This window comes from Ekhidna sp. (assembly GCF_040223195.1).
GTDB lineage: Bacteria > Bacteroidota > Bacteroidia > Cytophagales > Cyclobacteriaceae > Ekhidna.
Genome location: NZ_JAVKDX010000022.1, coordinates 461,372 through 576,714 on the forward strand (window position 1 = coordinate 461,372; position 115,343 = coordinate 576,714).

Here is a 115,343-nt window from a genome sequence, read left to right on the forward strand (position 1 = left end):
TGCCTTGCTTCCTGCCATGTGTTTAGATGGGACTAATTTTGGTGATTGCAATATTAGGAATTACCGATGAGGAAAATAAAGAACGAAGAGCTAAACCGCCTGTCACCGGAGGAATTTAAAAGTGCGGAGAAAATACCGGCTGTTCTGGTACTGGATGATGTGCGAAGTGCCATGAATGTAGGCTCTGCTTTTCGTACATCCGATGCATTCCGGCTCGAAAGAATTTACCTGTGCGGCATTACTGCTCAGCCTCCTCATCGGGAGATCAACAAAACTGCCCTGGGAGCCCAGGATACGGTGGATTGGGAGCATGTGGGAGGCATCATGGATTGTATTGATCAGCTTAAAAGAGATGGTTATCAAATCATTGCTGTGGAACAGGCTGATGAGAGCACTTCATTGCTGGATTTTCAGGTTGAGTTGAGTGGGAAATATGCCTTTGTCTTTGGAAACGAGGTATTTGGGGTAAATGACAAGGTGGTAGAATCGGCTGATATAGTCCTGGAAATACCTCAATATGGCACGAAGCATTCGTTGAATATCTCCGTGAGTATTGGTGTGGTGCTTTGGGACTTTGTGAGTAAACAAAAAAAGCTTCCCGTATAGAGAAGCTTGCAATTTTCTTTTTCTTGTCATTCCGAATGAATATGAGGAATCTATCCTCTGAATCATAAAGATTTCTCCCTTCGGTCGAAATGACACAAATGAGATTAACCCCCTTCGTACTCGATTCCAAGAATTCGCTCTTCGAACATGCCAAGGGCAATCTTGTCTTCACCAAGTACATCAAATAGCTCGAGCGCTCTTCTGGCTACATACTCTTCTTCGATCTGCTCCTGCACAAACCATCTCATGAATTCTTCGGTAGCAATGTCATTATATTTTCTGCATTCTCCCACAATCTCATGGATCGCATCAGATACGGCAATCTCGTGCTCCAAAGCTTTTTCGAACACTTCTCTCAGTGATCCGAAATCATGCTGGCTTTCGCCAACAGTAGGAGACACTGCATCACATTCCATGTCACACAGGTAGTGAAATAATTTCAGTTGGTGCTTGCGCTCTTCATCCGATTGCTTGAAGAAGAAATCTGCGCTATTGTCATACCCTCTGACGTCACACCATGCCGCCATGGCCAGGTATGCAGCAGAAGAATGGGCTTCCATTTTTATCTGTCGGTTGAGTACATCTACGATCTCATCTTTCAGGACATGATGTCTCCTCAAAATATCTTTCATAATTATTCTTCTTGGCTTATTAAATCAACCAATCAAAAGTTGAATACGTTCTTTCGCAGAATCTTTTGAATGGCACTGTTAAGTGCTAAGGTATCGAACGTTCCGTTTAGAAGCTCTCTAAATTCCAGTATCTCCCGAAGGTTGAGCAGCAGGAACCGATCGCAATGAGGCAGGTGAATCACCTCTACATCCGGGGCTGTACTTTCAAACAACTCCATGATGTCCATCTCCATGATCCTCTTTCTTAATGCAAATAAATCACAAAGCTTGAAGGTGATTTCCTCACGATCAAACACCAGCACAAACGAGTCGGTACGCTCGCATTGTGTAATAGAGGCACTTTTTGTACTAAAAATTTCTTCTCTTGTCATTGAGCATTGCATGTAAAACCGGGCATGATTTGCAGTACTTTCCTTTTTTCTTGGCGTACTTGAAGCAACATTCCTTCTTCAATTTCTTCGCCTTCTTTTTCTTCAGGGCGTACTCTTCATAAAGTTTGGATGTTCTTCTCGCTACGGGTGTACTGTTCATCTTCGCATTTCACTATTTAGATAGATTCTAAATAGAGTGCAAACGTAATTCCGTTCGAGGAATGTTCCAAGGTTATTTAGAATTATTCTAAATGACTTTTGTCATGATTTCGAAGTTGGAGTGAGGCGATATTCGTGCCGTCTAAAATCAATGGCTTTTCATTATTTAGATTCATTCTTAATAAGTAATTTTGTCCCTGTTGAATCTCAAACGAATGCCGCAAGAGCAAGGTAAATGAGCAAGATTTCATCTATACTTCCATCTGTGTCCTGTACCATCTCCCACATTGAGGAGAGTGACCTGAAAGATCGCTTGTATGAAATGGGCATCTACCCAGATCAGACGATTGAGGTATTGCGAAAGGCACCTCTTGGCGATCCCCTGTTAGTGCAGATAGAAGGACAGCTGATTATGCTGAGAAGGAACGAAGCGGACTTGATTGCCATCAGAGAAAAGGATTAGCGTTGATAAAAAAAGTAGCATTAGTAGGCAATCCCAACGTTGGAAAAACCACCATTTTCAACCTCCTCACAGGTCTGAACCAGAAGGTAGGCAACTATCCGGGAGTTACTGTTGATAAAAAATACGGTTCATTAAAATTGGATCACGAAACCGTTGAGGTGGTCGATTTACCGGGGACTTACAGCATCCATCCCAAAACGGAAGATGAGAAAGTGGTGCTCGATTATCTCACGGGAGATTCCGCACCCGATGCTGTGGTTGTTATTGTGGACGCAAGCAACCTCAATAGAAACCTGTTGCTTTTTACCCAGATATACGACCTCAAGCTTCCTGTAATTCTGGTGCTCAACAGAATTGACCTGAGTCAAAAGGATAAGAGAGAAATCTCAACTGTAAAATTGAGCTCACTGCTAGGTGGAATTCCAGTTGTTCCACTAAATGCCCGTGAAGGAGACATTGAGCCATTAAAAAAAGCCATTGCTTCCTTCGAGGCACCCGATTCCTGGCAACCATTCTATCAGAGTGATAACGGAGTGGATTATCTAAAGGAGACTGAAGCACGATATCAAAAGATTGACAAGCTCTTAAAGTTTCTTCCGAAAGGAGAGAGAAAGTCGCATAACATCACCAACGGACTGGACAGAATTCTGCTGCATAAAGTGTGGGGCTATGCCATTTTCCTAGCCATACTCTTTGTGATCTTCCAGTTCATCTATGTGTTTGCCAATGTGCCCATGGATCTGATCGATAACTTCTTCATCACTTCCAGCTCGTTCTTATCGCATCGTCTGCCCGAAGGCCCGCTTTCCTCACTGGTTACTGAGGGAATCATTCCCGGTATTGGAGGTGTTGTGATATTCATCCCTCAGATTGCTTTTCTGTTCTTGTTTCTGACCGTGCTTGAGGAGACGGGCTATATGACCCGTGTGGTATTCCTGATGGATAAGATCATGCGACCGTTCGGACTTCATGGAAAAAGTGTGGTGCCTCTGATTTCAAGTGTGGCATGTGCCATTCCTGCAATTATGTCCAGCCGATCCATTGATCAGCCTAAAGAACGACTGATCACCATTCTGGTCACCCCACTCATGAGCTGTTCTGCCAGATTACCTGTTTACATCTTGCTCATAGCACTTACAGTTCCAAATCAACTTGTTCTCGGATTTATCAATCTTCAGGGGTTGGTGCTTTTTGGCATGTATATGCTAGGGACTATTGCCGCATTGTTTTTTGCCATGATATTCAAGGCCATTCTCCTGACCAAATCCAAGAGCTTTTTGATCATGGAGATGCCTCGATACCAGATGCCGAAATTTAGAAATGTGGTGTACAATGTCTATGAAAAAAGTATGGCTTTTGTCTGGGGTGCCGGTCGTATCATTTTGGCGATCTCGATCATCCTCTGGGTGCTAGGCTCTTACGGCCCGGACTCTTTTCGAGGCTCAAATGAAACTGATGAGATCCTACCACAAACTTCATTAGAGACTTCATTCATTGGGATACTTGGTAAGCAGATTGAGCCGGCCATTGAGCCGCTGGGGTATGACTGGAAAATCGGGATTTCCCTGATCACCTCCTTTGCTGCAAGAGAGGTTTTTGTAGGCACAATGGCCACCATTTACAGCATCGATGAATCGGATGACGAGGCTTCCTTGCTGGAGCGAATGAATCAGGAAATAAACCCCGCAACTGGCGAAAAACGATATGGATTGGCCACAGGCATTTCACTAATGATTTTCTATGCATTTGCCATGCAATGCATGAGCACACTGGCTGTGACCAAGCGTGAAACGAAAAGCTGGAAATGGCCGTTGGTTCAACTGGGGTATATGACCACCCTGGCTTATTTTAGTTCACTTTTGGCTTATCAACTATTATCATGATTCAGCTGGCTGTCGTCGGATTACTTTTCTTCTCTTCGTGCTACTTTTTAGTGCGCTCCTTCACTTTGTCTGAAAGCAAGCCAAAGGCCTGTGATAAATGCGGGAAATAGCCTTATAGTTTTAACTGAACAGTAAAATAATAGTTTCGCGGCTCTGATGGGATAATGCCCGGGCCAGGATATCCGGTTGCTCTCCGTGTAAAGTATGATTCATCCAATAGGTTGTTTGCACCCGTTTCCAATTTGATTTTCCTGATCGTATAGGAGAACGACAAATCAATGATGCTGTAGGCAGGAATCTCTCCGATCAGCCCGTTTCGATTGTCCGAATCTTCAGGAACAGAGGAGTTCTCCACGTCTGTATATTGCTCGGAAAGGTGTGTGAACTGAAAGCTCCCCAACAGGTTTTTGTAACCAAAACGAAGGCCTGTTTTCAGGTTTACATGAGGAATAAACTCGACCTCCTTACCAGTCACATTATTTTCCTCGGAGGAAAGATACTCGGATTCGGTAAAGGATGAATTCACAAACCAGTTGAGCTTGTAGGCATTAGAAGGCAATGCTAAGGATTTGGCCAGATTCCAGTCTGCAAAGAATTCCAAGCCCATCACCAGCGCTGTTCCGATATTCTTTCTTACTCGATTGGCCCGATCATCAAACACAATCCCGATGCGATCGTCATACAGCAATCCATAAGCTCCAAGGTCAAATGAAACGGTATTTTTCCATTTCCCCCTGGCACCAATATCGAAGGTATACCCTTGCTCATCACTGATATTCGGATCAATGATAAAAGTTGGATTCACAACACGAATATCACTGAACGTGACCGATCGATAGTTCTGCGAAAGGTTGGCATAGAGTTCCAGATCATCCGATGACTCGAAGCTGGCACCTAATCCCAACAATAAAAATGATCGATCAAACGTCCGATTGTCCTCAAATTCCGCATTTTGGATTGGGTTGCCGGCATTGTCAAAAATTACCTGCCGATAGGTTCCTTCACTGCCGGTTTTAATAAACTCATATCGAAAGCCAGGGGTAATAGACAGACGATCGTTGATGAAGAAAATATGCTCGCCGAAAAAGGCCAGGTTATGATTCGGGAATTTGAAGTCAGATTGATTGGGGTAGTCCGGATAGTCCTCGAAAGCAAAATCAAAATTGGCATCAACTCCATTCGTCCCAGGCCCTTGCAAGCCTGAGTTATCAGCCTGATATATCTTTGACCCGATTAGAAGGACGGCATCCTTTCCCCCGATCTGATAGCGGGTTAAAAACCGTGCTTCGGCTCCCCAATTTTGGAATTTTCCCTTGATCAAATCACGTGGATAAATAAAGCTTCCATCCGTTTCCTGAGCGTCTTCCTGAATAACCGGATTGGTATTGATATCGGCTGGATTCCCTCTAAATCCAACCGCATTTCGCTGCGCATTGAGCCCAAAAACGGTCAGACTTAAGTCGGTTTTTGGCGAAAACTTATGCTTCAATTTCAGTGCGTACAGCTTCCAGTTTACTTCGAACCAGTTTCTAGTTCGATTACTGAAGTCCGGATCTGATCTAAACTGAGCATCCGTCAAACCGCCGGGCTGCTGAGCCAGGTAAACCAATGATGTAAACTCGAATGTGGCTGAAGTTTTGTCGGTGATGGCATAGCCAAAGCTTCCGAAGTAGTTTGTGGATTTGAACCCGGAATTGGACCTGAAGCCGTCTCCGGTTTTGCAGTTCAAATAGGTGTAGTAAGAAAACTTCCCCAGCGTACCGCTGATACTATTGAACGTATTGAACAACCCAAAAGACCCTACCGACTGTCGGGAAGTCAGCTCAATGGGTTTAGCTGCTGGTTCTTTCATTTTGAAATTAATCAGTCCGCCAAACTGGGTCCCATATTGCAGGGATGCTGCACCTCTAACGACCTGAATCTGGCTAAGTGCTTCTGCAGGAGGAGTGTAGTAGCTTTCAGGATAGCCGAGCACATCGGCACTGATGTCGTATCCGTTTTGTCGCGTATTGAAATTTGACGTTCGGTTAGGATCCAAGCCTCTGCCTCCTACATTTAGTTGAAGACCTGCATCTATGCTTTCATAGATATTCAAACCAACTACTTGTGAGTAGATCTGCCGTGCGTTATTGGTAGCGGCATTACCGACCATCTGATCTAGCAAAACCACCTCCGATTTCTTACCGGCATAGATGGCTGTACCTTCCACCGGTTTTAGACGATTCAAGGCAAAAATTTCCTCCCGCTTTTGGCTGATCACCACCTCTGAAAGTTCCTGTTGGAATTCCTCCATCGAGAAAGTGATGTTCGTATTTCCCTCCACTTCCACCTCTTGTTGCATCGTCTGATATTCCAGGGACATTATGGTAATCTGATGCCTGCCAGCGGCCAGATTGATCAGCTGAAAATTTCCCTGATTGTTGGTGGAGACCACCTGATTGGTATTTTGATCATACACCTCGGCAGAAGGAATAGGTTTGCCAGAGTTAGCTTCCAAAATGGTGCCCGAAAGTGTGTACTGACCCCATAAAGGAACAGCCATCAAACACAGAATTATCGCTATGCTAAATCCCTTTAATTTCATCCCCGAATGGTAAAATCCACGTTTTGTGTTTGAATGATTCTATCTGTTGCGTCAGATCTACCGACTTATCGATGTAAGGCTGGCTTCTTCTTCCGTTGAGGGCTACATAGCTTTCGGCATAGATCGCCACCTCCATTCCCTGGGCGTTAAAATGGTCTCGCAAGTGGTGCGCAAACTCCAAAATAAAGTCCGGCTGAAAAGACATCTGCTTCTCCTGAAATGGAGTGAGGAAGTCCCCATTGTTGACATGAAAGGAATCTCCGGAGTTCTTATCCACCACCTTGAACGTGGTGTAGCCAGCCTTTTCCATGAGCATTACCCTCCACGAAAACCGGAAGCCTTCTTCCGTCCAAAAGAGCTCACCGGGATAAAGCAAATACCTCCATGGAAGGAGTAGCTGGATAGTGAAGAAGATGGCTAGGATTGTTAGTTTCCAATTTGGCGCTCTTCTATTCTCCTCCCTTGTCATCTCGAACGCAGTGAGATATCCATTCTCCTTATTAGTCGTCCCTTCCTTTGGGAATAGATTTCTCGTTTCACTCGAAATGACACTTAACATTTTACTAATCACCTGAAGAATTCGCTCATGCACCTTTGCATCAAAGAAGATGAGTGCACTCACAATCATGATGTATGGGAACATGCCGATTGGAAAAAGTACACGAGTCAGCACATGGAAAATCACCACCATCATAAAGGCTGGAGTACGGGTTGGTTTCCAAAGCAGGAGGAATGGAATGCTCAGGTCATAGATTGCCCCGCCCCAGCTAAAAAGGTAGATCACCCAGGATTGCTGAAGCAAATCGCCAAGAAAAGGAAGGCCATATTTGCCGGGTAGCCAGATCTTCAAAGGTATGGCTTCTAACCAGTCGGAGTTGAGTTTGGCAAGTCCGGCATAAAAGTAGACAATTCCCAAAAGGAGCTTGATACTATCTACCGACCAGCGAGGGATGAACTCTTGTGAACCATTTCTTGCGTCTATTGAAAAATGTTTTTCAGCAGGCAAAAAGATCATCAAAAAGCTGAGCATGCTGATGAAGTAGTAGTGGTTGAGGTAGGTGGTCTTATCCATCAGCTCTATGTAGGTAAAGCTGAGAAAGAAGACGATGATCGAAACCCGATATTGAAATCCAAGTGCCACAAATAGTGCAGCTAAGCCACAAATAACAAAAAGAAGATAGGTGTATTCTCCAAGCGGCTTCACCCATTCAAATCCATAATAAGAGAAGAAAAAGGTGGGTTCGATGTAGAGCTTTTCTATCCAGCCTTTTGCCCAAAAACGAATAATACTGGCCAGCATCATAACCCCAAAGAAAATACGAAAGACTGCCAGAGGGGCAGCCTTTATTTCTTTTGAAAAATATGGTGAACCAAACCATCCCATCAGTCGCCATCCGCATCCACATAGGTTATACCAATCGACATTGCTTGGGCCATGTCCACTTTCAAGTACACCACATTCATTTGCAACTCGTCATAGGTGGCCAGCATCTTGGAGTTGTCTGTTTCTACCTGCTCACCAAAGTTCTCACCAAGCTCGGTAGCAGCCGCTCTTGCCCTGTCGAATTGATCATTGACCAACGTACTCAGATCATCTCCATCTTTGATCGTGTTGAGGTAATCGAGGTAGTCATTCAGTCCAATACCCTCTACCGGCAGGTTGGAGTTAAATGCCTTTCCGTTGAAAAAATCCTGCATGGCATTCAAAGCGGCATCAAACAGTACTTTGGATTTTCCACTAAATCTTCCCTCCACTTTATCCGAGAAAGTAGAAGCGGAAAACACACCGGCAGGAATCCCGATTTTACCCGCTCTCAAATGCTTTTCATAGTAGAAGATATAGTCGTTTACGACCTTATTGACTGAAGATGTGGCGTCCGATCCATCCTTCCCAACAAAGGTGTCGCGATAACCTGATTTCCAGTCGGTGAGCACATCAGATCCCATGAATTCGAGTCGCTCTACCAGATCGATCAAATAGATTTTATATGGATGATTAGCCATCTCCTGAGAATACAAATTCACAATCTCCTGATCCGTATCCCTCACTGCATAAATGAGGTACTCGATGGCCGGAAAGCCCTGCTCATCCTGACGATTCACACTCGTCAGATCGTAATCACCCCCCTCAATGGTCTGAATCATATCCTCCACACCAAGTGGGTAGATGTTGGTGTAGTTGATCAGCGTGAGTTCCTCTGCTTTACCAATTTCAAACATCGCCACCCTTTGCCAGGCCAGATATGCGTCCAGCCATGCATCTCGCAGGCTATTCAGGTTTTCAATGGAGGGGGATTCTGTAAATACCTCTGTGCTAGCTTTTAATGTCCCAAGGGAAGAAACATATGCTTCATAGCCAGGCACCATGATGTTGTCTGCCCAGTTTTCCAGCATCGCCTGTCTGTCAAACCCATCCGATGAGCTTACAGACTCATCACCAGAACATGCCACAAAAAGCGTTGTACAAATAATCAAATAGACCACTTTCAATACTCTCATTTGCTACCCATTTTAACTTAAAAAGTGACCCCTTTCCGGGTCACCTAAATTTCTTTTTATATGATCATCAATTCCTCGCCTCAGCCACAGTAAAATCAAACTCCTCAGCAATCTGGCTTGAGATACTTGTAAGCGTAGAAGCCTCCACATCCCAGAGTCCATTATCCCCATCATCCATGCTATCCGTAAGAAATGCCTCCACCTCCGCTCGTGTGAAATATGGCGCATCGGTATTCGGATTTCGGGTAAACTGTAGACTATAGATAAACCCATATGCCTCTGACAGGCTATGAAAAATGCTTGCCATGTCAGGGTTGGCTTCTCCCAAACCGGCAGCTCCTGCTTCGAGGTAATAAACAGATCTCACAGCAATCACTTTGGAAAGATTGGCGCGAATAATATCCGCCTGAACATCTCTCAGATCATAATCACCAGCCACGATGGCCGCCCTGCCCAATTTGAATGCATCAAACACTTCGTCAGCTATTCCTGCAAAATCTTCATCCGAATTGACAGAGCCCAGGTATTTGTTCAAAAAGCTGTCATCACTTCCGACTGTCGATCGTGGGTCGGCACCATTTGCTGCTGCGCCATAGAGGTACCCGTATGCTTCGTCCCACTTGTGCTCCATGCTGGTGTAGTTTTCACCTTCCTCCACTATTCCCGCATCATTGTTGGGAACGTTCTCACCCGCATCCAGCACAGCTTCGCTCACATAGTTGTTTAGGATTTGGTCGGTCATCAGTGCCCCAATCAGTCCCTTGGCAAATGCCTGGTTCAACTCCAATCCCTTTGCATTCACATACCTGGTTGATCCACCACCTGCCTGCTCAATTTTTCCTGCCACTCCGGCACTGGCCTCCATTTCCCAACTAGGAAAAACCTCGGAAACCTGGGCTGCAATCCAGCCGTCAAAATCTTCCTTGATTTCTGCAGCTAGCACAGTGTTCGCAGAAAAATAGTCAGCTGAAGCAGCGGTCTTACTTCTTACATTTTTGTCTGAAGCGTTGAGGTCTGCATTGGAGAAATTTGCATTTCCTTCTTCATGGGCAAACATTCCATCGATGATTGCTTCTGTGTTTGTCTCAACCATGAAGGCAGACAAAATTTCCTCCGCCATGGCAATACGAGTAGTCTGGCCACTGAAAGAAACGGTGGAAGAACCATCCCTCTTAAAGGCGTAGGTGTCCGGTACAGAAATATCCGGCTTTCCACCGTCATCATCCCCACAACTGCTTAGGGATATTGTGAGTCCCGTTAATAGGGCAATAGCTAGTTTGTTCTTATTCATCATGTTCTGATTTTGCGAAATTATGTAATCCATTCTTGTTTAGAACGATTCTAAACAATGCAAAATTGATGGTCAGTCAGATTCTGCACAATCGCTACCGATGATGAAATTTTGACTCACTAGAAGTAGTGAATCGTATAACTAAAACTAGTGATGTGCTAGCTACAAATGGCTAGCTAGAATTAATGGTTATGACTTTACCAAACCACTCTCCAATGCATAAACGATCAATTCTGCAGGAGAATTTAGGCTCAGTTTTTTCAAGATGTTTTTTCTGTGCGAGTTGATGGTATGAACACTCAGGTGCAACTCTTCAGCAATCTGAGCGGTAGTTTTTCCTTTGGTTATGAGTTCCAGTACCTCAAACTCACGGGGAGAGAGATTAGTCGGCTCACAATCCTCTTCTTTATCCGGACTTTGCACTACCAGATCAAGGATATTGTTGCAAAAGAATCGGTTGCCCAGAGCTACTGCCCGAAGGCCATTGATAATCTCCTCCTCACTACAATTCTTCGTAAGGATTCCTTTGATACCCATAGCGAGAAGCTGCTGGATTGAATCCTTCGTTTGACTGTTGGATATGACCAGAAAACTACAATCCGTACGTTGCTTCAATTCCCTGAGCTGCGGAATCAGCTCCCGATCCTTGTCTGAGATATCTATTACTACAAGTTTCGGGTTTATTGTTTCTACGGTCTCGATAAGCTTCCCAGGGGAATCAATCATTTTGACCAACTCAAATCCCGGCATGGCTTTGATAAGCGATGCAATGCCCTGGCGGGTGAGATACTGAAAATCTGCAAGGAGGACAGAGGTAGCCAATGAATATTATTTAGAATGATTCTAAACAAAAGTATGTCGGGAAATTTGATTGTGCAAAAACAAGCTTAAAATTGAAATCCAAAAGGACAATCCGTAGTTAGATTTGTGCCAACAAAACATTGAAGCATGGAATACCGAATAGAACACGACACCATGGGCGAAGTGAAAGTGCCCGCTGATAAATATTGGGGAGCTCAGACGCAGAGATCCCGGGACAATTTCAAAATAGGTGGTGAAAAGAACCAAATGCCCATGGAAATTATCCATGCATTCGCCATCCTCAAAAAATCAGCCGCCGAAACAAATATGGAGCTGGGCGTGCTCGCTAAGGAAAAGGCTGAACTAATAGGTAAAGTGTGCGACGAGATACTTGAAGGTAAGCTCGACGATCAGTTTCCATTGGTGGTATGGCAGACCGGATCCGGCACCCAGTCCAACATGAACTCCAATGAAGTGATCGCAAACCGGGCACACGTTTTGAACGGCGGTTCCCTTTCGGACGACAAAAAAATCATCCATCCAAACGATGATGTAAATAAAAGCCAAAGCTCCAATGACACATTTCCTACAGCCATGCACATTGCCAGCTATAAAATGGTGGTGGAAAATACCATCCCCAAGGTGAAGAAGCTGAGAGACACGCTTAACAAAAAATCAGTAGCTTTTATGGATGTAGTGAAGATTGGTCGAACTCATTTCATGGACGCTACACCGTTGAGTTTAGGTCAGGAGTTTTCAGGATATGTCTCCCAGCTTGATCACGGACTAAAGGCATTGAATAATACCTTGGATCACCTCTCAGAGTTGGCTCTTGGTGGCACTGCGGTAGGAACGGGTCTCAATACACCCGAAGGATACGCTGACTTAGTTGCAAAGAAAATAGCTAAGCATTCAGGCATGCCGATGCGATCTGCTGAAAACAAATTTGAGGCACTAGCCGCACATGACTCGATGGTTGAAACTCATGGGGCATTAAAACAACTAGCAGTGAGCCTGATGAAAATTGGTAATGACATCCGAATGCTAAGTTCAGGCCCAAGAAGTGGTATCGGTGAAATACTCATTCCTGACAATGAGCCAGGTTCTTCTATTATGCCAGGAAAAGTAAATCCTACTCAATGTGAAGCTCTTACAATGGTGTGTGCGCAGGTAATAGGGAATGACGTAGCGATCTCAGCTGGAGGCATGACCGGGCACTTCGAATTGAATGTGTTTAAGCCAATGATGGTCTTCAATTTGCTCAATTCTGCCCGATTGATTGGAGACGCATGTGAATCTTTTAATGATAATTGTGCCATTGGAATTGAACCAAATCACGAAGTAATCAAGGAAAAATTGGAGAATTCCTTGATGCTGGTAACCGCTCTCAATACCCACATAGGGTATGAAAATGCGGCTAAAATTGCTAAAAAAGCACATAAGGAAGGTACTACCCTTAGAAAAGCAGCTATTGATCTGGGACTTGTTACGGATGAGCAGTTTACTGAGTGGGTAAAACCTGAAGATATGATTGGATCGCTAAAAAACTGATTGTTTATCCATTATCAAGAGATTTTTGTACTTTAGTAACATTAAAGATTGCGTAAAAAACCAATTCACAGGAAGATGAAAAAATCAATATCACTTATCGCACTGGCACTTTGCTGTGTATTTGCATTTGAAGCAAACGCTCAAATGGATAAAAAAGAGGAAAAGGAGTGGAAGAAAAGAATCAAAAAATTAGAGCCAGAGCAGTACAAGCAGTTACTGGATGAGAACAAATCCTTGAAAGGCCAGGTAACAAGCCTTAAGACTGAGCTTGGTAACATCGACGACAGACTTGCGGATAAGGATGAGCAAATCCTTACTTACCAGTCTCAAATTGGAGATTTAAGAGCCGAGCTTTCAAGGCTACAAAGCAAGCAGCCATCAGAAAACGTTGCAAGTAGAAGTGTAGGCGGAAACATAGATGAAAGCCAAGGAGTCGTATTCAAGGTTCAGATCGGTGCATTCGAGCAAAAGGATTTGAAAAAATATGACAACTCTCCCAATTTCAGTGCTGAAGACGAAAACGGCCTGCAGAAATACACCATCGGTGTATTCAGGGATTACTGGGAAGCTGATACTTTCAAGAAGTACCTGAGAGAGATGGGTGTAAAAGATGCCTGGGTTGTGTCATACAAAGACGGAACCAGAGTGCCAATTAAAGATGTACTTGAAGGAGTGACCAAAAAATCTTAAGAAGAATAACAATCATTAAGAGCCCTGGTTTCTGAAGAAGGAACCAGGGCTTTTTGTTTGTATTTTTGCAGTCGGATGATAAAATATAAGACGCCAGAAGAAATCGAAATCATGAGGGAAAGTGCCCTGATCGTGTCAAAAACACTCGGGGTGATGGCTGAAAAAATTGAACCGGGAGTAACCCCTCTGGAATTGGACAAAATTGCCGACGAGTTCATTCGGGATCATGGTGGTGTCCCGGCATTCCTTGGGCTCTATGATTATCCAAAATCAATCATTACCTCTGTAAACGAGCAGGTGGTACATGGCATACCTACCGATCGCCCACTTCAGGAAGGTGACATTGTGGGCGTTGATATTGGTGTATTAAAAAATGAATATTATGGCGATCATGCCTACACTTTCGCTGTGGGCGAGATTTCGGATGATGTGAAACAGCTACTTCGGGTTACCAAAGAATGTTTGGATAAAGGAATTGAACAATTGGTATCCGGAAACAGGATTGGAGACCTGAGCTACGCCATCCAGCAACACGCCGAGCGCCATGGATACGGTGTGGTGAGAGAGCTGGTTGGGCATGGATTGGGCAAGAAGATGCATGAATCACCCGAGGTGCCAAATTTCGGAAAGAGAGGAAGGGGACCAAAAATTCAGGAAGGGTTGGTCGTGGCAATCGAGCCAATGATAAATATGGGCACCAGAAGGGTAATCCAGCTCAACGATGGCTGGACCATTGTCACGGCTGACAAAAAACCATCGGCTCATTTTGAGCATGACGTGGCGGTGGTCAATGGTCAACCTGAGGTGCTTTCCACTTTCCAATATGTGGAGGAGGCGCTGGCCAAGAAAAATGCGGTCATTGTATAAGTTTTTGAAGGCTAAATCTAAGGCATACCTTTGCCACACTTCTTAAAAGATGGCAAATCAGGAAAAAGGCACTTTTAGCAATCTCATGATGAAATTTCTGGTGTGGCGAATCCGCCATATCGGGGATAATAATTTCTTGCTGATAACAGCCGGACTGATTGGGGTTTTCTCGGGTTTAGCGGCCGTGATTCTGAAAAGCACCGTTCATTTCATCATTCATTATCTGGAGCTAAACCTCAACATCTTCAGCTTCAACTACCTCTACCTGGGATATCCCCTGATAGGTATTCTCCTTACCGTGGTTGTATCCAAGTACGTTTTTAAGGAGAACTTAGGTCACGGCATCACACAAATCTTGTACGCCATTTCCAAAAACTCAAGTCTCATTCGGAAAACGCGGATGTACTCCAGGATGGTCACCAGTGCAATAACCGTTGGCTTTGGAGGTTCTGTTGGATTGGAAGCTCCAATAGTTGTGACTGGCTCAGCCATTGGCTCCAACCTTGCCAGACTTTTTCATTTAGGGTACAAAAACAGGACCGTGCTGCTTGGTTGTGGGGCTGCCGGCGCAATCTCCGCCATCTTCAACTCACCAGTCACGGGAGTAATCTTCGCCATGGAAGTAATCCTCACGGAGGTGAAAATCAGTCGATTCATTCCATTGCTCATTGCATCCGTCTGCGGCCAATTGGTGGCACTTGTTCTCTTGGGGGAGGACATTCTCTTTTCATTTAAGCTCACTGAAAATTTCATTGCAAGTGAGACCGCCTATTACCTGCTCTTTGGGGCCGTCTGTGGGATGATCTCGCTCTACTTCACTCGCGTAATGTATGTGATTGAAGGTGGTATTCAGAAACTCAAAAATGATTTTGGACGAGCTGCAGTGGGAGGAATTTGTCTTGCATTAATAATCCTCACTTTTCCACCGATTTATGGGGAGGGGTACGAAACCATTAAAAGCTTGCTTCAAGGTGAATCTGCACGCGTATTCCATCACAGTTTTTTCTATCAGCTTTCCGAAAATCAGGCATCCCTCATTGTATTTCTATTTTTGATTATTCTAGTAAAGCCAATAGCTACAGCGCTCACAATAGGAGCGGGCGGGAGCGGCGGAATATTTGCGCCCTCTTTGTTCATGGGCGGCCTTTCGGGGTTCGTGTTTAGCTCCGGCTCAAATGCACTCTTCGGGTCCTCATTAAGCACCAGCAACTTCACGCTGGTAGGCATGTGTGGGGTAATGAGTGGTGTGCTGCATGCGCCACTAACAGCCATATTTCTTATTGCAGAGATTACCAGTGGCTATGAGCTCTTCGTTCCATTGATGTTGGTTTCGGCTATTTCCTTTAGCACCATTTCATATTTTGAAAAACACAGTATTTACACGAAACGCCTCATCGAAACAGGTGATCTTATCCAATACGACAAAGACCGAATTGTACTTAGCCTGATTGATCTCAAAAAAATTGTGGAAAAAGACCTGCTCATTATTGAGCCAGAAGCCACACTAAATGACCTTGTAAAGCTTGTGATGAAAAGTAATCGAAACATCTTCCCGGTGGTGGACGAAAACAGAGAGTTGCAGGGAATCGTCACCCTAGACGACATCCGCGAGATGATGTTTGACGAAGAATCACGAGAAAATGTAATTGTAAAAACAATCATGCAAAAACCTCCAGCAAGCGTGTCCCCTCAGGAAAAAATGCAATCTGTGATGAATAAATTTGAGGTAACACAGGCATGGAACCTTCCCGTAATTGATAATGGGAAATATGTCGGCTTCATCTCCAAGTCCCGAATTTTCAACGCTTATCGCAAGAAATTAATCAGGCAAACCGCTGAGTAATTATCAGATGATAATCTATTGTATATCAGGTGATTAACTAATAAAATTTATAGTTATCAACAAAGCCACTTTCTAGATTTTACAAAGCAACTCACTGATTTTCAGAAATATAGAAAAAGGATAGAAGACGATGTGGATAACTATACCATTTTGTGGATAAGTAGTTTTTCATTCACTTGGATATCTTTAATCAATTAATTAAGTGAACTATACTCAAACGTACATAGACTGTTTCAGCCGCACTTTGAGTCTGTTGCTGCAGACAAACCAAGTATTATCACAAGGTTAAGGTCATAGATTCAACGAATGGCGATCAAAATAATATTTCCTGCTTTTGTGCAAAATCGATTTTATATAAATTTTAAGCCCGTACAACCTGTTTGGCGTATTTTCGTATCCCCAATGATGAAGAGAATTGCCTTCGGCTTACTAGTAGCAATAAGTACCTCACAGGTCTTCGCACAAGAGGTTGAGGTTGTAAAATTTGCCGACTTACAAAAAAAGATGCTCAATACGGAAGCATCGTTGACCGTTTTCAATTTCTGGGCTACCTGGTGTGGCCCTTGCATCAAAGAACTTCCTCATTTTGATGCACTGGAAAGTGAAAATAGTGACATCAAGGTTTACCTTGTAAGTATTGATTTTCAAAGTGAACTAGAGAAGGTCAAGAGTTTTGTGGCCAAGAAGTCCTTAAATTCAGATGTGCTTTTTCTGGATGAAAAAGACCCTGATGATTACATGGGAAAGGTAAGCCCGGAATGGACAGGTGCGATACCGGCTACCCTCTTCGTAACAGACCTAGGCAAAACGTATTTTCATGAAAAAGCGTTTACTAAAGAAGAATTAGAATTAACCATTAAGAAATATTTGAACTAAAAGATGTCCAGAACCATGAAGCGAACATTTATTTTATTAGTAGGAGTAATGGCCGTAGTTGCCGTGCTTTTTATGAATGCCTCCGAGCCGGAAGCAGGATATGGAGTAGGTGACTATGCTGCCGATTTCAAACTGCCAAACATTGACGGCAAGATGGTATCCATGTCCGACTATAGCAGTGCAAAAGGCTTTATTATCGTATTCACTTGCAATACATGCCCGTATGCAAAAGCCTACGAATCCAGAATAATGGATTTAGATAAAAAATATGCCGGCAAAGGATTTCCTGTGATTGCAATCAATCCTAATGACATCTCTCAGCAACCAGGGGATTCAATGGAAGAAATGAAAAAGCGATCAGGTAATAAAGGTTATTCCTTTCCATATTTACGAGATGACAGTCAGGAGGTAGCTAAGGCTTTTGGAGCTACTAAAACGCCTCATGTATATGTGCTAAATAAGGAAGCTGCCGGAAAATATAAGGTGGAATTCATCGGTGCAATTGACGACAGCCCTAATGATCCGTCAGATGTTTCAGAAACGTATGTGGAAGATGCAATTGATGCGGTGATGGCGGGAAAGAGTCCGGCTGTGACTGAGAAGAGAGCTATTGGCTGCACCATTAAATGGAAGAGCTAATGCTCCCCGACATCAAAAAAAGCCCCAAGCTAATGCTTGGGGCTTTTTAATTTTAGCTGGTGCTGATCAATGAGCCAGCACCTTCTCTTTATGTTTTTTGAGTTGCCGTCTCAGTGCTTCTACAGCAGCATCTACTCCAGCTTCAAAAGATTTGGCCTTCTCTTTTGAGAAAAACTGGTTCTTAGGTCCATTCAGTTTTATCTCTACAATTTTATTTTCATTGGAATCGTCATTCTCTAATCTCAAAAAGACCTCTCCATCGATGATCCGGTCATAAAAAGTTTCAAGCTTGTCAACTTTCTTTTGAATGAAATCGAGCAGTTTAACATCTGCGTCGAAGTGAATGGAATGCATCTGTAACTTCATGTCTGTACGTTTAAAAAGGTTAAACATTTATGCCTTCGGATGAGCCTGATCAAAGGCTGCCTTCAGCTTTTCTATTGAATTGTGGGTATACACCTGAGTTGCTGCCAGGCTGGTGTGACCCAGCAAATCTTTCACAGCATTCAGGTCTGCCCCTTTGTTTAATAAGTGTGTTGCAAAAGTATGCCTCATTACATGCGGGCTCTTTTTGCTAAGGGTTGTTACCGCATTCAGGTAGGTTTTCACCTTGCGGTAAATGAACATAGGGTAAAGTGCTTCGCCACCATCTGTAAGTAATAATTTCTCCCCTTTCATTCCCATTTCGTTCTTGGTTTTTTGATAGTCACCTATCAATTTTATTAACGAATTCCCGACCGGGATGATGCGTTCTTTATTCCTTTTTCCCAGCACCCGGATAGTTTTTTCGTAAAAATTAACATCCGTGTCTTTTAAGCCCTTCAGCTCGGCCAAACGGATACCTGTTGCATACAAAAGCTCAAGCAAAAGCTTGTCTCTCTGCCCTGAAAAATCAGATGAAAACTCTACCCGGTCAAGTAGATTGGTGATCTCATCCTCTTTTACAAAAGCAGGAAGATCCTTTTCGGTTTTCAGGGGTTTGATTTGAGAGGTGGGGTTGGCTTCCAGATACTCTCTTCCTAAAAGAAATTTATAGAATGACTTTAGGGTGGCTATTTTTCGATTGACAGACTTAGGAGAAAGATCCTGATCCATCAAATCAACTATCCATCCTCGGATGTGAGGGTGTTTTACTTCCGTGAAATCAGCGATCTCATATTCGGAACTCAAAAAATCTGAAAATTGCTGCAGGTCTTTCCTGTAGGCTTCTACTGTGTGCTGACTGTAGCGTTTTTCGAAGGAAAGATATTTAAGGAAAGTCTCCACCATAAGCAGCACCACCTCATGAACTGAGGTGAATACTAACTTATTAAAATCTTAGGTGAAGATGAAGTGGAAAGGACTATTTATTTTCCTCGTCTCTTAAGTGCTGGATGTATCTCGCTTTGATGATCTCCTCTCTTCTAGCTACTGAAGGCTTCTTGAAGTGAGTTCTTGATCTAAGCTCTCTTAGTACACCAGTTTTTTCAAACTTCTTCTTAAATCTTTTAAGCGCTCGGTCTATTGACTCGTTCTCTTTAACGTTGATTATTAACATTTCAGAATTATTAATGGGCCGCAAATATAGCAGCTATTTTTGTGCATTACAATTATTGATTCAATAAGGTTCTGGAGATCACAATCTTTTGGATCTCGGAAGTTCCCTCACCTATTGTGCAAAGCTTAGCGTCCCGATAATACTTCTCGGCAGGATAATCTTTTGTATACCCATATCCACCAAAAATTTGTACTCCATCATTGGCCACTTCAACAGCAATTTCAGAGGAATACAACTTAGCCATTGCAGACTCTCTGTTCACACTTTTCCCTTGATTTTTCAATTCTGCTGCCTGATAGGTCAAAAGTTTTGCAGCCTCTACCTTCACTGCCATATCGGCCAGCTTAAATGAGATGCCCTGGAAATTTGAAATTGATTTTCCAAACTGCTCACGCTCTTGCGAATAAGCCAAAGCCGCCTCAAGTGCACCTTCTGCAATTCCACAACCTAACGCGGCGATGGAAATACGGCCTCCATCCAGAACTTGCAGAGCTTGCACAAATCCATCCCCTACTTCACCAATCAGGTTTTCTGCAGGAATCCTACAATCTTCAAAGATCATTTCAGAGGTCTCGGATGCCCTCATTCCCAGCTTGTCTTCTTTCCGTCCTTTCTTAAACCCAGGATTGGTGCGTTCTACTATGAACGCACTTGCATTTCTGGATTTGCCAGGCTCTCCGGTTCGGGCAATGACCACTGCTACATTACCGGTATTTCCATGTGTGATAAAATTTTTGGCTCCATTTATCACCCACTCATCCCCATCCTTTTCTGCCACCGTTTTCATATTACCGGCATCAGAACCCGTGTTTGGCTCAGTAAGGCCCCAGGCTCCTATCCACTCACCGGTGGCTAATCTGGGTAAATATTTTTGTTTTTGTTCCTCGCTTCCATGCTGCAGGATGTGGCCTGTACAAAGTGAGTTGTGTGCCGCCATGGAAAGACCAATGGATCCATCTACTTTTGAAAGTTCAATAATAGCGGTTGCATACTCATGATATCCAAAACCTGCCCCACCGTACTCCTGGGGCACCAGCACCCCCATCAATCCGAGCTCTCCCATTTTATGAAAGACTTCTTTGGGAAATTCCTGGGATTCATCCCATTTCATTTTGTGGGGTTCTATTTCCTTGGTGCAAAAATCACGCACCATTTGCGCGATCATTGCCTTGTTTTCTTCTACTTCCTGGGGTGAAGTTAATGTTGCTGTAGACATGCTTTAAAACGTTTGCTTTAATTGGGAACGCAAAAGTACAAAGGTTGTTCATCTAAAAATAGGGTAGTCTGCACCCTAACATAAAAACTAGGCTTAGATTTGCAGCCTCTAAAAAATAGAAAAGCCAAAAAATGAAAATAGCAGTAGTAGGAACCGGATATGTAGGACTTGTGACAGGCACTTGTTTTGCGGAGACCGGCAATCATGTGACCTGTATTGATATTGATGAAAAGAAGGTTCAAAAACTTAGAAATAAACAAATCACAATCTATGAGCCCGGCCTGGAAGCACTCTTTGAGCGCAATATCAGACAAGGCAGGCTAGAGTTTACTACGAACCTTAAGGAAGGAATCAAAGGGGCACAGATCATTTTTCTGGCTCTTCCTACCCCTCCGGGAGAGGATGGGTCTGCAGACCTCCAGTACGTGTTGAAAGTAGCCGAAGATCTGGGCCCGATGCTGGAAAATTTCACAGTGATTGTAGACAAGAGCACTGTGCCGGTTGGTACTGCTGAAAAGGTTACTGCTAAAGTAAAGCAGGGAGCTAAAGTCGATTTTGAGGTTGTTTCCAATCCTGAATTCCTCCGAGAAGGAGTGGCTGTGGAAGACTTCATGAAACCAGACAGGGTGGTGATTGGTGCGGAATCTGAGAAGTCAATTAAATTAATGGAGAAGCTGTATGCGCCATTCGTGAGGCAGGGTAATCCCATCATTTTCATGGATGTGCGCTCCGCTGAGCTCACCAAGTATGCCGCAAATTCCTTCCTGGCCACCAAAATTACCTTCATGAATGAAATTGCCAACCTGTGCGAGCTGATGGGGGCGGATGTAGACAAAGTAAGAAAGGGTATTGGTACAGATTCACGAATTGGAAACCGGTTTTTGTTTGCGGGAATCGGGTACGGAGGTAGTTGCTTTCCAAAAGATGTTCAGGCATTGGCCAGATCTTCAACAGAGGTGGGCTATGACTTCAATATCCTAAATGCGGTGATGGGTGTAAACCAAACTCAAAAGCAGAAACTGATTGACCCATTGAAGTCTTTCTTCAGTGGTGATCTAAAAGGAAAAACCATTGCCGTGTGGGGCCTTGCATTCAAGCCATATACCGATGATATCCGGGAAGCTCCTGCACTGGAAAATATCAGGGAATTGCTAGCCCTTGGGGCCAAAGTGAAAGCATATGACCCGGAAGCAATGGAAAATGTGAGAGGAATATTTGGAGATGATATCCATTTCGCAGATGATCAGTATGATGCACTGAAAGATGCAGATGCGCTTATGATCATGACTGAGTGGCCAATTTTCAGAACTCCGGAGTTTGAAAAAATTGAGAGCTCTCTCAAAAACAAGGTCATTTTTGATGGTAGAAACTTATATGATCTTAGTCAGATGGAAGAACTTGGCTTCACTTATCATAGTATAGGAAGACGAGTGGTGAAATAAGCTCTCAAAAAATCATTCAAAAAAACCCTGACTTTACAGCCAGGGTTTTTTTGTTACTTCTGCTCGTTCAGCGCCCAATCGTAATCCATCCAGTCGATCTCTGCATCCTTATTCAATTTGACCGGGGCGTATTGATTGATGTACTCGATCAATGTGCCATCATTGTTAAAATCGCCACCATACCAGTTAAAGAGCTTTGAAAGGGTGGCTTTATTTGAGCTTTGAATAGTATTCTTAGCCGGGTTGCCCAGAAAGTCACTCGCAGCTTTTGTCAATTGCTCATCCAGCTTTTCAGGAATATAGGCCCTGTTTTGAAGTTTCGGACATGAAACGGCGGCACAAACCAGTGCAAAGTGAATGCGTGGTTCATTAAACTCCTTTCTGATGATGCCGTGTTCAATATTGTTTAGATCATATTCTTCCCCTCCAATATTGATGAACTTAATATCCCATGCTGTGCTCACGAACGGGATCTTGATCGTGGACCCAATATCTTTGATGCTCTCCACCGGGTAGTGTTCCAAAATCAATTCAAGGGTATAGGCATTATAAGCATTGATCCAGTAAGCCAACTTCTGATCACTCGTCCAGTTATCCTTTGGTGCGTTGCTTTCCAACACCTTTAGATAAGATTTGAGTTTTTGCCGCTCACCCTTCAGGCCTTTGTAATTGACCATGCCTTTATCATCAACATACTTCTTCAAAAGCTCATCATACGATGAATGAGAAACTCCCTGCTGTGCACTAATGCTCATGCTAGCCAGAATCGAAATAAAAAGAACCAAGATTTTCAACATATCATTTATATTGTCAGAATTAACATTACCAAGTACGTGCTTGCTGGTGAGTCTGATGTGATTTAACGAAAAATTACTCACATAACCTCAGCAAGATGTACGCCAAAAGACAATTATTTGGATTTACTCACCACATATAAGGAAGCAATTTTCCTGATTATCGGTTTCCTGATCATCGCTGTGGCGTCCAATCAGATTGCCAAGACATTCCAGCGAATACGACTACCATTGATCACCGGGCTCATCTTTGCCGGGATTATTGCCGGGCCGTATGCAGTTGGGCTTATCCCCATTTCGGCTAAAAGCGACCTCAACTTCATCAATGAAATTGCGCTTGCATTTATTGCCTTTGCTGCTGGTGCAGAATTATACCTTGTAGAATTGAGAAGCAAGCTCAGGTCAATCAAGATACACTCTATCGTTCAAAGTCTGGTTGGTTTGCTGATGGGAGCTGCGCTGGTTTTCTTCGTTATAGATCTTATCCCAATCAAAACAGAACTAGACAGAAATGACCAGATTGTCATATCCTTGTTAACAGCGGTGTTGTTTCTGGCCCCATCACCAGCTTCGGTTATTGCGGTGATCTCTGAGCTCCGCGCCAAAGGTCCATTTACCAAAACAGTACTTGGGGTCACGATGGCCAAAGATTTTTTTGTGGTCATCTTGTTTGCCATCACCCTCTCTATATCCAAGTCGATTCTTGGATCGCAGAGTTTTCAGGCAATAGATATGCTAATACTCCTGCTTGAAATTTTGGCTTCTTTCGCATTGGCATTTATAAACGGCAAGTTACTTCAGGCCATTCTGAAGTTTGGGGAATGGAAGCAGCTCAAGACCTTCCTTGTCCTTGTCCTTGGGTACTCTAATTACGCATTTTCCAATTTCTTTAAAGAATATTCTCTCGACACATTTAACCACGAGGTATATCTGGAGCCGCTCCTCATCTGTCTGATTGCAAGCTTTTATATATCCAACTATACCACATTCAGGGCAGAATTTCTCCGCATCCTTAACGACATCAGCCTCTATATCTATGTTGGGTTCTTTACGCTTACAGGAGCTTCGATGGATATTCCTGTACTGTTGGATATTTGGACGGTGGCACTGCTACTGTTTTTCATACGGTTGATCACTCTGGTGATAGGCACCTCCTTTAGTAATCTTCTTACCAATGAAAAACTAAAGCTCTATCAGATTGGCTGGATGCCATATGTGGCTCAAGCCGGTGTGGCCCTGGGGCTTGTCACTGTATTGTCCAATCAATTCCCCTCATGGGGTGATGACCTGGCCACACTTTGCATTGCGGTAATCATACTCAACCAGCTAATTGGCCCGCCATTGATTGCCAAAGCGATCACCATCATGGGAGAAAACAAAAACAGGGCTCCAGTGCCGGAATTTGACGGGGTTAAAGACGTTTTGATCTTTGGACATGACAACCAGTCTGTTGCGCTGGCGCTTCAGCTAAAAAGTAAGGGATGGGTGGTGGAAATTGCCACACAAAAAAGCAAAGGAGAAACCACTGGTCCCGATGATATTTCTTTTCTTCATTTTAAAACAATTGACAAAGAGTTCTTCAAAAGCATCAATGCCGAAAAGTATGATGCCATAGTGACCCTACTCTCTGACGATGAAAATCTAAGAATTTGTCAGCTGGTGTATGAGGAGATTGGCACAAAAGACATCATTGTAAGGCTAAATGACAGAAACAATAAAGCAGCATTTCTAGAGTATGATGTAAGGCTGGTGGACCCCTCCACAGCTATGGTTAGCCTACTTGACCATTTTGTTAGGTCACCGCAGGCAACTTCACTACTGCTTGGTTTGGAAGAAGGCAAAGATTCAAGGGACGTAACCTTGCGCAACTCAGACTTGCATGGAATCACACTCAGAGAGCTACGACTACCCTCAGATGTCATAGTGCTTTCGGTGCAACGAGCCGGAAATGTTATCATCACACATGGCTATACCCGATTGCGCTTTGGTGATGTGCTTACCCTGGTGGGATCAGACCCTAGCCTGGATCAGGTACAATTGAAATTTGATAAATAGCAAAAAAGCTAATCCTCCAAACCCAAAAGAAATGTGGTAAACATATCTTTGCGGCCTATGAGCAATACACCAGACGGAGGATCACTGAAAAACATCGTTTCTCACTGCAAAGAGTACGGTTTTATTTACCCATCAAGTGACATTTACGATGGGCTTGGCGCCACCTATGATTACGGCCCAAACGGTTCCGAACTTAAGAACAATATCAAGGAATACTGGTGGCAGGCGATGGTGCGCATGCATGAAAACATCGTTGGAATTGATGCCGCTATCTTCATGCACCCCACTACCTGGAAGGCCTCCGGTCACGTGGATGCTTTCAACGATCCTTTAATCGATAACAAAGATTCCAAAAAGAGATATCGAGCAGATGTATTGATCGAAGAATACATTGCCAAGATTGAGGGCAAAATCGAAAAGGAAGTAGAAAAAGCTTCCAAGCGATTTGGTGATGCGTTTGATGAAGCTCAATTTGTATCTACCAATCCAAGGGTTGTTGGGTACAATGAGAAAATCAAGTCAATCGAAGACCGTCTGGGCAGTGCGCTTGGAAATGGGGATTTGGCAGATGTGAAGGCGCTGATAGAAGAGTTGGAAATTGCTGATCCGGTTTCTGGCTCCAAAAACTGGACAGACGTTCGCCAGTTCAACCTGATGTTTTCTACAGAACTTGGCTCACTGGCAGATGGTGCCGAGAAAATTTACTTGCGTCCTGAGACAGCACAGGGAATTTTCGTGAACTACTTGAACGTGCAGAAAACGGCACGGATGAAGCCTCCATTTGGAATTGCCCAGATCGGAAAAGCATTCCGAAATGAAATCATCGCCCGACAGTTTATCTTCCGTATGCGGGAATTTGAGCAGATGGAAATGCAATTTTTTGTAAAGCCTGGAGATGAAATAGAATGGTACGAGCACTGGAAGCAGAAGCGTATCAGCTGGCACAAGGCACTTGGTCTAGGTGAAGAAAATTACCGCTTTCATGACCATATCAACCTGGCGCACTATGCCAATGCTGCCTGCGATATCGAATTCAACTTCCCGATGGGCTTCAAAGAGCTGGAGGGAATCCACTCTCGTACCGATTTTGACCTGAAAGCGCATGAGAAATATTCTGGCAAGAAGCTCCAGTTCTTTGATCAGAATACCAACGAAAGCTACGTGCCCTATGTGGTGGAAACATCCATCGGTCTGGATCGGATGTTTCTTGCAGTGATGTCATCCGCGTATGCCGAGGAGAAACTGGAGGATGGGAGCGAGCGCACCGTGCTACGAATTCCGCCAGCTTTGGCACCAAACAAGGTGGCAATCCTACCATTGGTCAATAAAGATGGACTGCCTGAAAAGGCTGAAGAAATTTTGAATGAAATCCGCTTTGATTTTGCTTTTCAATATGATGCAAAAGATGCCATTGGCAGACGCTACCGAAGACAGGATGCTATTGGTACGCCATATTGTGTGACCATCGATCATCAAACTCTGGAAGACAACACCGTGACAATACGGGAAAGGGACAGCATGAGCCAGGAGCGTGTATCTGTGGCAGAGCTTATTCAAAAACTGAACGACAAGGTGGATATGAAACATCTGCTGAAAATGCAATGATCATTCTTGTAATATTTCTGGGGCTTCTTGCTTTTCTCATTCTGGGCATCTTTCGTGATATAGTTGTCTTCCTCTATCTGGAAGCTAAGTCGTATTTATACCCTTATTTTTTTCCGGAGAAACATGTCGCCTTTCTGGAAAAGAATTTTGTCTACTACCAAAAACTCCCAAAAAAATCGAAAAAGATATTCCTTCATAAGGTTGCGCGATTTATGTCAAGTAAGGAGTTCATCCCCCGCCAGATGACGACCGTGACAGATGAAATGAAAGTTTTGATTTCAGCCTCAGCCGCCCAGCTCACCTTCGGATTTAGAGGCATTACCTTTCCTTATTTCTATAAAATCTTTGTCTTCCCTGATAAGTTTTACAATCGGATCAACAATGCTTATCACAAAGGTGAAGTAAACCCACGCTTAAAATCCATCGCTCTTTCCTGGAAAGATTTTGTGGAGGGGTATCTTCAAGAGGACGGTCGTAATCTTGGGTTGCATGAAATGGCGCATGTCTTGCGCCTAGAAAATAGGATTCTAAACGAAGAACATAGTTTTCTTGAGGAGTGGGTACTTCAAGAATGGGCGCTACATGCCCAGCGAACTATGATTGAAATCAATGACGGCCGGGAAACATTTTTTAGAAAATATGGAGGTACTGACAGAGAGGAATTCTTTGCCGTTGCTGTTGAGAATTTCTTTGAACGACCTGTTGAGTTCAATCAGAAACACCCAAAAACCTATCGCACCCTTTGCCGGCTACTCAGACAAGATCCGGTATTGCTAGAAAAAGCCTAAAATAGGAAACCTAAAATAGGAAACCTAAAATAGGAAATTTCATTACCTTTACATGTATGAATCCATTTCTAACAATTGGTTATGGGGGACAAGAATACTTCTGCGATAGAGAAGAAGAGACGAAAGCCTTGATTTCTGCAATCACGAATAATCGTGCTGTTAATCTTACAAGTATTCGAAGAATAGGAAAAACAGCGTTGATCAAGCATGTATTTCATCAATTGCCAAAAACCTACGTTCCTGTTTTTATTGATTTGGAAGGTACTGATAACCTGAATGCGTTTATAAGCAGGTTCACTAATGAATTGGCTAAAAAACTCTCTCAAATTGACAAGGGAATGATTGGAAAGCTACTGAGTTGGGCTTCTACCCTGGGCGCTTCGGTTTCGCTCGATCCTCTCGATGGTTCTCCAAAGCTTGAATTTTCACGTCGCAGCAACGCAAAGATCGATTCATTGGATGGTCTGCTCCATCTAATGGACAATCATGATAAACGGATTTTCGTACTTGCAATTGATGAGTTCCAGGAACTTTCAAAATATGAAAATAATAATACCGAAGGTTGGATCAGAGCCAAAATGCAAGAATTCCCCAATGTAAGGTTTATCTTTTCCGGAAGTGAGCAAAGTCTGATGCAAAGGATTTTTGACGATCCGAAGCGGCCTTTTTATCAAATAACCCAACCGATGCATCTTAGCTATATACCAGATGATCAATATTTAAAATTTATCACTCACCACCTGAAAAAGTATGATCAAGTCAGCGAAAAAGACATACAGTCAGTTCTTGACTGGTGCAGAGGCTACACTTACTACGTTCAATACTTTTGCAATATTTTGTATGGAAAACTAGACGCAGGAAACTACAGTTCTCTGGAAGAAATTAAATGGGAAATATTGGAGAGTAACAAGCACTTTTTTTTATCGCAACAAAAGCTGGTCACTTCACTTCACTGGAAACTGCTGAAAGCAATAGCAAAAGAAGGGGAGGTGATAAACTACACCTCAAGGGCTTTCGTCCAAAAGACTGAAATGGCTACAACTTCAATAAAAAGATCCATTGAGTCCCTTTTAGAAAAAGCCTTATTATTGAATGAGAATAGTGCAATACGGATTTATAATGTTTTCTTTCAAAGATATCTTGAAACCCTTCTTTAAATGAACTGGCATCAGCTACTTTCACATAAACGCCCCGGAGAGACCAAAACTGTCGCTCATGACCAGACCAGAAGTCGGTTTGAGCAGGATTTTGACCGTATTATTTTTTCCCACCCGTTTCGAAAACTTCAGGACAAAACCCAGGTCTTTCCTTTGCCGGAAGATGACTTTGTTCACACCCGGCTTACACATAGTCTGGAGGTTTCGGTTGTTGGCAGATCACTGGCCAAAAATGCCGGAGACTATCTGCTGGCCAAATACCCAGAGTTGGGTAAAGCCGGATTTACCGTCCATGATTTTGGTGGAATTGTGGGGGCGGCCTGTCTTGCCCATGATTTGGGGAATCCTCCGTTCGGACATTCTGGAGAAGACAGCATCTCTTCTTTTTTTTTAACTAACGAAAAAGGACAGTTTTTTAAGGATAAGGTATCGCCTAAAGAGTGGAAAGACCTGACCACTTTTGAAGGAAATGCACAAGGATTGCGCATCCTTAATTCCAGGGGAAATGGCGGCCTGAAGCTTACTTACGCCACGCTTGGTGCATTTACAAAATACCCTCTTTCCTCCTCCTGCGAGAAAGACCAAGAGCGAAAGAGTCAGAAGAAATTTGGCTATTATCAGTGCAACGCTGGGCTCTTTCAGGAGATGGCTGACGAGATGGGATTGGTGAAACTTGGTGACACCAAGTGGGCCAGACATCCACTTGCATTTCTGGTAGAAGCAGCTGATGACATCTGCTACCACATCATCGATTTGGAAGATGGCTGCCGGCTGGGGTTGGTGCCTTTTGAAACGGTGAAGGGGCTTTTGGCAGAGATCATTGGTGATTCCTATTCGGAGGAAAAAGTCCAAAAGATCGTGTCTCAAAATGAGCGTTTGGGGACTCTTCGCGCCATGGCCATAGGCCAGCTTATCCAGGAGTGCTCGGATGCCTTCATTGAAAATGAGGAAAAAATGCTCGATGGATCTTTTGACAAGGATCTCACCAGTCTCATTCCATCCGCACCTTTAATGGAAAAAATTGTCAAACTCTCCATCGACAAAATTTATCGATCTAAGCTGGTGCTGGAAAAGGAGGCAGGCGGATATGAGGTAATTGACAATTTGATTGAAGCATTCTCTACTGCCGTCTATGCAAAGTATTTTGAAAAGCCACTTCCTAAACATAAATCCGTCCTTCGGCTCTTACCGGAAGAATATGAAGTTCAGCTAGGTGATACTGAATCCATTTACGAAGCTCTTCAGATCGTTATTGATTTTGTAAGCGGGCTTACAGATTCGCATGCGGTGCGACTGTATAAAACCATCAAAGGCTATCGCCTGCCGGTTTAGTCATCTACAGACTTTCCGTCCTTATCCAGGATTTCCCAAAACAACAGGTAACTGGCTGTGCTGTCCCTTTCCAGCAGGGTCATGGAGGTAGAATATTTGCCCGGAGTGTCATCCACTTTGAATTTAAACACCCCCAGTTTATCATTTAGGCTTACAAAATCATAATCCCACAATTCAATTTCGTTCCACCCTTCATTGACATCCAGAATTAAATCCACTTTTTCCACATCACCAGTATCTACCCGATGATAGAGCTCTCCTGGAGGCCATATTTTATGTCCGTCTTTTTTAAGGTACATTTCATCTTTATCTATTTCGTCAGGTGTGGTGCACTGCACAGATTTTATTCTGATTTTCGGCATGATTGGGTCAATTTGATCAACTAAAAATACGCACATTAAATGAAAAAAGGCGACCTCCCTCGGAAGTCGCCTGGCAAAAACCACCTTGAGTTTTGCCTGCCTTAGTTAATTATGATTTTTTGATTGTGTATCTGCCTGCCAGCCCGATATATTTTCAATATGTGCATTCCGCCGGATATGTGGCCTACCGAAATTCGCTTAGACGTTGAGCGCAGGATTTCCTTTCCTTCCAGATTAAAAATGAATGCTTCGTCAAAGTCAATCCCTTTTATTGTTAATTCCACGAAGGCGGGATTTGGATAGATAGATACTTCGGGGTTAATAACTGCGAGCACCACCTCAAATTGATCTGATGTGGTCTCACACCCATTTGCATCCATCACTGTAAAGGTGTAATCCCCAACCTCCAGACCACTAAAGACACTGCTAGATTGAAACGTAGTTCCGTCCGAAGAATACTCGTAGGGAGATGTGCCTCCGGTGGCTGATAGAGTGAAATCATCCCCTGATTGGGTCACTGAAAGCTGCAATTCGTCTGGCTCCTGTATCACCACTGTGATGGTCGTGGTGCAGCCCTCAGTATCCTGACCGGTGACCTCATAGCTACCAGCTTGCAAGCCGGTGAATACTCCACTGGCTTGAGGAGCCACATTTGGAATGGAATAAAGTTCGGCTGTGCCTCCTGACAAGGAAACCTCAAACCCACCATCCGCCTCGCCATTGCAAGACACATCCGTAGTACTGACGGTGTTTAGGGAAAGACTTATTTGATTCTCAATGGTCTCGGTAATCATAGTCAGGCAGCCCATGGCGTCATTCACATATATCGTATAAGTGCCGGCAGTCAGATTGCTAAAAGTGGAGGGTGCACCATAGTTATTTCCGTCGATGCTGTACCGATAAGGTAAAGTGCCCCCATCGCCAGCTACCGAAATCGAACCATCAGGCTGCCCGTCGCAGGTTGGGTCAGTTGCGTTGGTTACAGCCAAAGCAAGCTCACTGGGTTCCCCAATCACAATTTGGTACTCTTCATAGCACATTTTGGAATCAATGACCGTCAGGGTATAAGTACCTGCAAAGAGATTAAAAAATTCATGGTCTGTCTGGTAATTGCTACTCAACCCCTCAATGGTATAGTACAGAGGAGGTGTTCCTCCTGAGGCATTTGCTGCAAACGATCCACTATTATCACCAAAGCAAAATGAATCTGAAGAGATAGGATTGGCTGTGATGGCTGGCGGCTCCACGATTTCGACATTTGTCTGGACAGTAAATGTGCATCCGTTCAAATCAACCACGCTCACCTCATAAATTCCATCAGTCAAATTGGTTATGGTAAAATCGGTATTGAATTGAGAGCCAACAAAACTGGTTCCTCCATCAAAACTAATCTGATAAGGGGCTGTACCTCCAGAGGCGGTCCCTGAAATACTGCCGTCATCATCCCCATTGCAGGTAATGTTGGTAGAAGAAATCGTGAGACCCAATTCAGATGGTTCGGTTAAGGTATGTTGCTCGCTGTAGGTGCAGCCATTGCCGACATCCCGAACCGTGACGGTGTACGTATCGGCTGTCAGGCCAGTGAAAATGGAATTGGCTGAGAAATTCGTACCATCAATGCTGTACTCAACAGTCCCTGTTCCACCAGCTCCATTTACGGCAATTTGGCCATCTGCGCCACCAAAACAAGTGACATCAAATTTTTCAACGGCACTGAATGAAAGAGGATCAAATTGATTTTCGTAAGCGCCCGCATCCACGTTTGCTCCATAAATCCGGGGATTTCCGGCAAGGTCTTCACTAAAAACAACTGCCGAATTATTTCCAATATTCACCGCTGGTGAGCACTCTCCAATACTGAAATCCTTGTTTGGATAATCAACGAAAAGTGGGTCAATATTTATCAAATTGTTCGATAGTACATAGGTACCAATACTCCCATATGAAACATGGTACGAACTTCCCGAATTGTTCCAGAAAATTGAGTTTCTCATGGAGAGCAAACTGACATCCTGTGTCACCAAAGCTGCTCCTCCACCACCGCCCACGGCATTTCCGGCAAAGGTCGAATTGGTCATGGTGAGACTACCATCCTGAACTGCCACCGCACCCCCTATGAAGGACTTGTTGCCATAAAAGAGGCAATTGGCTAAGGTCAAAGCGTTTTTACTACCAATGGCGCTGGATTGAGAACCGATGGCACCATTGTGATAGAAAATGCTGTTGTACACATTCAATTTAGAATTGGCATTAGTTGCAAAATATGCATTGATGGCAGAACCCAAACTCGCATAGTTCCCATTAAACGTACAGTTGCTGACAGTCAACTCAGCGGCAGTTCCATTCATGACTATGGCTCCACCGATATTGTTGATGTGCGCTCCTGTGAGGGTAAACCCATCCACAAGTGCCGAATTGGTGATGTTGCTGGATGCCAAAAGGATTCTATCAGAGTTGTCCGTGCTGTCACTTTTGGAGCCGATATTTCCCGAAAGGATGGTTTCATTCCTTAGAAAGTCTCTTTGTGCAAGTAGTGTTTCTGTACCGTCAAATCCTCCATACATTTCCACATTATTCTTGATCTCAAAGGAGATGGTCTGTGTGGTTGTGCTGGTGGGGAAGTACGTGCCGGTCTTCACCCAAACCTGTATCGGATTGGAAACTGATGCGACGGTTGCCGCGGCATTAATAGCAGCTTGCAAATCTGTCATCGCATTCACCCAACTGGCCCCATCTCCGGTACCCGTAGCGTCCTGGTCTACGTAAACCACCTGGGCGAAGAGCGTTCCCGGCACTAGAAAGGCCAGCAAAAGTATTTTTCGAAAGGCAGTAGTTTTTCTTTCCATGACATTTAACTTTTCTTCGAAAATGCCTACTTAATCATAGAAAAATTCAAACTTTTGACGAGGCGGCTATTTGCCTTCACGAACTCAGAAAATGATTTGAGGAAGCTAATCTGTCAGGGCTATACCTATCCTTGAAGTTTGTCCAAAATGGTTTTGAGCAGATCGGGAGCAATGGAAATCGGTAGGGTCTCATTGTTCTTCATCCTGATCTCCCCTTTCGATCGTTCGATCTTGCTGATGTTGTAGATATTCACCAGATAGGAGCGATGCACGCGCATGAGCCCATGATCGGTGAGCATTCGTTCGTATGTTTTGAGATGCTTTGAAACGGTCAGTTTTTCACCATCTTCCATCACGAACTCCGTGTAGCTGCCATTGGCATGACACCACAAAATCTCAGGAATATCTATGATGTGCAGCCCCTCCATATCGGTGAGCACGATTTTCTTCTTTTGTGCTCCCGGCACAAGATTATGCGCCAGGGTTGTAAGCTGCGCATGTATCTGATCCTTCTCAATATCGGCAATTGCCCTTCGAACTGCCTCTATCAGTTCATCAGGATCTACCGGCTTTAGCAAATAATCAACCGCACTAAGCTTAAATGCATCCACAGCATATTGATCATGGGCTGTCACAAAAATGACCCTGTAGGTGCCCTGATCCATTTTACGAACCAAATCCAGTCCAGACATTTCATCAATATTGATGTCCATGAAGATTAATTGAGGTTGCAATGTGCGCATTTTTCCAAGTGCATCTTCCGAACTGACGGCTGTTCCCACTATTTCAATCTCCGGACAATTTATTTCCAGTAATCCCCTTAGGTCCTGGATTACAAATTGCTCATCATCTACTATCAGTGCTTTGTACATCTCTATCCTTTTACCAGGGGCAATTCATAGGTAACCAGGGTTCCATGTATATCAGCGTCATTACCGATATCGGCGATGCTGAATGAGAAAGTCATTTTCATTCGTTTTCCAATGATACCTAAACGCTCCTTAAAAATCTGGATGGCCCGGGACTGGTGGTTTTTCCGTGGCTCCACATGGTCGATACCAATGCCATTGTCCTGAATCTTGAAAATCAACTTTCCGGATTCCCTGAGACACGCAATTTCAACTCTCCCATTTTTGTCCATTCCCTTCAACCCGTGCTCTATCGCATTTTCAATGAAAGGCTGGGCAGTGAGTGGCGGCACAATGATTTCACGCGGATCAATAGACGGATCCACAGAGAGATTGAAATCGAAGGCCCGGTTGAATCGAATCTGCTGGATTTCCAGATAGAGCTCCAGGGCTTTAATTTCTTCTTCCAGGGACACCCATTCTTTCGAGCTCAGCTCCAGCACCATTCGCATCAGTTTGGCAAACTTTCCGAGATAGGTAATGGCTGGTTTGGTGTCGTTTCCATCAAACAAGAACCCCCGAATAGACGAAAGAGAATTGAAAATAAAATGCGGATTGATCTGCGAGCGAAGCAACTGCTGTTTGTGAATGGCCGACTGCTCCTTTTCGAGGCTCAACTTTCGCTGATAGTAGAACCAAAAGCTCGAAATCGTTAGGAGTGTAATGCCAACAATGAAAGCAATAATCCAGGTCTTGCGGGAAGACTGTGCCTCTTGCAAGGCCACCTGGTTTTTCAAAGCTGAAATTTCGCCTGCCTTCTTTTCAGCCTCATATTTGGCCTCCAAATCTGCAATTTGGCCATATTTTTCCATCGTGAAAACACTGTCCTCGAGAGCTTTGAAATTTTCAAAGGCCACAAGCGCTGCAGCCGTGTTACCCATCGCTTTGAAGCTCTCATACTTGCTCTCTTCGAGCACCATTTTGTAAAAGAGCGACTCTACCTCCTCAATCATTACTTCCGCAGAGTCGTACCATTTGATTGCACCATCAAAATCTTTCAATTGCGCATATGACTCGGCTTTTCGCATGGACGCAATGATCAGTGCCCGATAGCTTGCGGATTCTTCATTCATGAAAACCGAATCGCAATAAGCAAGTGCCCGATTGGGTCGCTCTTGTAGTACGTCTACCGTGGCAAGCACTATGTAATAATCAGGTAAGCTTTCTTTGAGCTCATGCTCCTTGGCGAATACCACTCCGCGCTTGGACAAAAGAGAAGCCGAATCCAAGTAGTTACGTTCCTTGAAGCCAATCTCCGAGTAATGCGCCGCTGCACTTGAATACGTTCGAGCCACCCGATCCAGATCATCCACTTTGTCGATCAACCGCACCGCCTTCTCTATATACTCCTTCACCTTATCTACCTGCTCCTGCTGTCCGAATATAGAGACCATGTTCATGTACGATTTCACTAACCCGGTATAGTCATCCATTTCATCATAAACTTGCGATGTTCGGATGAAGTATTCCAAAGCCGGCTCATGGTCGTCCAAACGATCGAAGACAACCCCCATTGCATTCAAGGCATTGGCAAGTGTGGGTTTGTCACCGGCAAGCGAACACCGATCTACTGCTTGATCCAGGACAATTAGTGCGTCTTCATAAGACCTCATTTTCGTGAGCGTATTCCCTTTCAATTCCAAACACTGACAGGCCCGACCATCGTCTCCAGATTCAAGAACCCCGGAGAGTAATTCATCAACTTCACTCAAAGCCGAATCCAGATGGACGGATTGAACTGATCGAATTCTTTCTATCTCCGCTGAGAAATCATCCTGTGAGATCAATAGAAATGACCATAGAAAAACGATGTGAAAAATGACGGTTCTCATTCTTGACTTAAAGTAATCAAGAAAAGTAGTCTTTCCTTCATTTCCAACTTGCGAGCTATCCACGAAGTGCAGGTATAATTTGATGAATCGGTAAAATGATTTGAGGAGTTCCTCATCTTTCCTGTTCCAAAAGTCAGATTACCTCAAGCGCTGGAAAAGTGCCATAAAAACTCCTTGCACGCTCATGTCAGCGAAAGCAGAAAAGGGATTGAGCACAGATTTTGTAACCCTAATACTTGCGACAAGCAAATGCTTATCATAGTAAATCATAAAGTCTTGAAAATCTTGCCCCTAAGCCTTATCTCATTACCTTTGCGCCTCATTTATCATGTGGTCTAGACTAGCGCATAACATCCTCCGATTTCGTGTCACTTTAATGGTCATTCTGGCGATCATTACTGCGTTCATGGGATACCAATCAAAGAACATTAAGTGGTCCTATGATCTGGCCAATATCGTCCCGGAAGACGATGCGGATATGGTCTATTTCCGGCAGTTCCGTGAAACGTTTGGTGAGGATGGAAACATCATGGCCATGGGGGTGCAGGATAGCTCCATTTATCAGCTGGAGAATTTCAAAAAATTTAGTGAGCTAACTTTTAATCTGGAGAAAAAGGAAGGAGTAAGAAATGTTTTGGGACTGCCCAATCTCCAAAAGCTTGAAAAGAATAATCAAAAAAGAGCTTTCGAGCTCAAGCCTGTTTTTGATAAAATTCCTGAAGATCAGGAAACACTAGACAGCCTTTTGGCCGGAGCAGCCAGACTGAAATTTTACAGTGGTCAGCTCATCAACTCAGACAATGGAGCCACCTTAGTTCTGATCACGATCCAGAAAGAAGTACTCAATTCGAAGAACAGGGACCAGCTTGTAAACTCCATCATCGCGGAGGGTGAGGCTTTCGAAGAAGCAACCGGAATTGATGTGCATTTTGCAGGCTTGCCTTATTCACGATCTATTACCACCAGCAAAGTAAAAGCTGAACTCAATATGTTCCTCGTGCTGTCGCTCATAGTGACGGGAATTATATTGTTTCTTTTCTTCCGCTCATTCAAGGCAGTGATTTTCCCTCTAATCATTATTGGAGTGGTAGTGGTCTGGGTGCTCGGGACTCTTGCACTTTTGGAATACAAGATCACGCTCTTGACAGGTCTTATCCCTCCAATCATTGTTGTAATCGGGATACCGAACAGTGTGTACATGCTCAACAAGTATCATCATGAGTATCAGGCCCATGGTGATCAGATGAAGGCGCTGAGCAGAATCATCCGAAAAATAGGGGTGGTCACCTTCATAACCAATCTCACCACAGCCGTAGGATTTTTTGTATTGGTATCTACGCAGATCAATGTGCTGGTAGAATTTGGCATTGTCGCCGGGATCAACATTCTTGCAACTTTCGTGGTAAGTATTATCCTTATTCCGGGTGTATTTTCACTTTATAAGCCACCTACAAGCAAGCACCTGAAGCACCTCAATTTTAAGCTGATGGATGGGGTGATCCGATGGTTAGACTTAGCCGTGCACAAGCTACGCCCGGCTATTTTCGCCCTCACCATTGCCGTAGTTGTTGTTTCAGCATTCGGACTTTCCAAGATCAAGGCCGTGTCTTATATGGTAGATGACATTCCGGAAAACAGCCCGCTGAAAAAGGACCTTTACTTTTTTGAGCAGAACTTTAGTGGCATCATGCCATTGGAAATAATTGTGGATACAGGAGATAAGAAGGGCGTTCAAAACCTGAAAAATCTACGAAAAATTGATGAATTCGAAAGTTTCATTTCTTCCATCGATTACATCTCCCAGCCCGTTTCAGTTGTGAGTTTTGCCAAAGCAGCCAGGCAGGCTTTTTACAATCAAAGTGAAGCATTCTATTCTCTGCCCACAAATAGGGACATGGCCTTCATTATGCGCTACCTGAGCGAAGGGGAAACGGAAGAATTATCTGAGTCCTTCATTGATTCTACTGGCCGATATGTGCGGGTTTCATTGAAGATTGCAGATATAGGATCGAGTAGACTTGACTCACTTGTGAACCAGGTAATAACACCTCAAATCGATTCTATTTTTCATGATTCCAACATGGAAGTGAACCTGACCGGCACCACCCTGATGTTTATTAAAGGAAATAAATTCCTGATTGAGAACCTGCTCACCTCTATGGTTATAGCTTTTGTGATCATAGCGATAATCATGGGCTTGCTCTTCAGAAACCTGAAGATGATCATTATTTCTGTGATTCCAAATATGATCCCACTTCTGATCACCGCCGGAATCATGGGCTATTTTGGGATACACTTAAAGCCGAGTACAGCACTAATTTTCAGCATTGCTTTTGGCATATCTGTGGATGATTCCATTCACTTTTTGGCCAAATACCGTCAAGAGCTTTTTGCCTGCAGATTCAATGTTTCAGAAGCAATAAGTAAAAGCATCAGAGAGACAGGATCGAGTATGATCTATACTTCCATCATCCTGTTTTTTGGTTTCATCATATTTGTCTTGTCTGAATTTGGCGGCACAATCGCTCTCGGAAAGCTTACGTCTATTACTCTTTTCTTCGCAATGATTACCAATGTGGTAGTCTTGCCGGCTTTGATCCTCCAGTTTGATAGTGGTAAGCGAGATAAAACAAAACATCCCCTCATTGAGAGTGTGCCTGAGCTTGCGGAGGGAATTGATGAAGATGACGAACCAGTAGAATCCAGTAAATAATTTCAACGTTTTTGTCCAGTGAAATATCCTGAATTTAAGAAAGTCAGCTACTCAGAAATTGCTAAAGACATCCTGAAGTTTTGGGAGGATAATAAAATTTTCGAGCAGTCCGTAAGTACCCGCGAAGGAAATGACACCTTCACATTTTATGAAGGGCCTCCATCCGCGAACGGCACTCCTGGTATTCACCATGTGATGGCCCGAACAGTTAAGGATATTTTCTGCCGATACAAAACGCTTCAGGGCTATCAGGTAAAAAGAAAAGGCGGGTGGGATACCCATGGCCTACCTGTGGAGCTTCAGGTAGAAAAAGAATTGGGTATCACCAAAGATGATATTGGCAGGAAGATTTCAGTTGAGGATTACAATGCCAAGTGCCGTGAGGCAGTCATGAAATTCAAAGGTGAATGGGATGACCTGACCCGCCAAATGGGGTATTGGGTAGATTTGGAAAATCCTTATGTGACATTTGAGAAAGAGTATATAGAGTCAGTCTGGAACCTTCTGAAAAGGCTTTACGACAAAGGGCTACTTTACAAAGGCTACACGGTTCAGCCTTACTCACCTGCCGCGGGTACGGGGTTGAGTTCACACGAACTAAACCAGCCAGGAACCTACCGTGATGTGAAAGACACCTCCATCGTGGCACAGTTTAAAGTGAAAAAGGATGATCGATCAACTTTCCTTTTTGAAAAAGAAGATGAAGATGTAAGAATCATTGCCTGGACAACCACACCATGGACCCTTCCTTCCAACTGCGGCCTTGCGGTGGGGGAAAAGATCACGTACGTGAAGGTGAAAACGTTCAATCCTTACACGCACCTTCCTGTCTCAGTTATACTGGCGAAGGATTTGGTCGGAAAGTATTTTTCTGAAAAGGCTAAGGACATTCCTCTCACAGATTTCAAAGAAGGCGATAAGCTGATCCCATTTGAGATTGTGAAGGAATTTAGGGGCTCAGATATTCTTGAGGTTCGCTATGAGCAACTCATGCCCTATGTGACCAATGAAAACCTGGAGAAGAATGCATTCAGGGTGATCGCGGGAGATTTTGTATCTACTGAAGATGGTACCGGTATCGTCCATACGGCATCTGTTTTTGGTGCGGACGACTTCAGGGTGGCACAGGCTGCTGGCGTTCCTTCGGTCATGGTACTGGACGAAAAAGGACAGGAAGTACCTCTGGTGGATAAGCACGGCCAGTTTGTGGAAGAAGTAACTGACTTTGCCGGACGGTATGTGAAAGAAGAATACTATAGTGACGAGGAGCGAAATGATCCGGACTTCAAACCAACAGATGTGCTCATTGCCATCAAGCTCAAGGAAGACAACAAAGCCTTCAGAGTAGAAAAATACGAGCACTCCTACCCGCACTGCTGGAGAACGGATAAACCAGTGCTTTACTACCCGTTGGATTCCTGGTTTATCAAAACCACAGCGCTGAAAGACCGTCTGGTTGATCTCAACAAGACCATTAACTGGAAGCCGGAATCTACCGGTACGGGCAGGTTTGGAAACTGGCTGGAAAACCTGGTGGACTGGAACCTGAGCAGATCCCGATTTTGGGGAACGCCGCTACCGATCTGGGCAACTGAAGATCGCACCGAAATGAAATGCATCGGCAGCATCGAAGAGCTGCAGCAGGAAGTTCATGAGGCTGCAGAGGCAGGATTCATGAGCGCAGACTTACCCGAAGATTTTGATCTTCACAGACCTTATGTAGATGACATTTTCCTTGTCAGCGAGAGCGGACAAAAGATGTTTAGGGAACCGGATCTGATCGACGTTTGGTTTGATTCAGGGGCTATGCCGTATGCGCAGTGGCACTATCCGTTTGAAAATGAAGAAACTTATAGGGCAAACTACCCGGCTGATTTCATCGCTGAGGGTGTGGATCAAACACGAGGCTGGTTTTTTACCTTGCATGCCATTTCCGTATTGCTAAATGATTCGGTTGCCTACAAAAACGTAATTGCCAATGGACTGGTACTTGATAAGAATGGCAACAAAATGTCCAAGCGATTGGGCAATGCGATCAACCCGTTTGAAACGCTGAATCAATATGGCGCTGACCCGACCCGCTGGTACATGATCGCCAATGCCAATCCTTGGGACAACCTGAAATTTGATCTGGAAGGTGTGGCAGAAGTTCAGCGAAAATTTTTCGGGACGCTCAACAATACCTATTCCTTCTTTGCTCTCTATGCCAATCTGGATGACTTCCAAATGGATGAGCAAAATGTGACTCCAATCACAGATCGTCCACGATTCGATCGCTGGATCATCTCGGAACTGCAAATTCTCATCAAGGATGTGACTTCTTATTATGAAGATTACGAACCAACGAAAGCTGCCAGGGCCATTCAGGATTTTGTGAATGACCAGCTTTCCAACTGGTATGTGCGCTTGTCAAGAAAGCGGTTTTGGAGAAGTGAACTGAATGATGATAAGAAAGCGGCTTACGAAACACTCTTTGAGTGCTTGCTGGCAACTGCCCAGCTTATGAGCCCGATTGCTCCATTCTATGCAGAGTGGCTATATAAAAATCTGACGGACGGCATGCGTGATGCCGCTAAGAAAAACGGTACAGCATACCAGCATGATTCGGTACACCTCAGCATTCTGACCACAGCTGATGAGAGTAAAATAGATCATGCATTGACTGACAGCATGCACTACGCCCAAGGCATTTCTTCGCTTGTTCACTCGCTGAGGAAGAAAGAGAAAATCAAGGTTCGCCAGCCACTGCATAAGGTATTGATCCCTATCCTAAAGCCTGAAGTGAAGGCACGAATTGAGGCTGTGGAAGAGCTAATCAAAACAGAGATCAACGTAAAAGAAGTGGAATACGTAGATGATGCTTCCGGCATTTTGGTCAAGAATATCAAGCCTAATTTCAGAAAACTTGGTCAGCAGTACGGCCCAAAGATGAAGGCTATTTCTGCGATCATTAATGGATTTGGTAAAGATGAGATTGCAGCCATCGAGCGGGATGGAGGTTTTGAAATTGAGGTGGGAGGAGAAAAAATCAATCTTTCACTTGAGGATGTAGAAATCGCCTCTCAGGATATTCCGGGATGGCTGGTAGCATCAGAGGGGGGATTGACTGTCGCGCTTGACATCACCATCACAGATGATTTGAGAAAGGAAGGACTGAGCCGGGATGTGGTGAACCGAATCCAAAACCTGAGAAAAGACAAAGGGCTCGAGGTACAGGATAAGATCGCTGTGTCCTTTTTCACGACGGATGAAATGATGAATGCGGCATTGAAAGACTTTGCGGACTATATCAAAACGGAGACACAGGCCGTTTCACTGGAATCGAAGGAGCTAAGCGGAGCAGAAAGATTTGATATAGATGGAATAATACTGGATGTACTAATAGAAGTAGCAAACGAATGAAGAATCAAGTTTTAAAATATTTTCTCATAAGCCTATTGGTCATCATTGCTGATCAGATAGTGAAGATGATCGTCCACTACAATATGGATATGGGCACCAAGGGTCAGATTCTGATTTTTGGCAATTGGTTCAAGCTGCACTACCTCACCAATCCTGGCATGGCTTTCGGGATGAAGCTAGATTTTGCCTATGGCAAGTTGATCCTGACCGTCTTCAGAATTGGCGCCATGATCGCCATCGGTTTCTATTTGTATTCACTGATAAAAAAAGGTGCCAGTACTGGCCTGCTTATTTGCATTGCCCTGATTCTGGGTGGTGCCATTGGCAACCTTGTTGATTCAATCTTCTACGGTGTTTTGTTCGATAACGCCCCGTATGATGCCCCTAGTCCATGGTTTCATGGTCAGGTAATCGATATGTTTTATATCGACATCTGGGAGGGGTATTTGCCGGATTGGATTCCGCTGATGGGCGGTGATTACATGGCCCTCTGGCCGGTTTTCAATATTGCCGATGCTTCCATATTTGTAGCGATCTGCTTTATCATTGCTTTTCAAAAGCGTTACTTTAAAAAAGAGGAAGAGGACAAATCAAAGGAGCCGATACTGGAAACTCATGAAATGAGCATGATTGACAAACACCAACCAGGTAATGAATAGTATTCATGCGAATTCCCTGTCTGTCGGCAGGCAGGCATGTGTGCCATTAAGAACATATACTATTCACATGAAAGCTAGATTTTGAACACCTACCACATACTCAATGGCGATGCACTAAAGCAGCAATTTCCTAAGGATGAAATTGAGGGGGAGTTCATTGTGGCCAGGGAGTGTATGGTGGATGGGCCGGTTCAAAGCAATTCCTTGGAAGAGCTTTTCGAACTTCGTTCCAAGTTTATCTCAGATGGATATGGCTATGGGAATGGAAAGTATGAAGAAGTGACCATCCCCGAATTCAACAAAATCCGATCGATTGCACATGGTGAGGTCAACCTCTGGTTTGAAGAGGATCTTTTCTGCCAGGTCAATTTCTGGTTTGTTTGCAGCCTGCTTTACCAGAAAAACATCCAGACATTCCTGGTGCTCCCTAAAACTCCGCTTGAGTATGGGTTTGGCGGATTGGATGGGCAGGGGTTAAGAAATGCCCTGGAAAACAGACAGGCAATGACACCCATCAATGTCAATCAATTTGCCATTCTATGGTTTGCCTATAAAAACAACCATTTGGAGCGTTTGCTAAAAATCGGTGTGCAGCTTCATTCTGATTTTCCATTTGTCATGAAAGCCATTGAGGCACATTTTGACCGGTTGCCTGAGGAGGGGCGGCTTACCAAGCCAGAACAAATCATTCTCGACATCATCAAGGAAAAATCTACTCAGGATTTTGGTACAGTGTTTAGGGAGTTTAATAAGCGGGCTGCCATTTATGGCTATGGGGCTTTGCAGGCAAAGCACATCTTTGATAGAGTTTTGCGGGAAAATTTCTGACTCTAGGGTCTGGAAATCATTAATTTTTGTGATGTAGGAGTTGTGTCCTTATTTTTCCGTAAAATTTCTACATTAGTCGCATGAACAATAAACCTCGTGTACTCAAAGCCTTTGAAGCGCTGGATCAAAACATCCAGGAGCAAATCAAATTAGCGTACCCGGAAGGCTTCAAGGATCATCTTATTAAGTTTATGAACAAAGATGGTGAATACCAGAGTGGGCTGCCTTTTGAAACGGATGAGAAATATTATCTGGTGAAAATGACCGTGGCAGAAGCAAGGGAGCTCATTGCCGATGACGATGACTATGATGATGAGGGCAATCTGCGCGAAGAAGTGCGAGAGGAGTATGAGGAGCGATATGAGGATGAAGAAGATTTTGATTAAAGAAAAATGGAAATACATAAAAAAGGCAACTCGATGAGTTGCCTTTTTTTGGTTCTAGTCACATATATTTTCTTCCAGAAAGACCATGGCTTCAGTTAGCTCATTCATCTTCCCTGCTTTATCCACAATCTTTTCCTCAAGGCCGCACCCCTCCAGAATTGCATTTAGCACTTCATCCACATTTTTCTTATAAATGATACTCCTTGTAAGTTTCTTATTGTCTACGATATAGTATTCCTCAAAATAAATATTAGCTGTTTCATCCTCCAATATCTCATCTGTTTTTAGTACGTCATTTACATTTTCTGAAGCTTGCATTGCGGCAACCGTGGCATTACCCATAGCCTCCCCCATGCTTTTGCCGTCTTTCATGCTCTGTTCGAATGTAGACTTGGCGGCAGCTTTGGCCGCTGCTTTCTGAAGGTCTTCTGAAACTTTAACAACCGCACTCTCAGCCAGGCTGGTTGCCCCCTCTCTCACATGTGTAGGGCTGGGATTTCTGAAGTATGAAAATCGTCCTTTGGGGTTACCAACCTCCACAAAGTACTTATCTACTTTTATGTAGTGATTCTCAACTCCATCTATGGTTTGGATGAGGTAAATGATGTTGCCTTTCCTGGCCGAATACTCAGTAACTTCATCATTTGCATTTGCAAATTTTACTGCCTGCGGCCCATATTTTGACCCTTGATAATCAAAGTTTTCCTGGGCTTTCATTGCTACCTTTCCACTCCACTCGTCCCCATTCTCAAAAAAGATCCTGCCCGGATGAAAATTTTTGCTAGGGATTTTATAATCGTTCTTTTCATCCTGAAGCATTTTTGCCCCTGCAAATGATACTACTTCAGCCCTTAAATAATTTTGCTTTTTCTTTTCCCCATCCGGAATTATTCGAATTTCAATCGTATCTGCGTTCAGTACTTTTAACGAGACCATACCCTCCAATCGCTTTCCTCCCGCCAGTTCCACATACCCGCGAATGCTATTGGTAACAATGGTTTCCCCCTTTCCGGAGCTCATTTTTGACCAGGCCGTCCATTGTGCAGACGACAGAAATGGAATAAAAATTAAAATGATAGTTAGTTTTTTCATGGCAATAGGTTAAGTGAGCGGTTAAGATAATGACTTTTCCTATTGAGTGAGGTAGCAAAAAAGCTAACATGCACCACTATTCTATTTCGAAAACCACACGCATCTCGGCTCGCACTTTTATCTGCATAAACTCTACTTCCGATTGATATCCTCCGGCATCTTCAGCCATCAAAGCCATATTTGAGCGCATCATGGGGCCTTGATAGCCATAATCGATTTCCTGAACTTCAAGAATTTTTCCGAGTTTCGCGTCTACACTTTCAAGTAAGTAGGTAGCCTTCTCCTTACCAGCCTTCATTGCTCCGATCTTTACCTGTCTTCTGTAATCCTCAATATTGCTATGAGAATATGACTGGATATTCATATTGTTCAGGCCTTCAGGATCCAGTAAGTCTACCAGGTCATTCATCTTTTTCAGATCACTTACTTTTAGGATAAAGCTTTTACTCCCTAAAAAGTCATCAGCTTTACGCTTTCTCCAGTCCCAATTGTAGCCATAGAGATTCTCCACTGTCAAATTTTCTGCAGGGATTCCCAGCTTTTTTATGGCTTTCACCAAACCAGACTCAAGTGAATTCAGATCTTCCTTGCTACCCCCGTTTTTGTACTCTTTAAGTGTGATTCTTACAAAAATCTCATCAGGGGTGATTTCAATTTCACTGCTGCCTTTTACTTCAATACTTCTGATTCTAGCATTTTCAGTCTGACCAAGTGCGGCCAGGCTTAAGGCCATTAATAAGATGAATAGGTATTTCATAGTTTTTGTTTTCTCTAGAGATGCAAGTTGATCCGAAATTCCATAAACTGTCTAACCTTTTATCTCTTCCGTCAATATCTCAGGCTTACCTTCTATGGTTTTATGCACCGGACATCTGTTAGCAATTTCAATCAGTCGCTTACGTTGGTCTTCTGTAAGATCACCGGTCAGCTTGATTCGCCGGGTAATTTGATCAATCTTACCTTTCGAGCTTTCACTGTTTTCACTATCCTGCTGGTGAATCTTATCATGCGTGAGTTTCACTTCTACCTCCTCCAAAGGCAACTTCTTATGATCCGCATACATTCGCAACGTCATGGCTGTGCATGCCCCCAGACCTGAAAGTAAGTATCCATAAGGAGTTGGGCCCTCATCATTCCCTCCTACACTTGACGGCTCATCTGCAATCAGCTGATGTCTACCGGCAATCACCTCTGTGGTAAATCCTTTGTCGCCCAATCTTGTCCACACTTCTCCTTCAGGGGCCTCCTCTTGCTCCGCAATCTCAATATACCGCCCCGCCCAGCTTGAAATAATCATTCCCGCATATTTCGCATCTTCCTCTTCGGTCATCAGGTGGTCAGCACCATCCAATGTGACAAAGCTTTTTGGATGCATGGCCTGCTCATAGATTTCTTGCGCATTGTTGATCCCCACAATTTTGTCCTGAGGAGAGTGGATGACCAGCAAAGACTTCTTTAGGTTTTTGATGACCCCCTTGCCCTTTTTTTCCTCCAGGTCATCCAAAAATTGCTTCTTCATTTTGAACGTACGGCCTCCTATATTCACTTCTGCCTCCCCGGATTTTTCCAATTCCTCTCTGCCTTTATCCAGCAAGTGGGCTACATGATCTGGGGTAGAAGGTGCCCCTATAGTCGCCACGGCTTTTACATTTTTCAGCTCACCGGACACATGCAGGACTGCCGCACCACCCAGCGAGTGTCCCACCATGATCTGGGGCGCCTCATATTCGGCTGCCATAAAATCATAGGCATCTTTCAAATCCGATAAATTGGATGAAAAATTTGTATCTGCAAACTCGCCCTTGCTTTGCCCCAGCCCCGTAAAATCAAACCGCAAAATGGCCATACCCGACCGGGTAAATGCTTGGCTGATATGATCAACCGACTTTAGGTTTTTGGAGCAGGTGAAGCAATGCGCAAACAAGACATACGCCTTGGGCCTACCGATCAGTGGAAAATCTAATCGCCCCGAAAGTTCATGTCCGTCGGAATTTTTGAAAGTAACTTTTTTAAATCGCATGAGTTGGATGTTTTTCGTCTATCTTAATGCGGAAACAATGAGAAACCATTTGTGTCCTTAAACTAAATGATTTCAAAATAGTGAGAAGATACCTAACCATACTATCCTTATTCTTTGTCTGCCACGTGGCGTTTGGCCAGGTGCTTCATTATGAAGTGGTGAAAGGTAGTAAGAAGTTGGGGGATATGAAGGTGAAGCGGATGCTATCTGAAAACCAGGTAAAGTATGAAATCACCAGTGAAGTCACTTTCAGAATCCTCTTTTCATTCACCGTAGACTATGAATCAAATAGTGAATACAAGTATGGCCAACTGATCAAGGAATATACACATAATAAGCTGAACGGATCCACGCAAAAGGAGTCCACCGTGTGGTTTGATGGAAAACAGTACACATTGGATATCAATGGGGTAAAATCCCATCCTCACGAAAAGCGAATTGAATATTCAGTGGCGGCCATCTATTTCGAGGAGCCCACTGACAGTCAGCAAGTATATTCTCCACAGTTTGGCCAGTTCTTGAAATTCACCAAAGTAGGTGAACATGAATACGAAATGGAATCCCCTGATGGCATCAACCTTTATACCTATACCAATGGCATCTGCTCAGAAGTGAAAGTCTCGCGTGATTTTGCAAAGTTCTACTTCCAGATGACTCCCGAATCGCTCCTGGCAGTAAAGGAAAAGAAGATCATCGGAGGGTCTATTACAGTGGATTAAAATTCTGTAATTTTCCTTTTTCAAACCATCCCTTCTCACCCATGATCAAGTGTATCGCTATTGATGACGACCCGCTCTTTCTTCAGCTCATCGGCTCATATTTTGATGATTATGAAGATATGGAGCTGATAAGCACCTACGAAAACCCTGCGAAAGGCATACATCAAGTGGTAAAGCAAAAGCCGGATGTATTACTGATTGATTTGGAAATGCCTTATCTGGATGGGTTTGAAACGCTGGATACGCTGGATAAAAAACCCAAGATCATCATGATCTCTGCGCATGTGAATATGCCCACTAAGGACAAGAAGCTAAAAATTGATAAGTATTTAAGGAAGGTAGTTCTGGACAAGGAAATGCTCAGAAATGCAATCCTGCAGGTGACTGCCTAAGCCTTTTCTAAAACTTCATTTTTATCGAACAGCGGCAGGGTAACTTTGAAGGTTGTTCCTTCACCCTCTTTGCTGGAAGCAGAAATTGCACCCTTGTTCATTTCCATAAACTCCTTCACCAACTGAAGCCCCAGTCCCAGCCCTTTCTCACCGGCCGTACCATACGTGGATGATTCATTGTCGAGATTAAATAACCGGTTCAATTTGGATTGAGGGATACCTACCCCTGTATCAGTTACCGCAATCTTCACAGTATCTTCCTCAAGAACTGACTCCAGGGTGATTGTGCCTCCTTCTGGGGTAAACTTGATTGCATTATTTATCAGATTTCGAAAAACGGTATGGATGCTGTTTTTATCCGCCCAGACAAAAACCGGCCGATCAATTTTTGAGGTGATTTTCAGCTTCTTGCCATCGGCCATGTTGGAAAACATTTCAACGACCTCCTCGACCATTTCAGAAATATTCACCTTCTCTGGTACATTGGGAAAATGACCCTGCTGCTGCATCGCCCAATTGAGCAGGTTATCAAGCAGGCTGGACAATCGATCCACCGAAGCTTCCATATGATCCGCCATTTCAAGCAACTTTCCCGTGTCGTTCTCCCTTACAAAATGTCTGATTAATGTACTCACGCCAAAGAGTGAGCTGACCGGCCCACGAAGATCATGGGATATGATTGAGAAGAATTTATCCTTGGTTTCATTGAGCCTTTCCAGCGATACTTTTTGCCTTTTTAACACCCGGTTGATACGAATTTTACTTCTGTAGTAGACAAAAATGACAATGACTAAAATGGCAAAGGCAAACACTACAACCGTTGCAGTAACTATAACAACCTGTTGGTTTTTTCTCTGCACTTTTAGTAATTCTACCTCAGCTTCCTTTTGAGCAAGCTCAAATGCAGACTGCTGTTTTTCCATTTTTCTGATCACATTCTTGTTTTCAATGGAATCGGCCAGATTCGCATATGCCAAATGATAAGTAAGTGCTTCTCTATAATTGGCTTTTTGATGATGGATCTTGAAAAGCAGCAAATTCAGGTCCCTGTTTAGCTCGGAGAGGCCATACCTCTTGGATAGTTCCAATGCTTCCAGCGCGATTTTCTCCGCAATATCGACCCTCCCAAGCTCAAGCTCTATTTCACCCAAAAACTTTGAAAAGTCTGCCACAGCATAGTAATCATTGATTGCTCGCAAACTTTCGATGCTGGTTTTGAGTGCTTTCACAGCCTCTTCCTTTTTCCCTAAAGCCGCTTGCGTAATGGCCATATTCCCCCTGATGTAGGCAAGCAAGGACTCTTGGCGATTGGTGCTTATTCCGAAAAAGTTGGATACCAGGCTTTCCGCTTCCCGGCCATAAAGGATGGAAGAGTCCAGCTCATCAATAGTGTAATAATCATAGCCCGTATTTAGCAATGCAATGGAAAGGTTGAGGGTATCCTTTTGCGTTCTGAAAATATCAATCGTACGATTGGAAAAATGGACGGCCGTTCTCACATCACCCTGACTGGCATAGGTTGCAGCTATTTCCCCAAGTGAGGACCCGATAGATTTTTCATCCTGATTGGCCTCTGCTATCTCCAGGGACGCAAGTAAGTGCTCCAGACTCTTGGATAAGTCCCCCGTAAAGCGATATCCAATACCCAACTGAAGCTCAGCAGCATGCTGAAAGTAGTATGAGTCATGTTTGATTGCCAATGCCAAAAGCTCATTGGCATAAGCGATTTTTTGATTGGTTTCCGGCTCTTCAGAAGTGATAACTCTAAGAATTGTCAGCTTGTCTTTTACGTCTGATGATGAATTATATTCACTCAGAAGGCTATCAAGCAACGGTGTTTGAACAAATCCAAAGAGGGGTGATATCAGTAGGATAAAAAAGACGCTATTGAAAAAGAAGGCAGGCCTTTTCATTAATCACAAGGTAGCGTTTAATTCTTGAAAAAGGAATCGACAAACTCTGTCTTATTGAAAACCTGGAGATCCTCCACCTTCTCACCCACACCTATATATTTCACCGGGATTTTGAACTGATCTGAGATTCCAATCACAACCCCGCCCTTGGCTGTTCCATCCAGTTTAGTCACAGCGAGCGAGGAAACTTCAGTAGCCTTTGTAAATTCCTTTGCCTGAATAAAGGCATTTTGACCGGTACTTCCGTCTAAAACTAACATCACGTCATGGGGTGCTTCGGGGATGAATTTCTGCACCACATTTTTAATCTTGGAAAGCTCGTTCATTAGGTTCACTTTGGTATGGAGTCTGCCCGCCGTATCGATGATTACCACATCAGCATTTTCTTCTTTTCCCTGCTTTGCTGCCTCAAATGCAACTGCCGCAGGATCGGTATTCATTCCTTTGGAAACTACCGGCACGCCCACTCGCTCGCCCCACATGATGAGCTGATCTACAGCAGCTGCTCTAAAGGTATCTGCTGCCCCAAGAATCACATTCTTTCCAAGTGATTTAAACTGAGCTGCCAACTTGCCAATGGTTGTAGTCTTGCCTACACCATTTACTCCCACCACAAGAATGACATAAGGCCCATCTACTTTTGGCAGATCGAAATCCACCATATCCTGAGTGTTGTTCTCAGACAGTAGCGAGGCGATTTCTTCTCTGAGAATCTGATTGAGCTCGGAGGTATTCAGGTATTTGTCCCTGGACACTCGCTCCTCGATTCGGTCAATAATTTTTACAGTGGTTTCCACACCCACATCTGACGTAATAAGTACCTCTTCCAGTTCGTCCAGGACATCCGCATCTACGGTAGACTTTCCTACAACTGCCTTATTGAGCTTGGTGAAAAAGTTTTGTTTTGACCTTTCCAACCCCTTGTCCAGGGATTCCTTTTTGTCTTTGGTGAAAAAGCTTTTTAAGCCCATGCGATTACTGATTAGTGGATGATCCGGTGAATATAAAAAAAGCCACCCTGACGTGTGCGTCGGAGCGGCCTTCCTTCTTTTAGGATTTAATTTCTTATTTCGCTAAGGTATCCTTTACATCACCTTCGAGAACCATCTCTTCCCGGTAAGTATAAGATCCATTGTCGCCTTTGATCGCTTTGATCACCTTAGCGTATTTCGCTCCACCTGGTTGCTTAAGGGTTGCTACTACTTTCTTTGCCATGGTTACTTAATTTCTTTGTGTACGGTATACTTTCTCATGATCGGGTTGTATTTCTTCAACTCGATACGATCAGGAGTGTTTTTTCTATTCTTGGTAGTGATGTACCTGCTGGTACCAGCAAGACCACTTGTTTTGTGCTCTGTGCACTCTAGAATTACCTGGACTCTGTTTCCTTTCTTCGCCATTTTATTTTGTCTTTTCCAAAAAGGAGTGCAAATGTAGGAAAAATAATTGATCCCAAAAAGCCTCTTTTCTATATATCTTAATCATTTTCAGACACATCGACGGAATTGATATAAAAGTCCTGATCCACCTGGATTTTTTGTCCCTTCCTGCTACTCCATTCAATTGATGGATCAATTCTGACTGCCTCCCCGTCAATAATTACATCCAAAGGCATACTAAAGCCGTCAATCACATTTGTCCATCTGAAAGAAATGTTTTCATTGTCAATTTTATATTCAAAGCTTGGGATATTGGAATTGCGCAAATACTGATCAAAAAAGGAACTCAAATCAAATTTTGACTGCTCGGCTATATAGTTTTCAACTTCGGCGGTGGTTACTGTCTGATGATAAAATCTTTCATTGAGCCCCCGAAGAATCGACCTCCACTTTTCATCATCATTGACTATCTGACGCAGGGTATGAAGAATATTGTTCCCCTTAAAATACATATCACCAGATCCTTCTTTATTGACATCATAATGACCGATGAGTGGAGACTCATTACTGATTACCCTCCTTGTTCCAATGACGTATTCAGATGCTGCCTGCTCCCCAAAATGATAATCCAGATATAGCGTTTCAGAATAGCATGTGAACCCTTCGTGAATCCATAGATCTGCTACATCTCGTGCAGTGATGTTATTGGCAAACCACTCGTGACCCGTTTCATGGACGATGATGTAATCCCACTTTAGCCCCCAGCCTGTTCCACTCCAATCAAAACTACCTCTTCCTCTTCCGTTGTAGCCATTCTTATAGCTATTTCCGTATGTGACAGAGCTTTGATGCTCCATTCCCAAATAAGGAACTTCCACCAGCTTGTAGCTGTCTTCGTAAAATGGATAGGGCCCAAACCAATATTCAAACGCATCCAGTGTCATTGGGACCTGCTTAAATTGTGCCTTCGCCTTCTCTACATTTTCGCGTAGAACCCAATAGCCTATATCCAGCTTGCCCTTTTCGCCCTCATACGTTTCGGAATAGTTTATATAATCCCCAATGTTAATATTCACTCCATAGTTATTGATGGGATTGCTGACCTCCCAGGTGTAGGTAGTCTTATCTGCTTGTTTGTTTGTTCCTATAAGTCTTCCATTTCCAACAGCAACCAATCCGTCCGGGACTGTAATATTCATTCTCAAACCATCTTCCGGTTCATCGTAACCATGATCCTTACACGGCCACCATATACTGGCCCCAATCCCCTGATTCGCATTTGCAATAAAATCTTTCCCATTTGAATCCTTAGCCCATGTAAATCCGCCATCCCATGGAGCATTCACAGCTTCTCTTGGCTTGCCCACAAACTCTATTTCTAATTTCTGAATAGTTCCTACTTTTTGTTTCTCCTTCAGTTGAACAAAATGCGCATTCCCCTCCTTTTCAACTAAAAGTTCCATGCCATTTTGACTCACCTTTAGGATTTTCATTGGCGCTTGTAGGTCAATTTGCATGAAGTTATTTGACTCAAGTACCTCATAAGTAATTGTATTCGATCCCTTAAGGGACTTATTAGCTATATCTACTTCAATACCGAGCTCATAGTGTTTCAGATTCCACCAGGCCCTTCCTTCAGTAATGGATCCTCTCAATGAATCGGCACGGCTATAGGTTATATTTTGGTTGAATAAATCAGATTGCGCATGCCCATACCAGCAAGCAAAAAGAAAAAAGGAAAGTATTAAGCTTTTCATATGGAATAGTTCTACTAGCAACGAAAGTACCTTATTGAAAATAATGCCAAATGGTATATTCCATAAACGGCATAAAAAAACCCCGACTTGGAAGCCAGGGTTTCAATTTCTTGATGGATCAACTTATTTAATTAGCATGCCATTCGCTCTGGCTTTTTTCAGCACAGAGGTGATGCCATTTTTGTTGATTGTTCTTAGCGCCGAAGTAGAAACCTTCAACGTGATCCACTTGTCCTCCTCAGGAATGTAGAAACGCTTCTTTTGAAGATTCGGATTGAACCTTCTTTTCGTTTTAATATTTGAGTGAGAAACGTTGTTTCCTACTTGTGGTCTTTTACCGGTTATCTCGCAAACTTTTGACATCTTTCTCGTCCGTTTTCAAAAATGGAGTGCAAATATCGGGATTTCAACCCAATATGCAAACTATTGCTTCACATTTTCATGATTAAATGGGCAGTGTAAGCACCCACTCCCACAACAATAGCCTCTTTTCAAATGATATTTTTCAGTAAACACTAGCAAGCCCTGCTTGTTAATATAGTAATCCTCCGATTCCAAATCCCCTTTCAATTGCGCCTCAGTGCTTAAATTGTTAATCTTGTAACTAGAATTAAACGGCAAAACTATGATAGAAAATAATACGCTAACGAGTGAAGACCTAATAAAACTGGAAGACAAACATGGTGCACACAATTATCACCCACTTCCGGTAGTATTGGCAAAAGGAGATGGAGTGCATGTCTGGGATGTGGAGGGAAAGCAGTATTATGATTTTCTTTCGGCGTATTCTGCTGTCAATCAAGGCCACTGCCACCCGGCAATAGTTGGAGCGATGACCCGACAAGCCGAAACCTTGACGCTTACTTCCAGAGCCTTTTACAACGATGTGCTGGGGCCTTACGAGAAATTCATCACCGAATATTTTGGTTTCGATAAGGTACTACCCATGAATACCGGAGCTGAGGCTGTGGAGACTGCAATAAAACTGTGCAGAAAGTGGGCTTATGAGAAAAAAGGAATCGATGAAAATAAAGCACAGATCATCGTTTGTGACAATAACTTTCATGGTAGAACAACAACTATTGTATCCTTTTCAAATGATCCTGTGGCTAATAAAAACTTTGGCCCGTACACTCCAGGCTTTATCCGAATTCCATACAATGATCTAAACGAACTAGAGCGCGCTATCCGGGGAGAAAATGTAGCTGGGTTCCTTGTGGAGCCTATCCAGGGAGAAGCAGGGGTTATGGTGCCAGATGAAGGCTACATCAGGAAGGCAAAAGAAATCTGTGAAAACCATGGCGTCCTTTTCATTGCCGATGAGGTACAAACAGGAATTGGGAGAACCGGTGCATTGCTAAGAGTTTGTGGTGATTGTACATGCGAAGGTCATTGTGAAAAGCAGGCCACCTATACTCAACCAGATATTTTAATACTCGGAAAGGCCCTTTCAGGAGGTGCATATCCTGTTTCGGCCGTGTTGGCAAACAATACGGTAATGGAGGTGATTAAACCGGGACAACACGGTTCTACGTTTGGCGGCAACCCGGTAGCAGGAGCTGTTGGTATGGCGGCACTAAATGTTATTAGGGATGAGAAACTCACACAGAATGCCCGCAGGCTTGGTGAAGTTTTCAGAGATCGCATGAACAAGATGATTGAAAAATCAGATTTGGTGGCGCTGGTGAGGGGAAAGGGTTTGCTAAATGCCATAGTAATCAATGATGAAGAGGACAGTTCTACGGCCTGGGATATTTGCGTTCAGCTCAAAGAAAATGGGCTGCTGGCCAAGCCAACACATGGAAACATCATCCGATTTGCCCCTCCACTGGTAATGACCGAAGAGCAGCTTCATGAATGCTGTGATATCATCGAAAAGACCATTACGGAGTTTGAAAAATAGGTTTGATCGAAAAGACTTAGATAAGCGAATGGCATAGTCATTCGCTTTCTTATTTTTAACCTATGCGACCGCACATGGTTATATGTTTTTTGTTGTTTGTTGTGCAAAATGGCTTTTCACAAAAAGCCGAAATAGACAGCATCAAGACAGAGCTACTCCATCAGAAAGGTTATGAAAAAGTAGCTTCACTGAACGAGCTTTCCTGGTACTATAAGAATTTCAACGTAGATAGTGCTCTCATTTTAGCCAACCAGGCACTAGAAATCAGCCTGGAAATAGATTCGAAAAAAGCCATAGCCGCTTCTTATAATAGCCTGGCAAGTGCTCTTGAGGCAAAGGGCAAATTAGACTCAGCGTTGATTCTCCATCAGCGATCTCTTTCCATCAAAAAAGTTTTGAACGACACACTCGAAATAGCCAATTCCTTAAATAATATTGGGATTGTTTATGATGAACTTGGTAAGTATAACCTCTCCTTGGAATGCTATTTTCAAGCGTTGAAACTTTACGAAACAATCCCTGATCAGCACTTTAAGCGTGCTATGGTTTTAGGTAACATTGGCATAGTTTATAAAAAGCAAAAAGAGTATCCAAAAGTTCTGGAATACTATCGACAGGCGCTGGAAATCTACAAGGAAATTGATTCTGATTTTGGTAAGATGGTCATGATGGGGAATCTGGGAAGCGTTCTGATTCAGACTAAGAATTATGAAGAATCTATTCTATACTCATCGGAAGCAATGCAAGCATACGCGAAAGCTGGTTATAACAGATATGTCCCGTACATGAAATGCAACCTGGGGATAGCGTATGATAGTCTTGGAGAAGCAAATAGGGCTCGCCAGTATTATCAGGAAGCAAAAGATGCATTTAGAAAAGATGAAAATGAGTATGAATTATCGAATGTGATGGTTCTGCTGGCCGCCAATTACAACAAGTTTGGTGAATTTGGCAATGCACTTGAAGCCGCACAAGAAGCACTAAAAGTTTCCAGAAAGGTTGCTGCCCTGGAGTTTCAGTCATCAGCTCTCAATCAGATATCCAGGGCTTTGGCAGGGCTTGGAAAATATAGGGAGGCATACCATACACTAAACTCTCAAAGGGTTTTAAATGACTCCCTTTTCGAGGAGAACAAAACGAAACAAATTTTTGAGCTTCAAACCCAATACGAAACCGAGAAGAAAGAACAGCAAATCGCTCTTCAGGAAGCTCAAATATCAGAACAAGAAGCCGAAATTGAGCGAAATCAAATTTTGTTGGCTGCCTCCGTATTAGCAATCATTCTGATCATTTCACTAGCCCTTCTTCAGCGAAGCAGACTTAGAAAAAAACAGCAATTGAAACTTCGGGAAGCTCAGCTCAGAGCAAGGGAATCAGAAATCAACGCCACCATCTCATCGCAAGAGAAAGAGCGAGCCAGGTACGCACGCGATCTTCATGACGGGTTTGGTCAGATGATCTCCATCCTGAATATGAACCTCAAAAATCTGAAGGGAAGCCCTAAACCGGACGATAGACAAAAGGTTTTTGAGGAATCGTCCAAGGTGATAGATGAAATGTATGGCGAACTTAAAAACATCTGCTTTGATCTGATGCCGCAAACGCTCATCAAGAATGGATTGGAAAGTGCACTCAAAGAATTTACAGATCGCATAAACAATGTTGGGAAGATTTTCATTGAGCTGAATGTATTTGGCCTTGAACAGCGACTTAAGGAAATCCAGGAAATATCTCTTTATAGAATCACACAGGAATGGATCAATAACATTCTCAAATACTCGGATGCACAAAGAGTCACCCTTCAGATCACCGGGGACGAAGAAGAAATCACGCTGCTAATTGAAGACGATGGCGCAGGTTTCAACAAGAATTTGCTTGTCAACGGAAAAGGCAATGGTTGGAAAAACCTGAACACCCGCACCAATCTTATAAAAGGGGAACTAGTACTTGAAACAGAGGAAGGGAAAAGGGGAAACACCCTGATTCTCAATGCCCCAATGATGATGTCTTCAATCAAAGAACGGGTACAAATCGAGGACTTCTCCGATCAGCAAGCTGAGTAACTAATCCCTGTCCTCAATAATATATCTTGGGCCATCGGCCGTCGAAATCTGCTTCTCTTCTTGACTATTGCTACCAGATGCACTTAATATTGAAAGTGCTAAACCTAGAAAAAGAGTAGGAATTGTATTCATTTTGGTACTTAAATTAGATTCCTAAAAATAACCCTTCCGATGCAAATTCGATTTATCACCATTTTTCTAATCCTATCAATCAATGTCTTTGGGCAGAACGAAAACCATGAATTCGACGCTTTGAAAAAGGCCTCATTTTCTAATCCTGATTCAGTCATTCAATTATCCAGAGTCAGATTGGAAAATGTGAGCCTTAGCGAGGAAAACAGAGCATATTATCATTTATTGATTGGTATTGCAAAAAGAAATAAGGGTGATTTCAAGTCAGGAATCGAATCATCTGATAGCGCGATACTGTTTTCAGACTTAAGAATAGTAGAAGCAAATTCTTACCACAATAAAGCAGTTTGCTATCGGTTTTTGGGAGAGTATGATTCCGCAATCACGTATAATCTAAAGGCCCTTAAAATATATGAGGCAGAAGGTGATACACGAGAGCAGGCAATCGTTTTGAACAGCCTTGGGGTTGTCAATATGAAATCAGGTGACTATGAGCGAGCACTGTATTACTATAACAAGACACTCAAATTAAACTCTGGCACTGATATCGACAACTATTCTGATGTCCTTAACAATATTGCCATCATTTACGCCAACACTGGAAAGTTGGATTCATCGGAGGTTTATTTCCGGAAATCCCTCAATTATGAGCTAGAGGTTGATAACCTCAAAGGCATTAGCGCCGGCTACAACAATCTTGGCGCATTAAAATATTACAAAGACAATCTGGACAGTTCCATTTTCTATTTTCAAAAATCCCTGCAAATCGACAAAAAGCTAGGCGATAAACAAGGGATACCTGCCGTAATGGGAAACATTGCTGAAGTAGCCGTTCAAAACAGCAATTACGCTCTTGCGGAAATGTATCTCGATAGCAGTATACAGCTAAGTAGAGAAATCGGCAGCAAAAGAGACCTGGAAAATGCATACCTCAACAAGGCTGGCCTTTATCAATCCAAAGGCGATTTTGAAAAGGCATTCGATCACCTGGTGATATCTAAAGCATATGCCGATAGCCTAATAAGCGAAGAAAAAAATAAGGCCATTGCTGAACTTGAAACCCAATACGAAACCGAGAAAAAAGAACAACAAATCGCCCTTCAGGAAGCTCAAATATCAGAACAAGAAGCCGAAATTGAGCGAAATCAAATTTTGTTAGCTGCCTCCGTATTAGCAATCATTCTGATCATTTCACTAGCCCTTCTTCAGCGAAGCAGACTTAGAAAAAAACAGCAACTCAAGCTGCAGGAAGCCCAACTTCAGGCCAGAGAAGCAGAAATCAACGCTACCATTTCCTCACAGGAAAAAGAGCGGGCCAGATACGCTCGGGATCTTCATGATGGATTTGGTCAAATGATTTCCATCCTGAATATGAACCTGAAAAATCTGGAAGGAAGTCCCAAACCAGACGAGCGTCAGAAAGTCTTTGAAGAATCTTCCAAAGTGATCAATGACATGTATGGAGAGCTAAAAAATATTTGCTTTGATTTGATGCCTCAAACCCTGATCAAGAGTGGACTGGAAAGTGCCCTCAATGAATTTGTCGATCGCATCAATGCCGCCGGAAAAATATTCATCGAGCTGAATGTCTTCGGACTTGATGAAAGACTCTCAGAAATACAGGAAATCTCCCTTTATCGCATTTCACAGGAGTGGGTCAACAATATTCTCAAGTACTCAGATGCTGATAAGATCACCTTGCAAATCACACGAGACGATGAAGAGATAACCCTTATGATCGAGGACAATGGAGCGGGTTTTGACAAAAACCTCCTCACCTCCGGAAAGGGCAATGGCTGGAAAAACCTGAATACACGAACCAATCTGATCAAAGGTGATCTGGAGCTGGAGACACAGCCAGGTATAAAGGGTACCACACTCATCGTGAACGCCCCATCTCGCATCACAAGTGCAGAAGCAGAAACCGCAGATCAAAATACCGTCAAAATGGTATAGCTACAAAATCATTCCAGCCCCTTCTTTGACTTAAATTTTAAAAGGCCAAGGGAGAACCGAATGAATTTACTATCTTTCATTAGTAGAGAGAAAACCTCCAGAATGAAAATATTCCTAACCGATGACCATGCCATCCTCCTGGGTGGTCTTATTAAAATTCTTTCTGCCGAAGACGACCTGGAAGTGGTTGGTTCTGCAGGCTCGGTTCGGGAAACACTCGACCTCCTTACACAAAAAAATGTAGACCTCCTTATCACTGATTACAACCTCCCGGATGATGATGGACTGACACTTGTTCGCAGGGTAAAACAGAAATACCCTGACATTAAAATCATAGTGCTAAGCATGCATGATGAGGCCCACTTGATCAAGGAAATCCTAAAAGAAGGCATCAACGGCTATATCCTGAAAAAGGACTCACATGAAGAATTGGTGAGTGCGGTAAGAGCTGTAAAAAATGATAAAGTATACCTCAGCTCGGACGTAAACACCATGCTTATGAAAGGGTTGAACGGTACCGAAGAACAAAAACTTCTGACAGATCGGGAGCGGGAAATCCTCAAGCTCATAGCAAAAGAATTTACCAACAAGCAAATGGCCGAAGAGCTCTTCATTAGTGAGCGAACAGTGGAAACACACCGCAAAAACATCTTCAGAAAGACCGGCACAAACAACCTGGTAGGCCTTATCAAATTCGCCTACGCAAACAATCTTATTTAGCAATCATCTACGGGTTTCACGGTATATAAATATCCCCTCGTGAGTGGATTACTTCAGATGGTTTATTCGTCAAACTTTGGTTTATAAAAATTAACCGCGAATAAACTTCGATCTGACATGAAACATTTATTAAAAACTATTCTAAGCCTGACACTGCTTGCAGTATTTAGCCAGGCACAATCCCAGGATGCCCTTTGGCAGCTGGATTTTGACAGTGAGGTGGAATGGAACAGCATTACCGAAAGCGGCATTTTGCTGGTCGGCACGAGCGACTTCAAACTTCATGGTGTAGACAGCCGCGATGGAAACATCCTCTGGTCTAGCGAGGCATTCGAACAGGCCAAAAAAATGAAGGGCGCAGACGGTAAAAAAGTAGAGGCAAAATACGCCTTTGAAAACTTCATTCGTGTATTGCAGGATGATGAGTATCCGGAAGTATCTGACTACATCGAGCTGAAATTTACCGACGGATATCAGTACAGACAGTATGCCGTGATCAACATCCAAACTGGGGAAGAAGTGATCAGCCCGAAAATTGCTGAAATGCCAATCGTAAAAGTTCCGTTTTTCGGAGAGATGGCCCAATTCAACTACAATGGGACAGGCTACATTTCTGACCTAAGAATGGTTATTATGTCCTGCAATTTCCAGGATTACACTAAGAAAGGGGCTCCATTTATTACTATGACAAAAATGGTAGATCTGCTCTCTCAGAAAATCATCTGGACAAATGAAGAGATTGCCGTAAACGGCTTTCCAGCAATCCTCGAAGATGGAGATATAGTGCTTCCAGGCACCACTCAAATTGCCAAAATGGATCCTAAAACAGGAGCAGTAAAGTGGAAATACAACACCAGTGAGAAAAATCAGACCTTTGAAAGCTTTGATCTAAGTCTGGATCTTTCTTCGGGTTATTTCTTCGAGAAAAAGAAGAACAATGGTTCACTCTCAGCACTTGACATGAAGACCGGAAAAAAATTCTGGGAGCAGGAGTTAAAACTCAAAGAAGTGCCTGTAATGTCTGCCGTAAGAGATGGCGTGGTGGTGATCGATGACAAGTGGTTTACCATGTACGATCTGAAAAACGGTAGCGTGAAATGGGAAGTGAAAAAGATCGACGGATACATTGTAGACCTTGGTGATAAAGGCATTCTTGCTACCTCCAAAGACAAGCAGCTAATGCTTATCAATAGAAACAATGGCTCAGTAATCTGGGATCAGAAAATCAAAGGAATCAACATTGATCAGATTGCCGCTACTGGTGTGATGTATTCGGACGACAAAGGAAGATTAGGCTACATCCAGTTTGATGGTGAGCTGATCTGGGACAAAAAAGGAATGCTCGAAATCCCTTCATTGAGATACAAGCCCGAGCTTACCAAGGAGCTGATGGTTATCGACGGAGACCTATTTGAAGTAGACCTTCTTACGGGAGATTACAAGGTACTTCACAAAGGCCTTTCAGATAAATTTAAAGGAGATGATGCTGCACCATCAAGTGTTCAGCTAGTAGCAGGCGGATATCTTTTCAGCGATGACAACAACCTGGTAATGTTGGAGCAAGATGGTTCGGTAAGATTCAACAAGTACTGGGAAGCGCCGGGGTTGAGCCTAGCTGCGAAGATCGCATTGCGGGCAGCACAAGCTTCTGTGATGGCCATGGGCGCAGCTTCGCAAATGAAGTCTTCCCAGATCGCTGCTAATTCTTACTATGGAGCAAACGACTACTACAGTAAAATGTACGCACAGCAAGCCGAAGATCTTTTCAATGCAGCCAGCATGGTCGGATCAGAGGCGAAGAAAAAATTTAAAGCTTCTGTAACCAAAGGAGATATTCGGATGATCCTGACTCGGGTAGGGGAAGGTGGCCAGGGCAAAAGTTCCGGTCTGGTAAAAGTAGACCGAAGAACAGGTGACGAGTTGGGCACCCTCCAGCTTGGAGACAAAGAGCCACTCTACGACTATGACCCGGTTTCCGGTCAGGTGTTCTTCAAGTCTGACAAAAAACAAATCATTAGTTATAGTTTTTAATTTTCAAATGGTTCGGCGATCAGCTCCTTCGGGCTGATCGCTTTTTTATCTACTAACCATTACAACTATGAAAAACGCACTATCCCTCCTTCTGATTCTTTCTCTCAAAATTGCCTTTGGTCAGGGTGAACTCATCATCCGGCAAGGCCACACCGCAGGAATCAACATGGTGCAATATTCACCAACAGGCAAGTATATCTACTCTGCAAGTGACGACAAGTCCATCAAAATGTGGGATGTGCAGACAGGCATTGATGTCAACACGCTTAATGCTCATGAAGCACCTGTCAACTCAATCCATCTATCTGATGATGGTAAACTGCTGGTAAGTGCGGATCAAGCCGGTACAGTCATTCTTTGGGATGCGATTAGTGGTGAAGTAAAGACAAAAATCTCTGCTCACATTGGCTCTGCAAACACGGCTAAACTTTCAAAAGACGCCTCCACCATCATCACAGGTGGCGAAGATGAAATTCTGAAAATATGGAATCTGGAAGGTGACACCATTAAAACCATCAAAGGGTTCACCGCTCCGATCATGAATCTGGCGATTTCTCCAAATGGAGATAGAATTGTTACGGGTGGAGGAAAGAATAATGGGGTGGAAGTCAAACTGATCGATCCTGAAAAGGGGCAGATTCTGGCTGATGCACTGGACAATGTGAAAGGGTCAGGTGCTGCAATTGCCTACACCAAAGCAATTATGACCGGGTTTGCAGTGATCGGGAATGTAGCCAACGGACGAGTAGGAAAAGATATGACCACCATCTTCGTGATGACCTACTCCAACATTCAGTTTACCAATGATGGAAAACGAATCCTCTTCTCACAAAACATTTTTACCCCATTCATTGCCGAGAAAGGTGAAGAAGAAGAAACCGGAAATGCCAGTGTTTCACTCATAGAGCTTAGTGACGATCGTCAATCGTTTGGAGAAGTTTCCAAGCCCATCAGGTGGCAGCTTAACAACCCTCGTGGGGTGGCAATTTTAAGTCAGGACGAAACCAAAGTAATTGTGAATGAGGAGCGATCCATCAAAGTCTATGACATTGAAAATGCAGACTTTCCGGAACCGGGCAACAAAGAAGCAGTAAACTATGTGCCTCCGGTTGTCAAAGAAATCAAAAACATCACCCGAAATACCAACTGGCTGGCATTGTCACCAGACTACCGGACCATCGTCACGTCCGATCAGAAAAGACAGCTTAAGCTCTGGGATTATGAGACCGGCAGAAAAATCCGGGACATGGAAGGATATGTACAACCCGCACTTGCAGTGGATGTTTTGCCAGATGGAAAACACATTTTGGTAGGCTCACTAGATAGGGACATGACCATGTGGGATATTACCACGGGCACCCTGGTCAGAACATTCGACCGGTCTTCAGACATCAATCACATCGACGTTTCGAAAGATGGAAAATACATGGCTACCTCTGCGGTTAATACATCTTTCATGAAAATCTGGAACTTCAGCACGGGCAGACTGTACAAGACCCTGAAGGAGAAGAAAGACAACATCATTTGGGTTAAATTCAACCCGGAGGATGAAGACAAAATCTGGGCACTGACAGATACTGATGAACTCAGCGAGTGGTCCATTACTGATTTCAAAAGCAAAAAATATAAAGCTGACTATCGCATACTGGAGGACAAGTACAAGCATGGAGATTATTCCATTTCATTTGACGGATACACGGTTTCAATCAAGAAAGGCAACTCAGAAATCATCTCAGACACTCAACAAGGAGTAATAACTGATGCAGTATTTAGCACAGATTCCAGGTTTGCTATCACTACCAATGAGTCAGGCGAAATTTCACTTTACGACTTGATTAAAGCCAAAAAAACCATGAGTTTGGCGCTCATTGAGGAGAGCGGGTTCATTGCCTACACCCCTGATTTTTATTATACCTCATCGAAGAATGCTGCAAAGGCCATTGCATTCAAAGATGGAAATGATGTACTTCCATTTGAGCAACTGGAATTGAAATATAACCGACCAGATATAGTTGCCAAAACATTAGGATATGCGCCGGAAAAGCTCATCGCCTCCTACGAAGCAGCATATCAAAAACGACTGAAAAGATTGGGATTTAGTGAAGGTGATTTGGCTTCCACCATCGAGTTGCCAAAAGTGGATGTAGATATTCTGTCCATCCCGCTGGAGACCAACCAACGAATGCTCACTTTTCAGGCAAAGGCAAGTGACAAAAATCAAAACATCAACCGAATTCAGGTCTACGTCAATGACGTACCTGCGTTCGGATCTAAAGGAATTTCTGTTAACCCTACCACCATGTTGACTAAGGACATTACAATCGAGCTGGGTAAAGGCCTCAACGAAATAAAGGTGACAGCTATCAACAGCAAAGGACTGGAATCGCTTCCTGAGACCTTTGAGGTACAGCTTACTACCGATTTCGATAAGCCGGACCTTTACCTGGTTTCGATTGGTATCTCAGAATATCAGCAATCCCAACACAATCTGGCCTTTGCCGCAAAAGATGCATCTGATATCATTACTGCAATGAAGGGCTCATCCGCGTATGAAAAGGTGGAGGAGAAGCTTATTGTCAATCAAAATGCGACAGATGCCAACATTCTAGCCATCCGAAATTTCATTGAGCAGGCGGGCGTAGATGATGTGGTGATGATCTTCATTGCCGGGCACGGAGTTCTGGATGCCAACTACACCTATTACTTCGCCACCCATAACATGGACTTTAGTAATCCGTCTAGTTGTGGACTTTCCTACGAGCAGTTGCAGGGTCTGATAGATGGAATTAAATGTCGAAATAAACTCTTGATGATGGACACCTGTCACTCAGGTGAGCTGGACGAAGAGGATGTTGAAGAAGCTGAAAAATCAATCTCATCAGTTGGTTCAGTAGCCTTTCGTTCTGCTGGATCAATCGTCAAGCTAAAGGAAAACAGCTTTGGGCTGGACAACACACTGGAACTATCGAAGACACTTTTTGGAGATATGCGAAAAGGGACTGGGGCAACAGTCGTCTCTGCGGCCGGTGGTACCGAGTTTGCAGCTGAAGGTGTGAATTCGAAAAACGGTCTATTCACGAGTTGTCTGATTCAGGGACTTCAAACCAGAAGAGCAGACCTGAATAGAGATCGTGATTATACTGTTTCGGAAATCAGACAATATGTTGGTGAGCAGGTGATCCTGCTGAGCAATGGAAAACAGGTGCCAACCTCCCGGGAAGAAAACATTAAAAACGACTTTAGAATCTATTAATCATGAGATACTTAGTCCTTTTCCTGATACTGATTGCTTTTCAAGGCAAAAGCCAATCGTACACTGTCATCCACATCATTGGGAAAATCTACGATACGCAATCCGGAGCTTACCTGACTAAGGGAACGAAGGTGGAATCGAGTGCGAACCTTCGCTTCGATTCCGATGGTGCCCGTGCTGCTGTTTTGAGCTCATCGCAAGGTCGGTTCGTCATCCAGCAAAACCAAAGTACAGGTTCCCAAAGTGATATAGTTTATGCGTTGACATCTGTGATTTCGCCTGTGAGAGGAAGGTTGAGTACTCGAGCGGGATCTACCAATAACGCTCTGGATTTTCAGAAGCACTTCAATGAAGGCACCATTGCCTTACTTGGAAAATCCTATCAGGTAACCGTTTCACCGAGTACATTTCCTATGTCTGAATCTCAATTCTTTTATGCGCAATATCAGTATAACAATGAGACCATTAACAAAAAAGTGGGAAACGATGAAGACAATCTGGTCATTGACCTGAACGCATTCTTCTCAATCGATGGAAATGCCATTGATCCATCCCAGGTCACAAATGTGAAGCTCTACTACTACGACGTGAGTAAAGGTTCTTCCAAATTCATAACTGATATGGATATCACTTTCGTGACAAATGAAACCTTGAAATCGTTGGCTGGAGAATTTGAAGAAAACGTCGCTGAGTCAATCACCAAGATCATTAACTCCATCTACGGAAAATGCACCACAGAACAGGTGGAGCAGGCTTTGGCTGAGCTGTAAGCAAAATGAAAAAAGGGACTCTCATATCGCTCATTTGCATCAACATCCTAGCGATGATAGTGTTCACTTTTTACCTGATGAAACTCCCATGGCTGGCGAGTGATGAAAAGTTTTTGATCTGGAGTACCACAGTCATGGATTTCTCTAGTCGTGATATGCCTGACTCCAAAGACTATGCACTGATAAACACTTCCTATGATCTTCAGCTAATCGATCGCTATGATGAGTTTGGCTTCCCGGTTGGCAATCAGGCTATCACAGATCGTCAAAAGCTAGCACAGTTACTTCATGTAATCAATGCGGGGAATGAAAAACCTAAATACATCATCATCGATATCCATTTTGTGGATTCTTCCGCATTCGATGATGAACTGCTCACAGCATTAAAAATACTTGACAATGTCATCTTATCTGCACACATCAATGATTTCGGTGAGCTAGAAAAACCAATTTTCGACATCAATTATGGCATTTCGGATTACCTGATCGGAAGTGCATTTGATGGGGTGTATAAGTATCAGCTTGTTTACAATGACAGTTCCAAGTTACTTCCATTAAAAGTGTATGAATCCCTGAGCCAGACGCAAAGCGATAAAGTTGGCCCGTTCATCCGACTGGGTGATCAATGGACCATGAATAATTTCATCATGAACTATCGCATCCTGCAAAAAGACATTTACGATCAGGAGGCCGGGTTCAATCCGGTAAGTCTAGGGGAGTTGTTGTATCTCACTGATGAAGACATTCAGGATTTTGTTGCTGGTAAAGTTGTGGTGATTGGGGATTTCTTTGAAAATGACATGCATGAAACAGTACTGGAAATAACAGCCGGCCCGCTCATTTTGCTCAATGCGTTTTTGACCATCTGGCATGGCGATACGGTGGTCAATATCTGGTTTCTGTTATTGCTAACCGTAGCATTCGGTTATCTCAGCTATCTCGCCTTTGTAGAAGGAGATTTAATCGAAAAGCGGATCAACAAAATCACCAGAGGGAAGTTTACAAAATACCTGGCCGGATTTGCCAGCTATTTTCTGATTCTTTCAATCACTTCGTTGGCAACCTATTGGCTTTTCAATATTCACATCAATGTCTTCTTCATTGCCATTGCTTTCTACCTCACCGATCAGATAGCAGGCTTTTTGATTTATCGAAGGCAATCAAAAACTTGATTCATGAATTTTGGTGAGACTAATTCATGACTGGACCCTGGCGATCTTTCGCTGGGGTTTTTTAGTTGCTCAAGGCGATTTGAGTATTATTGCATTCTCATCTTAATCGAAGATTTATGGCGGACGTAAGACACAACTGGACACTGGAAGAAATCTCTGAAATTTATCATAAGCCCTTAATGGAATTGGTTTTCGAGGCAGCTACCATGCATCGGAAATACCACGATCCAAAGGAAGTACAGGTCAGCAGCCTGATCTCCATTAAAACCGGAGGATGCCCGGAAGATTGTGCATACTGTCCTCAGGCAGCTCGCTACCATACAGATATCAAAGTGCACAAGCTGATGGAAGTAGAAGAAGTGCGAGCGCAGGCCGAGTCTGCGAAAGCAAATGGAGCATCCAGAATGTGTCTTGGAGCAGCATGGAGAGAAGTGCGGAACAATCGCGATTTTGATAAGGTACTGGACATGGTGAAAACTGTGAATAGCATGGACATGGAAGTATGTTGTACACTGGGGATGGTTTCCGAAGAGCAGGCTAAAAAACTAGCTGAAGCAGGACTTTATGCATACAATCATAACATTGATACTTCTGAAGCTTACTATGATGACATTATCAGTACTCGTCAATACGATGATCGATTGAAGACCATCGAAAATGTACGAAAAGCAAAGATTTCCGTCTGTTCAGGAGGAATAATAGGCATGGGAGAATCTGCTGAAGACCGAATGGGTATGTTATTGACGCTTGCCAATATGGATGTTCATCCGGAATCCGTTCCGGTCAATGCGCTTGTCCCTGTAGAAGGGACACCACTTGCTGAGCAACCTCGAGTGGCAGCTCATGAGCTAATTCGGATGATCGCAACTGCCCGACTGGTAATGCCAGCATCTGTAGTGAGACTATCTGCGGGAAGAGAGGGTATGAGCCTGACGGAGCAGGCACTCTGCTTCATGGCTGGAGCCAATTCCATCTTTGCCGGAGATAAGTTGCTGACCACTCCGAACCCGGACTTCAACGACGACAAAGAGATGTTTGATCTGTTGGGACTGGTACCAAGAGAGGCATTCAAGTACGACAAGAAGGAAATAGAAGTTTAATTGAAAAGAGTCTACTTAACTTTTGCTACAATATTTCTAGTAACTCTATTTGTTATCAGACTTTTCGACTATTTGCAAAATCCATTTTTTTATGAGATAATGCTCAAGGAGAACCCGCTAGAATTGTTCTCATCAATTGATCTAGCAATGCCTATTATAATAGCCAATCTCATTATTCACATCAAATATTATGGGATTGGGAGGGGGAATTTTCGTTTTAAGACGAGCAAAATCATTGGCCGATTTATTTTGGGCCTGATTGCATCTTTTTGGATATTGAAGCTGATATTTTTCCTTCTAAACAGAGAAATGTATACATGGGTATATGAATTTTTCATCTTCACCTTCTTGATTCTATTGACTTTGAATCTCCTTAGAAGTATAAGACTGACCAATGCTGTAGAATAATGAACAGCTATCAAAGAACACTTGAAGAAAGAAAAAGGCAGCACCTGCTGCGCACCCTTCCCCTCCCACCAGAGGGGATTGACTTTTATTCCAATGACTCCCTGGGCCTTGCTAAATCTCCCAAACTCCAGGCTGCAATAGAAGAAGAATTAAAAGCCTGTACTCAAAAAAACGGATCTACCGGATCCCGGCTACTAAGCGGAAACACTGAATATGCCGAAAAGGTAGAACAGAAGATCGCCAACTTTCATAATGCTGAAAGTGCTTTGATATACGCTTCAGGCTACACCGCTAATCTGGGACTCATCTCCTCACTCTCCACACGAGACACCACACTGATTTGTGATGAACTCATTCATGCCAGTCTGATCGACGGAGCTCGGCTCGGATATGGAAAAAAGGTCAGATTCAGGCACAATGATCTGGAAGATTTGAGAGAGAAAGTGACATCCACAGAGGGACAAAAAATTGTTATTGTGGAATCAGTTTATTCCATGGATGGCGACATTAGTCCCCTTGCTGAAATAGCAAAAATCTGTGAATCCAATGATGCCATGCTCATTGTAGATGAAGCCCACGCAATGGCAGTTCTTGGAGAGAATGGTGAGGGACTAGTTCAAAAATGGGGACTTGAAAATAAAATCCTTGCCAGAATCATGACGTATGGAAAAGGCCCTGGTATTCATGGAGCAGCTGTGGTCGGCCCACAGTGGCTGAAAGACTACCAGGTGAATTTCTCCCGATCCATGATTTTCTCGACTGCCCCACCGGCTCATCACTATGCTTCCATTGCAGCAATGTATGATCAGCTGAGTGAAATGGATCAGGAACGAAAAAGTTTGCAAGACATGATTCAATATTTCGTCAAAAAGAGAGAAGCCTCTGACGGCAATTGGATCAATTCCCATTCGCAGATTCAAAGCCTGATTATACCCGGAAATGAGCAGGTAGTGCGGCTGGGAAATAAACTTCAGGAAGCAGCAATTAATGCACTTCCCATTCGCAAGCCAAGTGTGGCAGAAGGATCAGAGCGCATTCGTTTCTGTCTGCATTCGTACAACACAAAAGAAGAAATAGATTTGCTGTTCAAAATTATCAATTGAAACTATTCCCCCTTTGAAGGGGGGTGTGAATGGCCATGGGCTGGCAGGGGGATGTTATGAATCAAAAAATCATCGTTGCAGGAATCGGAACTGACACAGGCAAAACAGTAGCCTCAGCAATCCTATGCTCTGCCTTAAAAGCGGACTATTGGAAGCCCGTGCAGGCCGGAGATTTGGACAATACCGATTCGCACAAGATAGCCAGGTGGTCTCCTGATACCTTTATTCATCCGGAAGCCTACCGCCTGACACAGCCCATGTCTCCCCATGCCGCAGCTGCAATTGATCACATTACCATTGAAGAGTCAAAGCTTCAAATACCAGCCACTGAGAATTCATTAATCATTGAGCTGGCAGGTGGTTTGATGGTGCCACTGAGGGAAGATTTTTTAAATATCGACTGGGTAGCCAAAACACAGCTTGCAGTCGTGTTGGTAGCTGACTATTACCTTGGCAGCATTAACCACACGCTTCTTTCCCTGTCTCTTTTAAAAACCAGAAATATTCCTGTAATCGGGATCATCTTCAATGGTGAAAAAAATGAATCTACATTTGATGTGATCATGAAACGATCAGGAGCAAAGTGCCTTTTGGAGATAAATAAAGAAAAGGAAATCACACTTGAAATCATCGCAAACTATGCCGAACAATTCCACCTTTGATCCTACCCTTCTTGATTTCGATAGGGATCATATTTGGCATCCTTATACCTCGTTGACCAATCCGCTACCTACCTATCCGGTGGTTTCAGCAGAAGGTGTTCGATTGAAACTGGCGGATGGCAAAGAACTAATCGATGGGATGAGTAGTTGGTGGACAGCCATCCATGGCTACAATGTTCCCGAACTGAATAAGGCAGCAAGTGAGCAATTAGAAAAGATGTCGCATGTGATGTTTGGCGGCATCACGCATGAGCCGGCTATCAGGCTCTGCAAAAAACTTGTTGAGATCACTCCCAAAGGATTAAACAAAGTATTTCTTGCCGATAGTGGATCAGTCTCTGTCGAGGTAGCCATGAAAATGGCGATTCAGTATCAACACGCTTCAGGGAAGTCTCAGAAAAACAAATTCATGACCATTCGAAGTGGGTATCATGGTGATACCACTGGTGCCATGTCTGTATGTGATCCGGAGGGCGGCATGCATCATTTATTCTCAGAATTTCTGCCAAAACATTTCTTTGTTGATCAGCCGAAAAAGCGATTTCAAGAAAAATACCATGAGGATGAACTCTCTGAACTTGAGCAATTTTTTCGTCTGAATAGCGATAAGTGTGCGGCTTTCATACTGGAACCAATCGTGCAGGGAGCAGGAGGAATGTGGTTCTATTCGCCGGATTATCTTAGGAAAATTCGGGAGCTATGTGATCAACACGATATGCTGTTGATTGCCGACGAAATTGCCACCGGATTTGGACGTACAGGCGAATTATTTGCATGTGAGCATGCCGAAATCAGCCCGGACATCATGTGCGTGGGCAAGGCGCTCACAGGTGGGTATATGACGCTTGCAGCCACCCTTTGCACTACCAAAGTGGCTGAGACCATTTGCAACGGGGAAGCTGGCGTATTTATGCACGGCCCCACCTTCATGGGCAACCCGCTGGCTTGTGCGGTGGCAAACAAAAGTCACGAACTCCTTCTTTCCATGGATTGGAAATCAAAAGTTGATACCATCGAAAAGCAACTAAAACGTGAACTTCTTCCTGCAGCCAATGCTCTTTCAGTCAAAGAAGCGAGAGTTTTGGGGGCCATTGGCGTAGTGGAAATGAACGAACAAGTGGATGTTCCGAAAGCACAGAAATTCTTTGTAGAACATGGTGTATGGATTCGTCCCTTTAGAAATCTCATCTACATCATGCCTCCTTATGTTATCTCAGAGGAAGATTTGCATGAGCTTACTTCCGCGATAGTTGGCTATATTAGTTAGTAGATCTGGCTAATTACCACCATAGCTCATGCCTAAACTAAAATTGCTTTCTATCACATGCATGCAAACGGACGAGTCTGACAAGGATGAAATATATCTGAAGGTTGGTGACCGGAAAATCTGGCCAGTAAAGGAAAAATTCTACCCGATAGATGTAGATGAGCACGTCCCTATCCAACTTGCTTTCAATGTCTCTGCTGTGAAGTGTAAGATTGACCTTTGGGAATACGATTTCATAGGTAAAAACGAAATTTTGGGATCTTTCATTTTCAAATTGGATGAACCAGGGAGTTTTTCTGAGATTATGAGCAATGCGAAAGGGGAAGCTTCCTACATTTTGAATTATGAGATCGCTGATACCAAATGAATCGCATCCTTGCCACCTCTTTCAAAGATGGCCGGCTCAGATGAAAAAAAGTAAATGACTCACACATTATCTAACTGCTTAGTTACTTAATCATTGAAGAGATATACTTGGCAAATTCGGGATCGGATGGTTTTAGTTCTATTTCATTTTCTTTGATTACTCCGTCTGGGCCTACCAATGTATATCGAGGTAGCGTTGTTGATAAAGTAAACGTCTCGCCATCCTGAACAAGAGATAAGTTTAGTCCAAACAGATCATTATCCACCGACCGACCTGCAAAGTAGGATGGAAAGGAAAGGTTTCGTTTAGGCGACAACTTAACCCAGCGTTCCATGGTTGGATCCACAGACACTCCTATGATTTCCAGATTTTCAATGCTGTTCTCTTGTGCATACTGATTAAGTGCCGGTAATTCTTTTATGCAAGGTTTGCATGTCACCGACCAATAGTCAATAAGCACCCATTTCCCCTGATACTTGCTAAAGAAAACCGTATCTCCTTCTAGCGTGATCATCCAGGAATCACTGGATAGCTGTTTCCCATCGGAGTACTTTTCGAATCTTTCCTTACCAGCCTGACTGAATGCTGAAGCACCTACTACTAGCAGTAAGCTTACTATTATAAATGCCCTCATATTCAAAAAGACATACTATTAACATCAATGTTGCATATAGATGCCCCTTTTTACGGAAGTACCATTACTAAAAGAGGATGATCAAGCTTTTGCATTTGCTTATGGCCTAAAAAGGTAACCTTGGCTTTACCGTAGGGTAAGGATGGAAAAGTTTTGCGAATATCTTTGCAGCCATGAGGCGACCAAGACGAAACCGGGCATCCGCAGCGATCAGAGATTTAGCACAGGAAACCACCCTGACCACAAATGATTTTATCTTCCCCCTTTTCCTTTTGGAAGGGACAAACAAAAAATCAGAAGTGGAATCCATGCCAGGGATTTTTAGGCTGTCGGAAGATTTGATTCTCAAAGAAATAGAAGATTGCTTGAAACTAGGTATCAAGGGGTTTGATGTTTTTCCTGTGGTAGATGAAAAATATAAGGACAAAATGGCCACCAAAAGCCATGACCCCAATTTCTTTTACCTGAAGACACTCACAAAAATCAAAAAAGAATTTCCAGAGGCACTTATCATCACAGATGTAGCGATGGATCCTTACAGCAGCGATGGACATGACGGAATTGTGGAAGACGGTAAAATTCTAAATGATGAAACACTGGATATTCTTGGGCAGATGGCAATAGCTCAGGCAGAGACTGGAATAGATATGATTGGCCCATCAGACATGATGGATTTCAGGGTAGGCTACCTCAGAAATGTACTGGATGAGCAAGGCTTCACCAATACCGGAATCATGAGCTACACAGCCAAATATGCGAGCGCATTCTATGGTCCCTTTAGAGATGCATTGGATTCTGCTCCAAAGTTTGGCGACAAAAAAACCTACCAGATGAATCCCGCAAATAGCGATGAGGCGATGGTAGAAGCAGAGCTGGATTTTAATGAAGGAGCCGATATATTAATGGTGAAGCCCGCCTTGGCTTATCTGGATATTATTCAGCGATTAAAATCCAATTTCAATATTCCCATTGCCGCCTACAATGTTTCGGGTGAGTATGCCATGATCAAGGCTGCCGGACAAAAAGGATGGCTGGATGCTGACCGGGTAATGATGGAGTCTTTGCTATCCATCAAGCGTGCAGGGGCAGATATAATCCTCACCTATTTTGCGAAAGAAGCTGCTGAACATCTTGCCCGGCAGCAGTCAGAATAGATCTATTTCTGATTAAAAATTTTTCGAATAGCGGCTTAAAAAATTGGCCGTTTGGCATAGCCAAAGCCTCTTGCCAGACCGGCAATGCAAGCTCAGGGCTGAGCTCCAAATCCAGCGCTTTCAGGATCAAATCAGATGCTTTGTTTTCATAAATCGGCCCAGCCTTCAATTGAACAGTGTAGGTCTTTGACTCAATCGTCTCATCTGCAAACGTGCTACTAAGTTTAAAGCTGAAAAGACCATCTCTCAGACCATAAGTGGTAGGCTTCAGCAAATACTGATGATGTTTTGTCCTGAAGTCTTGAATCTTTGCTCCCGAACCATCACTAACAGCTAAAACATAACTAAGAACAGGTTCATCATAGAGATGCCAATACAATTCGAAAGGCTCATTTTCATTCCACTCAAGATACCCCGAGCGATCAAAAGGTGGTGACAATACAGTAATTATCTTGGTAGGATCCAACACCGTACTATCCATGTAAAGAAGCTCCAATCTTGGGCGCTCCTTTCGATTCCTCAGCTCTGCAGGCTTTAGGTAAAAAGTGAATATTTTCTCTGTGTGCTCGAAGGTGGTGCCACCTTTGTGTACAAGACTCAGAAAGCCACCCTCTTTTACCTCAACTGATGTGACATCATCAATCATTTGAAGTGGCTCCACCGGAGTGCCATAGACGCTCGCATCTTTCGCAACCAAGACCTGAAATGGAAGGTCGTTAGTGCTCTGAGCTGGCAGGTTTAGAGATAGGATAAGAATTAGAAGGCTTAAAACAGGACGCATCTTCTTATTCGGTTAATCTTCTCTAAAAGTACGAATTACCCGAATATTATCTTAGAAAATCGTTAAAAAATGCAATTTTAGTCAAAGAGATCCTCTTCCCGCTCTAGCATCAGTATGGATGATTGGGGTACGATGAAATACTTCTCGTTGTTGTATTGCACCTCGAATGCTCCCTTCTGTAGGAATATAGCCAAGTCTCCCTCTCTTGCCTGTAGAGGAATGTATTTGATTTTCTCCTCCTCTGGCTTCCACTCCTCCTCATCCATGGAGTGTGGGATGGGATATCCCGGACCAGCCTTTACAATGTATCCACTTTGCACTTTCTCCTTCTCCTGTACGCCCGGCGGCAGGTAAATTCCGCTGGCAGTCTTTTGGGTCTCCTTCATAGGTTTGATTAATACGCGATCACCCACCACTATAATGTTTTTCAGCTTATTGTCTGAAGTCAATTCCATATCAAGCAATTAAGCGTGCAAAATTAAATGGTATTAGAACGGCTTTGGTGAGTCCTCATCATCTTTTGCCCCTGCCCGGTGCAGCAGCTTATCATCCATAGACTTGGAGGTTTTTGACCCAAGCTCTTTGAGGCGCTCTGTCTTTCTGATGAGGTTGTCCTTGCCTTCCACCAGTTTGTTCATGGCCTGGCTATACTGGTGCTTCGACTTATCCAATGACTTACCCACTTCGATCAGGTCATCTACAAAGGCTTTGAACTTATCATACAATGCACCCCCCTGCCTGGCTATTTCCAGTGCATTTCTATTCTGATATTCATGCTTCCAGATGCTGGAAACGGTCCTGAGTGTAGCCACTAGTGTGGCCGGACTTACAATAATGATGCTCCGCTCGTGCGCATCGTTATAAAGCTCACCGCCATGCTGAACCACCAACGCAAAAGCCGACTCAATCGGCACAAACATGAGCACATAATCCAGCGAACCACCATCAAAAAGCTGGTGATAATTCTTTTCTGCCAAACCCTTTACATGCGCTTTTACTGAAAGTATGTGATCCTTCAGGTATTGCTCTTTCTCAGACTCATCCTCGGTATTCATGTACCTCTCATAGGCGATGAGGGACATCTTAGCATCCACTACCAGATTCTTATTGTCGGGTAGTTTGATAATTACATCTGGTCGTAATCTACGACCAGCCTCCGAATGAAGCGTTTCTTGAATAAAGTATTCCCTGTCTTTCTCTAGTCCGGATTTCTCCAAAATTCTCTCCAGAATCACCTCACCCCAGTTGCCCTGCATTTTCACATCCCCCTTCAGCGCCTTGGTAAGGTTTTCCGCTTCTTTGGTCATGCGATCATTGAGCTCCCGCAAACCGATGATCTGCTCTCGGAGTGCCGTGCTTCGTTCCAGGCTTTCCTTATTTGTCTGCTCCACCTTCTTCTCAAACTCAGTCAGCTTTTGACCTAAAGGACCCAGCAGTTCATGAAGGTTGGTTTTATTCTGATCTGTGAATTTCTTGCTTTTCTCTTCAAAGATCTCGTTGGCCAGGTTCTTAAATTCAATCGCAAATTTCTCCTGAAGCTTGCCCAGCTCTCCCTTTTGCTCCTCCAATCTAGATTGCAGGTTCTGGTAATTTGCCTTTAGTGTGGAGTTTTGATTGTTGAGATGCAGAACCTCTTCACGCTCCTGTCTTAGTTCATTATTAAGTTCTTGTAGTTCCCCCGAAAGTTTCTTGGATCGCTCCAGCTCCAGCTTGAGCTGAATCTTTAATTCTTCAGTCTCCGGTACCCTGGAGCTACTTCTGGCGCGAAATGCCAGCCAGCCCATCGGCACACCAATGGCCAATCCCACAGCCAAAAAAATCAGACTAGATAACTCCATCATTCAAAAATAGTCATTTTGCTAAAATGTTTAGCATTTTTAAACGTCCAACTCACGTAAATACATTTGGATCGTATTTTCTAAACCAAAATACAGTGCATCACACACTAGTGCATGGCCTATGGAAACTTCCTCAAGAAACGAAATCTGGCTTTTCAGGTATTTCAGATTCTTCAAATCCAAATCATGGCCGGCATTGATCCCCAGCCCAATCTCATGCGCATAATATGCCGATGACTTGTAATCCTTTATCGCCTGCTCCCGATTTTGATGATATGCTGAAGCGTACATCTCCGTATACAGCTCCACCCGATCAGTTCCGCATTTCTTTGCTCCGTCCATCAGGTGATTTTCCGGCTCTATGAAAATGGATGTTCTAACTCCCCAGCTTTTTATCTGAGTAATGATGTCGGTCAGCTTTTTTTCATGCCGGACAGTGTCCCAGCCCGCATTGGAGGTAAGCACATTGGGGGGATCTGGAACCAGAGTAGCCTGTGCGGGCCTTACCTCCTCAATGATTTTCATAAACCGATCATCCGGGTAGCCTTCAATATTAAACTCAGTAGTCACTACGTCCTTGAGGTCGTACACATCTTGTCGGGTGATGTGACGCTCATCTGGTCTTGGATGCACGGTGATTCCCTGGGCGCCAAATCGCTCACAGTCTTTCGCCACCTGTACCACATTTGGATTGTCCCCTCCGCGCGCATTTCGCAGGGTGGCAATCTTGTTGATATTTACGCTAAGTTGGGTCATAGCCTAAGAATGTTTTTCTTCGCAAAGTTGTTCAATTAAAAACAATGAAAAATGAGTTTAAAATCCACGATCGAATCGGAAATAAAACAGGCGATGCTCAATAAAGACAAGGATCGCTTGAGAGCCCTGCGCGCAATCAAATCTCAAATTCTTTTGGCTGAAACTGAAAAAGGAAGCAGCGGTGAGTTGTCTGAAGATGCCGAAATGAAACTTCTGATCAAAGCGGCAAAACAACGGAAAGATTCCATTGAAGTGTTTGAGCAGCAGGGAAGAGACGACCTGGCTGCCACCGAAAAATCAGAACTTACGGTGATTGAGAGCTTCCTCCCAACACAACTTTCGGAAGAAGAAGTAGAAGCCGAAGTGAAAAAAATCATCGAAGAAGTGGGAGCCGCGGGCCCTCAGGATATAGGCAAAGTAATGGGGGCTGCTTCCAAAAAACTGGCTGGAAAAGCAGACGGAAAAATGATCTCGACGTTAGCCAAAAAACTACTGAGCTAATTTGGGCACGTTCGATATCATCATATTGATCCTCCTAATTCTTGGAGGAGTGAAAGGCTATCAGAATGGGTTTATTGTAGAGCTTCTTTCTTTCCTGGCCTTTTTCATTGGTCTGTTCCTGGCATTAGAGCTCACTGTGCCGGTATCAGTTGGGTTGTTTGGCGAGAGCAGCTACTTCGATGTGGCCGCCATTCTGGTTTTCTTTGGACTGTTCCTGCTGCTTACCCTCGCAATCAAGGCAGGTGCAAAGGCTCTGAAAAATATGGTAGATATGACCATCTTTGGTTCGCTGGACAACCTGGTTGGGGCTTTTGCCGGGGCATTCAAGGCAGCATTTATCATCAGTATTATCTTCTGGGTCTTTGAGTCAGTGGGATTTGATTTGATCGAAAGGTATGCAGATGATACTTTCATTTTTCCGTATATTGTACATATTGGACCAACAGTATTTGGCTGGCTAAGTGAGGTAATTCCATTTATCAGGGATTTGATAGACTCAATGGATCAAATGCCAAAAGGAAAAGACACCTACATCACGGCCATCTAAATTTTAATTAGATTGTTGATATGATCGCTGAACAACTCATAAACTACATGGTTCCGCCGCTAAAGCCGGGTGATGACATTGCCCGAGCCAAACAATGGATGGATGAGTTTAGGGTAAAGGAGCTACCCGTAGTTCAGGACAATAAGCTGCTAGGATTTATCTCAGAAGACCTTCTTTATGATTCAGAAATCATGCATCCGGAAGTTGGGGCATACCCGCTGATTGGACAGTCCTGCGTTATCAGCTCCTCCGGTCATTATTACGATATTCTCAAGGTTCAAAATGACCATCAATTGGAAATGGTGGCAGTACTTGCCGGAGATGAATTTAAAGGAGTGGTGCTCATTTCAGACATCCTGAAAGAATTTGCCAAGACTGCCATTGTAAATTCTCAAGGTGCAATCATAACACTACGAACAAGTCTCAATGACTATTCCCTTGCTGAAATCGCCCGTATCGTGGAGATGAATGGCTCCACCATTTTGGGTGCCAACGTGAAACCGGATTTGGATGACCCCTCCTTAATAGAAATAGTGCTGAGGATAAACCATCAGGATGTAAACCAGATAGCCACCGGGCTTTCCAAAAGTGGATATAAAGTCACCTCCTCCTTCAATACCGAAGACAATTCGTTTGACGAGAAAGATCGCTTTGGTTTACTCATGAAATTTCTTGATCCTTGAGGCTGATGAAAAAGATAGTCTTACACGGCTTACCGGTAAAGAGAGATTCTGAGAAATACCTAACCCAAATCATAGACCGCCTGAACAAAGAGGGGGTAGAAATTTGGTTTACCACCATTTTTCATTCGCGAAATATTGCCTTACTAAAAGATCAGGAAAATATCACCGATGAGATTACTGAAGATTACGATGCGGTATTTAGTCTGGGTGGGGATGGTACCTTTCTTGAGTCGCTTTTATGGGTTGGGGAGAGCGAAGTACCCATTCTTGGCATCAATATGGGTCGCCTGGGCTTTTTGGCATCTATAGCGAAAGAATTTATAAAGGAGTCTCTGTACCTTTTGTTTCAAGGAAAATATGAAATAGAAAGCAGATCCTTGCTATCCCTGGAGAGTAGCCTAAACCTTTTCAATGGCAAAACTTACGCACTGAATGAATGCGCCATCCTCCGAAAAGATTCCTCAGCAATGATTATGATCAAATGCTACATTAACGGAGATTACTTGAATACATATTGGGCAGACGGACTGATGGTGGCAACTCCTACTGGATCTACAGGCTACTCGCTAAGCTGCGGTGGACCACTAATGATGCCGGATTCTAAGGATTTTGTGATAACACCAGTAAGCCCACACAACCTCAACGTAAGGCCATTAATTGTGTCTGACGATTCCGAACTGCGATTCGAAATTGAAACGCGAAACAGAAGTTTCCTTATTTCGCTGGATTCAAGATCCGAAACCATCGAAAATGACGTACATCTGACAGTAAAAAAAGCACCCTTCAAAGCAAAGCTGATTAGAATTGAGGGGATTAATTTTCCTGATACCATTCGAAACAAGCTGGGCTGGGGCTTTGACAAGCGGAATTAATCAGGTTTTACACTCCTTTTACCGAATGTCTCCTTTCAGTACAGTGAAAAAGTGTATTCTTTCACTACTTTTAGGCGTTGATATCTAGCGATTTAACCAGCGCATTTAAATAAAAGAATAAACAAACACCTATTTTTGTGTTTTAACGAGTGAACTATGAAACTCAAAAGTCTCCTAATTATTTTACTTTCTGTGGCCATGCTGGGGCTGGCAGACTCTGCCGAAGCACAGCGGAATAAATACAAGGCACGGAGAAAAACAAACAAAAAAGTATCTCATTATAAAGGCGGGGTTAGGGGATACGGCAGGTTCGAGCCTTATACTTTCGTTGGGGCGAATATCAATGCAGGAAATTACTTTGGTGATCTAGCTCCGGTAAATAAAGCAGCCAGTACCGATGTTTCATTCACCCGGCCGGGTTTTGGATTGTACGGAGGATACAAATTTCATCACTCCATGGCAGTCACCGCAGAAATAAACTGGGTGCGAGTATTTGGGGACGATTTTGCATCGGATCCGGGGAGTGAAGATGGTTTCGCACGGTATGCCAGAAACCTGAGTTTTAGAAATGATATCAAGGAATTCCGACTTGCCTTACAAATTTTTCTTTTCCCCAACTACGGAGGCCCAAGTCAAAGACTTCCATTCAATGCTTACCTGTCACTGGGAGCGGCAGTTTTCCATCACGAGCCAAAAGGGAAGGTTCCTGATGTTGATTATCAAAGTGCTCAGGATGGCTCTGTGGCAGCACCTCAGGCTGGAGAATGGGTGAAACTTCGACCACTTGGCACAGAAGGGCAAAATCTGGGAATCGTAGAGCCTTACAAAAACATTGGAATTTCTATCCCGGTAGCTATTGGCGCTCAAATGAGGATTCCGAACACACAACTGACCGCAGGAATGGAGTTTGGCATCAGGTACATGTTTACAGACTACATAGATGACGTAAGCACCAACTACGTTGGTTTGAATCAGTTTGACGATGACTTGGCAAGAATTATGTCTGACAGAGGAGCTGTTCCATTTAGCTCGAAAGGCAAAGCACGGGATTTGACAAACTTGAGAATAATTGATAACCATGGTGAAGGACACAGTTATTTCATAGAAGGGAATGTGGGTACAGGTATTGATGGCTCTAAGAGAGGAAACCCAGACAATAATGACATGATTTTCGTTACTCAGATAAAAGTATCTTATGTACTTGGAGGAACGACGAGAAGACGGGCAAAATACAGGTGATATTTTGCGAAAATTTTCATTCATTTTCTTAGCACTTATTGGATTCAACTCTACAGCCCAGTTTATGGAGTTTGGTGGGGGGCTGGGGTCCATGAACTACTCCGGAGACCTGGTCAGGGGATACAGCTTTTCAACCTCATCTTTCGCCGGCACGGCGTTCTATCGGATGAACTTCTCTGAGATTCTCACCGTAAAGCTTGCCCTTACTATTGGCAAGGTGAGGGGATCTGAAACTCCCATTGACGCATTCGCCGTAGAGCGAGACCATTCATTCAACTCCACAATTCTCGAGATATCCTCCGTCTTTGAGTATCACTTTCTAGACTTCAAGAATGAGGGTTCGAGGGTAAACTATTCCCCATACATTTTTGGAGGTGTAGGATTCATCAATTTCAGCGATGCGCCGCAAAATGAAGATGTAGGAAAAATTCAGCCGGTAATCCCGCTCGGTGTAGGTTTCAAATACCTTATTCAGAAAAAATATACCATCGGTTTTGAGGCTGGAGCCAGAAAAACATTCTTTGATTATCTGGACGGCATTTCTGACAATGATCAGACCATTAAAGACTATCAGTACGGCAACCCAAAAGACGATGATTGGTACTTCTTTACAGGGATCACTTTTAGTATCACATTGTTCAACGTTCCATGCCCATTCCCTTATCGTCCCAATCAATCCATTCTTTCTCGTTAATAGAAGTTAAATCATTGGCTACCATTCGCTTTAAGTAAAAAAAAGTCCATTTTTGTAGCCTTTTTCAAAAGAGTATTGGAACAACTGATAAACCAAATAGACCGAACAAACATCCCTAAGCACATAGCAGTGATTATGGACGGTAATGGAAGGTGGGCACAAAAGCAGGGTGTGAAACGGATATTTGGGCATCAAAATGCGATTGAGGCGGTAAGGAGTGTTACGGAAGGTTCGGCAGAATTGGGTGTGGGATTTCTCACGCTCTATGCATTCTCCACGGAGAACTGGGAGCGGCCAAAGTATGAGGTGGATGGGCTGATGACCTTATTGGTAAATACCATCAAGGATGAGCTCCCCACCCTTCAGGAAAATAATATAAGCCTGGCTACCATCGGGGATACTGCTGGCTTGCCTGTTAAGGCTCAGGAGAAGTTAAAAGAAGCGATTGACCTGACAAGTTCCAATACCGGAATGAAGCTGGTGCTCGCCCTTAACTACAGTGGAAAGTGGGACCTGGTGCAAGCGATGAACAAGATCATACAAGAAGGAATTGCAGTCACCGAACCTTCGGATGTAGATATGCATCTATCTACCTGGGGGATGCCCGATCCGGATTTATTGATCCGGACAAGTGGGGAGATGCGGATCAGCAATTTTTTACTTTGGCAGTTGGCCTATGCGGAGTTACACTTTAGTGAAGTACTTTGGCCTGATTTTAGAAAAAAAGATTTATACGAAGCAATCATTTCCTATCAAAGACGAGAAAGAAGGTTTGGAAAGACGAGTGATCAAGTGAAAGCATGAAAAAAATATTAATTGTTGTACTTGCCATGGCGGCAATTTATGAAGCTCAATCACAGGTGGTTTTTGGTAGAAACCAAGGTAACTCAAGTGGAGGTGTTTCTATCAATTACTCCAGTCCAAAAGAATACGAGATTGCTGATATTGAGGTACGGGGTGTCCAGTTTCTGGATAACAATGCACTAATCTCCCTATCCGGTCTTAGAGTAGGAGATAAAATAAAAGTACCGGGCGATGAGATCACTTCAGCAATCAAAAAACTCTGGAATCAGGGGATCATAGGGAATGTGTCCATCTATGCTTCCAAAGTGGAAGGTGATAAGATTTGGCTGGTGATAGAACTTACCGAACGGCCAAGATTGACCAAATACGTTATTGAGGGAGTTGGTAAAAGCAGGCAGGGAGAAATCGAAGAAAAAATAGGTCTGATACGAGGCAAGGTTTTGACGGATGTGGTGGTCAAAAATACTGAGCTTGCCGTGATGAAATACATGGAAAGCAAAGGCTTCCTCAATGCTGAGGTGAATGTAATCCAGCAAAATGATACGGTGCTTAGAAATAGTGCCTACCTGAAAATTACAATTGACAAGGGCCAGAAAGTAAAGATCAGAAACATCCAGTTTGACGGCAATGAGCAATTCACCTCGGCTAAGCTTCGAAAAAAGCTAAAAAGTACGGGAATGGTGCCAAAGTTTGCCCTTCCTACAGAAATAATCGAAACAACTGCAAAGCTCATATGGCCGCCCAACCTTATAGACTTTGTGAAAGGGTCAAAGAAAACAAGCAAAGAGGAAGCGAGGGAATACCTCGCAACTCACGTGAATCTTAATTTTTTCAAATCTGCCAAGTTTGTTGAGGAAGATTACGAAGCTGACAAGGATTTGCTAATTGGCTTTTATAACTCTAAAGGATACAGGGATGCGGCGATTGTAACCGATACCACCTACGATATTTCAAACAAATTCATGAATATCGACATCTCCGTGGAAGAAGGAAATAAGTATTACTTCAGAGATATTTCCTGGTCCGGAAACTACATCTATACTGATGATCAGCTGCAGAGAGTGCTGGGAATTGAAAAAGGTGATGTGTATGACCTGGACCTTGTAAATAAGAAACTCAACTTTAATCCTAATGGAGCAGATATCAGCTCCCTGTACATGGATGATGGCTACTTGTTCTTCAGTATTACACCGGTAGAAGTAAGAGTGGCTCAGGATTCCATTGATCTGGAAATGAGAATATACGAGGGTGCCCAGGCCACCATCGATAAAGTAATCATTAGTGGAAATGACAAGACCAATGACCATGTAATCCTGAGGGAACTCCGAACAAGACCTGGAGACAAATTTAGCCGTGCTGAACTCATCAGAACGCAGCGAGAGCTTTCTCAGCTTGGCTACTTCGATCCTGAACAGGTAAATCCAGTGCCAATACCAGATCCAATTAACGAGACAGTAGATATCGAGTGGCAGCTTGTGGAAAGATCCAATGACCAAATCGAACTATCCGGAGGGTGGGGAGGAGCCTTCGGTTTCGTAGGAACTTTTGGGGTCACTTTCAACAATTTTTCTGTACGGAATATCACCAAGCCGGAGCACTGGAGAGGATTGCCGGTGGGTGATGGCCAGAGTTTATCGCTTAGGTTTCAGGCAAACGGACGAAATTTCCAAAGCTATTCCTTCAGTTTTGTAGAGCCTTGGTTGGGAGGTAGAAAACCCAATTCCTTTGGCTTGAGCTTCAGTAAATCCATCCAAAGGTCCATTGACAGAGTACGAGATGTGACATTGGGCTGGCTAAAGGTTACAGGAATATCAGCCTCACTGGGAAGAAGAGTTAGGTGGCCGGATGATTTCTTTACCGTAAGCACAGGTGTCTCTTATCAAAGATATGACCTGTTCCAATTCAACAGTAGGTCACTGGGATTTGCTACAGGAGATGCCAATAGCTTCACGTTCAATACAACCTTTGCCAGAAACTCCATCAATCAGCCAATGTATCCGCAAAACGGATCAAGTATTTCCCTAAGTGCTTCATTTACACCTCCATATTCGCTATGGAGAGATTTGGACTATGAAAATGCGGCACCCGAGGATCGATACAAATGGCTTGAGTATCATAAGTGGAACTTTGACAGCAAGTACTACCTAACATTGACAGGAAAACTGGTTTTGGAAGCAAGGGCTCACTTTGGGTACTTAGGTACTTATACCAGCAAAACAGATGTAGGTCCTTTTGAGAGGTTCCAGCTAGGAGGCTCGGGACTTACCGGACAGAACTTCCTGCTAGGTACTGACATAGTTGGATTAAGGGGTTATCCTGACAACTCCATCACACCTATCGATCGGGTCAACAACATCGAAGGTGGTACTTTATTTAATAAATATGTAATGGAACTTAGGTACCCTATCTCACTTGCACAATCAGCGACAATCTATGCACTCACGTTCGTAGAAGGTGGAAACAACTGGGATCGGTTTGCAGAATTCAACCCATACAACATAAAAAAATCCGCTGGCCTGGGCCTTAGAATCTTCATGCCAGCGTTTGGTCTTATGGGGATTGACTGGGCCTATGGGTTTGATCGAGTTGATGGTACTTTGGAAAATGCCGGTCCACAATTCCACTTCTCCATTGGCCAACAGATTCGCTAATGGCAGTGTCATAAAGGTAAATATCATGAAAAAGTTATTTCTGCTGTTTTTTGGACTATTTCTTACCACCGTTACATTTGCGCAAAAATTTGGGTATGTAGATACCCAATACATCTTGGATAAAATGCCGGAGTATAAAGATGCTCAGGCAGAGATTGAGAAACTAGCCAAGGGGTGGGAAGGGGAAATTCAGGCCCTGTATCAGCAGGTAGAGGCATTGGAGGTGGAGTTAAAGGCTGAGGAGGTGCTTCTTACCAAAGAAATGTGGGAAGAACGAAACCTTGAGATAGAGAGAAAATGGACTGAAGTGAAGGAGTATCAGCAGTCTATCTTTGGGTTTGACGGACTTTACTTCCTGAAGAAAAAAGAGCTTGTAAAACCCATTCAGGATCAGGTTTTCGAAGCGGTGGAGCGAGTGGCTAAGAATAACAGGCTCCAGATTGTATTTGACAAATCTGGTGACCTGGTGATGATCTACACAGACCCTATCCATGATTACACAGATTTCGTGCTTGAGGATCTTGGGTTGGTAGAAAACCAAAGCGTAGGAAATAATTGAGCATAATAATTGAATAATTAGAACCAACAGACGAAAGTCTAAACCATAAAACGAAAAGTTAATTGATATGAAAGCTAGAATTTTACTAAGTACTGCCCTCGCTGTGATCGGTTTTGGAGTGATGGCGCAGTTAAAAGTAGGCTATACAAATGTAGACTATGTATTGAGCCTTTTACCGGAGGCAAAACAAATCGAAAGTGAGCTTGCAGCGTATGACAAGCAACTTTCAGCACAGCTAGAGGCAAAGTATGCAGACTACCAATCTAAGGTAGCTGACTACCAGCAAAACGCTGAAGGCTACACGGACGTTGTTAGAGCTGATAAGGAAAATGAAATCGTAAACCTTCAGACATCTATCCAGCAGTTTGAGCAAAACGCTCAAAATTCCATGATCAACAAAAGAAATCAGCTTCTTCAGCCTGCATTCGAAAAAATCGGAACAGCTATTGAGCAAGTGTCGAAAGAAAATGGATATACGCACGTTTTCAACCTGACTGCAAATGGGCAGAGCATCCTCCTTTATGCACGAGATGAAGATAATGTGACTAACCTGGTATTGAAGAAGCTAGGTATTGATCCGCCAGCAGGTAACTAAGAAACTCGAACTGAAAGATTTGAAAACCCTGATGAATTCATCGGGGTTTTTTTATGCGATAATGATTCCAAAAAGCAGCCCGGCCACAATGATAAATGGTGTTGGCACTTTGGTAAAGTGCATCATCCCAACAGTGGCGAACAGCAGAATGAAATTGATCGGTTTTTGCTCCATGGGCATAAAAAGCAAAAAAGCGGCTGCAATCACCATTCCTGCACTCACGGCTGTTATCCCTTCCAGGGAGGCCCTGATCAGACGGTACTTTTTCAGCTGCTCCCAAAAGCGGATCACAAAGAAGATGAGAAATGTGCCCGGCAAAAAAATGCCAATAGCCGCCATGCCAGCCATCAGGATTTGACCTCCAATGCCTAACTCACGGGCACTCAAGGCTCCTACATACGCACTAAACGAAAACACCGGTCCCGGAATCGCCTGCACAAACCCATATCCTGAAATAAACTCCTGAGATGTGAGATATTGCTTAAACTCCACAAACTCTGTGTATAAAAGTGGTACCAATACCTGCCCACCGCCAAAGATCAAGCTTCCATTCCGATAGAAGTTTTCAAAGATTTTAATTGACTGAAACTGGGTGACCCCACCCAATACAGCAGCGGCGATAAGTACTGAGATCCACAAGATCAAGTTGGCCCACTTAATGTTGATTTTCTCCTTCTCTTCAATAGGCTGCCGCTTGTACTTCCACGTGGTAGCCAGGCCTCCCAAAATGATCAGAATCGGAAATGCATAAGGTGATTTGAAAGCAAAGGATGCAAAAGCTGAGAAAATCGTCAAGCCCACACCGATCTTGGTATTCACCACTTTGATCGTGATCTTGTAGGATGAATATGCCACGATACCCACCGCTATTGGCTCAATAAACCTTAGGAAATCCAACGAAAAGTCAAGATCCTGTGCAGTAGTCACCAAAATCGCCAAGGTAGTCATGATGCAAAAGGCAGGGAGCATCCAGACCAGTAAAGTCAGGTAGGCCAGGTTGGGGCCACCTATTTTATAACCCAGCGCAGTAATGGTTTGCGTAGATGTGGGGCCGGGCAAGACCTGGCAAAGTGCATAAAGTTCAATCAGGTCTTCTTCAGTAAGATAACCTCTCTTCCCTACCAGCAAATCCAGAAACATCCCGAAATGTCCCTGAGGCCCACCAAAGGCTGTAATGGACAGTGCAAACACGTCCTTCAAAAAGATAAATCCTCTGACCCGCTTGAATGACATTGACTAAGCTTTGAGTCCGATTTCCCTAAGCCGCTCATCCAGAAACTCCCCGGCCGTAATGTCATCAAATGCTTTTGGGTTCTCGTCATCCACACAGCTCTCCAGGCAGGAAAGGTCCATTTCCGATACCGGGTGCATGAAAAAAGGAATGGAGAACCGCGACGTATGCATCAGCTCTCTCGGAGGGTTTACTACCCGGTGAATTGTCGACTTGAGTTTATTGTTGGTGTGGCGCTCCAGCATATCACCCACATTCACCACGATCTGTTCCGGCAAGGCCGTGATCGGAATCCACTTTCCATCTCTGCGCAACACCTGAAGTCCGTCTGCACTCGCACCCATCAGGAGGGTAATTAGATTGATGTCCCCATGCTCTGCCGCCCTCACCGCATCCGGCGGAAGGGAATCCGGATCTTCAATCGGGAAGTAGTGAATCGGACGAAGGATGCTGTTGCCCTCTTTCACCTTTTCGTCAAAATAATTTTCAGGGAGTTCCAGATACAAAGCTATCGCCCTAAGCATGTGCATACCTGTCTGAAGCAGGGTGAGATAGGCTTCAGTTGTATATTTTTCCAGCTCCGGCACCTCGGATGGCCAGATATTTTCAGGATAGTCTTCGCGCTGATTTTGCTCCGGCTGGCCCACATGGAAGAATTCTTTTAAGTCTCCTGTGTTTCTGCCTTTGGCCTTTTCCCGCCCCTTGCTAATGTAGCCCCTCTGTCCGGCCAGCTCCTTCTTTTCGTACTTCAATTTTACCTCATCTGGGAGCCTGAAAAACTTCTCCACCGAGGCATAAAGGTTTTTGGTCAGCTCGTCCGAAAGTCCGTGATTTTTGATGGATACAAAACCGATGTTGGTGTAAGCTTCTCCCAAGGTTCTTACAAAATTCGCTTTTTGGTCAGGAGTCCCATGAGTAAAATCCGCTAAGTCCAGTGAGGGAACCTGATCGTATAATATCTCAGCCATGTCTAGTCAATTAGTTCCTTAAGTTAATCCAGAATAAAATCAACTGAAAGTCAATTCAGAATACTCCGCAAAACCTCCAGTGATTTCGGTCTGCTAATATGAGCATGATGCTGGTAATAATTCAAAATAATTTCCAACATCGAATTTCGTGTTGTTCGCGACATAAGTATATCTGTTCCAAATGGCTCCTTCATTAGCAGATCCATGGTGTGATACTCCTCATTAGAGGGTGCCAGCTTCCCGGTAGAGCTAAAGAGGTTTTCGATATCATCAATGGCATAGCCCAGGTGTGGCCCCACCTTCAGGAGAAACTGCAGGTGAAAATTCGCAATGTTCTTTTTAAGAAGGTCAAACGCTTTGATCGACTCCTCCGCAAACTGATACAAGTCTGGGTTGGCCGACTGCTCAGACTGGAGTAGTTTAGAAAAAACCTCTGTCAGAAAAAGCGTCACCGAGCTCTTGGTCATATCGTTGTGGATGTAGTGCAGGGGATGATGGCTTTTAAACTCTGAGATGCGCTGAAGCTCACGGGTCTCTTTCAGATAAAGTACAAGGTCCAAGAGCGAAAAAGGCTGAAAATGTCCGATACTCTTTTTTGACTTCTGGCTTCTCACCGAATTGACGATGTAGGATCCATACCCATACTCTTCGGTAAATACCCGTGCAATGATGGAAGTATCGCCATACTTCATGTAGCTGAGCACGATCCCCCTGGATTTGGCGATCATCAGCGTACCACGGCTATTTTTCCCACATATGTCTCCTCGCCATCCGAGGTGGAACTAAAAAACAAATAGATCCCTGTTTGCACATTGTTTCCATTTTGGTTTCGCAGGTCCCAGGAAGCCGAACCGCCATTGGCCTTCACTTCTTTCACCAGATTGCCATTGATGTCAGTCACCTTCACACTCACATTTCTGGCAAGCCCTGTGAGCCCTACCAGGCCCTGGTATTCCGGCCTTACCGGATTGGGAAAAATGTTCACATTACGATGCACACGACTTCCTACGGAAGATGCACTGCGGTAGGAAACCAAGCCCTTGTCCGTCAGAATAAAAACTTCCCCGTTGGCCCCATTGTAATCCAGCTGGATAATTCGGTTGGACGGAAGGGGGCTATTTGCTTCATTGAATACCGCCACCTGCTGCGAGGTGTTTTCATCATAGACCCACAGCCCACTGTTGGTGCCAAACCAGATGCGGTTGCCCCCATCCGTCATCACCGCATTGATCTGCTCATCCTGAAAAAGTACTCGGTTCTCAAACGTGGGCAGGATAGGTTCCCCATTGGAAAATACAAAGGAGGCATCCGGATAGAACGCCGGGCCCCTGGAGGTAGCCACCCAGGCATTGTCCTCCACACTGATGGCTATATCGATAAATGAAGAGGGGAGACCATCTGAGGTGCTGATCCATTCAACCTGACTTTCAAGAGGCTCAAAGACGGTGATTGCATCGCTGGCACTGCCCAGCCAAGCCACCCCAATTTCCGATAAATCAATAGTAAGAAATTCATTATCTAGCAAAGTGACCGACGAAAACGATTCCCAACCTTCCTCTGTCAACGTGTGTATGGGGTTTGTGCTGCCAAAAGAAGATACCCACAATCGATCTCCTGAAGCAAGTGCAGTGATCATCGTGTCTGGCTCAGTGCCACTCTCGGGGATATCCCTGATTACCATGCCATTTGTTTCGTCATACAGGCCGTATCCGATGGAAGAAAAATACCTGCTACCCTGGTAGGTGGCCACATCCGAGACATTTGCAAATCCATCGATCTTATTGACCGACCAATCGCCCTCGGCAAAAAGTGAATAAAAATCCTGCTCCTCTGAACCAGTAAAGGAAAAGGGCGAAGGAGCATGAAACGCATAAAGTTGATTTTCAATAACACGGAGGTTTGACATATCATCGCTCCACGGTCCGGTGGGTGATAGCTGCTCTCCCAATTCATCAACCAAGCCATTCTCACCATCAGCAATGAAAAATGCACCTTCATTTAATTCAATGTCATTAACCTGTTCTGAAGCAATTGAGGCAATTGAAGTAAACCCTGTACCTATGTAATTATAAATTGAGCCACCCCCTGCCGTCAATAACTGCCCTTCAGAATCAAAGAGTTTGGACGCCCCCGTCGGCAGATTCGAGCCAGTATCCTGCCAAGCGCCGGACGAAAGCTGAAGCAAACTCCCGGAGGAAAGGGCATACAAGTCACCACCCACCAGTGCCAGATTCGAGTAGCCGGAACTGCCCGTATACCGCTCCCAGCTTTCAAAGTCGAGCAGATTGGCATTGAGGTTTCCAGATTGCACTCCTTCTTCGGTGCGAATGAAAAGTGTATTGTCCAATGCTTCAATTTCCAGCACCTCCACGGCTGCCCCACCTGTGCCAATCTGCACAAAGTTTTCCGTGATCTCCGCCTCCGCAGTGGTTACCACGATTACGCCAAGATCAGTGGCCAGAAACGTTTGAGGTCCCCTGAAGGCAATATCATTAATAGATTTATCTACATCTAGGCTGCTCTCAGCTATATCAGTGATGGATAGAACCTGATCTTCAAACACAAAATCTACATACCCGGATCGATAACCGATAACCATGACGTTTACATCAGCATTATACTTCAAAGCAGAAACGCCCACATCAGAAAGGCCGTCTATTTTCGATAGTTTTCGGAGAGAGCCATTGGTCAGCTCACGGGAGAAAAATCCACCTTCCGTGACACAGAAGATTTTGCTATCCGTGACGGCCAGGTGCCTTGCATCCCGATAGCTGAAATGCGTGCGCCAGGTACCCATTGCAATGTCCTGGGCATGGCTAAACCACCCGGTCAGGAGGATCAGACTACTTAGTACGCACAGCTTCAAAGAAGCAAGATCTGCATAGAGCTTCATAAATATCCTTTTCTCCTAAAACTATCGTTTGCTTGGATTTAGTACGGCGATGTGAATAAGACGCCACATTTCCACACTTCATGCATACGGCATGCACCTTGGTAATATACTCAGCAATTGCCATGAGTGCATCCATCGGCTTAAACGGAAGCCCTTTAAAATCCATGTCCAGCCCGGCCACAATCACCCGCTTGCCCTGGTTGGCCAGCTCATTGGCCACCCGCACAATCTCCTCATCAAAAAATTGTGCCTCATCGATCCCCACAACTTCACAACTTCCCGATCTCAGAAGTATGTCATTCGCAAAGTTTACCGGAGTAGATTGAATGGAGGAATCCTTGTGAGAGACGATTTTCACTTTATCATATCGTTTATCCAATGCAGGCTTGAAGATCTCCACGTGCTGGTTGGCCAGCATCGCCCGGTTCAGACGTCTGATCAGCTCCTCTGTTTTTCCCGAAAACATGGATCCACACACCACTTCAATCCAACCACTTCTACGAAGCGTCCCTTTTCCTATATGTGGTTCTACAAACATCTATTTTGAGTAATTCAAATGCGGTAATTGTGTCTCCTTTGGCACCTCCACAGTCACATCCCCGGAGATGAAAGTCTGACAGGTCAATCGCTCATCCTCTCGCAATTTATTCAATTTCACATATTGCTCTTCCGGTCGGGTTAGAGGTGAAAGATGCTCACGTCCTTTCAGAATTTTCGCTTTGCACGTCGTGCATCTTCCTTTGCCTCCACAGGCATGCATCCAGTCTGTACCGCTCAGCAAAATATCGAGCAAACTTTCCCTTTTATCCTCACAATGAATAGATTTACTTTGCAGGTTATCAATAACTACGGTTGGCATCCTCATCAAATTCAAGAATGCAAAAGAAACTAAACGAAGATTTTATAGACGGCTATTGTGAGAAATTTGCATCCAAAGTGACTGCCGAATTTTTCAAAGAGGGTAAGGAGGTGATTACCGGCAAGGAAATTCTCAAAGTCACCCCGTCTAAGCAAGTCAATTTTTTTGTGATCAAGCTGCTCTTTCGCTACTGGCAGGAGGAAACCAAAAAACTGGAAAGTCCATTCTTCAACTACAAGCACGAAGAGGTTCGGCAGGCGATGATCCAGTTTATGAACGTGCTTTCCCAGCACATTGAGATCAACAAAGAAAAATTTGAAACCCTCCTCAATCATGCCGTAAAAGACACCATCTATCTGGCAGCCATGCCTCAGGCGTATGTGGAGATAGACCTGGACAGTCGTGGCGTGGAAACCATCAAAGACAAATCGGTGGAAGGGACTGTGAAGTACCTCAAAATCCACAAAAAAGAAATTCAAAACTTCCTCTCTGACATGAGAGGTCTCACCATCGACGATGTGATCGATGAGCTGCCGGAGGAGTTTGACGATTTTGATACCACCGAAGCAGTAACTGAAGAGTGCGCGCTTCTCTCAGAGGTGTTGATGATCACTCCAGAAAAGGTTTTCTCAGACGATCCTGAGATGGATGAGTTTGATGATGATGACATTTTTGAGCCAGGCGAAGAAGACCTGGTGGAAGTGAAGAAGCCACGCAAAACTGCCCCGGATGCACAGGCTGAAAGTGAGGGAGTAGAGATCAATGCGGAAGATGAGGCGATGGAGGAAGAAGATATTGATGAGGGCTTCCATGCTCCGGTAGTCAAAAAACCAGAAGCAGCCCCCGAGCAGGAAGAAGTAGAAGATGAGCCTGAAGAAGAAGAGCAGCAAGAGGAGGAGACAACCGATGAAGATGAAGACCTTCCTAAAGAGGAAGAAGAAGAGCCTAAAAAAGAAGTACGTACACCTGTGATTCTTGAAGATGAGGATCGGGAAGACGACTTTCCTGAGGAGACCATCAACAAGCAATTTGAGAAGGAAGAAGAGACCGTGGCGGACCACCTGGGCAGCAGCAATAAAGGAAGCAGCATTCTGGAGTTGATCTCCCTGAATCACCGATACATGTTCATCAAGGAGCTTTTCCGCAACGATAAAAACGAATTCGAAAACGCCCTCTACGAACTGGAGGAGTATGACTCCTTCGACGACTCAGTGGAGTTTCTGGTGCAGGGCTATGCCAAGCACAACGAATGGAACATGCAATCCGACGAAGTGAAGGAGTTTTTGAAGGTGTTATTTAGAAGGTTCAGATAATCTCGTGAGTCTGCCAAACCAAAAAATAGATCAGGATCAACTGGTCGCCCGCTTGCGGGCGAAAGAGGCAGATGCATTTAGCTATTTATATGATAATTACTCCTCTGCCATTTATGGTTCCATCCATCGGATCATCAATGATGAGGATGTCTCAAAGGAAGTGCTGCAAGATGCCTTCATGAAATTTTGGGACAAGATTGATCAATACGATGCTTCAAAAGGCCGCTTTTTTACCTGGATGGTAAACATTAGCCGAAATCTGGCGATCGATAAGCTTCGATCAAAAGAAATGAAGAAGGTTGGGAAAACCGATAATATCGAAACTTACGTAACTGATATTGAGCGTGACAAACTAAGCCTCCTCAATGTCGATGGCATTGGCTTGAAAGAAGCGCTGGCCTCTCTCAGGGATGAAGAAAAGTTCATTCTCGAGATGGTCTATTTTAAAGGCTATACCCAATCAGAAATTTCGGAAGAGTTTGATATCCCACTCGGCACAGTGAAAACACGACTGAGGATGGGATTGAAAAGTATGAGAAAAGTATTGCAAGTAGAGTGAACATAGAAGAGTACATATCGTCAGGCATTTTAGAAGCCTATGTCATGGATCAGCTTCCACCAGCTGAACGGGCAGAGGTGGAGCAAATGGCCGCTGAGCATCCACAGATCTGGGAGGAGCTGGAGGCGATTGAGCTTTCTATGGAAACGCTTGCACTGGCTACAGCAGTGGCCCCTCCTGCGGATGTGAAAGCGAAGCTGATGGCCAAAATAGGCACTGAAGACTTAGGTGAAGAAGACGCAGCACCTGTTATCCCCATGCAGCGAGACAAAGCCTTTGGCATACTAAGGTTTGCTGCAGCCGCATCTGTGTTTGTAGCGATGGCCGCTGCAGTGATGGCTTTCACCTACTGGAAGAAATGGCAAAGTGCCGAAGGCCGCCTGGCGGACATGATTGCGCAGAATGCGGTGTTTGCAGAAAACTACAATCAGGTGAACCAACAGCTGGATGACATCCAGGATGCTGTGGCGATCATGAACAATACGGCCTACAAGCGAGTGGTCATGAACGGCACAGACAATTCACCTCAAGCACAAGCCACTGTGTACTGGAATGAGGCCACTGCAGATGTGTACCTCAGCATCCAGAATCTGAAAGAACTTTCCCAGGATCAGCAGTATCAACTGTGGGCGATCATTGACGGCAAGCCGGTAGATGCCGGAGTATTCGACCCAAACAATGGCGGCTTGCTCGTGCAGATGAAAAACATCGGGCCAAATGCGGCAGCCTTCGCCGTGACCATCGAGCCTCGTGGTGGTAGCGAAAACCCCTCACTGGAGACCATGCAGGTGGTGGGGAATGTTTGATAGTTAGTAGCAAGTAGTTAGTAGTTAGTAGTTAGTATTTGGTTGTGCCAATCGCTTGGTACATACTGTTCCCTATTGAGGGGATTATAGGGGTGCCCTTTTTGAAAGTCACTCAGTACATTCGTTTTCCCTATGAGTGGGCCAGGGGGTGATGTTTTTTGTAAGTCGCCCAGTACATACTGTTCCCCCCTTGAGGGGGCCAGGGGGTGATATGCCAAATGGCCTAAGGCTTCACCTCCCACACGAATGCTGTTCGGCAGAAGCCGATACGGTGTGCTTATTCAGGGTGAGCCAATCTGTGGACTTGTGACATTCATGACACAGCGGCACAATGCGCCAGGTGTTGTCACCGGTCTTGCGCTTTACATGCGCACCTACTTTGGCAGGGTTGGTGCAATTCTTCGTTCGGCAGGTACCCACATCCTCTTTGGTGATGCGCTCCCAGTGTTTCAGCCACGAGGCGCAGCACTCGCAAGCCCGGGCGTGGTTTTTGTGTATCACTTTTACTTCCATAGCCAGAGTAAGATAATCAGTTACAAGTTTCTAGTGGCTAGTTTTCTAGTTGAAAAGGATAGCGACCATTACGCCATCCTTCGAGAACATCAGGATGATAGTGCTACTAGCAACTAGTAACTTTTGAACTCGAAACTTTGAACTAGCACGAAATCCTTCGTTACAGGATGCCCGCCTTCGCTGAAGCTCCGGCAGGCTAGAAACTCGCAACTCGCAGCTAGTAACTATCCCACAATCTCCGCACCCAAACACTCCTTTGGAATCTTGAACGCATCTACCAACGCTACTGCATCCTGCCGCACCTCCCAGCACAGCTGATTGATCAATTTGCGGATGGCCTTGGTTTTTGAGCCGGCCAGGTAATCCTGCTCCAGGTACCACCCTTTATTTTTCTCCAGCTGGGTCAGCGCAAACAGCTGACATAGCTTTCGAAGGGCTTCCTTGCATTTGGGATCTTCCGTCCTTTCCACCGCCTCCAGAAACTGCTCAAGGATCAGGCGCTCCACATATGCATGACCGACCTGCACCATGTGGTATTGGGTCTGGTTGAAGGCATCAAACGAATCCATGCCCGCATCCAGGTGCTTTTTGAATCGCTTGGCTGCCGATGACAGGATCTCATTTTCATGGTAGCGAAAAGCCGCCAGATGGAACTCCGGATCGAGCAAGTGCGCTTCATCCGTGTTGCGAATGGTGATCGGGTTCATTTCCACGATGCTCGTCTTCGCATGCTGCGTGACATAGTTGACCATCCCAAAGAAGTTGATGTCGCTAAATTGCTTTTTGAACTCTGACAGGCGGCCTTTAGCCACCAGTTGCATCAGCACAGTATTATCTCCTTCGAAGGTTGTAAAAACGTCGGTATCGTTTTTCAGGCGGTCCAGCCGGTTTTCGGAGAGGTATCCTTTACCCCCACACGCTTCGCGACATTCCTGCAAGGTGTGCGTCGTGTTCCAGGTAGCCCATGCTTTCAGGCCGGCCGCCATGGCTTCAATTTCCTGCATCTCATCTTCCGTTCGCTTTAGAAACCTATTGGTCACGTGCTGCAGCGCAAAGTGCAGTGCATAGGCATTGGCAAGGAGGGGCATCAATCTTCTCTGGTGGGTGCGATAGTTCAGGATGGGAACCTCCTGACCGTTTTCCGGGCCAAATTGCTGGCGCTGATCTCCGTATTTGATCGCAATCGTCAATCCGGATTTGGCCGCACTAAGTCCAGCTCGAGGGATGCCGATCCTACCGCCTACCAGTGTACCTAGCATGGTAAAGAATCGTCGGTTGTCGCTGGTGATGGGGCTTTGGAAATTGCCGCTTTCATCCACACTCGCGTACTTATCAAGCATATTATCATAAGGAATCTCTACCTGATCAAAGGCGATCTTGCCATTGTCCACCCCATTCAATCCCATCTTTCTGCCACAATCGGTGATGGTCACTCCCGTGTGCATTTCTCCTTTGGGTGTACGTAGTGGTACCACAAAGGCATTGACGCCATAGTCGGTATCGTCGATGATGAGCTTGGCAAATACGGTAGCCATCTGTCCGTGCAGCGCCGCATTGCCGATGTATTCTTTGGTATCCAGCTCAGTGGGCGTATGGATGATGAACGTCCGGTTGCTGTGCTGATAGGTGGCAGTAGTTTGCACGCCCTTCACGTTGGAGCCGTGCCCTGTCTCTGTCATGGCAAAGCAGCCGGGCAGCTGCAGGGTGCCGATATCCTTTAAGTATTTATCGTGGTGTTTTTTCGTGCCGAGGAAATAGACGCTCATGCCCCACAGGCCAAACTGCACCCCAAACTTGATCACCGTACTCAGGTCGTGATAAGAGAGCGTCTCCATGATGGTAAAATACTTTCGCATGTCGTCTTCCCCGCCGTATGCTTCGGGATAGGCCATTGCGCCAAAGCCTTGCTCTGCCAACAGGCGGCACCAGGTCAGCACCTGCTCGCGGTAGGTGGTAAGGCTGTCCGGATCGATGTAGCGGAAGGCCGGATCACACAGGATCGTCTTTACCTTCTGGATGATGTCATGCTCCGCTCCGTCCAGTAGTGCATTCATGATGGCGGGATCAAATGATGGGCGGGAGGCCAGCTCTTCGATGATCGTTTTGGGCTTATTGGCCCTGAGGTGGTAGGTAGCCTCCGACGAGGCGATACCCAGCATATCTTCCATCTCCAGCAGCGCAGTGCGCACCTCCACCGGGGTATCTGATCCCTTCAGGTTGGACAGCTTCATCCCGATCTCGGCCAGGCTATCCCGTACTTCCAGCTCCGACTCATTGATGGCCTTCTTCCAGCTCTTCAGTTCCTGCGGGGTGGGTGGGTGCTTGGGATCAAGGAAGCCCGACAAAAACTCGGTTTCCTCGGGAGTGAGCCACACTTGCTTGCGCAGGTACCCTTCGATGGCGGCAATCTCTGAGGGGAGCAGCACGGCATCTGCCCAGGCCATGTAAAAAAGCGGGAAGAAACTATACAAGGCAGGATTTTTCGCCAGCAGGGGGGAGTGGATGGAAGCGTTCATAAGGATACTTTCTAGAAAGGTAGAAAATATTCCGGTGTGATGGTGCTTTGCTCAAGCTCGAAATAACCTAAAAAATAACCCCGAACCACTCTTGAGTTCGGTCAGGGTTGCAGTCTCTAGTGACTAAAAAAGTGGGGCTCATCCCCGATCATCGCTGTTCGTGCAAGCGGGACAGCCCCCATCACCCCACGCAGGTGATGGCCCTCCCTTCCCGATGATCCGGGACTAAATGCAAAGATAAAGATGTTGCCGTCACTGCGAGGAGGTACGACGAAGCAGTCTTAAACAATAAGATCGCTTCGTGCCTCGCGATGACGCAACGCTATTTCCCCATTCTTTTCTATCTTCAAACGTTAATTACCAATCGCCAATATGGATCTAATAGAATCAGGAATAAAGAAGGGACTAATATCATTTGATGAAGAACGCAAGTACATTACTTACGTCCACCAAAAAAAGAAGAGAAACTATACCAATCCCGAAGAACAGGTACAAGCAGAAACTTTCCTCAAGCTCATTCTTGTGTATGGCTATCCTGTAGAACGCATTCAGCAGTTTGTAACTGTCACAATGGGTTCTTCTACAAAGGAAGCCGACATTTTAGTTTACAATGATGACGAATGGTCTGAACCACACATAATTGTTGAATGTAAGAAGCCAGAAGTATCAGAACTAGAGTTTGAGCAAGCTATTGAACAAGGCTTTGCTTATTGCTACGCAACAGCAAAAACGGTGAAATTCCTTTGGGTAACCTCGGGAATTAAAGACCGCTATTTTGAAGTCAATAAAGAGAAGCAAGACCGTGTTTCAGTTCCTGATATACCGCAATATGGTGTTACTAAGCTATCCAAGTATAAGTATGCCAAAGGTGGTGTTGACCAAAATGCAGCAGAGCCTGAAGTTGAGTATGGAAAGCAAAAGTTCTTTGAACTTGAAACCGTAAGTGAAGAAGAATTAACCAGACGTTTCAGAATGGCCCACCAGTCGCTTTGGGCAGGTGGTGAACTGAATCCTTCAGAAGCATTTGATGAATTAGATAAACTAATCTTCTGTAAGATTTGGGATGAAAGACACCCACGGAAAATAGGTGAACCATACCAATTCCAAATCTTTAAAGAAAGTACAGAAGAGAAAACTACCCAAGAGCTATACAAGCGAATACTTGACCTCTATGCAGAAGGAAAGAAAAGAGACCCGGAAGTATTCAAAGACAACATTAGACTGAATGCCGCCAAGGTAAGAACAGTAGTTACCTACTTAGAAGGCATTAACCTAAGCAAAACAGACTTAGACAGTAAAGGAAGAGCCTTTGAAGCCTTTATGGGTAGTTATTTCAGGGGCGATTTTGGTCAGTTCTTTACGCCAAGAAACATTGTAAAATTCATAGTTGATGTATTACCCATTGAAAACACCTCCCGAGTGCTAGACACTTCTTGCGGTAGTGGTGGTTTCCTTCTTTATGCATTGGATAAGGTGAGAGCACAGGCAAGTGAATACTATAATGAAACCTCAGTAGAGCATTACAAACATTGGCATGATTTCGCTGAAAAGAATCTATTCGGAATTGAGATCAACGAGCAGATTGCCCGTACTGCCAAGATGAATATGATTATTCATGATGATGGTCACACCAATGTGATTGCTTCTGATGGATTGCTTCCTAGTGAAGAAATGATAAAGAAGAATGGAAACAAGGAGTTCAAATACGATTCATTCGATTATATCATTACCAATCCTCCTTTTGGTTCTTCAGTAAAGCAAACTGAAAGAGCCTACATGAATCAATACCGCATGGCGATTAAAGATGCTGATTGGTTAGATGTTAAAAAGCAAGGAGCAAAAAACAGAGCCAATCAGAGTACTGAAGTGATGTTCATAGAACAATGCTATAAGTTCTTAAAGCCAGGGGGCTACTTGGCAATAGTCATTCCTGATGGCATTCTCACCAATAGTAGCTTACAATATGTAAGAGATCAGATTGAAGATTGGTACAGAATTGTAGCTGTAGTATCCATGCCTCAAGACGCTTTTGCTCATACGGGTGCAGCTGTAAAAAGCTCGGTAATGTTCCTGAAAAAACTCACAACCAAGCGGAGTGATGCTATTAAAGCCAAAAAAGTAAGTGTTCAAAACAAGATACTTAAAGACCAAAAATTTGAGAAACAAGTAGCTGATTGGGAGAAGGAAAAGAAAAAGATACTGAAAGACAGAACAGGCTTTAATGCGGACGGCTTAGTCAATACCACAGGCAAAACCGAGAAAAAGGAAATTGAAGCCACTCAAGAGTTCAAGGATTGGAAATCTGAAATCAATGCTGAATACAATCAAAAGATAAATGACCTGAAAGACCAATTAGCAGACCTATACCTTGAAGAGAAGCAAAAGGCTTTAGAAGACTATCCAATCTTTATGGCCATAGCTGAAGAAATAGGGTATGACGCTTCAGGGAAAACCACCTCAGCAAATGAGCTAGAAACAATTCAAGACTCTTTGCGCCAATTTATTGGATCTGTAAATACTAACGAGAAGTACTAAGCATTATGCCAGATTTAATAGCAAACAGCGTTTCAAACACATTCCAAGTCAATTTATCAGACTTGGAAAACAGACTTGATCCACATTTCTATAAGCCTGAATATGCTGAACTAATCGACAAATTGAATAACTCCCCTAATTCAAAACTTGGTGATGTAGTTAAATTCTCGTCAGAAACTTGGAACCAAAAAGACCATTTTGAAGGTACATTTCCATACATTGAAATAAGCGAGATTGATTTATCAACGGGTGCGATAAAATACATTCGTCAAGTTCCAATCTCCGAAGCACCAAGCCGTGCAAAGAAAATTGTGCGTTCAGGAGATATAATAGTTTCAACTACAAGACCTAGCCGTGGTGCTATCAGTTTCATTACAGACGAAAATGATTTTAGTATAGCCTCCACAGGCTTTTCTGTTTTAAGGGGTATAAAACCTGATGCAGAAGTTAGCCTAGAATATCTCTTTTGGATTCTCCGACAAAAGTTCATTTTACGCCAAATGGAACAACGTAGCAGCGGTGGTAATTACCCTGCTATTACAGAAGATGAGCTTAAAAAGATTCTAATTCCTACTCCAACAGAAAATGAACAAGAAGAAATAGTAGAACTCTTCAAAACTGCATTGGCAAATCGTCAGACAAGGATTCAAGAATCCGAAAATTTACTTGCTGAAATCGACTCGTATATTCTCAACGAATTAGGAATCATATTACCTGAGAAGGACACAAGCATTGAAGCTAGAATGTTTCAAACCACCTTTCAAGAACTGTCAGGCAGAAGGTTTGACCCTAAACTATTTGACACTCATTCCAAAAATCTATTCGCAGCGGTTGAAAATGCCCAATACCCAAAAGAGCCTCTTAAAAACCTGATTTCACATTCAGCAGCAGGAGATTGGGGAATTGATGAAGAAGCGGAAGTTAAGGAAGATCAGTATGATACCTGTTTGGTAATTAGAGCCACTGAGTTTGATAACCTATACAACCTCAAGCTAGAAAATGACAGGGTTAGATACAGAAAAATCAAAAAGGATAAACTCAAGCAATTAGACATTCAGCCATATGACTTGCTCATAGAAAAATCAGGCGGCAGCCCAGATCAGCCAGTGGGCAGAATCTCATTGCTTACAGAAGATTTATTTGAAAACAATACGCTGTGCTACAGCAACTTTATTCATAAAATACGAGTGGACACCTCAAGAGTTGACCCCTCCTATTTGTTCTGTTTCCTCAAGACTATTCACAATATCAAAATCACTGAGATTATGCAGAGTCAAACCAACGGCATTCGTAATCTTATCATGGGTGAATACTTCAATCAATCTATTGTCCTACCAAAGTTGGATAAGCAAATAGAGATTGGTAAGGAAGCTAACAGGAGAAGGTTTGAAGCTCAGCGATTGTCTTTAGAAGCAAATAAGGTATTGGAAGATGCCAGAGCTGAAATAGAACAAATGATTTTAAGTAATTGACATGAGCTATAACTACAGAAAACCGCAAGACGTAGTGAGTCCGAAATCAAGGATTAAAGGAACTCCTCAAGTAATTTATGACGGAAAAGATGGAGAATATCCTTTTTCAATTGCAATCATAAATTGGGATGGTAATAAAGCTTACGGTATTCGCTGGAATGTGTCTGATAGCGAATGGGACAACCCTGAGAAAATGATTGGAGGAACAAAACAATGTGTGGGTAACCCTCAGTCTCGTGGCAATTCTACGTGGTTCATTGTGCCGGATATTCTTTTCAATCCCACCAATCCGGTAATGCAAGAAATCCTTAAGAAAATAAAATGACCTTCCTAGAACTAGCTCAAAAAGTACTTGAAGAAGCAGAATACCCGCTATCCAGCTCACAGATATGGAAAATAGCTGAGGAAAATGGCTATACTTCCCTGCTGGACAGCCAGGGTAAAACCCCTGCCAGCACTTTAGCCTCCCAACTGTACACACGAACCAAACTGAGAAATCATGATAGAATAGGAATCGTCAATGACACCCGGCCTGTCAGATTCTGTATTGTCGGGAAAGAGTACCCATATGATGCCTGGGACTATTCGAAAAAGGGCGATCCGGACGATGTAGAGAAGGAACTTTCTTATAAAGAATCGGACTTGCATCCATTGCTTGCCTGGTTCATCCGGACAAAACTGATTGCCTATCCAAAGACCATCAATCACAGCAAATCAAAGAAGAGTAGCTATCGCCAGTGGGAGCACCCGGATATGGTAGCCTGCGGCTTCCCGGAAGGTGTTTGGAAGACTAAGGCGTATGAAGTAAGTATTCGTTTGGGTGGCCATGCGGTTGAATATTATTCTTTTGAGATTAAAAAAAGCCTGTCCTTTTCGAATCTACGAGAATCGTTCTTCCAGGCGGTATCTAATTCATCGTGGGCACATCATGGCTATCTAGTAGCTGCGGAAATATCCAATGACATTGAGTTCGAAAAAGAAGTGTCGAGATTATCTAATTCATTTGGGATTGGGCTTATTCGTTTAGATACCAAAGTACCGGAACTATCAGAGGTGTTGTTGGATGCTGATATAAAAGATGAAACTGATCTAGCCATGATGTCCAAACTCTGTGGCAACCTGGATTTCAATGACTTTCTGGAGCAAACCATGAAAGACCTGGATCAAAAAGACATCCGTGAAGATCGCTATGATAAGCTTTGGGAGATTGAGGATTTGGTGAAGAAGTTTAATAGTTGAGTAGCACAGCCATGCTCCCACCAAAAACCTTTACGTACGCATCCATTGCTGTATACATTTCCACCGGCATCACAATGATCCACGCCTTGCTTCTAAAACTTCAGGTTTTCGAATCAGATTTTGATGGCGACTCCTTATTCGGAGTAGTGCTGCGCAGCGCATTTTTCGTGCTTCTAGGATATAAAATAGGCCAGGCAAAAAATTGGGCTCGTATAGTTCTGCTATATATTGTAGCCATTCAGGTGCTCTTCATGCTATTTGGAGCTTTTGTCCATATCGATACGGATCGTCTTTTAGATTTGGCACTATTGATCTTTGCGATGCTGCCGCTGGTAGCTGCATGTATCTTTCTCTACACTAAAGAATCCAGGCGGTGGATATCCATTCATAAGCGTCCACCAAAATTTCGAATAAACTATATGCTGATTTTGGAAATGGTCGTAGTATCCGCATGCGCTGTTGGCGCATGGAGAATTTTCGATTTAGCCAATCCTGAAAATTTAGGGTACATCATTGCTGGATATGTTGTTTTGAGGTTACTACCCCTGGTATTCAAACTCAAATGACCTCCGGGTTATGAACCCGAGACTCCAAGTTGATTTAATTGATGAGCATGGGTTTAGCGGTCCGGACGGAACTCGCGAAACAATTCTGTTTTTCTGCCAACAACCCCTCCGCCCCTGTCAATAACCTCTCCGCGCATGTCAAAGACCCCTCCCGGCCTGTCAAAGACCTCTCGGAGCGTGGCAAGAACCCCTCATTGCGTGTCAAAGACCCCTTCGAGGCTGTCAGAAAGCCCTCGGTGCATGACAAGAACCTCTCCGGACGTGTCAAAGAGGCCTCTGTGCCTGTCATAGACTGCTCCGGGCATGGCAAAGACTGGCATTACCCTGTTTTGGGTATTTTGCAATGAGATCATCACGTTTTCTTGCATGAATCTATCAGGTTAGATATTTTAAACAACGTAATTAATACTCACATCTAAACATTTTACTATGACACAAGAACAAATCAATCGGACGGAAATGATGGAAACCACCCAGACCTACCTGGATGCCAACACGGCGGTATGGAGTGCCATCCCTATCGTCACCACGTACAAGAACCAACTGTCGCAAGCAATAGATGGCTTGAAGACGGCAGCACAGGATCAGGATGCCGCTCAGGTATTTATCGGTAGCAACCTGCAAAGCCTGAAGATCACCATCGCCGAAAAAATGGACATCCTGGATGATATCCTGGAGGCCTACGCAGACGATACCGGCAATGCAGAGCTGCTGGCCAAGGCAAGCAATTCCAAGCGGGATTATCTTCGTCTCACCAATGAAGACTTAGAAACGAAGGTGAAGAATGTGATTGACCTATTGGAGGCCAATGTGGCTGATATGGCAGACTATGGACTTACGCAGGATCAGATTGATGATGCCAAGCTAAGTTTTAGCAGCTATCAGGACAAGCGCGGCAAGCCTCGCTCCTATCAGGTAGCTTCCCGCCAGGCCACCCAAAGCCTGAAAGACCTCCTGAGTGAAGGCATGGATGCGCTGCAAAGACTGGATAAAGTGATGAAGCGCTTCAAGCGCTCGAACAGTTCCTTCTTCAACGGGTACATGGCCGCCAGGACGATCGTGGATAATTGAGCCACAGCGTGGCAGGCATTGACCGTGGGACGGCAGGCGTAAAGAAAAAAGTGGGTGCCTCAAAAAGGCACTCCTTTTTTACTGCCTAAAAAAGCCAGGAATAGGATGGCACATTGTACGTCTGGTACGTGCTGCCACCTGTCAAAAGGGATGCCTACTGGTGGTTCTAATTTTTTTGCGGGCATTAGCAAATTGTAGGATATGAAAAAGCCTTCGATTGTCATGGCTATCTTGGCAGTTTCGCTATTACAATGCTCCGATTTTTCCAAAAGAAACCGAAGGAAAAGCAGCCTCCCCGGCTCTTAGACATGTACGGGAATCCAATCATGGAAGGAGATGAAATAATCTCTCACCGATATGAGCTGGGGCAGTGCATTGTGGAGTTAGAAGGGTTGGAATATTTCTATGTTTCCAAACACTCAGGAAAGAGAGTGAGCTATACGAAAATGATTGACGCGATCACAGGCAATCAGAAGGTGAAGAAGGTGGGGTGATATTGTTTCCGTCATTGCAAGAGAAATCTTCGAATTTATGTTCTTAAGCCTTAGACCGAAAGGTCTTTCTTTTCTCTTGATAGAAAAGAAACAAAAGATCAAGGCTGTAAATCTCTCACTAAAAAAATGAATTGTCCTTGTACGCAAAACCAAACTCACCCTCCTATTGTCGGGCTCAAACAATGGTTTTGCAAGTGATCTTCATGATTCATTTTTTCTTAACGCTCAGGATTTAAGGCCATTCGAACTTTGATTTGAAATTGGCTAATCCTTCGGATGTGGAATGCTCCCCCCAATCAGTGGTATGGCAAAACAAAGGTCTCCTTGAGGGAAAAGCCACTTCACCCCACCACCAGCTTATACCCATATCCTCGCACATTCACGATCTGAATGGAGGTGTCCTGTGCGAGCTTCTTTCGCAGCTTGCTAATGAAAACATCCATGCTGCGGGCATTGAAGAAGTCGTCATTCCCCCAAAGGGTTTTCAGGATGACCTGACGATCGGTGAGCTCATTCACATTCCTCACCAACGCATCCAGAAGCTGCGCCTCCCGGTGGGTCAGGCGTTCTTCCTGTTTAGTGGGCTTGTGAGTAAGTACCTGCTTCTGGCAGTCGAAGGAGTAATCTCCAACTTCCTGCGCACCTCCCCCAGACTTTGAAATCTTGCGATTGAGCAACGCATGAATACGCACGATCAGCTCTTCCATGCTGAAAGGTTTCTTCAGGTAATCATTGGCACCATACCCAAAGCCTTCCACCACATCCTCAGTGCGGGACTTGGCAGTCAGAAAGATGATCGGCACATATTGATCTCGCTTGCGCAGCTCCTTTACCAGCGAGAAACCATCCAGCTTGGGCATCATTACATCCAGCACCATGATGTCCGGACGGTCCTTTTCATATGCTTGCCTGGCCTCCTCTCCATTGGCACAAAACACCACCTCGAACCCGCGGGACTCAAGACTCTCCCGGATGATCATTCCTAAGGCTGCTTCATCTTCAGCGAGTAATATTTTGGGAGGGTTCGTCATAGTGCCAGCTTAAACAGAGTTTTGTTGGTGTCTACCTCCAGCGTAAGTTGGCCTCCATGAAGCTCAGCAATGGTGCGAGCATAATACAGCCCTATACCAAAACCTTTTACATCGTGGGTGTTTCCGGTAGGTATTCGATAGAGCTTTTCGAAGATCTTCTCCCGCTGGTTTTTAGGAATAGATCCTCCATTATCCTCTACTTCCCAACGCATCTTATCATCCTGCTGCTTCAACCTAACCACAATCTGATCTCCTCCATATTTGATGGCATTGTCCATCAGATTTGAAAGTGAGTTTTCCAGGTGGAATCGATCCAGCATTGCAACATGAGATTCCAGGTTCGTCTCAAATCGTATCTGCTTCTCGTCTTCTACCAGTTGGAAGCGCTCCACAATACTTCGTGTCCAGCCAACCACCTCCAGTTCCTCCTGATTAAGGGTGAGTTTCCCTTTGTCAATGATGGCTGTTTCCAGCATCTTCTCCACCATGTCATTCAGCTTGCGCAGCTGACTATTGGAGAGCTCAAGATATCGTTTGGTTTTATCCTGATCATTGGTCTGATTAAAGTTGGTGACCCCTTCCAGTGCGGAAAAAATAGTGGCGATTGGGGTTTTGAATTCATGAGTGATGTTGCTGATTAGGTCATCCTTGATAGCTGCCAGTTGCTTCTGTGCATTGATGGTCTGATAGAGATGAATCAATGTGCCAATGACCAGGCCGATCAACAGGACTGACAACACCAACTCACTGATGCCATTCCTGAGAATGATCAATGTTGCATTCTCAAAATCAATAGAAATGGTGTTTCGATCTCCAAGATAAGTTGATGTGGCCTCCGCAGAGAGATAGTTATCGCCTTCAATAGAACCAATGGTCGTTTTTCTTCCTTGGATCTCTTGCTTTAGTTTGAAGTTGATATTTAGATTTTTCTGCTCAAGTACTCCTTGCATTGTGGTAAACAGCGTTCCTAAATCCAGCAAATCTTCACTGATGGAGATCATTACCTTTTGTGTCAAAAACTGAAAATCCCTCAACCTACTGGTATCACTCTGTTGAAGGTCTCCCCGCAGTTTGAAGTGCTTTATATTATCCCCATTGCTTGTTTTGAGTACCTCGTTGAGTTTAATTGAATCCGGAAATGATCCCGTGCTGGACCATACATGCCTGAGATTGGAAGATGAAAGCGGTTTACTTCCCTCCATAACTTTGGCAATACTATCCACTTCATCAATCTTGGAAGCATAACCTATGGCCCGTTTGCCTTCAATCAATGAATCAGTACTGGTCAGGATGTAAATACTATTCTTTGCCCTATTGGCAAAATAATCTTCAATGCTTGCATCCAGTGACAGCTTCACATCCTGAATAAACCGCTGCTTGTTTACCTGGTAGTTTTGAATGGTAAAATACACCTGTGCAGCAGTGAGCACCACTGCTGTTATCACAATCAGAAATACTATTTTTCGATACGATTGCTTAGCCACGATACAAATATACGGGGCAGATATGGGGTACTTTCCATCCGTTAACACACGTTAACACTGCTTAACCATCTGTTAGCACTCATTCTCATTGGTTTGCCGGAAACAAAAACACAATGAGAAAAACACTACTTATTCTCTCACTGGTACAAGGCATGCTGGTGGGAATCACCTACCGGGCTATCGGTCAGAAATTTGAAGGAATAGCGTCTTATAAATCCTCCATGAATATTGAGTCCGTCAATATTGCCGGACAGGACATGAGTCCCGAAATGCAGGAGTCTTTACGTAAGCAGATAGCCCAGCAGATGCAACGTGATTATACGCTAACCTTTAACCTGCAGGAGGCCATCTGGAAAGAAGATGCTGCTCTGGAGCCGGAAAGTCCTCCATCCTCAAACGGTGGCATGCAGATTCGCCTCTCCACCGGGAATTCCAAAAGCTATGTAAATCCTGGAAAGAATGAGTTTCTGGAAGAAACTGAAATTTTCGGCAAGAAATTTCTGATCGCCGATGAACTGGAGCCATTCAACTGGAAGATCACCGGTGAGAAAAAGAAAATAGGTGACTACACGGTAATCAAAGCGGAGTTTCTGGACATCAACGAACAGACCACCATCTCTCTGGATAACTCTGAACAGAAAACAGAAACCATGATGGATACCACCTTGATTACTGCCTGGTACACCCCTGAAATTCCGGTATCTCAGGGACCTGCCAACACGTGGGGACTTCCAGGACTTATTCTGGAGCTAAAACAGGGAAATCTTACTTTTCTATGTACGAAAGTAGAGCTCAATCCTGCTACCCCTGTGACGATCGAAAAGCCGGAAAAAGGAAAGCGTGTCTCTCGTGAAGAAGCAGATAAAATTCGTGACGAAAAGATGCAGGAGATGATGAAGAAGTATGATACTGGAGGCGAAGACGGACATACCCGTACAATCAGAATCGGAGGATAAACAGACTCAATTAATGAAAGGACTAATACTAACTCTTCTGAGCCTGATAGCAACTTTTGCTATCCAGGCTCAGGATCATGTGGTGCTACGTGGGCAAACGCGGGATACTACTCTCGCTCCTGTGGCCTTTGCAAACGTTATGGCCATCGATACCACCACCAAGGAGATGAAAGCCTTTGCTGTCACTGACGTGAAAGGAAACTTCCAACTTCGTCTGGCCGCCAATACCGTCTATGAGCTTCAGGTCACCTTTGTCGGGTTTGTCCCGATAAGTCAGCATCTGCAACTTCAGGAATCCCCTGAAAACCCAATGGTCATAATTATGAGGGAGGCGGTAAATGCGCTGGACGAAGTGACGGTGGTAGCAGAAATGCCCGTGCTGGTGAGAGGTGATACTATCTCCTACAAGGCTGAGGCCTTTGCTAAGGGGGATGAACGAAAACTGGAAGATGTACTGGAAGAGTTACCCGGATTTGATATAAAGGAAAATGGTGACATTGAAGTGCAGGGCAAAAGAGTGAGCAAGGTGCTCGTGGACGGAAAGGAATTCTTTGAAGGGGATACCAAGCTGGCCACCAAAAACATTCCTGCAGATGTAGTGGATCGCGTGCAGGTACTTCAAAACTTTAATGATATAGCTCCGATGCAAGGACTAAGGGACGATGATCAGCTGGCGTTGAATATCGAACTAAAAGGGGATAAAAAGCGAATGGTATTTGGTGATATTGAAGCAGGGGGTGGTCCAGAGGAGCGATACTTCGGGCATGCCAATGCGTTCTACTACGCACCAAAAACGAGTGTCAACTTCATCGGGGATGGCAATAACGTTGGCGAGCTTGCGCTTACCATCAATGACTACTTCCGAATGTCTGGAGGAATGTCTTCACTGGCCGCCCGAAACGGGACGGCTTTCAGGGTAAACTCCGGTGATTTTGACATCCCACTTACGGACCGGAACTCTGCCAGCGGGCTAACCAACTATCTGGGTGCTGTGAATTTCACCACACGTCCTTCAGATAAGCTCCAGCTTTCCGGATTTGCCATCGGGTTTGACAATGAGGCATTAATGAGTTCAAACTCACAGCGAACGTATCCTCAGCTGGATGATCAAACTCAAGAGCAACTAACCACAAACTCTTCTGTGGCCAATCAGTCAGGATTGGGTCGGTTTTCGGCACGATACACTCCCAACTACAACCTGCAAGTGGATTACAGCTTTTTTGGGAAACGGGGCTCAGTGGATCAGGGAATGCTAAGAAACTCGCAGCTACTCTCCGGTGATAATAGACTCGAGGAAGGTAGTGAGCGAAAACCTCAAAGTCAGAATCATCAGCTGCGTATGTTCAATGCCTTGAATGAACGAAACATCATCTCTGCTGAAGTAAGCTACAATGAAGAACAAAACATTGCCGGTCAGCAGCTATCCAGTGAGCAGGCCTTGTTCAGTTCGTATTTGAGTTCGTCATCTCCTATTCTCAACTTAAACCAGAATCAGGACCTCCATTCCACCCGTTTCGATGGGGCCTTCAACTATTATTACATCTTCAATAAGACTACTCACTTCAATGTGGCTGTAGGAATCAACTCTTCTCAGCAGTCGCTTATTTCCAGGCTTTCAGATGGGCAGGAGGATTTTTCAAACCTAAATCAGGAACTGGATATCACAAACAGATATGCACGCCTGCAATACAAGAAAAAGTGGAACCGGCTGACGGTAAGTCCGGGTGTGAGTCTCAATAGCTACTCCATCAAAAATGGAAGTGAGTCCACCGATAATACTCAGTACGCTTTCCCTCAATTGAGAGCTTCTTATGAATTTGGAAGCTCACACGAGCTTGAAGTGGATTATCGCCAATCGATTGAATACAATGAGGTGGGAGCCTATGCTGAAGGCTTTGTCATGCTGCGATACAATACACTTGCTTTTGGCAATGCCGGCCTGAATCCTGCCGTCTACCATACTGCCAATGTGAGCTATCGCAACTTCAACATGTACAACTTCTTCAACATCCATTCCGGTATCAACTTCAGGTACATCAAAGACGGCTTCACCAATAATCAGCAGCTGTCGGGGGTGGAGAACGTACTTACGCCCGTCAATGCGCTAAATGCTAACAGAATTGTTAGTGGTTATGTGAACCTCGAAAAACGATTCGATCACTTCAGAATCAGCGGAGAGATTAATCTTTCTCAAACGGTACTGAACAACCAGATCGAGGGTCAGCTAATTGAGAATGACAACTTCACTCAGCAGTATCAACTGAATATGTCGGCCAGGCTATTCAAAAAGCTATCGGTAAGGACGGGATACTCGGTTAGTGCCAACAGGTATTCGTCCGGATCATTAGTGAGCAAGTTTATAAACTATCGCCCCAATGTAGGGACCGCCCTGAAAATCAAAAGCTGGCGATTGGATACCGAATATGCTTTCAACAAGTATCTTAATAAGAACCAGAATCAGGAAACTTCCTTTGATGTACTCGATGCTACGCTGAGCTACCGAAAAGGGAAGAGTCCGTGGGAGTTTAAGCTTCAGGGGTTGAATCTGCTGGACACCAGATCAGTGCGAAGAGACAGCTTTACTGATAACCTGATCAGCACGTATGCTTATGCGATACAGCAGAGATATGGGCTGTTCACGGTGAAGTACGACTTGTAAGTTTAAAACGGTGATATAAAAAACCCTGATCATCCTCATGATCAGGGCATCTATCACCAACCAGCTAAACGCCGCGCATTCGCAGCGAATAATTGTTGATGGATATACGACGCGTTTTATTCAATTGGATTTCGGGGTTTAATAAAAATTATTCTGGTTTCTCCCGAATGGCATCCTCTGTGAACCTCCTGCCTAGCCCTTTCACGGCAGACACGCAGAAAAATCCCACTACCTGCTCTCCATCTTCGGAAACAATATTAGACTCCACATTAGCAAGGCTGGAAGCAAACAACTCACCAAAACCACCGGGGCGGTCTGTCTGCTCGATAACCTGCACCCAGAAGAACCAGGCTTCTGGCGTGATGGAGTTGATTTCCACGTAAATACTATCTTCTCCCGGTTCTACAAAAGGTGGAATGAACTCGTCATTCTCATCCAGATCAAATGGATTTATACCATCCCGAATTGGCTGAATGAAGGTGAGGCCATCTGCATTTCCATCAGGAGAAAAAGCCCCATCATAGGAAATATTGATCTCTGTGGGTCTGTTAGAGTACACTCCATTTTTCCAGCTCTTGATCCAGTATGCATCGCCCATGCCTTCAAAATCCCGTGCCCAGAACTCCGCATAGTAGGAATCGTCATCTCCGAAGCGGCCTTCTTCAAATCGCCAGGTAATGCTGTCAATTTCAGGCACTCGTCCCATCTTGCTCACTGAGCCGTACTGTTTTCCATCGATGAGAACATCCAGAAAATACGTTTGGCCAACGGTACCAAAGGAATCCGCAGCATTGGCTGGAAGCCAGCTGTAGACCCCCGGACTTTCTTCATTGAAAGGAAATATGGTTCCCTCACCATCTACAACAGCCACAGAAGCACCGGATATTCCCTCCGGCTCTGTCCCATCAAAGTAGGTATTGGTTCGTGTAATTCGGATCGTCTGCTTTTCCGCTTTGCGGTAAATCCACGCATCAAAGGCTATCACAGGCTCTGCATTGGGGAGCTCCACATTGATATCATCCTCGCATGCCAGAATGGATAAGCCTAAAAATATGATCAATAATTTTTTCATGACTAAAACTTGAAATTGTAGGTGATGGATGGAATAAACGAAGCGAAAATGGATACTTGGGTAGCCCGTGTATCAGCCAGTGCTCCCGCATCTACACGATCCTGCCCCTGCCAGAAGTAGATCGAGAATGGGTTGGCCCGGTTGTAAATGTTATAAACCGTGAACACCAGCTCATCCCTGTTTTTACGAGGTGATCCATCCTTTCGAATGGCTCTGCCCTTTTTCGTCACAGAAAAATCCAGACGGTGGTAATCCGGCAGTCGTACATTGTTTCTGGAGTCGTTGGAGTTGTGAGGGATGGTAATCCCCTGCACCTCGTATCGATGCGTTGGGAAAGTAGTTGGTGTACCGCTCAGATATGAGAAAGTAGAGGATATCGACCAGCGATCATTAAATTCATAGAAGGCAGTGACCTTGAAATTGTGCGTCTGATCATACCGTGTTGGGTACCAATCCCCTTGATTGATACCTGTAGTCTGAAGTTCGGTCCGTCCAAGCGTATAGCTCACCCAGCCATTCAGCCTTCCGGTTAGCTTTTTCACATAAAGCTCCATTCCGTATGCCCTCCCAATCCCTGCCAGAAGGTCTGCCTCAAGTGCCTCATTGATAAGTAGATCGGCTCCATTGATATACTCCAACTGTCGATCTGTTTCACGATAATAAAACTCGACGGAGGTCTCATATTTGTTGTTGTTCAGATTCTTGAAAAGTCCCATGGCCCACTGCTGCCCAACCTGTGGCTTCAGGTTATTGGAGCTTGGTGTCCACACATCCAGTGGGTTGGAAGCGGTGGTATTTGAGATTAGGTGGATGTACTGTAGCATACGATTGTAGCTTGCCTTCACCGAGGTGGATCGGTTGATCTGGTAGCGCAATGACAGGCGAGGCTCCCAGCCGTGGTGGGTGGCAATAGTCTCGCCTTTATCCACTTCTATGATGTCTTCAATGGGTCGTCTCCTACCCGGGATGGTATCCCCCAGGATAAATTTGTTGCCCTCTCCAATCAATGCAAAGTAGGAGAACCGCAGGCCGTATTGCAGCGATAGCTTATCGTTGATCTTCTGATCATTGTTTATGTATACGGCAGACTCGATCGCCTTGCGGTCCGGCAGGCTCAGATCGATCACATCCCCGTCACTGACTCCTGTCGCTCTGGCGGGCTCAAACGTATAGCTGAAAACCTCTCCGCCGAAAGTGAGCTCATTGCGCTGGTCAATGAAGTAGGTAAACTGCGGCTTGAGGGCTAAAGTATTTATGTCAGAATTCCATTTGAACTTATCGCGCGAGGTATCGCCAAATTCCAGGTTGTATTCATAGTCGCTGAAAAAGAAGGTGAAGTTGGAAAACAGGCGATCGTTGAAGAGATGATTCCATCGCACCGTAGCAGTCCGGTTTCCCCAGCTAAAGCCCTGCTGCGCATCAAACTTGAAATTGTCCTGTCCAAAATAGCCCGACAGGAAAATCTGGTTTTTATCTGAAAACTCATAGTTTGTTTTTAGCGTGAGGTCATAGAAATTGAGTGCTGCTCCATTGCGGAGCTCCTCTACAAAAGGCCTGGCCAGGATATCGGCATATGACCTTCTGGCCGCTATGATGAAAGAGGACTTTTCTTTTTTGATAGGCGCCTCCACCGCAATGCGGCTGAAGACCGTCCCAATTCCTCCGTTTACTTCCAGCTCTTTATTGTTTCCTTCCTTCATGCGGATATCGAGGATGGATGCTAGCCGTCCCCCAAACTGCGCCGGGATGGCTCCCTTGTAGAGTTTCATATCCTTTACTGCGTCTGGATTGAAAACAGAGAAGAAGCCCAGCAAGTGTGAAGAGTTGTAAACCGGCGCTTCATCCAGCAAAATCAGGTTTTGCCCCACACTACCACCCCGAACATTGAAGCCGGAAGCACCTTCCCCCACCGAGGAAACACCTGGTAGCAGCTGAAGGCTTTTGATGATATCCACCTCGCCAAGAATGGCCGGCATCTTTCTGACCGTCTGGATATCAATTTCAGCAACGCTCATTTCCGTGGAAGTCACATTTTCATCTTCTGCCCTAGCTGTCACCACCACTTCCTGCAGCTGTGTCTGCTCCTCGCCCAGCTCCACATCCACCCTCATGTTTTGGGAGAGGGAAATATCCTTTGCTTGCGTAACAAAACCAAGGTATCGAAACTCAATGGTATAGTTGCCAGGCGGCAGGGTGATAGAGTAAAATCCATACACGTTGGTGATGTTACCCGTACCCAACTCCTGGATTAAAACTGTAGCACCGATCAGTGCTTCTCCGTTCGCCGCATCCTTGACATACCCATTAACAGTATACTTTTCCTGTGCAGAAATGAGCAAAGGAATAGCGGCGAGTAGCAATAAAAACTTTCTCAATTTTGGTGATTATTTAAGTGATAGACCTTCCGAAAGACGTACCAGACGCCAAATAGTTTCGGAGTTAACAAACACTTAATGTAAAATGATGGTAAAAGGTTGCTTGCCCCTATTGAATGGCAGCCAAAGCCTTCTCATAATTAGGCTCCTGACCTATCTCCGGCACCAGCTCGGTATACTGGACGGTACCTTGCTCATTTACCACTACGATTGCCCTGGCATTTAGCCCCTTAAAAGCTCCGTCAAAGATTTCAACCCCGTAGTTCTTGCCAAAATTTCCTCCATCCCTGAAGTTGGTGAGGTTGTCCAGATTATCAATCCCTTCGGCATCACAATAGCGCTTCAGTGCAAACGGCAGGTCTTTGGATATGCAGACAATACGTGTATTCTCAAGCTTGGAAGCCTCCTGATTAAACTTTTTGGTAGACATGGCACACACACCTGTGTCAATGCTGGGATAGATATTGAGAATGACTTTCTGCCCATGATAACTAGCCAGGGTTTTTTCCTGCATGTCTTTGCTAACAAGGGTGAAGTCCGGTGCGGCACTTCCTACCGCCGGCAGGTCCCCAATGGTGTTTGTTTCGGTTCCGCCTAATGTGATTTTAGCCATAGTTGTATGTTTTA

The 115,343-nt window shown here is 44.2% G+C and carries 106 protein-coding genes (2 of these 106 running past the window's edge); 59 read left to right on the top strand and 47 right to left on the bottom strand.

Annotated features, from left to right (window positions below):
- Positions 1-18, bottom strand: partial view of a DNA mismatch repair protein MutS gene (mutS, locus tag RLN88_RS15780; protein WP_350222379.1) — the 5' end (the start) only. The gene continues 2,586 nt to the left of window position 1, outside the view; only the first 18 of its 2,604 coding nucleotides appear in the window; it begins with the start codon at positions 16-18; its stop codon lies beyond the left edge, outside the window.
- Positions 19-66: 48 nt separating this feature from the next.
- On the opposite strand from mutS, the gene RLN88_RS15785 reads away from it, so the two are divergent.
- On the top strand, positions 67-606 hold the full coding sequence (locus RLN88_RS15785; RefSeq protein ID WP_350222380.1) for an RNA methyltransferase: 540 nt from the start codon (positions 67-69) through the stop codon (positions 604-606).
- 104 nt (positions 607-710) lie between these two features.
- Here RLN88_RS15785 and RLN88_RS15790 read toward each other — a convergent pair whose 3' ends face one another.
- From RLN88_RS15790 to RLN88_RS15800, 3 genes are read right to left on the bottom strand one after another with little or no spacing between them, the layout of a single operon-like run.
- Complete coding sequence (locus RLN88_RS15790) at positions 711-1,238, bottom strand: ferritin (RefSeq protein ID WP_350222381.1); 528 nt, start codon at positions 1,236-1,238, stop codon at positions 711-713.
- Between the two features lie 32 nt (positions 1,239-1,270).
- A complete protein-coding gene (locus tag RLN88_RS15795) occupies positions 1,271-1,609 on the bottom strand; it encodes a hypothetical protein (protein ID WP_350222382.1) in 339 nt (112 codons plus the stop codon).
- On the bottom strand, positions 1,587-1,769 hold the full coding sequence (locus RLN88_RS15800) for a hypothetical protein (protein WP_350222383.1): 183 nt from the start codon (positions 1,767-1,769) through the stop codon (positions 1,587-1,589). Before RLN88_RS15800 ends, RLN88_RS15795 begins: the two co-directional genes overlap by 23 nt.
- Before the next feature lie 234 nt (positions 1,770-2,003).
- On the opposite strand from RLN88_RS15800, the gene RLN88_RS15805 reads away from it, so the two are divergent.
- Together RLN88_RS15805 and feoB are read left to right on the top strand one after the other, a co-directional pair.
- Positions 2,004-2,231, top strand: a complete 228-nt coding sequence (locus tag RLN88_RS15805; RefSeq protein ID WP_350222384.1) for a FeoA family protein — start codon at positions 2,004-2,006, stop codon at positions 2,229-2,231.
- 2 nt (positions 2,232-2,233) lie between these two features.
- The gene (gene feoB / locus RLN88_RS15810) at positions 2,234-4,114 is read left to right on the top strand and encodes a ferrous iron transport protein B (protein ID WP_350222385.1); all 1,881 of its coding nucleotides are present in this window, start codon (positions 2,234-2,236) and stop codon (positions 4,112-4,114) included.
- A gap of 112 nt (positions 4,115-4,226) precedes the next feature.
- On the opposite strand, the gene RLN88_RS15815 is transcribed toward feoB, so the two are convergent.
- The 5 genes from RLN88_RS15815 to RLN88_RS15835 all read right to left on the bottom strand — a co-directional run bounded on the left by RLN88_RS15815 (position 4,227) and on the right by RLN88_RS15835 (position 11,310).
- Positions 4,227-6,656 carry a carboxypeptidase-like regulatory domain-containing protein gene (locus RLN88_RS15815; RefSeq protein WP_350222386.1) on the bottom strand — a complete coding sequence of 810 codons (2,430 nt, stop codon included), beginning with the start codon at positions 6,654-6,656 and terminating at the stop codon, positions 4,227-4,229.
- A gap of 22 nt (positions 6,657-6,678) precedes the next feature.
- Positions 6,679-8,082, bottom strand: a complete 1,404-nt coding sequence (locus RLN88_RS15820) for an HTTM domain-containing protein (RefSeq protein ID WP_350222387.1) — start codon at positions 8,080-8,082, stop codon at positions 6,679-6,681.
- On the bottom strand, positions 8,082-9,197 hold the full coding sequence (locus RLN88_RS15825; RefSeq protein WP_350222388.1) for an imelysin family protein: 1,116 nt from the start codon (positions 9,195-9,197) through the stop codon (positions 8,082-8,084). The genes RLN88_RS15820 and RLN88_RS15825 overlap by 1 nt, the downstream gene beginning before the upstream one ends.
- Before the next feature lie 67 nt (positions 9,198-9,264).
- Positions 9,265-10,521 carry a DUF4856 domain-containing protein gene (locus tag RLN88_RS15830; RefSeq protein ID WP_350222389.1) on the bottom strand — a complete coding sequence of 419 codons (1,257 nt, stop codon included), beginning with the start codon at positions 10,519-10,521 and terminating at the stop codon, positions 9,265-9,267.
- Between the two features lie 156 nt (positions 10,522-10,677).
- Positions 10,678-11,310, bottom strand: coding sequence for a LuxR C-terminal-related transcriptional regulator (locus tag RLN88_RS15835; protein WP_350222390.1), 633 nt, complete (start codon positions 11,308-11,310; stop codon positions 10,678-10,680).
- Positions 11,311-11,436: 126 nt separating this feature from the next.
- Here RLN88_RS15835 and fumC point away from each other — a divergent pair, with 126 nt between their 5' ends.
- From fumC to RLN88_RS15865, 6 genes are all read left to right on the top strand, one after another.
- Positions 11,437-12,840 carry a class II fumarate hydratase gene (gene fumC / locus RLN88_RS15840; protein ID WP_350222391.1) on the top strand — a complete coding sequence of 468 codons (1,404 nt, stop codon included), beginning with the start codon at positions 11,437-11,439 and terminating at the stop codon, positions 12,838-12,840.
- 75 nt (positions 12,841-12,915) lie between these two features.
- The gene (locus tag RLN88_RS15845; RefSeq protein WP_350222392.1) at positions 12,916-13,530 is read left to right on the top strand and encodes an Ezrin/radixin/moesin family protein; all 615 of its coding nucleotides are present in this window, start codon (positions 12,916-12,918) and stop codon (positions 13,528-13,530) included.
- A 75-nt stretch (positions 13,531-13,605) separates the two neighbouring features.
- Positions 13,606-14,397, top strand: a complete 792-nt coding sequence (gene map, locus RLN88_RS15850; protein ID WP_350222393.1) for a type I methionyl aminopeptidase — start codon at positions 13,606-13,608, stop codon at positions 14,395-14,397.
- A 49-nt stretch (positions 14,398-14,446) separates the two neighbouring features.
- Positions 14,447-16,240, top strand: a complete 1,794-nt coding sequence (locus RLN88_RS15855; protein ID WP_350222394.1) for a chloride channel protein — start codon at positions 14,447-14,449, stop codon at positions 16,238-16,240.
- Positions 16,241-16,642: 402 nt separating this feature from the next.
- A complete protein-coding gene (locus RLN88_RS15860; protein WP_350222395.1) occupies positions 16,643-17,116 on the top strand; it encodes a TlpA family protein disulfide reductase in 474 nt (157 codons plus the stop codon).
- Between the two features lie 15 nt (positions 17,117-17,131).
- Complete coding sequence (locus RLN88_RS15865; RefSeq protein WP_350222396.1) at positions 17,132-17,755, top strand: thioredoxin family protein; 624 nt, start codon at positions 17,132-17,134, stop codon at positions 17,753-17,755.
- Positions 17,756-17,821: 66 nt separating this feature from the next.
- Here RLN88_RS15865 and hpf read toward each other — a convergent pair whose 3' ends face one another.
- The 4 genes from hpf to RLN88_RS15885 all read right to left on the bottom strand — a co-directional run bounded on the left by hpf (position 17,822) and on the right by RLN88_RS15885 (position 20,508).
- Positions 17,822-18,121, bottom strand: a complete 300-nt coding sequence (hpf, locus tag RLN88_RS15870) for a ribosome hibernation-promoting factor, HPF/YfiA family (protein ID WP_350222397.1) — start codon at positions 18,119-18,121, stop codon at positions 17,822-17,824.
- 27 nt (positions 18,122-18,148) lie between these two features.
- Entirely contained in the window at positions 18,149-19,024 is an 876-nt protein-coding gene (locus RLN88_RS15875) for a tyrosine-type recombinase/integrase (RefSeq protein ID WP_350222398.1), read from the bottom strand.
- Between the two features lie 73 nt (positions 19,025-19,097).
- Positions 19,098-19,292: a 30S ribosomal protein S21 gene (gene rpsU / locus RLN88_RS15880; RefSeq protein ID WP_350222399.1), complete on the bottom strand. Its 195-nt coding sequence runs from the start codon at positions 19,290-19,292 to the stop codon at positions 19,098-19,100.
- Positions 19,293-19,344: 52 nt separating this feature from the next.
- On the bottom strand, positions 19,345-20,508 hold the full coding sequence (locus RLN88_RS15885) for an acyl-CoA dehydrogenase family protein (RefSeq protein ID WP_350222400.1): 1,164 nt from the start codon (positions 20,506-20,508) through the stop codon (positions 19,345-19,347).
- Positions 20,509-20,639: 131 nt separating this feature from the next.
- On the opposite strand from RLN88_RS15885, the gene RLN88_RS15890 reads away from it, so the two are divergent.
- Positions 20,640-21,950, top strand: coding sequence for a UDP-glucose dehydrogenase family protein (locus RLN88_RS15890; protein ID WP_350222401.1), 1,311 nt, complete (start codon positions 20,640-20,642; stop codon positions 21,948-21,950).
- Between the two features lie 53 nt (positions 21,951-22,003).
- On the opposite strand, the gene RLN88_RS15895 is transcribed toward RLN88_RS15890, so the two are convergent.
- Positions 22,004-22,705: a DUF547 domain-containing protein gene (locus RLN88_RS15895; protein WP_350222402.1), complete on the bottom strand. Its 702-nt coding sequence runs from the start codon at positions 22,703-22,705 to the stop codon at positions 22,004-22,006.
- A gap of 159 nt (positions 22,706-22,864) precedes the next feature.
- Between RLN88_RS15895 and RLN88_RS15900 the strand changes: the two genes are divergently transcribed.
- Genes RLN88_RS15900 through RLN88_RS15920 form a run of 5 tightly spaced genes read left to right on the top strand, consistent with a single transcriptional unit; the run spans position 22,865 to position 29,681 of the window.
- Entirely contained in the window at positions 22,865-24,799 is a 1,935-nt protein-coding gene (locus RLN88_RS15900; RefSeq protein WP_350222403.1) for a cation:proton antiporter domain-containing protein, read from the top strand.
- A gap of 57 nt (positions 24,800-24,856) precedes the next feature.
- Positions 24,857-26,404, top strand: a complete 1,548-nt coding sequence (locus RLN88_RS15905) for a glycine--tRNA ligase (RefSeq protein ID WP_350222404.1) — start codon at positions 24,857-24,859, stop codon at positions 26,402-26,404.
- Positions 26,401-27,192: a zinc-dependent peptidase gene (locus RLN88_RS15910; RefSeq protein ID WP_350222405.1), complete on the top strand. Its 792-nt coding sequence runs from the start codon at positions 26,401-26,403 to the stop codon at positions 27,190-27,192. The genes RLN88_RS15905 and RLN88_RS15910 overlap by 4 nt, the downstream gene beginning before the upstream one ends.
- A gap of 56 nt (positions 27,193-27,248) precedes the next feature.
- Positions 27,249-28,349 (top strand): AAA family ATPase, encoded by a 1,101-nt coding sequence (locus RLN88_RS15915; protein WP_350222406.1) that lies wholly within the window; start codon positions 27,249-27,251, stop codon positions 28,347-28,349.
- A complete protein-coding gene (locus RLN88_RS15920; RefSeq protein ID WP_350222407.1) occupies positions 28,350-29,681 on the top strand; it encodes a deoxyguanosinetriphosphate triphosphohydrolase in 1,332 nt (443 codons plus the stop codon).
- Here RLN88_RS15920 and RLN88_RS15925 read toward each other — a convergent pair.
- From RLN88_RS15925 to RLN88_RS15940, 4 genes are all read right to left on the bottom strand, one after another.
- Entirely contained in the window at positions 29,678-30,043 is a 366-nt protein-coding gene (locus tag RLN88_RS15925) for a hypothetical protein (protein ID WP_350222408.1), read from the bottom strand. The genes RLN88_RS15920 and RLN88_RS15925 overlap by 4 nt on opposite strands.
- A 101-nt stretch (positions 30,044-30,144) precedes the next feature.
- Positions 30,145-32,889 carry a T9SS type A sorting domain-containing protein gene (locus tag RLN88_RS15930; RefSeq protein ID WP_350222409.1) on the bottom strand — a complete coding sequence of 915 codons (2,745 nt, stop codon included), beginning with the start codon at positions 32,887-32,889 and terminating at the stop codon, positions 30,145-30,147.
- Positions 32,890-33,014: 125 nt separating this feature from the next.
- Positions 33,015-33,761, bottom strand: a complete 747-nt coding sequence (locus tag RLN88_RS15935) for a LytR/AlgR family response regulator transcription factor (RefSeq protein WP_350222410.1) — start codon at positions 33,759-33,761, stop codon at positions 33,015-33,017.
- A 2-nt stretch (positions 33,762-33,763) separates the two neighbouring features.
- A complete protein-coding gene (locus RLN88_RS15940) occupies positions 33,764-35,629 on the bottom strand; it encodes a histidine kinase (RefSeq protein ID WP_350222411.1) in 1,866 nt (621 codons plus the stop codon).
- Between the two features lie 328 nt (positions 35,630-35,957).
- On the opposite strand from RLN88_RS15940, the gene RLN88_RS15945 reads away from it, so the two are divergent.
- The 5 genes from RLN88_RS15945 (at position 35,958) to RLN88_RS15965 (ending at position 43,617) form a co-directional block, all read left to right on the top strand.
- Positions 35,958-38,342: an efflux RND transporter permease subunit gene (locus RLN88_RS15945; RefSeq protein ID WP_350222412.1), complete on the top strand. Its 2,385-nt coding sequence runs from the start codon at positions 35,958-35,960 to the stop codon at positions 38,340-38,342.
- An 18-nt stretch (positions 38,343-38,360) separates the two neighbouring features.
- The gene (gene ileS / locus RLN88_RS15950) at positions 38,361-41,744 is read left to right on the top strand and encodes an isoleucine--tRNA ligase (RefSeq protein ID WP_350222413.1); all 3,384 of its coding nucleotides are present in this window, start codon (positions 38,361-38,363) and stop codon (positions 41,742-41,744) included.
- Entirely contained in the window at positions 41,741-42,403 is a 663-nt protein-coding gene (locus RLN88_RS15955; protein ID WP_350222414.1) for a lipoprotein signal peptidase, read from the top strand. Before ileS ends, RLN88_RS15955 begins: the two co-directional genes overlap by 4 nt.
- An 81-nt stretch (positions 42,404-42,484) precedes the next feature.
- Entirely contained in the window at positions 42,485-43,231 is a 747-nt protein-coding gene (locus RLN88_RS15960) for a DUF1835 domain-containing protein (protein WP_350222415.1), read from the top strand.
- Between the two features lie 80 nt (positions 43,232-43,311).
- Positions 43,312-43,617, top strand: a complete 306-nt coding sequence (locus RLN88_RS15965) for a hypothetical protein (protein WP_350222416.1) — start codon at positions 43,312-43,314, stop codon at positions 43,615-43,617.
- Between the two features lie 54 nt (positions 43,618-43,671).
- On the opposite strand, the gene RLN88_RS15970 is transcribed toward RLN88_RS15965, so the two are convergent.
- From RLN88_RS15970 to RLN88_RS15980, 3 genes are all read right to left on the bottom strand, one after another.
- On the bottom strand, positions 43,672-44,709 hold the full coding sequence (locus tag RLN88_RS15970; protein WP_350222417.1) for a hypothetical protein: 1,038 nt from the start codon (positions 44,707-44,709) through the stop codon (positions 43,672-43,674).
- 76 nt (positions 44,710-44,785) lie between these two features.
- Positions 44,786-45,466 (bottom strand): SIMPL domain-containing protein, encoded by a 681-nt coding sequence (locus RLN88_RS15975; RefSeq protein ID WP_350222418.1) that lies wholly within the window; start codon positions 45,464-45,466, stop codon positions 44,786-44,788.
- Positions 45,467-45,517: 51 nt separating this feature from the next.
- Entirely contained in the window at positions 45,518-46,729 is a 1,212-nt protein-coding gene (locus RLN88_RS15980) for a bifunctional alpha/beta hydrolase/OsmC family protein (RefSeq protein WP_350222419.1), read from the bottom strand.
- Between the two features lie 80 nt (positions 46,730-46,809).
- Between RLN88_RS15980 and RLN88_RS15985 the strand changes: the two genes are divergently transcribed.
- Both RLN88_RS15985 and RLN88_RS15990 read left to right on the top strand, forming a co-directional pair.
- A complete protein-coding gene (locus tag RLN88_RS15985) occupies positions 46,810-47,448 on the top strand; it encodes a DUF6134 family protein (RefSeq protein ID WP_350222420.1) in 639 nt (212 codons plus the stop codon).
- 41 nt (positions 47,449-47,489) lie between these two features.
- The gene (locus RLN88_RS15990) at positions 47,490-47,840 is read left to right on the top strand and encodes a LytR/AlgR family response regulator transcription factor (RefSeq protein WP_350222421.1); all 351 of its coding nucleotides are present in this window, start codon (positions 47,490-47,492) and stop codon (positions 47,838-47,840) included.
- Here RLN88_RS15990 and RLN88_RS15995 read toward each other — a convergent pair.
- The 7 genes from RLN88_RS15995 to RLN88_RS16025 form a co-directional block, all read right to left on the bottom strand.
- Positions 47,837-49,753: a tetratricopeptide repeat-containing sensor histidine kinase gene (locus RLN88_RS15995; RefSeq protein ID WP_350222422.1), complete on the bottom strand. Its 1,917-nt coding sequence runs from the start codon at positions 49,751-49,753 to the stop codon at positions 47,837-47,839. The genes RLN88_RS15990 and RLN88_RS15995 overlap by 4 nt on opposite strands.
- A 17-nt stretch (positions 49,754-49,770) precedes the next feature.
- The gene (gene ftsY, locus RLN88_RS16000; RefSeq protein ID WP_350222423.1) at positions 49,771-50,724 is read right to left on the bottom strand and encodes a signal recognition particle-docking protein FtsY; all 954 of its coding nucleotides are present in this window, start codon (positions 50,722-50,724) and stop codon (positions 49,771-49,773) included.
- A 94-nt stretch (positions 50,725-50,818) separates the two neighbouring features.
- Complete coding sequence (locus RLN88_RS16005) at positions 50,819-50,968, bottom strand: DUF4295 family protein (RefSeq protein WP_089355257.1); 150 nt, start codon at positions 50,966-50,968, stop codon at positions 50,819-50,821.
- A gap of 2 nt (positions 50,969-50,970) precedes the next feature.
- On the bottom strand, positions 50,971-51,153 hold the full coding sequence (gene rpmG, locus RLN88_RS16010; RefSeq protein ID WP_350222424.1) for a 50S ribosomal protein L33: 183 nt from the start codon (positions 51,151-51,153) through the stop codon (positions 50,971-50,973).
- A gap of 77 nt (positions 51,154-51,230) precedes the next feature.
- Entirely contained in the window at positions 51,231-52,889 is a 1,659-nt protein-coding gene (locus RLN88_RS16015) for a M1 family metallopeptidase (protein ID WP_350222425.1), read from the bottom strand.
- Positions 52,890-53,012: 123 nt separating this feature from the next.
- Positions 53,013-53,252, bottom strand: coding sequence for a 50S ribosomal protein L28 (gene rpmB / locus RLN88_RS16020; protein ID WP_350222426.1), 240 nt, complete (start codon positions 53,250-53,252; stop codon positions 53,013-53,015).
- A 60-nt stretch (positions 53,253-53,312) separates the two neighbouring features.
- Positions 53,313-53,582, bottom strand: coding sequence for a C1orf53 family protein (locus RLN88_RS16025; RefSeq protein ID WP_350222427.1), 270 nt, complete (start codon positions 53,580-53,582; stop codon positions 53,313-53,315).
- Between RLN88_RS16025 and rocD the strand changes: the two genes are divergently transcribed.
- The 13 genes from rocD (at position 53,515) to RLN88_RS16090 (ending at position 71,796) form a co-directional block, all read left to right on the top strand.
- The gene (rocD, locus tag RLN88_RS16030; RefSeq protein ID WP_350222428.1) at positions 53,515-54,792 is read left to right on the top strand and encodes an ornithine--oxo-acid transaminase; all 1,278 of its coding nucleotides are present in this window, start codon (positions 53,515-53,517) and stop codon (positions 54,790-54,792) included. The two genes, RLN88_RS16025 and rocD, sit on opposite strands and share 68 nt — an antisense overlap.
- A 101-nt stretch (positions 54,793-54,893) precedes the next feature.
- A complete protein-coding gene (locus RLN88_RS16035) occupies positions 54,894-56,855 on the top strand; it encodes an ATP-binding protein (RefSeq protein ID WP_350222515.1) in 1,962 nt (653 codons plus the stop codon).
- Positions 56,856-57,026: 171 nt separating this feature from the next.
- Positions 57,027-58,943, top strand: a complete 1,917-nt coding sequence (locus tag RLN88_RS16040; protein WP_350222429.1) for a tetratricopeptide repeat-containing sensor histidine kinase — start codon at positions 57,027-57,029, stop codon at positions 58,941-58,943.
- 102 nt (positions 58,944-59,045) lie between these two features.
- Positions 59,046-59,663, top strand: coding sequence for a response regulator (locus RLN88_RS16045; RefSeq protein ID WP_350222430.1), 618 nt, complete (start codon positions 59,046-59,048; stop codon positions 59,661-59,663).
- Between the two features lie 117 nt (positions 59,664-59,780).
- On the top strand, positions 59,781-61,694 hold the full coding sequence (locus RLN88_RS16050) for an outer membrane protein assembly factor BamB family protein (RefSeq protein ID WP_350222431.1): 1,914 nt from the start codon (positions 59,781-59,783) through the stop codon (positions 61,692-61,694).
- Positions 61,695-61,761: 67 nt separating this feature from the next.
- Positions 61,762-64,947 carry a caspase family protein gene (locus RLN88_RS16055; RefSeq protein WP_350222432.1) on the top strand — a complete coding sequence of 1,062 codons (3,186 nt, stop codon included), beginning with the start codon at positions 61,762-61,764 and terminating at the stop codon, positions 64,945-64,947.
- A 2-nt stretch (positions 64,948-64,949) separates the two neighbouring features.
- Positions 64,950-65,717 carry a hypothetical protein gene (locus RLN88_RS16060; RefSeq protein ID WP_350222433.1) on the top strand — a complete coding sequence of 256 codons (768 nt, stop codon included), beginning with the start codon at positions 64,950-64,952 and terminating at the stop codon, positions 65,715-65,717.
- Positions 65,718-65,722: 5 nt separating this feature from the next.
- Complete coding sequence (locus tag RLN88_RS16065; RefSeq protein ID WP_350222434.1) at positions 65,723-66,889, top strand: CHASE2 domain-containing protein; 1,167 nt, start codon at positions 65,723-65,725, stop codon at positions 66,887-66,889.
- A 116-nt stretch (positions 66,890-67,005) separates the two neighbouring features.
- Positions 67,006-67,989: a biotin synthase BioB gene (bioB, locus tag RLN88_RS16070; protein ID WP_350222435.1), complete on the top strand. Its 984-nt coding sequence runs from the start codon at positions 67,006-67,008 to the stop codon at positions 67,987-67,989.
- Positions 67,990-68,396: 407 nt separating this feature from the next.
- On the top strand, positions 68,397-69,500 hold the full coding sequence (locus RLN88_RS16075) for an aminotransferase class I/II-fold pyridoxal phosphate-dependent enzyme (protein WP_350222436.1): 1,104 nt from the start codon (positions 68,397-68,399) through the stop codon (positions 69,498-69,500).
- Positions 69,501-69,556: 56 nt separating this feature from the next.
- Positions 69,557-70,162, top strand: a complete 606-nt coding sequence (bioD, locus tag RLN88_RS16080) for a dethiobiotin synthase (protein WP_350222437.1) — start codon at positions 69,557-69,559, stop codon at positions 70,160-70,162.
- The gene (bioA, locus tag RLN88_RS16085; RefSeq protein WP_350222438.1) at positions 70,140-71,429 is read left to right on the top strand and encodes an adenosylmethionine--8-amino-7-oxononanoate transaminase; all 1,290 of its coding nucleotides are present in this window, start codon (positions 70,140-70,142) and stop codon (positions 71,427-71,429) included. The genes bioD and bioA overlap by 23 nt, the downstream gene beginning before the upstream one ends.
- A gap of 28 nt (positions 71,430-71,457) precedes the next feature.
- Complete coding sequence (locus RLN88_RS16090; protein ID WP_350222439.1) at positions 71,458-71,796, top strand: hypothetical protein; 339 nt, start codon at positions 71,458-71,460, stop codon at positions 71,794-71,796.
- Positions 71,797-71,878: 82 nt separating this feature from the next.
- Here the strand turns inward: RLN88_RS16090 and RLN88_RS16095 are convergent, their stop codons facing one another.
- Positions 71,879-72,430, bottom strand: coding sequence for a TlpA family protein disulfide reductase (locus RLN88_RS16095; protein WP_350222440.1), 552 nt, complete (start codon positions 72,428-72,430; stop codon positions 71,879-71,881).
- Between the two features lie 173 nt (positions 72,431-72,603).
- Between RLN88_RS16095 and hemB the strand changes: the two genes are divergently transcribed.
- Positions 72,604-73,584 (top strand): porphobilinogen synthase, encoded by a 981-nt coding sequence (gene hemB / locus RLN88_RS16100; protein WP_350222441.1) that lies wholly within the window; start codon positions 72,604-72,606, stop codon positions 73,582-73,584.
- On the opposite strand, the gene RLN88_RS16105 is transcribed toward hemB, so the two are convergent.
- The 4 genes from RLN88_RS16105 to RLN88_RS16120 all read right to left on the bottom strand — a co-directional run bounded on the left by RLN88_RS16105 (position 73,529) and on the right by RLN88_RS16120 (position 76,959).
- The gene (locus tag RLN88_RS16105) at positions 73,529-74,365 is read right to left on the bottom strand and encodes a hypothetical protein (protein ID WP_350222442.1); all 837 of its coding nucleotides are present in this window, start codon (positions 74,363-74,365) and stop codon (positions 73,529-73,531) included. The two genes, hemB and RLN88_RS16105, sit on opposite strands and share 56 nt — an antisense overlap.
- Before the next feature lie 77 nt (positions 74,366-74,442).
- A complete protein-coding gene (locus RLN88_RS16110) occupies positions 74,443-74,820 on the bottom strand; it encodes a co-chaperone GroES (protein ID WP_350222443.1) in 378 nt (125 codons plus the stop codon).
- A gap of 33 nt (positions 74,821-74,853) precedes the next feature.
- Entirely contained in the window at positions 74,854-76,206 is a 1,353-nt protein-coding gene (locus tag RLN88_RS16115) for a DNA recombination protein RmuC (RefSeq protein ID WP_350222444.1), read from the bottom strand.
- A 36-nt stretch (positions 76,207-76,242) separates the two neighbouring features.
- Positions 76,243-76,959 (bottom strand): pyridoxine 5'-phosphate synthase, encoded by a 717-nt coding sequence (locus RLN88_RS16120; protein ID WP_350222445.1) that lies wholly within the window; start codon positions 76,957-76,959, stop codon positions 76,243-76,245.
- A 51-nt stretch (positions 76,960-77,010) separates the two neighbouring features.
- Here RLN88_RS16120 and RLN88_RS16125 point away from each other — a divergent pair, with 51 nt between their 5' ends.
- The 10 genes from RLN88_RS16125 to RLN88_RS16170 all read left to right on the top strand — a co-directional run bounded on the left by RLN88_RS16125 (position 77,011) and on the right by RLN88_RS16170 (position 86,104).
- Positions 77,011-77,460 carry a GatB/YqeY domain-containing protein gene (locus RLN88_RS16125; RefSeq protein WP_350222446.1) on the top strand — a complete coding sequence of 150 codons (450 nt, stop codon included), beginning with the start codon at positions 77,011-77,013 and terminating at the stop codon, positions 77,458-77,460.
- 1 nt (position 77,461) lies between these two features.
- Positions 77,462-78,007, top strand: coding sequence for a CvpA family protein (locus RLN88_RS16130; RefSeq protein ID WP_350222447.1), 546 nt, complete (start codon positions 77,462-77,464; stop codon positions 78,005-78,007).
- Positions 78,008-78,027: 20 nt separating this feature from the next.
- On the top strand, positions 78,028-78,690 hold the full coding sequence (locus RLN88_RS16135; protein WP_350222448.1) for a CBS domain-containing protein: 663 nt from the start codon (positions 78,028-78,030) through the stop codon (positions 78,688-78,690).
- Between the two features lie 5 nt (positions 78,691-78,695).
- Positions 78,696-79,562, top strand: coding sequence for an NAD kinase (locus RLN88_RS16140; protein WP_350222449.1), 867 nt, complete (start codon positions 78,696-78,698; stop codon positions 79,560-79,562).
- A 156-nt stretch (positions 79,563-79,718) separates the two neighbouring features.
- Positions 79,719-80,801, top strand: a complete 1,083-nt coding sequence (locus RLN88_RS16145; RefSeq protein WP_350222450.1) for a hypothetical protein — start codon at positions 79,719-79,721, stop codon at positions 80,799-80,801.
- A complete protein-coding gene (gene porG / locus RLN88_RS16150) occupies positions 80,758-81,495 on the top strand; it encodes a type IX secretion system protein PorG (RefSeq protein WP_350222451.1) in 738 nt (245 codons plus the stop codon). The genes RLN88_RS16145 and porG overlap by 44 nt, the downstream gene beginning before the upstream one ends.
- Before the next feature lie 135 nt (positions 81,496-81,630).
- Positions 81,631-82,299 (top strand): polyprenyl diphosphate synthase, encoded by a 669-nt coding sequence (uppS, locus tag RLN88_RS16155; protein WP_502880111.1) that lies wholly within the window; start codon positions 81,631-81,633, stop codon positions 82,297-82,299.
- A complete protein-coding gene (locus RLN88_RS16160; RefSeq protein WP_350222452.1) occupies positions 82,296-84,950 on the top strand; it encodes a BamA/OMP85 family outer membrane protein in 2,655 nt (884 codons plus the stop codon). Before uppS ends, RLN88_RS16160 begins: the two co-directional genes overlap by 4 nt.
- 25 nt (positions 84,951-84,975) lie before the next feature.
- Positions 84,976-85,509 carry an OmpH/Skp family outer membrane protein gene (locus tag RLN88_RS16165; RefSeq protein ID WP_350222453.1) on the top strand — a complete coding sequence of 178 codons (534 nt, stop codon included), beginning with the start codon at positions 84,976-84,978 and terminating at the stop codon, positions 85,507-85,509.
- Between the two features lie 67 nt (positions 85,510-85,576).
- Entirely contained in the window at positions 85,577-86,104 is a 528-nt protein-coding gene (locus RLN88_RS16170) for an OmpH/Skp family outer membrane protein (protein ID WP_350222454.1), read from the top strand.
- A gap of 51 nt (positions 86,105-86,155) precedes the next feature.
- On the opposite strand, the gene chrA is transcribed toward RLN88_RS16170, so the two are convergent.
- Genes chrA through RLN88_RS16200 form a run of 6 tightly spaced genes read right to left on the bottom strand, consistent with a single transcriptional unit; the run spans position 86,156 to position 92,055 of the window.
- A complete protein-coding gene (chrA, locus tag RLN88_RS16175; RefSeq protein ID WP_350222455.1) occupies positions 86,156-87,337 on the bottom strand; it encodes a chromate efflux transporter in 1,182 nt (393 codons plus the stop codon).
- Between the two features lie 3 nt (positions 87,338-87,340).
- Positions 87,341-88,303, bottom strand: a complete 963-nt coding sequence (locus RLN88_RS16180; protein WP_350222456.1) for an isopenicillin N synthase family dioxygenase — start codon at positions 88,301-88,303, stop codon at positions 87,341-87,343.
- A gap of 50 nt (positions 88,304-88,353) precedes the next feature.
- Positions 88,354-89,031 carry a DNA repair protein RecO gene (gene recO / locus RLN88_RS16185; protein WP_350222457.1) on the bottom strand — a complete coding sequence of 226 codons (678 nt, stop codon included), beginning with the start codon at positions 89,029-89,031 and terminating at the stop codon, positions 88,354-88,356.
- Complete coding sequence (gene porZ, locus RLN88_RS16190; protein ID WP_350222458.1) at positions 89,031-91,196, bottom strand: type IX secretion system anionic LPS delivery protein PorZ; 2,166 nt, start codon at positions 91,194-91,196, stop codon at positions 89,031-89,033. The genes recO and porZ overlap by 1 nt, the downstream gene beginning before the upstream one ends.
- On the bottom strand, positions 91,147-91,734 hold the full coding sequence (locus RLN88_RS16195; RefSeq protein WP_350222459.1) for a thymidine kinase: 588 nt from the start codon (positions 91,732-91,734) through the stop codon (positions 91,147-91,149). Before RLN88_RS16195 ends, porZ begins: the two co-directional genes overlap by 50 nt.
- Positions 91,735-92,055, bottom strand: a complete 321-nt coding sequence (locus tag RLN88_RS16200) for a 2Fe-2S iron-sulfur cluster-binding protein (protein WP_350222460.1) — start codon at positions 92,053-92,055, stop codon at positions 91,735-91,737.
- Between the two features lie 17 nt (positions 92,056-92,072).
- On the opposite strand from RLN88_RS16200, the gene RLN88_RS16205 reads away from it, so the two are divergent.
- The 4 genes from RLN88_RS16205 (at position 92,073) to RLN88_RS16220 (ending at position 95,363) form a co-directional block, all read left to right on the top strand.
- Positions 92,073-93,368, top strand: a complete 1,296-nt coding sequence (locus tag RLN88_RS16205) for a DUF8457 domain-containing protein (protein ID WP_350222461.1) — start codon at positions 92,073-92,075, stop codon at positions 93,366-93,368.
- Between the two features lie 4 nt (positions 93,369-93,372).
- On the top strand, positions 93,373-93,927 hold the full coding sequence (locus RLN88_RS16210; RefSeq protein ID WP_350222462.1) for an RNA polymerase sigma factor: 555 nt from the start codon (positions 93,373-93,375) through the stop codon (positions 93,925-93,927).
- The gene (locus RLN88_RS16215) at positions 93,924-94,733 is read left to right on the top strand and encodes an anti-sigma factor (RefSeq protein ID WP_350222463.1); all 810 of its coding nucleotides are present in this window, start codon (positions 93,924-93,926) and stop codon (positions 94,731-94,733) included. The genes RLN88_RS16210 and RLN88_RS16215 overlap by 4 nt, the downstream gene beginning before the upstream one ends.
- A 246-nt stretch (positions 94,734-94,979) precedes the next feature.
- Positions 94,980-95,363, top strand: a complete 384-nt coding sequence (locus tag RLN88_RS16220; RefSeq protein ID WP_350222464.1) for a hypothetical protein — start codon at positions 94,980-94,982, stop codon at positions 95,361-95,363.
- 107 nt (positions 95,364-95,470) lie between these two features.
- On the opposite strand, the gene RLN88_RS16225 is transcribed toward RLN88_RS16220, so the two are convergent.
- Positions 95,471-97,717, bottom strand: coding sequence for an acyl-CoA dehydrogenase family protein (locus RLN88_RS16225; RefSeq protein ID WP_350222465.1), 2,247 nt, complete (start codon positions 97,715-97,717; stop codon positions 95,471-95,473).
- A gap of 417 nt (positions 97,718-98,134) precedes the next feature.
- Here RLN88_RS16225 and RLN88_RS16230 point away from each other — a divergent pair, with 417 nt between their 5' ends.
- Genes RLN88_RS16230 through RLN88_RS16250 form a run of 5 tightly spaced genes read left to right on the top strand, consistent with a single transcriptional unit; the run spans position 98,135 to position 103,574 of the window.
- Complete coding sequence (locus RLN88_RS16230; protein ID WP_350222466.1) at positions 98,135-100,297, top strand: type I restriction-modification system subunit M; 2,163 nt, start codon at positions 98,135-98,137, stop codon at positions 100,295-100,297.
- Positions 100,298-100,302: 5 nt separating this feature from the next.
- The gene (locus RLN88_RS16235; protein ID WP_350222467.1) at positions 100,303-101,769 is read left to right on the top strand and encodes a restriction endonuclease subunit S; all 1,467 of its coding nucleotides are present in this window, start codon (positions 100,303-100,305) and stop codon (positions 101,767-101,769) included.
- Between the two features lies 1 nt (position 101,770).
- Positions 101,771-102,094, top strand: a complete 324-nt coding sequence (locus RLN88_RS16240; protein WP_350222468.1) for a hypothetical protein — start codon at positions 101,771-101,773, stop codon at positions 102,092-102,094.
- Positions 102,091-103,008, top strand: a complete 918-nt coding sequence (locus RLN88_RS16245; protein ID WP_350222469.1) for an HTH domain-containing protein — start codon at positions 102,091-102,093, stop codon at positions 103,006-103,008. Before RLN88_RS16240 ends, RLN88_RS16245 begins: the two co-directional genes overlap by 4 nt.
- Before the next feature lie 11 nt (positions 103,009-103,019).
- The gene (locus tag RLN88_RS16250; RefSeq protein WP_350222470.1) at positions 103,020-103,574 is read left to right on the top strand and encodes a hypothetical protein; all 555 of its coding nucleotides are present in this window, start codon (positions 103,020-103,022) and stop codon (positions 103,572-103,574) included.
- A gap of 191 nt (positions 103,575-103,765) precedes the next feature.
- Here RLN88_RS16250 and RLN88_RS16255 read toward each other — a convergent pair whose 3' ends face one another.
- On the bottom strand, positions 103,766-103,942 hold the full coding sequence (locus RLN88_RS16255) for a hypothetical protein (protein ID WP_350222471.1): 177 nt from the start codon (positions 103,940-103,942) through the stop codon (positions 103,766-103,768).
- A 61-nt stretch (positions 103,943-104,003) separates the two neighbouring features.
- Here RLN88_RS16255 and RLN88_RS16260 point away from each other — a divergent pair, with 61 nt between their 5' ends.
- The gene (locus RLN88_RS16260) at positions 104,004-104,645 is read left to right on the top strand and encodes a hypothetical protein (RefSeq protein WP_350222472.1); all 642 of its coding nucleotides are present in this window, start codon (positions 104,004-104,006) and stop codon (positions 104,643-104,645) included.
- A gap of 251 nt (positions 104,646-104,896) precedes the next feature.
- Positions 104,897-105,139: a hypothetical protein gene (locus RLN88_RS16265; RefSeq protein ID WP_350222473.1), complete on the top strand. Its 243-nt coding sequence runs from the start codon at positions 104,897-104,899 to the stop codon at positions 105,137-105,139.
- Positions 105,140-105,480: 341 nt separating this feature from the next.
- Here RLN88_RS16265 and RLN88_RS16270 read toward each other — a convergent pair whose 3' ends face one another.
- A complete protein-coding gene (locus RLN88_RS16270; RefSeq protein ID WP_350222474.1) occupies positions 105,481-106,170 on the bottom strand; it encodes a response regulator transcription factor in 690 nt (229 codons plus the stop codon).
- Positions 106,167-107,654 (bottom strand): sensor histidine kinase, encoded by a 1,488-nt coding sequence (locus RLN88_RS16275; RefSeq protein ID WP_350222475.1) that lies wholly within the window; start codon positions 107,652-107,654, stop codon positions 106,167-106,169. Before RLN88_RS16275 ends, RLN88_RS16270 begins: the two co-directional genes overlap by 4 nt.
- 113 nt (positions 107,655-107,767) lie before the next feature.
- Between RLN88_RS16275 and RLN88_RS16280 the strand changes: the two genes are divergently transcribed.
- Together RLN88_RS16280 and RLN88_RS16285 are read left to right on the top strand one after the other, a co-directional pair.
- Complete coding sequence (locus RLN88_RS16280; RefSeq protein ID WP_350222476.1) at positions 107,768-108,610, top strand: GLPGLI family protein; 843 nt, start codon at positions 107,768-107,770, stop codon at positions 108,608-108,610.
- 13 nt (positions 108,611-108,623) lie between these two features.
- On the top strand, positions 108,624-111,269 hold the full coding sequence (locus RLN88_RS16285) for a carboxypeptidase-like regulatory domain-containing protein (protein ID WP_350222477.1): 2,646 nt from the start codon (positions 108,624-108,626) through the stop codon (positions 111,267-111,269).
- Between the two features lie 148 nt (positions 111,270-111,417).
- On the opposite strand, the gene RLN88_RS16290 is transcribed toward RLN88_RS16285, so the two are convergent.
- The 4 genes from RLN88_RS16290 to RLN88_RS16305 all read right to left on the bottom strand — a co-directional run.
- A complete protein-coding gene (locus RLN88_RS16290) occupies positions 111,418-112,341 on the bottom strand; it encodes a DUF4249 domain-containing protein (protein WP_350222478.1) in 924 nt (307 codons plus the stop codon).
- 2 nt (positions 112,342-112,343) lie between these two features.
- On the bottom strand, positions 112,344-114,716 hold the full coding sequence (locus RLN88_RS16295; RefSeq protein ID WP_350222479.1) for a TonB-dependent receptor: 2,373 nt from the start codon (positions 114,714-114,716) through the stop codon (positions 112,344-112,346).
- A 109-nt stretch (positions 114,717-114,825) separates the two neighbouring features.
- Entirely contained in the window at positions 114,826-115,329 is a 504-nt protein-coding gene (tpx, locus tag RLN88_RS16300) for a thiol peroxidase (protein WP_350222480.1), read from the bottom strand.
- Positions 115,322-115,343, bottom strand: partial view of a 5-formyltetrahydrofolate cyclo-ligase gene (locus RLN88_RS16305; RefSeq protein WP_350222481.1) — the 3' end only. Its footprint extends 545 nt past the window's final position; 22 of the gene's 567 nt are visible here — the last part of the coding sequence; its start codon lies beyond the right edge, outside the window; its stop codon occupies positions 115,322-115,324. Before RLN88_RS16305 ends, tpx begins: the two co-directional genes overlap by 8 nt.

Excerpts from the sequence above, each read along its gene's own strand:
- RLN88_RS15905 (WP_350222404.1), top strand. The coding sequence starts at position 24,857 with ATGAGCAATACACCAGACGGAGGATCACTGAAAAACATCGTTTCTCAC.
- RLN88_RS16250 (WP_350222470.1), top strand. The coding sequence starts at position 103,020 with ATGCTCCCACCAAAAACCTTTACGTACGCATCCATTGCTGTATACATT.
- RLN88_RS16170 (WP_350222454.1), top strand. The coding sequence starts at position 85,577 with ATGAAAGCTAGAATTTTACTAAGTACTGCCCTCGCTGTGATCGGTTTT.
- RLN88_RS16015 (WP_350222425.1), bottom strand. The coding sequence starts at position 52,889 with ATGAAAAGCTTAATACTTTCCTTTTTTCTTTTTGCTTGCTGGTATGGG.
- RLN88_RS16065 (WP_350222434.1), top strand. The coding sequence starts at position 65,723 with ATGAAAAAAGGGACTCTCATATCGCTCATTTGCATCAACATCCTAGCG.
- RLN88_RS16040 (WP_350222429.1), top strand. The coding sequence starts at position 57,027 with ATGCAAATTCGATTTATCACCATTTTTCTAATCCTATCAATCAATGTC.
- RLN88_RS16265 (WP_350222473.1), top strand. The coding sequence starts at position 104,897 with ATGCTCCGATTTTTCCAAAAGAAACCGAAGGAAAAGCAGCCTCCCCGG.
- RLN88_RS15935 (WP_350222410.1), bottom strand. The coding sequence starts at position 33,761 with ATGTACAAAGCACTGATAGTAGATGATGAGCAATTTGTAATCCAGGAC.
- RLN88_RS16095 (WP_350222440.1), bottom strand. The coding sequence starts at position 72,430 with ATGAGGGCATTTATAATAGTAAGCTTACTGCTAGTAGTAGGTGCTTCA.
- RLN88_RS15895 (WP_350222402.1), bottom strand. The coding sequence starts at position 22,705 with ATGAGCATTAGTGCACAGCAGGGAGTTTCTCATTCATCGTATGATGAG.
- RLN88_RS15875 (WP_350222398.1), bottom strand. The coding sequence starts at position 19,024 with ATGGTGGAGACTTTCCTTAAATATCTTTCCTTCGAAAAACGCTACAGT.
- rpsU (WP_350222399.1), bottom strand. The coding sequence starts at position 19,292 with ATGTTAATAATCAACGTTAAAGAGAACGAGTCAATAGACCGAGCGCTT.
- RLN88_RS16165 (WP_350222453.1), top strand. The coding sequence starts at position 84,976 with ATGAAAAAGTTATTTCTGCTGTTTTTTGGACTATTTCTTACCACCGTT.
- RLN88_RS15805 (WP_350222384.1), top strand. The coding sequence starts at position 2,004 with ATGAGCAAGATTTCATCTATACTTCCATCTGTGTCCTGTACCATCTCC.
- hpf (WP_350222397.1), bottom strand. The coding sequence starts at position 18,121 with ATGAAGTTACAGATGCATTCCATTCACTTCGACGCAGATGTTAAACTG.
- RLN88_RS16270 (WP_350222474.1), bottom strand. The coding sequence starts at position 106,170 with ATGACGAACCCTCCCAAAATATTACTCGCTGAAGATGAAGCAGCCTTA.
- tpx (WP_350222480.1), bottom strand. The coding sequence starts at position 115,329 with ATGGCTAAAATCACATTAGGCGGAACCGAAACAAACACCATTGGGGAC.
- chrA (WP_350222455.1), bottom strand. The coding sequence starts at position 87,337 with ATGTCATTCAAGCGGGTCAGAGGATTTATCTTTTTGAAGGACGTGTTT.
- RLN88_RS15975 (WP_350222418.1), bottom strand. The coding sequence starts at position 45,466 with ATGAAATACCTATTCATCTTATTAATGGCCTTAAGCCTGGCCGCACTT.
- RLN88_RS15845 (WP_350222392.1), top strand. The coding sequence starts at position 12,916 with ATGAAAAAATCAATATCACTTATCGCACTGGCACTTTGCTGTGTATTT.
- RLN88_RS15965 (WP_350222416.1), top strand. The coding sequence starts at position 43,312 with ATGAACAATAAACCTCGTGTACTCAAAGCCTTTGAAGCGCTGGATCAA.
- RLN88_RS16145 (WP_350222450.1), top strand. The coding sequence starts at position 79,719 with ATGAAACTCAAAAGTCTCCTAATTATTTTACTTTCTGTGGCCATGCTG.
- RLN88_RS15940 (WP_350222411.1), bottom strand. The coding sequence starts at position 35,629 with ATGAGAACCGTCATTTTTCACATCGTTTTTCTATGGTCATTTCTATTG.
- RLN88_RS16245 (WP_350222469.1), top strand. The coding sequence starts at position 102,091 with ATGACCTTCCTAGAACTAGCTCAAAAAGTACTTGAAGAAGCAGAATAC.
- bioD (WP_350222437.1), top strand. The coding sequence starts at position 69,557 with ATGAATCAAAAAATCATCGTTGCAGGAATCGGAACTGACACAGGCAAA.
- RLN88_RS16220 (WP_350222464.1), top strand. The coding sequence starts at position 94,980 with ATGCTGTTCGGCAGAAGCCGATACGGTGTGCTTATTCAGGGTGAGCCA.
- RLN88_RS15855 (WP_350222394.1), top strand. The coding sequence starts at position 14,447 with ATGGCAAATCAGGAAAAAGGCACTTTTAGCAATCTCATGATGAAATTT.
- RLN88_RS16235 (WP_350222467.1), top strand. The coding sequence starts at position 100,303 with ATGCCAGATTTAATAGCAAACAGCGTTTCAAACACATTCCAAGTCAAT.
- ftsY (WP_350222423.1), bottom strand. The coding sequence starts at position 50,724 with ATGGGCTTAAAAAGCTTTTTCACCAAAGACAAAAAGGAATCCCTGGAC.
- fumC (WP_350222391.1), top strand. The coding sequence starts at position 11,437 with ATGGAATACCGAATAGAACACGACACCATGGGCGAAGTGAAAGTGCCC.
- recO (WP_350222457.1), bottom strand. The coding sequence starts at position 89,031 with ATGATCGCCAAATCCAGGGGGATCGTGCTCAGCTACATGAAGTATGGC.
- RLN88_RS15930 (WP_350222409.1), bottom strand. The coding sequence starts at position 32,889 with ATGGAAAGAAAAACTACTGCCTTTCGAAAAATACTTTTGCTGGCCTTT.
- rocD (WP_350222428.1), top strand. The coding sequence starts at position 53,515 with ATGATAGAAAATAATACGCTAACGAGTGAAGACCTAATAAAACTGGAA.
- RLN88_RS16045 (WP_350222430.1), top strand. The coding sequence starts at position 59,046 with ATGAAAATATTCCTAACCGATGACCATGCCATCCTCCTGGGTGGTCTT.
- RLN88_RS16200 (WP_350222460.1), bottom strand. The coding sequence starts at position 92,055 with ATGCCAACCGTAGTTATTGATAACCTGCAAAGTAAATCTATTCATTGT.
- RLN88_RS15785 (WP_350222380.1), top strand. The coding sequence starts at position 67 with ATGAGGAAAATAAAGAACGAAGAGCTAAACCGCCTGTCACCGGAGGAA.
- RLN88_RS16280 (WP_350222476.1), top strand. The coding sequence starts at position 107,768 with ATGAGAAAAACACTACTTATTCTCTCACTGGTACAAGGCATGCTGGTG.
- RLN88_RS15795 (WP_350222382.1), bottom strand. The coding sequence starts at position 1,609 with ATGACAAGAGAAGAAATTTTTAGTACAAAAAGTGCCTCTATTACACAA.
- rpmB (WP_350222426.1), bottom strand. The coding sequence starts at position 53,252 with ATGTCAAAAGTTTGCGAGATAACCGGTAAAAGACCACAAGTAGGAAAC.
- map (WP_350222393.1), top strand. The coding sequence starts at position 13,606 with ATGATAAAATATAAGACGCCAGAAGAAATCGAAATCATGAGGGAAAGT.
- RLN88_RS15830 (WP_350222389.1), bottom strand. The coding sequence starts at position 10,521 with ATGGATTACATAATTTCGCAAAATCAGAACATGATGAATAAGAACAAA.
- RLN88_RS15990 (WP_350222421.1), top strand. The coding sequence starts at position 47,490 with ATGATCAAGTGTATCGCTATTGATGACGACCCGCTCTTTCTTCAGCTC.
- RLN88_RS15865 (WP_350222396.1), top strand. The coding sequence starts at position 17,132 with ATGAAGCGAACATTTATTTTATTAGTAGGAGTAATGGCCGTAGTTGCC.
- RLN88_RS16230 (WP_350222466.1), top strand. The coding sequence starts at position 98,135 with ATGGATCTAATAGAATCAGGAATAAAGAAGGGACTAATATCATTTGAT.
- RLN88_RS15890 (WP_350222401.1), top strand. The coding sequence starts at position 20,640 with ATGAAAATAGCAGTAGTAGGAACCGGATATGTAGGACTTGTGACAGGC.
- RLN88_RS15815 (WP_350222386.1), bottom strand. The coding sequence starts at position 6,656 with ATGGCTGTTCCTTTATGGGGTCAGTACACACTTTCGGGCACCATTTTG.
- RLN88_RS16060 (WP_350222433.1), top strand. The coding sequence starts at position 64,950 with ATGAGATACTTAGTCCTTTTCCTGATACTGATTGCTTTTCAAGGCAAA.
- porG (WP_350222451.1), top strand. The coding sequence starts at position 80,758 with ATGTACTTGGAGGAACGACGAGAAGACGGGCAAAATACAGGTGATATT.
- RLN88_RS16240 (WP_350222468.1), top strand. The coding sequence starts at position 101,771 with ATGAGCTATAACTACAGAAAACCGCAAGACGTAGTGAGTCCGAAATCA.
- bioB (WP_350222435.1), top strand. The coding sequence starts at position 67,006 with ATGGCGGACGTAAGACACAACTGGACACTGGAAGAAATCTCTGAAATT.
- RLN88_RS16005 (WP_089355257.1), bottom strand. The coding sequence starts at position 50,968 with ATGGCAAAGAAAGTAGTAGCAACCCTTAAGCAACCAGGTGGAGCGAAA.
- RLN88_RS16050 (WP_350222431.1), top strand. The coding sequence starts at position 59,781 with ATGAAACATTTATTAAAAACTATTCTAAGCCTGACACTGCTTGCAGTA.
- RLN88_RS16125 (WP_350222446.1), top strand. The coding sequence starts at position 77,011 with ATGAGTTTAAAATCCACGATCGAATCGGAAATAAAACAGGCGATGCTC.
- hemB (WP_350222441.1), top strand. The coding sequence starts at position 72,604 with ATGAGGCGACCAAGACGAAACCGGGCATCCGCAGCGATCAGAGATTTA.
- RLN88_RS16055 (WP_350222432.1), top strand. The coding sequence starts at position 61,762 with ATGAAAAACGCACTATCCCTCCTTCTGATTCTTTCTCTCAAAATTGCC.
- RLN88_RS15800 (WP_350222383.1), bottom strand. The coding sequence starts at position 1,769 with ATGAACAGTACACCCGTAGCGAGAAGAACATCCAAACTTTATGAAGAG.
- RLN88_RS15915 (WP_350222406.1), top strand. The coding sequence starts at position 27,249 with ATGAATCCATTTCTAACAATTGGTTATGGGGGACAAGAATACTTCTGC.
- RLN88_RS15885 (WP_350222400.1), bottom strand. The coding sequence starts at position 20,508 with ATGTCTACAGCAACATTAACTTCACCCCAGGAAGTAGAAGAAAACAAG.
- RLN88_RS15955 (WP_350222414.1), top strand. The coding sequence starts at position 41,741 with ATGAAGAATCAAGTTTTAAAATATTTTCTCATAAGCCTATTGGTCATC.
- RLN88_RS15925 (WP_350222408.1), bottom strand. The coding sequence starts at position 30,043 with ATGCCGAAAATCAGAATAAAATCTGTGCAGTGCACCACACCTGACGAA.
- RLN88_RS15820 (WP_350222387.1), bottom strand. The coding sequence starts at position 8,082 with ATGGGATGGTTTGGTTCACCATATTTTTCAAAAGAAATAAAGGCTGCC.
- RLN88_RS15945 (WP_350222412.1), top strand. The coding sequence starts at position 35,958 with ATGTGGTCTAGACTAGCGCATAACATCCTCCGATTTCGTGTCACTTTA.
- RLN88_RS16110 (WP_350222443.1), bottom strand. The coding sequence starts at position 74,820 with ATGGAATTGACTTCAGACAATAAGCTGAAAAACATTATAGTGGTGGGT.
- RLN88_RS15825 (WP_350222388.1), bottom strand. The coding sequence starts at position 9,197 with ATGAGAGTATTGAAAGTGGTCTATTTGATTATTTGTACAACGCTTTTT.
- RLN88_RS16105 (WP_350222442.1), bottom strand. The coding sequence starts at position 74,365 with ATGCGTCCTGTTTTAAGCCTTCTAATTCTTATCCTATCTCTAAACCTG.
- RLN88_RS16135 (WP_350222448.1), top strand. The coding sequence starts at position 78,028 with ATGATCGCTGAACAACTCATAAACTACATGGTTCCGCCGCTAAAGCCG.
- RLN88_RS15790 (WP_350222381.1), bottom strand. The coding sequence starts at position 1,238 with ATGAAAGATATTTTGAGGAGACATCATGTCCTGAAAGATGAGATCGTA.
- RLN88_RS16290 (WP_350222478.1), bottom strand. The coding sequence starts at position 112,341 with ATGAAAAAATTATTGATCATATTTTTAGGCTTATCCATTCTGGCATGC.
- RLN88_RS16260 (WP_350222472.1), top strand. The coding sequence starts at position 104,004 with ATGACACAAGAACAAATCAATCGGACGGAAATGATGGAAACCACCCAG.
- RLN88_RS15995 (WP_350222422.1), bottom strand. The coding sequence starts at position 49,753 with ATGAAAAGGCCTGCCTTCTTTTTCAATAGCGTCTTTTTTATCCTACTG.
- RLN88_RS16160 (WP_350222452.1), top strand. The coding sequence starts at position 82,296 with ATGAAAAAAATATTAATTGTTGTACTTGCCATGGCGGCAATTTATGAA.
- RLN88_RS15970 (WP_350222417.1), bottom strand. The coding sequence starts at position 44,709 with ATGAAAAAACTAACTATCATTTTAATTTTTATTCCATTTCTGTCGTCT.
- RLN88_RS16075 (WP_350222436.1), top strand. The coding sequence starts at position 68,397 with ATGAACAGCTATCAAAGAACACTTGAAGAAAGAAAAAGGCAGCACCTG.
- RLN88_RS15920 (WP_350222407.1), top strand. The coding sequence starts at position 28,350 with ATGAACTGGCATCAGCTACTTTCACATAAACGCCCCGGAGAGACCAAA.
- RLN88_RS16195 (WP_350222459.1), bottom strand. The coding sequence starts at position 91,734 with ATGTTTGTAGAACCACATATAGGAAAAGGGACGCTTCGTAGAAGTGGT.
- RLN88_RS16090 (WP_350222439.1), top strand. The coding sequence starts at position 71,458 with ATGCCTAAACTAAAATTGCTTTCTATCACATGCATGCAAACGGACGAG.
- bioA (WP_350222438.1), top strand. The coding sequence starts at position 70,140 with ATGCCGAACAATTCCACCTTTGATCCTACCCTTCTTGATTTCGATAGG.
- RLN88_RS16115 (WP_350222444.1), bottom strand. The coding sequence starts at position 76,206 with ATGATGGAGTTATCTAGTCTGATTTTTTTGGCTGTGGGATTGGCCATT.
- RLN88_RS15980 (WP_350222419.1), bottom strand. The coding sequence starts at position 46,729 with ATGCGATTTAAAAAAGTTACTTTCAAAAATTCCGACGGACATGAACTT.
- RLN88_RS16285 (WP_350222477.1), top strand. The coding sequence starts at position 108,624 with ATGAAAGGACTAATACTAACTCTTCTGAGCCTGATAGCAACTTTTGCT.
- RLN88_RS16205 (WP_350222461.1), top strand. The coding sequence starts at position 92,073 with ATGCAAAAGAAACTAAACGAAGATTTTATAGACGGCTATTGTGAGAAA.
- RLN88_RS15860 (WP_350222395.1), top strand. The coding sequence starts at position 16,643 with ATGATGAAGAGAATTGCCTTCGGCTTACTAGTAGCAATAAGTACCTCA.
- RLN88_RS15910 (WP_350222405.1), top strand. The coding sequence starts at position 26,401 with ATGATCATTCTTGTAATATTTCTGGGGCTTCTTGCTTTTCTCATTCTG.
- porZ (WP_350222458.1), bottom strand. The coding sequence starts at position 91,196 with ATGAAGCTCTATGCAGATCTTGCTTCTTTGAAGCTGTGCGTACTAAGT.
- RLN88_RS16120 (WP_350222445.1), bottom strand. The coding sequence starts at position 76,959 with ATGACCCAACTTAGCGTAAATATCAACAAGATTGCCACCCTGCGAAAT.
- RLN88_RS16180 (WP_350222456.1), bottom strand. The coding sequence starts at position 88,303 with ATGGCTGAGATATTATACGATCAGGTTCCCTCACTGGACTTAGCGGAT.
- uppS (WP_502880111.1), top strand. The coding sequence starts at position 81,631 with ATGGACGGTAATGGAAGGTGGGCACAAAAGCAGGGTGTGAAACGGATA.
- rpmG (WP_350222424.1), bottom strand. The coding sequence starts at position 51,153 with ATGGCGAAGAAAGGAAACAGAGTCCAGGTAATTCTAGAGTGCACAGAG.
- RLN88_RS16140 (WP_350222449.1), top strand. The coding sequence starts at position 78,696 with ATGAAAAAGATAGTCTTACACGGCTTACCGGTAAAGAGAGATTCTGAG.
- RLN88_RS16255 (WP_350222471.1), bottom strand. The coding sequence starts at position 103,942 with ATGCAAGAAAACGTGATGATCTCATTGCAAAATACCCAAAACAGGGTA.